Here is a 110,193-nt window from a genome sequence, read left to right on the forward strand (position 1 = left end):
CCATCCCGTCGATCCGTCGCGGTCCGCCGAGAACCCGGCCGGCGGGCCGGTGAAACGACACCGATCGCACCGGCCGGAGGTCGAGCGCCGCCAGCCGGCGCCGTCCGTCCGTGATCCGTCGGTGCTCGGCGGCGGTGAGCCCGCCGTCGGTCGGTTCGGCACCGTTCGCCGCCGGACCGAGATCGCAGTGAAGGCCAATCTCGTGGCCGAGTTCACACAGGTGGTGGAGAACGTCGCGGTTCTCCTCGAGGTTATACAGCGGCGTGTCCGGGAGGACCATGTACGTCGAGCGTACGCCCAGTTCGTGCTCGATCTCGGCCAGTTCGACGGCGCGCTCGAGGCAGACGTCGACGTCGTGTCGCAGGAACGCCGTGCGCTCGCCGTCGCGGCCCCCGGGGAGGCGCTCCGAGAGCGTCCGGAGTTCGAAGGCCGCCCGCAGGGCGTGGAGCAGCGTCCGGTAGTAGCCGTAGCTGAAGTCCTCGGCCCAGCCGTCGGCCGGCGTTCGACCGCGGTCACGCATCGGCGCTCACCGACCGAAGGAGATCGCGCGTACCGTCGACGCCGGCGTTCGCCAGGACGTCGACGATCGAGAGCGCCGGAACGAACCCCCCGAAGCGCTGCTCGTACTTGGGGTGGTCGAACGACTGGTACTCGAGGGCGACGCCGACCCTCTCGAACCGCGAGGGGTCGTTGTAGGCGCGGGCGCCCTCCCCGGAGTAGTACCGATCGGCACCGAGTTTCGAACAGAGCCGAACGATCCGCTCGCATCCCGCGGCGTCGACGTCGAGCGACGACGAGCGGACGAACTCGGAGTCGAGATCGAGCCGATCGGCGAGGCGCCGAATCAGGTGGACGTTCAGTTCGCAAAGTGAGTCCCACGGGCGCGCGTACGGCTCCTCGAAAACGACGGCGAGGTCGTCGAACGCCGCGGCCTTGCCGTAGTTGAACCGGAGGCTCTTGCGGTGGGCGGTCCGCCAGTCGTCGCCGGCGATCTCGACGTCGGCGATCGACCCGCTCGAGCCCCGGACCGGGACGGTGAGCCAGGTCCAGCCGTCGGGCGTCTTGATCCGGTTGCGGTTGATCCAGGAGCCCGAGGTGTACTCGACGTCGTCGAGAAGGACGAAGACGTCGCTCCGGCGGATCTTCTCGAAGTAGCCGAGCCATGGGAGGTAGTTCGGCTGGTGGACTGCGACGGTTCGATCCGCCGTCGACCGCCGGTCGGTCGGACGGTCAGGGGAAACGGCGGCCGCGGACGACGGCTCTTCGCGGGCGCCGTCGTCGTCCCGGCCGATCGTCTCATCCATCGACGCTCACCCCGCTCGACGCCGCGTGCGAGCGACTCGCCTCGAGCGTCGGCCGCCACGGCGACCGCAGTTCCGTCAGGATCATTGGGACCGTATCGAGCCGAACAGTTCCCGGCACATTGTTAAGCGCTCGAGGAAGACGCGAGATGCGACGATTGTCCGCGCGTACCGATCGGCAAGGCGGTCGTTACCGATCGAGGCCGCTCCGTTCGGTCGCCGTAGGGTATCGTTTCCGGCGGCCCTCGAACCGCGCCGAGCCGACGGCTCGACCAGCGTCGCCGTCGAGTTACGGGCGTTCGAACGCGCTGGCGAAAAACGCCGCGACCGCCTCCGCGATCTCCTCGCGGGTGCCGAGGAAGAAGTGGTCCGCCGGGAGGGAGACGACGTCGTCGCCCCGTTCGCGGGCTCGCTCGAGAACGGGCTCCCAGTCGGCGGTCGTGTCGCGCTCGCCGTACAGCACCAGCGCCGGGGCCTCGAGGGCGGCGAGCGCGGCGACCGCGTCGAGGTCCGGGCCGAGCGACGCGGTCGGCGCCAGCGCGGCCACGCCCGCGATCGGACCGTCGAGGTCGGCGGCCGCCAGCAGCGCCTGGGAGGCCCCGAAGCTGTAGCCGAACAGTCCGACCTCGTCGTACCGGTCGTCGGCCCACCGGACCGCGTTGCGGACGTCCTCGCGCTCGCCGCGGCCCTCGTCCCACGCGCCGTAGTCGAACCGCAGGCAGGCGATCCCCGCCTCGCCGAGGGCCTCGCTCACGGCGACCAGTCGCTGGTCGCTGCGGGAACCGCCGTGTTGGGGGTGGGGCGGGCAGGCGATCACGACGGACTCGGTCTCCGCGTCGGGCTCCTCGAGTCGACCCCGAACGTCGCGACCGCCGGGGATGGGGACGTCGCTCATCGGCGGCGGTTCGCCGCGGACGGTAATCAAGACTGCCCACTCGATCGGCCGACTGTCGCTGATGTGATGTTTTTAAGGCCGGGGAACCATACGTAGGGACATGGGCATCCTCTCTCGGACCTCCTACGTCATCCGCTCGAAGATCAACTCGGTGCTCAACCGGGCCGAGGACCCGACCGAGACCCTCGATTACTCCTACGAGCAGATGCGCGACCAGCTCCAGCAGGTCAAACGCGGGATCGCCGACCTGACGACCCAGAAAAAGCGCCTGGAGATGCAAAAGAAGCGCCTCGAGGAAAACGTCGAGAAGCACAACGACCAGGCTCGCACGGCCGTCCAGCGCGACCGGGAGGACCTGGCCCGGCGCGCCCTCGAGAAGAAGAAGACGAAGATGGCCCAGATCGAGGATCTGGAGGGACAGATCTCGAAGCTCCAGAGCCAGCAGGACAAGCTGATCGACCAGAAAAACGAACTCCAGAACCGCATCGAGGAGTTCCGTACGAAAAAGGAGACGATGAAGGCCCGCCACGAGGCCGCCAAGGCCAGCTCGACGGTCTCGGAGGCGATGACCGCAACCGGAGAGGAGTTCGAGGACGTCGGCCGCGCCATCGAGCGCGCCGAGGAACAGACCGAGGACATGGAGGCCCGCGCAGCCGCGCTCGACGAGCTTCAGGAGTCGGGCGCGTTCGAGGACGTCCTCTCGGACAAGGACCAGATCGACCGCGAGCTCGAGGGCCTCTCGACCGACAGCGGCGTCGAGGCCGAACTCGAGACGCTCAAGTCGGAGGTCGGCGGCGGGGAAGTCGACGAGACGGACGTCGCCGAGGCCGAGGAGGACGTCGAGGAACTCGAGGCACAGGTCGACGACGACGAGATCGACAGCGAACTCGAGGAGCTCCAGGAAGAGGAGAACTCGTAGGTCGACCGCGCCGACGGCGTTTTTTGCGGTTGCAACTGGGGGAAACAGCTACCACCCAGCGCGTGGTAGGAACCCGTATGGTGGCAGACGTGGAATTCGACTCGCTCTCGCTGACCGAGCAGCTCGTTCTGGCGGCCGTCGCCGACGCCCACCGGAACGACGAAACGCCCGCCCAGACCCACGAGATTCGTCGCACCTGTCGGACGCGGGCGGCCGACCTCGAGTCCGAGGTCGTCGGCGCCGTCACCGAGGCCGACGTGATGCGATCGCTGTACCGCCTCGAGGACGAGGGGGTCGTCGAGGAGATCCGGCCCGACGAGCGCTCGCCGACGGGGAAAGGACGGCCGGCGTACGCACTCGCCGGGAGCGCAGCGGCGGTCTACGAGGGGGTCGCCGACCGGTTGGTCGAGTAGCCCTCCGAGCGCGAGCCTACGACGCCGGCGTCCCGAGGGCGGCGACGTCGTACTCGGCGATGTCGGACGGCGAGAGGAGCACGACGACCATAAACTGCCAGCTCTCGCCGGCGTCGAGGTCGCCGACGGTGTCGGTGTACAGTCCGAGCTGCTCGCCGCCGTCGGTGTAGAACCGGGCCCTGACCTCGGCGATCTCGACGCGTTCCTCGCGGTCGTTCTCGACGGTCCCCTGCACGGTCGCGCCCCGGAACCCGTCCTCGATGACGAACTCGTGGGACGCGATCGAGAGCGAGTCCAGCGGCGTCACGTTCGTGTTCGGTTCGCTCTGAGCGAGCTGTCCGGCCGCGGACGTTTCCGAGGCGTTCCGGCTCCCGTTGGTGACGTTGCCGACTTCGCCGCGCTCGTAGGTGGGGTTGCCGCTGCTGACGCCGTCGTCGTCGCCGAGACAGCCGGCGACGGAGGCCACAGCCCCGGTCCCGAGCGAGGCGAGCACGGCGCGTCGGTTCCGCCGCTGATCCCCGGTCATCGGTACCCCCTCCGCACGAGCCCATCCCGTCGGGGGATGCTGCAGTCGATCATGGTAGCACCGACGGCGCGGCCGCATTTCAACGTGAGCCTTGCTCGGTCGACGTCCCGGACTACTCCGCTCGGGCGTCCCGCGGGACGAAGCCGAACCGCTGGGCCAGCGGCGAGATGACCTTGTCGTGGAGGTACCACAGGACGGCGACGGCCGCGACGATGACGGCCGAATCCGCGAGCCCGCCCATCAGCCCCAGCGCGATGATCAGGGTCGTCGCACACGCCGCGGCGTGGTTCGTCTTCGTCAGCAGCATCGTCGTCGTCGTCAGCATCATCGCCAGCGTCGCGCTCGCCCAGAGGTAGACGATTTCGACGCTGAACGCGGGGTCGGGTCTGGCGAACACCACGTACGAGCTGGCCTGGTTGCCAACCAGCGCGTAGGCGATCAACCCGCCGACGACCGCGACGGTGTGCCCGCCGATGACGTGGTACGCGCCCTCCGCGCGGGGCTGTTCGCCGGTCGCGATCAGGTACGCCGACGGCCCCAGGCTCGGGAACAGAAACGGTCGGCCGGTCGCGAGCGCGATCGTTCCCAGCACGGTAAAGTGGAGAAACACGTTGACGGTCGCGCTGTACTCGTCCTTGAGAGAGAAGTCGTTTTCAGAGCCGTCGAGCTCGAAGTCTAACCCCAGCAACGTGAGCCGAACATTGCAGCGGACCACCAAAAGCGCACCCGCTGCAGCTTCTTTCTCCGTCCGGACGGATGAATCGATAGCTCCGGCCTCGAACCGGGCGCTTTAGCGCCTCGAACTCGAAAGCGCTTCCGATGAACGGACGGGGGTCGACTCGTCGGCAGTTGTTGGCCGCCGGTGGAGCGGTGCTCTCGGCCGGCGTCGCGGGGTGTATCGAAGGGAAACTGGGAGGAGACGATCCGCTGCTCGGCGATCCGAAACCGTACCTGGAGGTCGAACTAATCGACGGAGCGGACGGGGCCCGCATCGATCCTCCGATCGCCCACGTCGTCGCCGGCGGGACCGTCGAGTGGACCGCCGAGAGCGGCACCCACGAGGTTGCCGCCTACCACCCCGAGACCCACGGCGACCAGCGGCGGCTGACCGACGGCGCCGATCCCTGGCGGAGCGCGGTCACCCCCTCGAGTCCGTTCGAGCGCGTCTTCGACAACGAGGGCGTCTACGACTACGCGTGTCCGACCCACGAGGACCGCGGCGCGGTCGGGACCGTCGTCGTCGACCTCCCGGCCCCCGAGGACGAGGCCGGCCTCGAGCGCCCCTCGGAGGCGTACCCCGACGCGGCGAGCGAGGCGCTCGAGGCGTACAACGAACGGGTGCGGAGCGTGCTCGCCGACGCGCACGGCTAGGTCTCGCCCCGCGGGCCGACGGGGAGCCGACCCCGATCCCGGCCTCGCCCTCGCTCGCGGGGTCGCGCCGCGAGCTTTTCGCTTCGGGTCCGGACGGCGTCGTCCGTCTCCGGCGGGCGCTGCAAGGCGGTCCGTTTTCATCGCTCCTCTCGAACACCAGAACATGGGGTCCGTCGACAGCGACGAGACGCTGGACTCGTACGGAGCGGACGTCAACCGCCAGAACAGCGCCGTTCGTCGAATCGTTGACTGGGTGTTGTTGCAGGGCAACCGCATCGTCATCACCGCCGCGCTCACCCTCGGCGTGTTCGCGCTCCTGGTGGGACTGCGTAGCCTCGGCCTCGTCGCGTTCGTCAACAGTAACTCGCTCACGCGGATGGTCGGCGGCATGATCGCGGGAACGTTCTCGCTGATCACTCTCGTCGTCTCCGTCAATCAGATGATCCTCTCGCGGGAGTTTCGCTCGGCCGACGAGTTCCGGAACCGGCTGGAGGGGGTCATGGAGTTCCGGCGGGATATCGAGGACGCGACGGGCGTTCCCGCCACCCCGGCGGCGCCGGCGGGACAGCTCGAGCTCCTCGTCGAGGAGATCGACTACCGGGCGGACCGAATCCGGGCGGCGGTCGCGGACGATCCCGACGGAACGGCCCGGAGACGGGTCGAACGGTTCGTCTCGAGCGTCAAGAAGAGCACCGACCGAGCCGAGGAGACGCTCGATCGGGCGCGGTTCGGCTCGTTCGACGCCCTCTCGTCGGCGATGGGGTACGACGACGCCTGGCAGATCTACGCCGCGAGACACCTGCGCAACGACCACGCCGACGAGCTGTCGGACGCCACCCGCGAGGCGCTCGAGGAGCTGATCGAGTCGCTGAAGCTGTTCAACACCGGGCGAGAGCACTTCAAGACGACGTACCTGCAGCGGGAGCTGACCCGCCTCTCCCAGCTGACGATCCTGTTGGGGATTCCGGCGGTGCTGGCGGCGTTTCTCCTGGGACTGCTGTACGGCGGCCTCGGCGGGCCGACGGTCGGTCACTCCGCCGCGCCGATCGTCGTCAGCGGCCTGATCGCGGTCGTCTTCTCGCCGCTGGCGTTGCTGTCGGCGTACATCCTCCGGACGGCCACCGTCGCGCGCCGGACCGCCTCGATCGGGCCGATGCTCCCCCAGAAGGGTCCCGACGAGGGGCCGTTCGAGGTCGGCCACGACCGGGACACGCAAGTCGAAACCGATGCCGACTGAGACGGGTTACTGCGAGTCAGTTCCGGCGTTCCAGCGGGAACCCGACGCTGCTCGCCGCCGGCTGTACGTATTTCCCGGCCGTCGCCGTACCGCGGCACGAACCGATGAGCGACAGCGGTACAACCGCGAACCGTCTGGCGGTTGCGCCGAGAAATCGGTACAGCAGACGGTACGAGGCGGTCCGCTCCGACGGAATCCGAACGCGGAAGGTCGTCCGGCACCTCTCCGAGCGCGTGATCGTCGTCATCTGCGGGCCGCCCGGCGCGGGCAAGACGACCGTTGCGACCCGCGTCGCCGACCGCCTCGATGCCCGCGGCGAGTCGGTCCGGCTGGTACACTCCGACGAGTTCTCGAGGCGTACCTACGAGCGCCTGTACGCGCGGGTCGCAGGGGGCCCGACCGACGCGATCCGCCTCGTCGACGGCACCTTCTACCGCCGCGAGTGGCAAGCGCGGTTCCGATCCCTCGGCGACGTTCGGTTCGTCCTCGCGACCGCGAGCCTCGAGACCTGCCTCGAGCGCAACCGCCGCCGCGAGGACGCGATCGACGAGCAGGGGGTCCACGTCGTCTACCGGGAGTTCGAGGCGCCCGAGGCGGATCTCGAGCTCGACACCGACGAGCTGTCGGCCGCGGCGGCGACCGAACGGGTCCTCGAGGCGCTCGAGCGGTGGCGCTCGGCGTAGCGGGCGGGACGGTTACAGTCCGAGCCCGTCGGCCAGCGAGAACGACTCGGGGAGTCGATCCGGAACCGCCTCGTCGGGGAGCACGTCCCAGCCGAGTTCGTCCTCGCCCGGCTGCGAGTCGGTCTCGAATCCCGGGTCATCCGGCGGTTCGCGCTCGCGATACTCGGGCGGCGGTCCGTCGTGGGCGTAGACCCCCTCGGGGTGGTCGACCGTCCAGACGTGCAGCATGCAGGGCGTCCGGCAGGGGGGCGCCAGCTCGCCGTCGCGGTAGGCGTCCTCGTAGACCGTCCGGTAGTACCACCAGGCGAGCCTGCCCGGCGCGCCGGCGTGGTAGTGCCACGGCGAGCAGCGGTCCGAATCGCCGTCGGGGTGGTGGTCGTCGTGCGGGTGGTCGTCATCGGACGGGTGATCGTCGCCGTATCCGTCCGCGTCGTGATTCTCTCCGTAGTCGTCTTCGGGCGGCCCGTCCCAGCCGCCGTCGCCGGCCTCGTACACCGCCGGCGGGGAGATCGGCTCGTCGCCGCGGGTCGCGATGAACATCACGCCGATCGAGCGCCAGGAGTCGTCGTCGACCAGCACCGACTCCGGGCGTTCCGGATCGAGGACGGCGTCGTCGCCGACGTACTCCGGATGCAGCCAGTGGGAGTAGCCGCCGTCGTCGCCGTCGAGGGTGTCGAAGTACGGCTTGAAACCGGCCTCGAGCAGGGCGCCCGCGTCGGGGTATCGGTCCTTGAGGATGTCCGCGACGGCTTCCCGGAGCTCGATCGTGGCGGGGTGGTCGTCCGCACAGCCCTCCGTGCTCGCGCCCGCACAGTGGCCCATGCTCGGTCGGATCGTCGCGTCGGGACACCGCCCCGAGAGCGTCCCTCGAGTGCCCTCGCCGGCGGCTTCCGCGGTACCGACGGTCGAGAGCGCGACGGCGCCCGCGCTGGCACGTAACAGCCCTCGTCGCGAGACTCTCGGATCGCCATCGCTGTCGTCCATGGCAGAATTTCGCACGGGATGCGCCCTGTTAAACGATGTTGGCTGTCGCGGCGACTGTCGTCGATCCGAACTTGCGCGTTCCGAGGCGGTCGCGGCGGGACTCGATCCGGAGACGTTTCAGACGAGGCGACCGTACTCGACGAACCGAGATGATCCCCGTCCCGCTCGAGATCCTCCTCGCGCTGCTACTCGTCGCCCTGCTGTCGGGCGTGGGCTGTACGACGGTCGGCGCGGGCGGGATCTTCGTGACGATCGCGCTCTACCTGCTGACGCCGCTGTCCTCGTCCGAGATCGCGGGAACCGCCCACGTCCTGTTCGTCCTCGTCGGCGCGGTCGGCGTCGTCGGCTACGCGCGCTCGGGCGAGCTGGTCGGCTCGGAAGGGCGGGCGCTGGCGACGGTCCTCGCGGGCTCGAGCGTGCTCGGCGCGCTGGCCGGCACCGTCCTGAACGCGTTCGTCTCGCGGCGACTGTTCGGCGTCCTCCTGGGGATCCTTCTCGTCTGTACGGGCGTCGTGCTGGCGTACCGACGACTCCGGGGACTGCCCTCGCTGGCGGCCGTCGACGCGGAGACGGGACGAGGACGGCTCGTCTTCGCGGGGACCGGGCTCGCCCTGGGTACCGTCGCCGGCCTGGTCGGCGTCGGCGGTCCCGTCCTCGCGGTGCCGGCGCTGGTCCTGCTGGGCGTCCCGATGCTGGTGGCGCTGGGGGTCGCGCAGCTCCAGGCGATCTTCATCTCGGGATTCGCCGTCGGGGGCTACTACCTGCAGGATTCCGTCTCGGTCGCGCTCGCGGGGCTGCTCGCGCTCCCGATCGTCGTCGGCGCCGTCGCGGGCTGGCTGGTCGCCCACCGGGTCGATCCCGCCCGGCTCGAGATCGCACTCGGCGTCCTCCTGATCCCGACCGGGATCTACCTGATCCTCTAGCTCCGGACGGCGCCCGTTCCCGCTCGCTCGAGCCCCGCGAGGTCGATCTCGCCGCCGGGCATCGCTACTCCCGAGTACGGGTCCTCCTCGAGCAGCAGCGAGCCGTCCAGATCGGCGTAATCGAGCAGCGGCGCGAGGTGGCAGGCCGCCGCGATCGAGGCGTTGGACTCGGTCATGCAGCCACACATCACCTCGAGGCCGTGGGCGCGAGCCGTGTGGATCATCCGTTTCGCCTCCCGCAGCCCGCCGCATTTCATCAGCTTCAGGTTCGCGATGTCGCAACGGTCGGCGATCTGCGGGACGTCCTCGAGGGTAACGCAGGACTCGTCGGCCGCGATCGGCAGCCGCGAGCGCTCGTAGACGAACCGTAGCCCTTCGGGATCCTCCGCGGCGACGGGCTGTTCGACGAACTCGAGGTCGAACTCGGCGAGGCGGTCGATTTTCGACACCGCCTCGCGGGGCGCCCAGGCCTCGTTGGCGTCGACGAACAGGTCGACCTCCGGCGCGACCGATCTGATCGTCCGGACGATCTCGACGTCGCGGTCAGTGCCGAGCTTGACCTTCAGGCGAGAGTGGCCCCGCTCGAGCGCGGTTTCGGTCTTCTCGCGCATCGTCTCGGGATCGTCGAGCCCGATCGTGTAGGAGGTCTCGAGGCTCCGATCGGGGTCGAGCCCCCAGTAGCGATAGAGGGGGACCCCCAGCCGTTTGGCGGCCAGATCGTGGACGGCGATGCTAACCGCACAGCGGGCCGCGGGATTTCGCCGTACCGTCTCGCGCATACGGCGTTCGATCCGCGAGAGCTGGTGAGGGTCGCCGACGTCCTCGACGATCTCGAGCAGCTCCGGGAGGACCGCGGCGACGGTGTCGGGCGTCTCTCCGTAGTGGGGCGACGGTCCGGCACCGCCGACGCCGACGGTGCCCTCGTTGTCCTCGATTCGGACGGTAACGACCTCGGCTTCCGTCGCCGTTCCCCGCGAGATCCCGAAGGGGAACTCCAGCGGAAGGGTGTGGCGTTCGAACGCGGTCTCGAGGCTCATTCGAGCAGCGCCTCCAGCAGGTCGTCGGTGCCGAAGCGGATCGGGTCGGCCGCGGGGGCGTCGATCGCGTCGGCGTACTCTCCGACCGCGTCCCGGGCCGCGTCGTCGTCCTCGAGACCCGAGGTGTTGAGCGCGCCCGCGGTGACGGTCGCGTCAGAGACGGGTTCGGCGAGGTCCTCGTAGCGGTCGACGTAGCTCGGGATCGAGGGCAGGGAGAAGGACTCGTAGCCGTGGATCGCCTCCTTGCCCGCCTCGTGACAGAGCACGAGCTGATCGGCCATCGAGCCGTGGAGGATGCCGCAGGTGACCGCCGAGTAGGCGGGGTGGACGATGCTGCCCTGGCCCTCGACGAAGAGGTAGTCGTGCTCGTCGCCCTTCTCGAGGATCATCTCCTCGACCGCGCCCGCGGTGAAATCGGAGACGACGCGGTCGATCGGGTTGCCCCAGCCCTCGATCATGATCCCGGTCTGGCCCGTCGGGATCACGGCGGCGTCGTAGCCGGCCTCGCGGGCGTCCCGGGCCAGCTCCATCGAGACGGTCATCTTGCCGACCGAGCAGTCGGTGCCGACGGTCAGAACGACTTCGGCGTCGACGTCGCCGGCGGCGCCCTGGCTGACCGTCAGCTCCTCGTGAGGTTTCCGGACGTCCCACAGCTCACAGTCGTTCTCGGCCGCGAGGGCGGCGAACTCCTCGTCCTCCTCGAGGAAGTAGTGCAGCCCCGCGATGACGTCACAGCCGCGCTCGAGCGCGGTTCGGACGTCGTCGCGCCAGCTCTCGTCGAAGCCGCCCCCGATGGGGGCGATCCCGATCAGCAGGGCGTCGACGTCCCCGACCTCGTCCATCCCCGCGACGATCGGGGCGTCCTGTACGTCGGGGACGTGATCGGCGACGCGGTCGCCGGCGCTGTCGCGGTCGAGGACGGCTTCGACGTCGTAGTCGGCGTATCGGAGCACTCCCAGGGCGGTCTTGGCGCGACCGGGGAACTTCTCGTGGGCGAGAATCGCGATCTGCATACGGGGCCATCGGGCGAGCGACTACTTAACGCTAGACATCCCGTCGGCGTCACGGTTCGAGCGCGCCGACGAGTGATTACAATCGGTAACCGATCGTCCCGACGGCGCTCGAGAGACGGTCGTCGGCAGTTGCGATGGGACAGCTACGAAACGACGAGCCGTCTTTACAGATGTATTGATATTCAGCCAGCATTTCACAAAATCTATAACCGCTACGACTGGTTATTCGGAACCGATGTCTTTGGGGGAGACGGTCCCGGGAATGAAACGGGGCCGAACAGGACGAAACGTCGCTGTCGGTACGGGATATCTTTTCGCCGTTCCGCTGATTATAGCGTTTTCGCCGGTCGTAGTGGGACTCCTTGTCGGAACGAACTACCGGGGAATCGCCGATCGCCTCGCAACCGTTCCCGGAATCGAGTCGGGTGGAGGCCTCAAGTCGGGTGCAGTAGCTGCCGTCGTCGGATTCGTTCTCCTGGGAATCGTAGCGGCCGGCGGCGATACGGGCGATAGCGGAATCGAACCGGATCTGCCCGAGTCCGAGGATCCGGAACCCGAATCGTCTCCGCAAGCGGACGCCGATGATCCGGAATCCGAGTCACCGCCGGCCGAAGACGCTTCCGAGTCGGAACCTGATTCCACGACAGAACCGGATTCGGAGGCTTCTACTCCGGATTCTAACTCCGATGAAGCGGAGACGGAGTCCGACGACGACCCTACTACGGACGCTGATTCGAATGAGTCGGAGACGAATCCAGGCGGATCGACCGACGACCCTACTACGGACGCTGACTCGAGCGAGGCAGAGACGGACCCGGACGGGTCCGCCGACGACTCCTCGACGGGAACGGAGTTGAACGCTCAGGAGTCCGACTCGAGCGCGGAATCCGAATCGGACGACTCCGAGTCGGACGACTCCGAAACCGAGTCCGCTACGGAGCCCGGCTCGAGCGACTCGGAAACGGACTCGTCGGAAGCGTCCGAATCGACGGCCCGGACGGAATCTCCCGTCTCGGTTCCGGCGGAGGTTGCCGGCGGTGAGGCCCGCCAGGCCACGGTTACACGCGTCATCGACGGCGACACGATGGAGGTACGATTCGCCAGCGGCGAGGAAGACACCGTTCGTCTCATTGGGGTAGATACACCCGAGACCAGTCTTGGAGACGTCGCTCCGGGGGAGTACGAAACCATCCCGGACACCCCGGCAGCGCGCGATCACCTCTACAACTGGGGCCAGCAAGCGAGTCGGTACGCGACCGACGAACTCGAGGGTCGAGAGGTCCGGGTCGTCACCGACGTGGAAGGTGATCGCCGCGGGAGCTTCGGCCGTCTCCTCGCGTACGTCTACGTCGGTGACACGAACTTCAACCTCGACCTGCTCGAGGGAGGGTACGCTCGCGTCTACGACTCCTCGTTTAGCTTGCGCGACGAGTTCGATAGCGCCGAGTCGGAAGCGCGGTCGAGCGACGTCGGTCTCTGGGACTTCGAGGCCGAGTCCTCGTCGTCCGAGGCCGACGCGAGCGATACCGGAAGCGACGAAATCGACGTCCCACCCGTTCCCGCTGACGGCGATTACAACTGCGGCGACTTCGATACACAGGAGCAAGCCCAGTACGTCCTCGAGAACGCGGACGGCGACCCCCACAGGCTCGACGCGGACGGCGACGGCATCGCCTGCGAAACGCTGCCGTAGCGTCCGGCTCTCCTCGTCCAAAGTCGCTCCGAGAACGACAGCACCTGGAAGTCACACGAACGACCAGCGGTCGAAGGGAACCGTCTGAACCGTCTTTCGGAGAAGGAAACCGTCTGAACCGTCTCTCGGAGGAACTTCGCCGCGGTCGTCAGTCGACGGACCGGTTCGTCGTGTCGAGGTCGACCCGCGTCGGGGAGTCCTCGCCGACCTCGAGGGGGAACGCGCGGTCGTCGGCGTCGGGGTCGCCGGGGGCGAGTTCGGCTTCGACTTTCTCGACCAGCAGGTCGACGGCCATCCGGTTGGCTCCCTCGGGGATGATGATGTCGGCGTTTTTCTTCGTCGGCGCGACGAACTGTTCGTGCATCGGCTTGACCGTCTCGAGGTACTGGTCGATGACGCCCTCGAGCCCGCGGCCGCGGTCGATGACGTCGCGCTCGATCCGCCGGAGGATGCGGACGTCGGCGTCGGTCATCACGTACACCTTCAGGTCGAGCATCTCGAGGACCTGCTCGTCGAACAGCGAGAGGATCCCCTCGAGAACGATCACGTCGGAGGGTTCGACCCGCACGCGCTCGTCCCTGCGGTTGTGGATCTCGAAGTCGTACTGGGGCATCTCGACGGGCTGGCCCATCAACAGACTGTCGAGTTGCTCGCGAAGCAGCTCCCACTCGAAGGCGTCGGGGTGGTCGTAGTTGACCTCGGCACGCTCTTCGTACTCGAGGTGGGAGAGGTCCTCGTAGTAGTTGTCCAGGGGAATCCGCGTGACGGCCTCGCCGACCGTCTCGGCGACGGTCCGGGAGACCGTCGTCTTTCCGGCGCCCGTGCCGCCGGCGATGCCGATGACGAACGACGGGATACTCATCACTCGAGGGTCGGACGGCGCGGTAATGAATGCCCTGATGTTCGCCCGGTTCGGCGGTCGGGACCGCCACGCACGCGGCGTTCAGACGACCGTCAGCGTCGTCGTCCAGAACGAGCGGCGGGCATCCTCGAGGGCCGCCTTCGGATCGCCCGTGGCGTCGACGGCGGCGGTCGCCGCGGTCTCGAGGTCGGCCTCCTCGACGAGGGTATCGACGACGCCGCGCTGGCCGACGACGTAGAGGCGGTCGGCGTCGCGCTCAGCGAGAACCTCACGGCAGCGATCGAGGTGGTCGTCGATCTGGTCGTCGCGGATCCGTTCGAAGCGGGCCTGCGAGAACCCGCCCTTCGAGTGGTTGCCCTTGACGTCGCTCTCGAAGCCGCGGTAGTCGACGCGCTCGTCGCCCTCGTAGACGCCGAGCGCGAACAGGTCCGCCCGCACGAGCGCGAGGGCGTGGCGGCCCGTCGGCAGGAACCACTCCCGCTCGAGGTCGAACCGGTCGTCCCAGGTCGGTTCGAGGGCCGGGTCGATGGGCGACTCGAGCGCGACCGAGACGAGACCGGCGTCGTCGATACAACACAGGCAAGGGGCGGCGTCCTCGAGCAGGGCGATCCGGGCGTCGAGCACGTCCGCGAGGTCCTCGCGGACGGTGCCGGGGACCTCGTCGTCGACGCTCGCGGTGAGCGCCCCTTCCGAAGCCGTTCGGATCGACCGCAGCCGTTCGAGCGCCTCCTCGAGGCGGGCCCCGCGCAGGTCGACGCGCCGGCGAACGGTCGGGTCGCCGTCGTCGGCCTCGACCCGTTCGAGCTCGCCCTCGAGCTGGGCGATGCGGTCCTCGAGGCGGTTCCGTTTCTCCTCGGCGTCCTGTCGGGCCGTCACCGCCTCGGATCGGCGCTCGGATTCGGCCTCGTAGCGCTCCCGCAACCGTTCGTTCTCCGCCTCGAGCTCGTCGATGCGCGCCTTGAGGGAGGCGCGGCCGAGCAACTCGTCAAGCATCCGACCGAACACGGGGAGCGGGAGTACTTCTAGGTTCCGGCGCCGGGATACTCATCGGGGTCGAAGTCGGTCGGATCCCAGCCGGCGAAGCTGAGCAACCGCTCGGCCTGTTCGCGGCGCGCGAGCAACACCTCCCGGAGCGACGGGGGGCTTCGGACGTCCGTGTTCTCGAGTACCGACTCGGGGAGGGCGAGCGTGTTCGCCGGCACCGACGAGTCCCCGTGCACCGGGAAGTGCTGGGACTCGAGTTTCATCACCAGCGGGGCGTCGAGCCGTTCGACGCCCTCGCCGGACGTGTACACCTCCTCGTTGAGTCGCTCGTGCTGTTCGTCGTGGATGAGGGCGCGGGGGTGGTCGGTCGGGGTGACGTAGAGGCGACCGAGGTAGTAGCTCCGGGAGAACACCTCGAACATGTCACTAGGTACCAGGGAACGAGGACGTATAACCTTTCGGCCGACGACCCCCATCGTGTCCGCAGCGCAATCGACAATCGGTCGTTTCCGACGGTCGGACGACCGGTCGCTCAGCCACAACAGTTCATAACGCCGACGATAAGCGCCGCGAAAACGGCGCCGATCGCGGGTAAGGCTCGAGTTTTCGCCGATGAACGGTTTGAACGATCGGGCAGAGAAGGGCTCGGGACGCGCCGTCGCCGACCGCCCGTCGGGCGCCTCGGGGCGCTGCAACGCCCCGGCTAAACTCGGCGTAAACCCCCGGCCAGTTTCGAACGGCGCGATCGGGGGCGTAAACGATCCGAACGAAGGTCCGATTTTTTAGGCCGATCGACGGTCGGGTACGGTAATGAACTCCGCACGGTCGGTTCCCCTCCTCGTTGCGATCCTCCTCGTCGGGCTGGCGGTCTCCCCGGTCGCCAGCGGGACGTTCGCCAGCGCCGGGGTCGACGACGCATCGAACGAACAGCGCGAGGCCGACGTCGAACGGGGCGTCACCGCCTTCATGCAGTCGAGCGCGGCGGACACCGCGACGACCGTCGAATCCGAGATGTTCGAAGCGAAGTACGATGCCGCCGACGACGAAACCCGGGAGCGACTCGTCGACGAGCGGGTGGACGAGCTGGCGGCCCGGTACGAAACCCTCGAGCGCGAGCGCGAGCTGCTCCGAGATCGGGGCGACGAGCTCTCGACTCCGCAGTACCAGGCCCGAATGACCCGGCTGACCGTCGAGATCGCGGCCCTGGAGCGGTCGATCGCACAGACGAAACCCGTCGCCGCCGACAACGAGGTCGGGGTCGATCGCCTCGAGTCCCTCGAGTCGGACGTCGCCGCCCTCGGCGGCGAACAGATCGCGGCCGTCGCGACCGAGGTCGTCGGCTTCGAGCGGTTCCTCGAGGCGGGTGACGAGGAGGGGGCCGCCGACCGGAACGAGAGCGGAAACGAAACGCCCCCGGTCGGTGAGGTCGACGCCGAGTAGCCGCGTTCCCGGAACGAGGGGGGAGAGGACACGCTTTTCAGCGACGGCGCACAACCTCTCGTACGAATGGACTCCGCCGCCCTGTTGGACCTTCTCGGAAACGAAAACCGGAGACGCATCCTCCGACTGCTCGCGCGAAAACCGTGCTACGTGACCGAGATCTCCGAGTACCTCGGCGTGAGTCCCAAGGCGGTGATCGAACACCTGCGCAAGCTCGAGGAAGCGGGGCTGATCGAGAGCCGCGTCGACGAGCAGCGCCGGAAGTACTTCCACATCGCGCGCAACCTCCGCCTCGAAGTAAGTCTCTCGCCGTACGGCTATGTCAGCAAGAGCGCCTACCCCGCCAACAGCAGCCTCGACATCGCGACCTGCCGCCACCTCGAGATCGACGTCTCCTGGAACGAAACCGACGACGTAGAGGAGCTGCTGGCGGCCCTCGAGCAGCTCGAACAGCTGGAAAACGAGCTGTCGCTGGCCCAGCGCTGGGTCCAGCGCCAGGTCTGCGACGTGCTCGATCAGATCTCCGAGTCGGTCGGCGCCGGCCCCGAGAGCCGGATCTACGCCGACGTCCTCGCGAGCGTCCGCTCCGAACCCAAATCCGTCACCGAACTCGGCGAGGACGTCGACGCCCCTCGGGAGGTCGTCGCCGAGATCCTCGAGTTGCTGGCCGACGAGGGGATGGTCCGGCGGACGAGACGCGGCTGGGAACTGGTTCCCGATTCCGAGGAATCGTAGCGGATCGTCGAACGGTAGCGCGTTCTCTCGAGAACCCCGTTCACTCGAGGTCCCGGAACAGTCCGTTCCGGAGGTCCCGACCGAAGTAGTAGCCGACGAGACAGGCGACCAGTCCGGCGGCCACGCCGACCGCGAGCACCGCCCGCCCCGAGCCGGCGACCGCCAGCACCGCGTTGCTCGCCACCGCGGCGATCCCGCCGACGGCGGCCCCGGCCGCGCCCACCTCGAGGTAGCGCCGCTTCGAGGTGGCGAGCCCGATCGCGAAGGCGACGGCGAAGGTACCGACGAGTTCGCCGGCGATCGGGACCGCCAGCCCGCCCGCGACGAGCCCGACGCCGAGCGCGGCCACGAGCGCGAGAAATCCCTTCGGCGAGAACCGCGCTCCGAGCGAGGGGCGGGGAAGCGACGGCAGCCGCGACCGCGACGAGGCGTCCTCGGTCGCACCCGCGTTCGTCGGGGCCGCGGCGGACGCGTCCGCGCTGGAATCGGCGTCGACCTCCGCGTTCGGCTCGGAGAGCAGCCGCTCCGTCTCCTCGAGGAGTTCGTCGGTCGGACGCTCCCCGCGATCGGTCGCCTCGGCGACCTCGTCCGAGCGATCGCTCATACGCGAGTGCAAGCTCCCCGACACCATGGCCTTTTCCCACGCGACGCTTCCGCCCCCGTTCGGGCGACGGCTCCGACGGGCGTTCTTTTTACTCTCGCCGACGTAGCGGGTGTCAGTGACTACCGAGCTGATCGTCTTCGGGATGCTCTCGATCGCTCTCGGGGGCGGACTGTTGTACGTCGGTCGCCACCTCTACCCGCGGCTCGATCTCTCCCGCGACGACCTGAGCACCGTCCGACTGCTGACGGCGATCATCGCCGGCGTGCTCCTGTTGATGGGGGTCGGGCTCGTCGCGGTCGGCCTGGCGACGTAGCCGTCCCGTTTCGGCGACGCTGTCGCCCCCGTTCCGGCGACGCTGTCGCCCTGACGGCGAAAGCGTGCCTTCAAGTCCAGCGCCGCGCAACGAGGGCACATGAACCCAGGCGACCGCGTTCGCGTCGATCGCGCGGACCGCAGCTACGAGGGCGTCCTGTTGCCCTCCAGCACCGACGAACAGTTCGTGGTGAAACTCGAGGGCGGGTACAACGTCGGGGTCGACCGCGAGGCCGCCGCGGTCGAGGTCCTCGAGGAGGACGTCTACGATATCGACGGCTCGGCCGACGAGGGCGAGGACGGCTCGACCGTCGAGTTCGACGAGGAGCTGCCGACGATCGCGTTGATCTCCACTGGAGGAACGATCGCCTCGACGGTCGACTACCGCACCGGGGCGGTAACGGCGCAGTTCGACGCCGAGGACGTCCTCCGTGCCGTGCCCGACCTGGCGGGGCGGGCGAACTACCGCGGACGGGTCGTCGCCAACATCCTCTCGGAGAACATGGAGCCCCCGATCTGGCAAGACCTCGCCGAGGCGGTCCGCGAGGAGATCGAGGCGGGCGCCGACGGCGTCGTCGTCATGCACGGCACCGACACGATGCAGTACTCCGCCTCCGCGCTCGCGTTCATGCTCGAGACGCCGGTCCCGGTCGTCTTCACGGGCAGCCAGCGCTCGGCTGATCGGCCGTCCTCCGATAACGTGATGAACGCCGTCTGCGCCGTCGAGGCCGCCAAGAGCGACTGCGCCGAGGTCCTGGTCTGTATGCACGCCTCCGAGAGCGACGACGTCTGCGCGCTCCACCGAGGGACTCGAGTGCGGAAGAACCACACCTCCCGGCGGGACGCCTTCGAGACGGTCGGCGCAGAGCCGCTGGGCGAGGTCGACTACGACTCCGAGGCGGTCACGTTCGGCCGGGAGTATCAGCAGCGAGGCGAGAGCGAGGTGGACCTCGAACTCGAGCCCGCCCTCGAGGACGACGTCGAACTGCTGAAGTTCACGCCCGGGATGGATCCCGCCTTCCTCGACGTCGCCGCGGGCAGCGAGGGACTGGTCCTCGAGGGGACCGGACTGGGCCACGTCCACACCGATCTGATCCCCCGCATCGAGGAGCTGATCGCGGACGGGACGACCGTCGTCATGACCAGCCAGTGTCTGGAGGGGCGGGTCTGCGACCGCGTCTACGACACGGGTCGGGACCTGCTCGAGGCGGGCGTGATCGAGGCCGGCGACACCCTGCCCGGCACCGCGAAGGTCAAGCTGATGTGGACGCTCGAAAACGCCGACTCGGTCCCGGAGGCGATGGAGACGTCGCTGGCCGGCGAACTGCAGGCGCGGTCGACCCCCTGGAACTGAGATGGCGCTCGGGATCGAGATCCGACGGGCGACCCACGACGATTACGAGGGCGTCAGATCCTTCACCGAGGACCTCTGGGCGGATCGGGGCGGCGACTACATCCCCGAGATCTACCACGAGTGGCTCGAGGACGACGACGAGCCGAAGAAGACGTTCCTCGCGGACGCCGGCGACGAGGTCGCGGGGATCGTTCAGGCGGCGATGGTCTCGCCCGACGAGGCCTGGTTCCAGGGGATGCGGATCAACCCCGACTACCGGCGTCGAGGACTGAGCGGTCGGCTCAACGAGGCCTGCTTCGAGTGGGCCCGCGAGCGGGGGGCGACCGTCGGCCGGGTCATGATCTTCTCGTGGAACGCCGCCTCGCTTGGCGCCGCCCGAACGAGCGGGATGGAGCCGATAACGGAGTTTCGCTTCGCCCACCCCGAGCCCGATCCGGACCGTCGACGTCCGGATCGGGTCTCGAGCGATCCGGCGGCAGCCTGGCGCTACTGGACCCACAGCGACGCCCGCGAGCACCTCCGGGGGCTCGGCCTCGCCCCCGAGGAGACGTGGGCGGTGCGCGAACTCGACCGCGAGGACTTCGAGCGCTTCGCCGACGAGACGGCCGTCTTCGCCGTCGCTCGCGAATCGGGGACGGCGGGCGCCTCCGTCCGGATTCGAAGCGACGACCGCGAGACCGACGACGGCGGGACCGAGACGTGGGCCGAGTACGGCGTCGCCGCCTGGGACGACGTCGACGCGGCGCGGTCGCTGTTCGGCGCGATCGCACGGGACGCCGCCGAGATCGGCGCGGATCGGACTCGCGTGGTGCTCCCCGAAACCGCCGAGTACGTCAGCGACGCCTCCTACGCGGGGGCGCCGATCGCCGAGGAGCCCGACTTCGTCCTCGGGATCGATCTCGCGTCGGGAGGCGGCGAGAGCGGGGAGTAACGGTCGCTACCCGGGACGGCTCGAGCGCGCCGCGATTACGCGTCCTCGACTGCGACCGACATCCGACGGCGGACCGTCTCGAAGCCGCGCTTCTCGTAGAAGGCGATCACGCGCTCGTTGTCGACGTCGACCTCGAGCGCGAGCTCCCCGCAGCCGACCGCCCGCGCCCGTTCGGCGGCGCGCTCGAGCAGGTCGTCGGCCAGCCCCGTTCCCCGGTACGGCTCGCGGACGTAGATATCGCCGACTACCAGCCGATCGGGGCGGTCGAAGACGGACGGACACTCCTCGACGTCGGTCGCGACGAACCCCGCGAGGACGTCGTTTTCCGCCCCACCCGTTTCGGGGCCGTCCGCTCCCGCGTCGTCGACGGCGAGCCACGTCCGGTGGCCGTCGGTCCCGAGGCGCTCGCGGCGAAACGGGACCTCCTCGGCGACGAGGTCGCCCTCCGCGAGCGCGTGATCGTCGACGATCGCCTCGAGCTCGCGGTGGTAGGGCAGCCACAGTCGCCTGACGAAGCGGCGGACGGCGGCGTCGTCGGCGCCGAGGCGGCGCAGCTCCATCAGCCGCCGCTGACGGGGGGAAACAGCGCCAGCTCGTCGTCCGCCTCGAGGTCGGTCTCGAGGCCCTGTTCCTCGACGAGGACGTTCGTTCCGTTGCGCAACACGTTGATCTGGGAGCGCAACTCGCCGTCCTCGAGCACGCGATCCTCGAGCTCGGGACGATCCTCGAGGAGGTCCTCGAGGGCGTCGCCGACGGTGTCGCCGGCCCCGGCCTCGACCGCGACGCGTTTGTCGCCCGCCCGCTCGGCGAGATCCGCGAACAGCTTCCACTCGGTCATGGGTGGCGCTATCCGCGCCGCGGGCAAGTAGCTACCGCTCCGGGAGCCGGCGCAGGGCGTCCGGACGACCGAGGACGTGCGCGACGTCGCCGGCCGCGAGACGGTCCTCCTCCCCCGGCAGCGCGAGGACGTCGCCGTCCCGCTCGATCGCGAGCACGAGGGCCGGCAGCGAGCCGACCGCGGCGCCCTCGAGCGCGCCGCCGCCGTCGACGGGAACCGCGGCGACGGTCTCGTCGGCCGCCCGGAGCGCGGAGACGAGCTCCCGCTCGGCGTCGGGCGTTTCCGGCAGCGTGACCAGCCGATGGTCGGCGTCGCTTCCGAGCGCCCGAGCGTCCTCGCGGTCGAGTGCGACGGTCGCGACGTCGGCCGCCGTCCCCCGCAACTCGCCGTCCGCGACGCGTCGGTAGTCGTCTCCCGCTCGGGCCCAGATCCGGACGGCGTCGCCCGGCGCGGCGTCGGCGGCGGGATCGCCGCGAACCGCGACGGCGACGCTGCCCGGCGCCAGCGTAGGCCCGATCCCCGTCGGACGGCTCCCCAGCGCGAGGTACTCGACCTCGCCGTCGGCCGCGAGGTCGACGTCGACGTGGCCGACCCCGTAGTCGCGCTCGAGGCGGGTCGCGAGCCGATCGCGGAGCTGATCGACGGTCAACCCCCGCGGAAAGCGGAGGGTCTGGCCGGCGAGGGCGGCCTTCGTCGCCGCGTCGACGGGGTCGTGGCCGTCGGCGTCCCCGATCGACTCGGGAAGCTCGACGGCGATCACGCGGCCGACCGACCGCACGAGCTGTCCCACGTCGTCGATCGTCCCCGGGGCGACGCCCGCGAACGCGCTCCGAGCGAGGCGATCCCCGACGCGACGACCGCCGTCGGCGGCGATCGCGCTGCCGACGAACGCGGCGACGGTGTAGATCGCGGTCTCGGTCTCGAGCAGCGGCGTCGTGCCGAGGATCGCGTCCTGCAGCGCCGTCTTCGTGTTCAGCCAGACCGCGACGGCGGTCGCGCCGATCAGGATTCCGATCCCCTCGGCCAGCTCGTCGGCGCTGTACCACCGAAAGAGGGCCGCCGCGGTCCCGGCCGTGCCGAACGCCAGGAGAGCGAACCCGAGGAGCCGAACGAGGGCGTCGAACAGCGCGTCGGCGAGGAGTTCGGTCCGGGCCGCCTGTTCGACGACGGGCTCGATCACGCGCGATCACCGCGACTCGAGTCGTCGGTCTCCGGGTCGGCTCCGCCCGCGGGCGCCCGCTCGGGAGCGACGACGAACGCCTCGTCGCCCGGCTCGAGCGGGCCGTCGAGACCGGGCGCGAACCGCCAGGGCTGGCCGCGCCCGTCCCCGCCGCGCTCGCGGTCGCGAACCGCGAGCACCGTCCCCTCCGACGGGTCGATCGCGTCGGGGGCGACGCGTCGGACCGCGTAGCCGGCCCGCTTGAGCAGCGCGAGCGCCTCGAGGTCCCGGTTCGTCCCGCGCGAGCGAACGACCAGCCGCGGCGCCTCCGCCCGGAGCAGCGGTCGCACGTCGCCGTCGTCGACGACGACGGTGACACGGCCGCTTCCGCCGGCGCTCGCCCTCGCGCCCCCGGTCGCGGCGCCGGCGTCGTCCGCGGGTGCCGCTCCCGGCTCCCGGTCGCCGGACGACGTTTCGGCGCCGGCGTCGCCCTCGCCGGGGTCGGTCTCGCGCTCGTCGTCGAGGTCGGTCCCGACGCTCAGCACCGTCCCCGGGATCGACCGCGCGTCGGTTCGAACGGTCACGTCGTCCCCCCGAGCCAGCCCCGTCGGAATCAGCGCTGCGATCGACGCGGCGCGTTTCCCGTCGGGCACCCGACGCGAGAGGCCGCCGACGGGCGGCGCCGCGGTGATCGACGCGCGGGCTCGCTCGTCGAGCGAGACGGCGACGTCCGCGAGGTCGTGGTCGGTTCGCAGCCGCTCCTCGAGCCGGCGCTCGAGCTCCGAGAGCGGCAGATCTGCCGGGAGCCGCCAGGAGCCGTCCTCGAGCGCCGCGCGGACGGACGACGGGAGCGGCGGGTACCCCTCCATATCGCGGATCTCGCCGGTCGGTCGGATCGTGACCCGCCCGGCGGCCCCGACGAACTCGATCACGTCGGCCGAGAGGGTGCGCCGGCGGAGCCGGGAGAGCGAGAGCCGCCGAGGAAGCTCGGCGCCGAGCCTGTCGCCCTGGTTGTGCGCGTACAGCGCGAGCATCAGGACGACCAGCACCGCGACCAGCAGTCGGGGAGACTGAGCGATGGTCGGTTCGACGAGTCCCAGCAGGCCGCCCTGCACGCTGGCGATCGACAGCGCCAGGACGAGAACGCCGAAGCCGGGAAGCGACACGCCCGTGACGTACCGGACGAGAAACCCCAGCCCGCCCGCGACGAACGCGGGGACGATCCCGGTCAGGAGGCCGAGGTAGAGCCCGAGCAGTACTTCGACCGGAAGCGACATTACCGGCCGATCGGCGGGAGCCGTTAAACAGGTACCGGCTCGCCCCGGACCCGGCCGGGACGACGAGCGATCGACGACGAACGGGTCGGGAGCGGATCCCGTCGCCGGGCGCAAACGACGGCGCTTAAGCCGTCCCGCCCCGGACCGACGGTATGGTCGGCGCGCGCATCGTGGATCGACTGCCCGACAACTGGCGCTGGATCGTGACGACGCGGGCGTCGGTCGTCCTCGCGTTGCTGGTCGCCCTGCTCTCGGTCGCGACCGGGATCGTCAGGATCGATCAGCAGGCCGCCGACTTCGGCCCCCTCGCGCCCCACGTCCCGGTCGCCGTCCAGGACGCCGTCGGCTTTACCGGCGCCCTGACGGGTTTTCTCATGGTCGGCAGCGCGCTCGCGCTGCGGCGACGGCTGCGAGCCGGCTGGTGGGCGACGGTGTTGTTGTTGCCGCTGACGGCGATCCAGGGCCTCCTGCAGGCGAGCCCGTACTCGCTGCCGCTGGTCGTGCTCTCGGCGTGTGCCCTGCCGACCCTGTTTCTCACCCGGCGGCAGTTCGACCGCTCGCTCTCGCTGACGACGACCCAGATCGCGGCGGGGGCGGCGCTGGTCGGCGTCCAGGCCTACGGGACCTTCGGCTCCTACGCCCTGCGCGAGCAGTTCGACGGGATCGACCACCTGCTCGACGCCTTCTACTTCACGCTGATCACCTCGAGCACGGTCGGCTACGGCGACATCGGGCCCGCCACCGAGGTGGCGATCCTCTTTACGATGTCCGTCGTCGTGCTGGGGGTCGCCAGCTTCGGTATCGCCATCGGGGCGCTCGTCGGCCCCGCGATCCAGGCGCGCATCTCGAAGACCCTCGGCATCATGACAGACTCAGAACTCGACCTGCTGGACGACCACATCCTCGTGCTCGGCTACGGGGACCTGACCGAACCGATCGTCGACGAACTCCACGAGGCGGGCCGACAGTTCCTGGTGGTCACCCGGGACCCCGAGGCCGCGAGCGCGCTCGCCGACCGCGACATCCGCGTGCTGACGGCCAATCCGAGCGACGAGGACCCCCTCCAACGGGCCCGCATCGAAAGCGCCCGGGCGGTCCTCGTCGCGACCGACGACGACGCCCAGGACGCGCTGGCGGTGCTGACCGCCCGCGAGCTCCGACCCGACGTCCGGATTGCCACCGCTGCCACGGACCGCGAGAACAGCCGCAAGCTCGAGCGCGCCGGCGCGGACGACGTGATCAGCCTCTCGGAACTGGGCGGCCACCTGCTGGTCCGCTCGGCGCTGGGCGAGGACGAGTCCCCAGTCGTCTCGCGGCTGCTCGAGGACGAGCAGCCGTCGAATGCGAACTGACCCGACGGTGCCCCCGAGCGATCCCGACGCCGACTACCGACGTCGACCGCGGTGGACGATCGCGACGTCGCTCTCGAGGTCCCCGAGTTTGCGAAACGTCGGCGGCGAGACGAACCGCGAGGCGGTCGACCGGTCGGTACTCGAGCCGATGAAGACCACGTCGTACCGGGACGCGACCCGCGAGAGGTAGTCCTCGACCGGTTCCGTGACGACGTGGGTCTCGAAGGGGCCGGAGAAGGCGTCGACGAGGTCCGCGAGCGTGGTTTCGGCGCTCCGTCGGTGCGACTCGCGGTCGATACAGGTGGAGACGCCGACCGGCCGCCGGGAGTCGGCGATGCGCAACGCGAAGTCGACCATCGCGCGGGCGGTGTCGCCGGCGCCCCGGACCGCGACGAGACTCCGACGCCACCGGCTGCGCCCGTCGCTCGAGCGGAAGGCGATGACGTCGATCTCGCTGTCGAACAGGCCCGTAATGAACCCCGAGAGCCCGCCCCGGTCGCTCTCGGCGTAGGGGGCGACGATGAGATCGCAGTTGTTCTCTCGTGCGGTCCGGAGAACGAGTCCCGACGAGCGGCGGTCGCCGGCCGCGACGACGACCTCGCAGGGGACGTCGTACGCGGCCTCGAGGTCGCCCGCGAGGGATTCGGCGGTTCGCACCGCGTCGTCAGCGCGCTCGAGGGGTGCCGCGTCGGCCTGGCCGGGGTCGCCGCTCTCGACGGGGTCGCCGTCGTGTCGCTCGCTCGCTTCGGAGACGACGTCGAAGAGGACGACTTTCCCGGCCTCGTGGGCGCCGGCGAGCGCGGCGGCGAAGCGCGCGACCGGTTCCGCGTCCGGGCCGCCCACCGGAACGAGCACGTGGTCGTCGCCCTGGGTCGTCTGGTAGAGGTACTGCGCTCGCGCCTCGTAGACGCGGTCGCGCCAGACGACGAACGCGGCCGCGACGAACGAACTCGAGACGGCGATCCCGAGCACGTACGCCAGCTGGGCGTTCCCGGTGACCAGCACGAGCAGCGCGGTCGAGAACGCCGTCGGCTCCTCGAGGTCCAGCGCCCAGGTGGCGGTCCCGGTCAGGAAGACGCCGAGCGCCGCGCCCGTCGCGCTGACCCCGTCGCCCGCGGTCGCGACCGACGCGACGGCGAGCCAGCCACAGAGCGCGCCGACGGTCATCCCGCCGACGAACTTCCCCGGCGTGGAGTACCGACCCTCGGGGTCGGCAAAGAGCGTGTACGTCCCGGACGCCAGGGGCGGAAAGAGGAGAAACGAGACGGCGGCCGTCGCGTTCGACAGCCACGTCACCGCGGCGATCAACAGGGGGACGAACACGACCACCGAGAAATGCAGGAGGTTTCCGGTGCGTTCGATCCACCGCAAGAACGCGTCGAGTTCGCGCCGTTCCAGTCGCCGCAGCCGGTTCGCGAACGCGCGGGTCCGGGCCCGCAGCCTCTCGAGCATGGGATCCGTTCACTGGGGGACGACGAAAGCCGTTTGGATCGCCACTCCGCTCGAGGATCCCGACGCCGAACGCGGCTACTCCGGCGCCCCCTCGAGGATCTCGACGCCGCTCGAGGCGCCGATGCGCTCGGCGCCGGCCTCGAGCATCGCCATCGCCTCCTCGTAGCTGCCGACGCCGCCGCTGGCTTTGACCGGGAGGGACTCGCTCATGAGCTCGACGTCCGCGACGGTGGCGCCCCCGTCGGCAAAGCCCGTCGAGGTCTTGACCATCGCCGCGTCGGCCTCGCGGGCGGCCTCGCAGGCGCTGCGTTTCTGCTCGTCGGTCAGCAGCGCCGTCTCGACGATCACCTTCACCGGGATCGGCACCGCCGCGACGAGTTCGGCGAGCTCGTCCGCGACGGCCTCGAGCTGGCCCGCCTCGAGACGGCCGACGTTGATGACGACGTCGAGCTCGTCGGCGCCGGCCTTCCAGGCGAGAACCCCCTCGCGGCGTTTCACGTCGGGGTCGTTCTGGCCGTGGGGGAACCCGATCACGGTCGCGAGGGTGACCTCGGGCGCGTAGTCGGCGGCGTGACCGACGGCGTAGGGCGGGATGCAGGCGTTCATGCCGTAGTCGGCGGCGTCGTCGAGGACGGCCTCGACGTCGTCGATCGTCGTCTCGGGGCCGAGGACGGTGTGGTCGATCAGCGGGGCGAGTTCGTCGCGATCCATACCGGACCGACTCGCCGAACGGTCAAAAATCCGTCCGATCCCTTATTTGGGTCCGGGGGCTACTCCCCCCATGGTCGAGGACCAGCCCGACGTCGCGGCCGTCGTCGAGGCGACGGCCGACGACATCGCGACGATGGAGATCCGTGGCGCGGCGGCGATCGGCGACGCCGCGGCAGAGGCGCTCGCTACCCAGGCCGAGCGCTCGGAGGCGGCGACCCCCGCGGCGTTTCGCGACCAGTTGCGCGCCGCGGCCAGGGAACTGTACGAGACCCGGCCGACGGCGGTGAGCCTGCCCAACGCGCTCCGGTACGTCCTCCGAGGGATCGAGGGCGAGACCGTCGCGGAGCTCCGGGAGTCGACGATCGCCAGCGCCGAGACGTTTCGGACCGACCTCGAGCAGGCCCAGGAACGGCTCGGCGAGGTCGGCGCGAACCGCCTGCGGGACGGCGACGTGGTGATGACCCACTGCCACTCGACGGACGCGCTGGCCTGCGTGGAGGCGGCCCTGGACGCGGGCAAGCACGTCGAGGCGATCGTCAAGGAGACCCGGCCCCGAAAGCAGGGTCACATCACGGCCGAGCAGCTCCGGGAGTGGGACGTGCCCGTGACCCTGATCGTCGACAACGCGGCGCGGCGCTACCTGGACGACGCCGACCACGTGCTGGTCGGCGCCGACAGTATCGCGGCCGACGGGAGCGTCATCAACAAGATCGGGACCAGCGGGCTGGCGGTCAACGCCCGCGAACGGGGCGTCCCGGTGATGGTCGCCGCCCAGACGATCAAGCTCCACCCCGACACGATGACGGGCCACACCGTCGAGATCGAGATGCGCGACGAGTCGGAGGTGCTCTCGGAGACGAAGTACGCCGACATCGCCGGCGGCGACCGGACCGACGACGGCCTCGCCGTCGAGAACCCCGCGTTCGACGTCACACCGCCGCGTCACGTCGACGCGATCGTCACCGAGCGCGGCCAGTTCCCGCCCGAGAGCATCGTCACGCTCATGCGGGAGCTGTTCGGCGAGACGACCGGCGAGCCCTGGGAGGTCTGACGGCGGCGCCGCCCTCGAGCGCACCGGATCGGAAACGGTTAGTCGCTGCTGTGTGCCAACTCGGATATGGTGCTTCCCGAGGGGTTCGCGCTCCCGCCCTGGCAGCTGCTCGTCCCGCTGGCGCTGGCGGCCGTCGGCGTCGGCGCGGCGCTGCGGTCGCTGGACCCTCGCGTGACCGATCGGACGGTGCTCGCCTTTGCCCCCTGGATGGTGTTCGGCTCGAGCCTGCACGTCCTCCACCGCCTCGGGGCCTATCCCACGGACGTCGCCGTGCTCTTCGGCACGCCCGGCGTCTACGTCGTGACCGGGATCGTCGCCGGCGCCGTCTGGATCGGGGGGATCGCCCTCGAGCGAACCGGGCTCGGGATCCCGAGCGAAGCCCCCGTCGCCCTCCTCGGCGCCGTCGGGTTCGTCGGCGCCGTGGCCGCCGCCGTCGCCGTTCAGGGCGGGTTCGGCGACGTCTTCTGGCCGCTGCTGTCGGTGGTTCTGGCGGCGCTCGTGACCGCCGGCGCCTGGGCCCTCCTCGAGCGTCGGTACGCGGAGGTCGCCGCCGTCACCGGCGCGACGGGCGCGCTGGTCGTCTTCGGTCACGCCCTCGACGGAACCTCGACGGCGGTCGGCTACGACGTCCTCGGCGCCAGCGAGGAGGTCCCCCTCTCGACGGCGATCCTCGAGGTCGGACGGGCACTGCCGACCGCGGAGTACGTCGGCGGGGGGTGGCTGTTCGTCCTCGTGAAGGTCGCGCTGGCGCTGGTCATCGTCGGCCTGTTCCAGGAGTACATCGAGGACGCGCCCCGACAGGGTCGAACGCTGCTGGCGCTGCTCGCCGCAATCGGGCTCGGCCCCGGCGCGCACAACGTAGTGCTCTTTCTCGTTACCTAGATTTTTTGCCCCCGACGCCCTCTGTTGAACGTCTGCTATGGTTACGGTCCTCACTGCGGGACACGTCAACTGGGACGTGACACTGCGAATCGATCGGTTCCCGGTCGCCGACGGCGAGGCGTCGATCCGTTCCCAGCGCCAGTCCGGCGGCGGCAGCGCCGCCAACGTCGCCGCGACGCTCGCCGGACTCGAGGTCGGCGTCGGCCTCATCGGGAGCGTCGGCGACGACGACAACGGACTGCTGGCCCGCCGCGAACTCGAGGAGACCGGCGTCTCGATCGATGGCGTACGGATCATCGAGGACGCCGAGACGGCGGTGAAGTACCTGCTGGTCGAGGACGGCGGGGAGGTCGCCGTGCTGGGCAACGACGGCGTCAACGAGGCCGTCGAGCCGGCCGACCTCGAACCCGAGCGGATCCGGGCGGCGAGTCACGTCCACCTGACGAGCCAGCGCCCCGACACCGCCGCCGAGATCGCGACGATCGCCAGCGAGGCCGGCGTCACCGTCAGCTTCGATCCGGGACGGCGGCTGGGCGATCGGGACTACGGCGACGCGCTCGCGCTCGCGGACGTGCTCTTTCTCAACGACCGCGAGGCCGAGGCGATGCTCGAAGCGGAGTACAGCACCTCGCCCGTCGACGACCGCCTCGTCGTCGTCAAACACGGCGCCGACGGCGCCCTCCTCCACGCGCCCGACGGCGATCACGTTCACCCCGGGTTCGAGGTCGAAACGGTCGATACCGCCGGCGCCGGCGACGCCTTCGCGGCCGGGTTCATCGCGACGCTGCTCGAGGGCGAGCGCGACGGCGACCTCGACCTCGATCGGGCCCTCGAGTACGCCAACGCCTGCGGCGCGCTGACGGCCGGGCGCGAGGGCGCTCGCAACGTTCCGTCGGCGGCCGAAGTTACGGCGTTTCTCAGGGAGCGTCACTGACGGGATGATTTATGATACCGGGTATGATAGAACCCAGATAGGTGTCTGACTCACGAATGACGGTCGACTGACGAACGGACGACGTCCACGTGCGGCGGTTCTCACGGGCTGTTTCCCAGCGGTACCTATTTGTCGAGCGCCGTTGGCCAGGCGTCTAGGGAGTCACGGCGACGTGACTGAGAGACATGAACGAACGAACGACAAACACCCCCTCTGGATGCGAGTTCGGTCAGCGCATCCAGTACGACCGAGACGACAACGAACCGCCGAGTATCGCCGTCGCGACGGCGCTCGCGACGTACCACGGCGAGGACGTCACCGACTCCAGCATTCGGCTGTACGATTACATCGATCCCGAAGCGCTCGACTCGCTGTTCGTTCGCACCTACGAGGGTGCCGAGCGATCGAACGGGAAAGTCGTCTTCGACGTCGGCGAGGCGACGGTCACCGTGCGCCGAGACCGCGTCGAGGTAACCGGGTAACGACCGATCGGCCGCTCGAGGGTCAACAGGGAGATCCGGGGGTGATCTCGACGGCCGCGCGGAGTCGGCCTCGAACCTTTTTTCTCGTCGCCCGCGGAACGCGGGCCTATGGCAACGCAACCGCACCTGCTGGTCGAGGAGGGAGACCTGACGGACGTCGCGCTCATCCCGGGCGATCCGGGGCGGGTTGATCGGATCGCCGATCACTGCGACGAGGCCGAGACCGTCGCCGAGAACCGCGAGTACAAGATCGTCAACGCCACCTACGGCGACCGCGAGCTGACGATCTGCTCGACGGGGATCGGCTGTCCCTCCGCGGCGATCGCCGTCGAGGAACTGGCCAACGTCGGCGTCGAGACGTTCATTCGCGTCGGCACGACCGGCGCGCTCCAGTCCGACATCGAGATCGGCGATATGATCGTCGCGACCGGGGCCGCGAAAAACGAGGGGACCTCGAAGCGCTACGAGGACGCCGAGTACCCCGCCGTCCCCGATTACGACGTGCTCTCCTCGCTGGTCGAGTCGGCCGAAGCGAACGGCGAAGACGTTCACGTCGGCCCGATCGTCTCCGACGACGCCTACTACGCCGAGACCGACGACCACGTCGCCGACTGGGAGGACGCGGGCCTGCTCTGCGTCGAGATGGAGGCCGCCGCGGTCTTCACGCTGGCCCGTCGGCGCGGGCTCGGCGCGGGCGCGATCTGTACCGTCGACGGCAACCTCGTCGAGGGCACCCAGAAGGGGACCGACACCGAGGACGACGAGCTCCCCGAGAAGGCGAAGAACAACGTGGGGCGAGCGATCGACATCGCGCTCGAGGCGACGACGGAGCTGTAGCCGGTACCGATCGCGGCCGTGTTCGTCGCCCGAGATCGACTCTTCGGCTCCGGCGACCGAACCGACGACCGCCGGCGAAAACGCTACTCCGACGGGCGTCGTACGGACCGTATGGCAGACACGTCGTTCGAACTCGAGCGCGCCTACGACCGAAGGGATCTGGCCGCCGTCTTCCGCGAGTTCGCGGACGCCCTCGAGGCCGAGACCGCGGTCGAACTGCACACGCCGGAACGACACCTCCGCGTCGACGTCCCCCCGCGAGTCGTCGCCGCGCTCGAGGTCGAACGCGAGGGCGCGGTAACGGAACTCGAGTTCGACCTCGAGTGGGACGACCCCGAGGGGACCAGCGTTCGCGTCTCGGACGCCGAACCGGAGGGCGACCCGGAGACCGACGACGCCGGAACGGAGGCCGATCCGGCAGCGGCGACGATGCCACCCGAGGCGGTCGCCGGGGACGCGGCCGACGGGGAGCGTACGGACCCGACGACGCCGGAGTCCGAGCGCCGGAGTCGCTTCGAGATCTACCGGGACCGAGCCGACGAGTGGCGCTGGCGGCTGGTCCACTGGAACGGGAACATCATCGCCGACGGCGGCGAGGGGTACGCCTCCCGGTCGAACGCCGAACGGGCGGTCCGGGGCGTCGTGCGGAACGCGCCGACCGCGCGGATCGAACACCGGGACGAGGGCGCGTAGGGGCGGTCCCGCGTCCCCCGAGCCGGAGCCGAAGGCGCGGCGATCAGTCGTCGACGACGTCCTCGATCTCGAGGCGGTCGCGACGGGCGGGGCGTTCGTACTCGAGCGAGGGCGACGCGCCCTCCGGGATCGCGTCGTACTTCCGCAGGAAGGCGAGAACGCCCCGCCCGCCGCCGAAGTCGCCGCGGTACCGACGGAAGAGCCGCGGCACGGTCGCGCGGTCGTCCTCGGGGTCGTAGCCGACGGTTTCCTCGAGGTACCAGCGGATCGCGATGTCGAGATCCTCGTCGACGTCGACCCCCGAGTAGACGGCGATCGGCGGACAGCGGTCGCCGCCGCGGCTCAGCGCGAAGTGGATCCGAGGATCGCACTCCGCGAGCCGAAATCGGCGCTCGAACCGCGACGGGAACGGCCGCGGCACGTACCCGAGGCCCCAGGGGTGTTTCGACCGCCGGAGCATGCCGTGCTGGATATCGTTGAGACTCAGCCAGACGCCGCCCACGGGGATCCGGTCCCGGGCGAAGAACCGCCAGCGGTCGACGGGTCCGCCCTCGAGGAGCTCGGGCGACTCCTCGAGGAGCAACTGGGCGTAGGCGTTGTAACAGTTGAGCCAGAACGCGAGCCGTCGCTCGCGACTCGAGAGCGCCCGCTCGAGCCGGGATCGCTCGAGGGTCGCCAGACGCGTTCGCAACCTCTCGGGATCTCCCTCGGTCTTGACCGTGTAGAGAAGATCGGCGGATAGCGAGAGGGGATCGAGCTGGGTCGACATCCGGGTGTGGCTTGGCGAAGCAGCTTCTTGAAGCCGTGTTGTGACTGGCTACGACACTCCGTCATCGGAATATGTCGGGTTCGGATTTATCGTTCCGACGAGTGATACACGAACCGTGAATCGTAGCAAGGGGTATCTCCTCGTTCTCGTCACGTTGTTCGCGTACCTCAGCTGGCAGCTCATCGCGCCGTTTCTCCAGTACGTGCTCCTGGCGGTGTTGCTCGGGTTCGTCCTCTTTCCGCTCCAGGAGCGCCTCGAGAAGCGGGTCTCGCCGACGATCGCCGCGTTCTCGCTGATCCTGCTGGCGATCGTGGGCTTTATCGTCCCGTTCGCCCTCGTCGTCGCGGTGGCTGCCGGGGACGCGACGGCGATCGTCCAGAACGCCGACCAGGAGTCGCTGCAGCTCTCCGCGGTCGAGGGCTGGATCGCGGATCAGACGGGGATGAACGTCGATCTCGCCTCGCGGCTCTCGGACGCCGCACAGCAGGTCGGATCGGTCGCCCTCGAGCAGGCGACGACGTGGTTCGGCACGGTCACCCACGCGCTGGTCGGGTTCGGACTGGCGCTGTTCCTGCTGTACTACTTTCTCCGGGACGGAACGAAGCTGCTGGCCTGGGTTCGGAGCGTGACGCCGCTGCCGGCCGACGTGCAGGACGACCTCTACCGCGAGCTCGACGAGGTCATGTGGGCGGTGCTGGCTGGCCACGTGCTGATCGCGATCATCCAGGGCACGATCGCCGGAATCGGACTGTTCGCGGTCGGCATCCCGAACGCCGCCTTCTGGACGTTCATCATGATCGTGCTCGGGCTGATCCCGCTGATCGGGTCGTTTCTGGTCTGGGGGCCCGCCGTCGGCTACCTCCTCGTGACCGGCGAGCCGATCCTGGCCGTGGCGCTGCTGGTCTACAGTACGGTCATCGTCGGCGTCTCCGACGACTACCTTCGGCCCGTCGTCGTCGACCGCTACGCCGAGATCAGCCCCGCCGTGATCCTGATCGGGGTCCTCGGCGGCGTCTACGCGTTCGGCGTCATGGGTCTCTTTTTCGGCCCGGTCGTCGTCGGCGCGTTCATCGCCGTCGTCGAGGTCGTCGACGACAACTACGAGCGACTCGAGGAGTCGGACCCGACGTAGGCGACGGACACCTCGGTCGGAGCCCGAACGGCGTCGGCCAGCCCGCGTCGAACGCGCTACCGGTCCCCGCCCCGAAGGACTCTGTACCCCGCGTACGCGAGCCCGACGAGCCCGACCCCGAGCGTCGCCGTTCCGGGCGTGCGTCCGCGCTGTCGCAGCCTGGTGTAGAGACTCGACTCCGCGACGTACCCCTCGTAGTCGCCGCGTTCCTCGCGGTCGCCGACGGCTTCCTCGAGCCCGCTCTCGGCGTCCAGTCGCCGCGGCTCGTCCGTGCGCTGCTGGGGGCCGAAGACGGCCTTCATCAGTGTATCCATCAGCTTCGGCGCGTACGTTCCGAGCAGCGTGAACCCCTTCCCACCCCCGCCGACGGTGACTTCCCGCTGGGGGTGTTCCGCGGCGTGGAGGATCGCCCGCGCGACCGCGTCGGGTGCGTACACCGGCGCCGGTACCGTCGCCGCCTCGTCCATGTAGTTCTCGGCGTGTTGCGGATAGGGCATGTCGATCGCGGCCGGCTTGACGAGGGTGACGTTCACGGCCCTGTCCGCGTCCTCGAGTTCCATCCGCAGGGCGTCGGTGAAGGCCTTGACCGCGTGTTTCGACGCCGAGTAGCTGCCCTGGAGGACGATCGACCGATCGGAGACGATGCTGCCGACGTTGACGATCGTCCCGCCCGCTTCGAGGACCTCGAGGGCCTCGAGCGAGCCGTACAGCAGTCCCCAGACGTTCGTGTCGAACTGCTCGCGCATCCGTTCGACGGGAATCTCCTCGAGACGGCCGTAGATCGAGACCGCCGCGCCGTTGATCCAGGTGTCGACGCCGCCGTACGTTTCCTCGGCGACGCGGGCGATCCCGCGGACGTCCTCGCGGTCGCTCACGTCGGCGACGACGTACGTCGCGTCGCCGCCCTCGCTCTCGATTTCAGCGACGGCCTCGCGAAGGGCGTCCTCGCTGCGAGCCGCCAGGACGACCCGCGCGCCCCGATCCGCGGCCATCCGCGCGGTCGTCAGCCCGATCCCCGAGGACGCGCCCGTGATCACGACGACCTGCTCTGCGAGCGGTTTCGGCCCGGTCTCGGTCTCTCCTCCGCCAGTGAGTCGTCGAAGCATCGGTATCGTCCCGACGGGAACGACGGGTTTGCGCTCGAGGCCTGTATGCGCGTGCACCTCGAGGACGGCGGGAGCGGCCCCGATCCGTCGGGCTTTTGGCTCGCGGGACCCGAACGGTGGTAACGACGATGGCCCGGTATCACATCGAGACGTACGGCTGCACGTCGAATCGCGGCGAGAGCCGCGAGATCGAGCGACGGCTCCGCGACGCGGGCCACCACCGGGTCGACGGCCCCGACGAGGCCGACGTCGCCATCCTGAACACCTGCACCGTCGTCGAGAAGACCGAGCGCAACATGCTCCGGCGGGCCGAGGAACTCTCCGCGGAGACGGCCGACCTCTACATCACGGGCTGTATGGCCCTGGCCCAGGGCGAGGAGTTCGCCGCGGCCGACGTCGACGGGCGGGTGCTCCACTGGGACGAGGTACCCGAGGCGGTGACGAACGGCGAATGTCCGACGACGACGCCCGACGCCGAGCCGATCCTCGACGGCGTCGTCGGCATCCTCCCGATCGCGCGGGGGTGTATGTCCGACTGCTCCTATTGTATCACCAAGCGCGCGACGGGCAAGATCGACTCGCCGCCGATCGAGGAGAACGTCCGCAAGGCCGAGGCCCTGCTCCACGCCGGCGCGAAGGAGCTCCGCATCACGGGCCAGGACACCGGCGTCTACGGCTGGGACGAGGGCGAGCGCAAGCTCCACCGCCTGCTCGAGGAGATCTGTGCCATCGACGGCGAGTTTCGGGTGCGGGTGGGGATGGCCAACCCGAAGGGCGTCCACGGCATCCGCGAGGAACTCGCCGAGGTCTTCGCCGAGAACGACGAACTGTACGACTTCCTGCACGCGCCGGTGCAGTCCGGCTCGGACGACGTGCTCGGCGATATGCGCCGCCAGCACCAGGTCTCGGAGTATCTCGAGGTGATCGAGACCTTCGACGAGGCGCTGGAGTACTGGACGCTCTCGACGGACTTCATCGTCGGCTTTCCGACCGAGACTGACCGCGACCACGCCCAGTCGATGGCGCTGCTCCGCGAGACCCGCCCGGAGAAGGTCAACGTCACCCGCTTCTCGAAGCGGCCGGGCACCGACGCCGCCGAGATGAAGGGACTGGGCGGAACGATCAAGAAGGAGCGCTCGAAGGAGATGAGCGCGGCCAAACGCGAGATCGTCGGCGAGGCCCACGCGTCGATGGTCGGCGAGGTCCGCGAGGACTGTCTCGTCGTCGAAGAGGGCACCGCCGACTCAGTGAAGTGTCGGGACTCCGCCTACCGCCAGGTCATCGTGCAAAATGCCAGCGACCACGGCATAGAGCCCGGCGACTTCGTCGACCTCGAGGTCACGGCCCACGAGACGATGTACGCCTTCGGCGAGCCCGTCTGATCCGCCACCGACGCTTTTCCCGCCTCCGTTCGTACCCGCAGACGATGCTCGAACTCTACCGGCTCGAGGGCTGTCCGTACTGCGAGACGGTCGCCGACCGCCTCGAGGAACTCGATATCGACTACGAGAGCGTCTGGGTCGAGGCGTTACACTCCGATCGGGACGAGGTAAAGCGGGTCTCGGGCCAGCGCGGCGTTCCCGTGGTCGTCGACGAGCGCTACGGCGTGACGATGGCCGAGTCCGAACGCATCCTGGAGTTCCTCGAGTCGACGTACGCGTGATTCGCCGCTCGAGGCGGCGCCCGTTACTCGCCCTCGCCGTCGAACTCGCCGGGCTCCCGCCCGGGATCCTCGACGTTCGGCGCGCCGACCGCGAGGACGATCCCCTCCCCGTCGCCGACGTTGCGGTGGCCGTGGCCGACCTCGGGTCTCGCCAGCCAGAACGCGCCGGCCTCGATCTCGCGGCGCTCGGTCTCGCCCGCACGACCGAGGGTTAGCTCGAACTCCCCCTCGAGGGCGAAGTACAGCTCCTCCTGCTCGGCGTGGGCGTGGTACCGGATCTCCTCGCCGGGTTCGAAGTACCAGAGCTTGAGCTGGACGTGCTCGCTCGGGAGGAAGTCGTCGATCGCCCGCATCTGCAGGTCCGAGGGCACCTCGTCGATCTCCGAGAGGTCGGTCAGCGGGACGTCGTCGGTGTGAACCACCTCGTACTCCATAGCGTGCCCGTTCGGGACGGGGAGGGGAAAAGCGTCCGGTCGACCGGTCCGGCTTGCTGGTTCTCCGGTACACGAGCCCGACGGGCGGACCGATGCGCTCGGTTACGGCTCGGGGTCGGCCGGAGCCGCCCTCGAGACGACGCCGATCTCGCCCGCGATCTCCTGGGGGCCCGTCCGTCCGAGATCGACGCCGGCGTCCTCGAGGCGGTCGACGACCTCGCGGGCGTACTCCGAGCGGACGCGGCCGTAGGTCACGCGGTCCGGGTCGCCGATCCACAGCGAGGCGACGACCTCGACGGTCTCGTCGAGTTCCGTGATCCGAACGGTCGGCTCGGGCCGCTCGAGGACGTCCGGGTGATCCGCCGCGGCGTCCGCGAGGATCCGCGCGACGGCGTCGAGGTCGTCGTCGTAGTCGACCCGCACCGGAACCGTCAGGCGGAGCCGACCGTTGAGAACGATGTTCGTCACCGCGTTCGCGGTCAGCTCGGAGTTCGGCACCGCGATCACCTCGTCGTCGAAGGTGCGGACCCGGGTCGATCGGAACCGGATGTCCCTGATGACGCCTTCCCGGTCGTTCCAGCGGATCCAGTCGCCGATGTTGAACGTGGGATCGGTGACGATGAAGACGCCGCTGACCAGGTTCCCGACTACGTCCTGGGCCGCGAAGCCGAGCGCGACGGTCGCGCCGGCGACGAGGATCGCCATCCGATCGAGGAGGAACTCGAGGCCGGCAACCCAGAGCCCGACCGCGACCGCGACCGCGATCACGCCGGCGGCGGCGAGTCGATCGATCCCCTCCTGGAGGGTGCGCTCTGTCCCCCGGTAGTCGAGCGCGACCCCGAGCAGCGGCAGTCCGCCGAACCGCCCGCCGGCGTACACCAGCGCGAACGTCACCAGGAAGGTCCCGAAGTTGTCGAGCAGCGAGAGGTACGCGCCGAACAGTTCGTCGAGCGAGGTCAACCCCGGCACGGGGACGGGTTCGGTCCCATCCCCGACAAGCGTTCGGCCGGCACTCGCGGCGACGGGACCTCGAGTGCGAGCCGTTTTACTCGACGACGACGGCGCCGCCGTCCTCGGGGACCGCGGTCCCATCCTGGTCGGCGAAGGCCTCGCGGACGCGGTCGTAGGTGTCCTCGAGGGCCTCGACGATCACGGAGGTGTCGCCGATGACGGGCATGAAGTTGGTGTCGCCCTCCCAGCGCGGGACGACGTGGGTGTGGAGGTGGTCGTCGATCGATCCGCCCGCGCCGTCGCCCAGGTTGAGCCCGGCGTTGAACCCGTCGGGCTCGAGGGCCGTCTCGAGGGCGTCGAAGGTGCGCCGTTTCAGCCGGGCGTGATCGAGCAACTGTTCGTCGTCGAGGTCGCCGTACTCGCCGGTGTGCGCGTCGGGGATGACCATCGCGTGACCGGGGTTGTACGGGTAGTTGTTCAGCAGGACGAACGCGCGCTCGCTGCGCGCGACGACCAGGTTCTCCCGGTCGGCGTCGTCCTCGGCGAACGCACAGAACACGCAGCCGTCGTCGGGACGCTCCTCGTCGCGTCTGACCCACTCGATCCGCCACGGCGCGAACACTTGTCTCATACCGCAGTCCACTCGGGGGATCCCTATAGGCGGATCGGACGACGACGAGTGCCGTTCGAGCGTCGAACCACGGCCTCGCGGTTGTATGACGATCCCAGTTCCCGATAGCCGTTCGGACGAGTACCGTATCGACGAGCGCCGCCGGGCGATTTCTGCGGCCCGTTCGGATACGTTCTCTGTATCAAACACATCAGCTTACTTTTCGAAACGATGCGGAGGTTTAAGATGTGCTGCGAGAAAGGAAGCGTAATGGCAACGACAGACGACTCGTTCGACGGGCTGACCGAACACTGCCAGAACTGCGGCCTCGAGACGCCCCACGAAGTGTCGGTCCAGCTCCGAACCGAGAGCCGCAAGGAGGAGAACGCGCAGTTCTCGCGTGAGCCCTACCGCGTCGCCGAGTGCAAGCGCTGTGGCGCGCGGACGAGCCAGCGGATGAACAACGCCTAGACCGTCGTCACTTCGCAGCCGTCCTCGGTCACGATGACGGTGTGTTCTTTCTGGCTTACCAGACGGCCCTCGTCCTCCTTGAGCACCGGGTAGCCGTGGACGACGTCGTTGCGCTTGAGCCTGCGCAGCGCCATCTCCGGACGGCTCGTCTCGAGCCAGCGCGTCGCGAACGGGAGCGTCCGGAACTCCTCGGTGATCTGCTCGAGGGCCTTGCGGGCGTCCCGGTTCCGGACCGACCCCTCTCGCTCGAGGGCGAAGATCTCCTCGCTGGCGCCCTCGGTGACTTTCCCGCCGCCGTCGGTCGCGAACGGTTCGATCGCGACGACGTCGCCGACCTCCAGGGTCGTCCCCTGAGAGACCGCCCGGTTCGGGATCGTCGGACTGGTGTGTTGCTCCCAGTGGCCCAGCCCGTGGCCCGTGAGGTTGACGACCGGATTGAAGCCGTAGCCGTCGATGACGTCTTCGATCTCCGCGCCGATCTCGCCGGTCTCGACGCCCGGTTCGATCATGTCGATCGCGGCCTCGAGGGCCGCTTCGGGTGCCTCGGCGAGCTCGGGATTGCCCGAGAGGTCGACGGTGATCGCGGTGTCGGCGAGCCAGCCGTCGACGTGGACGCCGATGTCGAGGTTGATCATCTCCTCGCCGAACGTCGACTCGTCGCCGATCGCGGGGGTCGCGTGGGCGGCCTCCTCGTCGATCGAGATGTTGACCGGAAACGCCGGGTTACCGCCGAGTTCCCGAATGCGATCCTCGGCGTACTCGGCGACCTCGAGGTGGCTCGCACCGACCTCGACGCGCTCTGCGGTCTCTGCGCGCACCTGCGAGAGGATCTCTCCGGCCTCGCGGAGCTTTTCGTACTTTTCGGACTCGAAGTCCACCTCGGGTTCGGCCATGTAACGGAGTTGTACCGGTCGGCAAAAAGAGGTTCCGTCTCTCCCCGATTCCGGCCGGCGAGGACCGAAGCGACGTCACGGACCGTTTCCCGACGAAACAGTCGCGGCCGTTTTTCCCGTCGAACGTCTCCGTTCGGGTGGCGTGAGAGACGCCAGTTTCGGGTACGGGCGACGTGACGCCTCGGGGCCGAGGTTCCCCGGCGGGGACGAGGACGGCCCCGAGGCGTTCACGCCGATCGATCGGTCGCCTGCGCCGTCTGCATCCCGTCACTGTTGTAGGCCGATCCCAGCCGCCCCCGCGCGTCGATCGCGATGACGCCGGCGGTCGAACCGGTAAGTTCGGCGAACTCCTCGATCCCGAGCGCCGCGGCCGCGTCGGCGTCGAGGCCGCGTTCGACGTGGCCGGCGACCCGCCGCGAGAGGGTCGTGCGCGCGATGTCCTCGCCGGCGCCGGTCGCGCTGACCGCCGCCGAGGGACAGCAGTAAAAGCCCGAGCCGACCTGCGGGACGTCGCCGACGCGGCCGGCGAGCGCGAGCCAGCGCCCGCCCGTCGAAGTCGCCGCGGCGAGGCGCTCGCCGTCGACGGCGACCGCGCCGACGGTGTCGTGATCCCGTGGAGCACCGTCCGTCGGACCTCGTTCGACGGTGTCGCGATCGGAGTCGGCGGCGGTCGCGTCCGTCGTGCCCTTCCCGTCGCGCCCGTCGGGATCCGTCCGTCCGTACCGCTCGCGGATCCACTCGAGTTCGCTTCGCGGACCGCCGGAGGGCGGCTCGAGCGCGTCCCACCGCTCGCGCGTGCGCTCGACCCAGAGGTCGACGCCCGTCTCGATCCCGTAGGCGTCGGCCAGCGAGACGGCGTGCTCACCCGAGACGAGGCCGTGGGGCGTCTCCGCCATCACGAGTCGGGCGACCTCGACGGCCCGCTCGACGCCGGGCATCGAACAGGCCGCCCCGACCGACCGATCGTCGGTCATGATCCCCGCGTCGGTGCGGATCTCGCCGTCGCTCTGGACGGCGCCGCCGACCCCCGCGTTGAACCGCGGCGAGGACTCGAGGACGCCGATCGCGGTCGTCACGGCCTCGGTCGGCGTCGATCGATCGGCGCCGGTTTCGGCGGCTCGCTCGAGGACGGCCCGTCTCGCGTCGGGCGCTTTCGGCGTGGCGCCGGCGCCCCCGTGGACGAGTAGCTGCATGCCCTCCGTTGGCGAGGCCACCGGGGTAACGGTTTCGCCGCGGAGAACCGCACCGAGTACGGGGTCCGGTGGCGATCGCGGGACGGCACCGTCGCTGTTCGTCGCGTACGGCTTCGACAGCCGACGAACGGATATATCACGATCGAAACTGTGTTTTAACGGTGTGAGGGGTCTACGGACGGATTCTTCCACGATTGGGATGAACCGTGCCCCCTCCTCCGGAAATTCGACGCAACATCGGCGGAAATGGGAGGTCTTTTACCCTCATCGGAGCACGGTACAGACGAGATGAGTTACGACAAGATCGAGGTCCCCGAGGACGGGGAAAAGATCACGCTGAAGGAGGGAACCGAGGACGAGCTCGAGGTCCCCGAGAACCCGATCATCCCGATTATCTACGGCGACGGCGTCGGCAGCGACGTCGGCCCCGCGGCCCAGCAGGTGCTCGAGGCCGCCGCGGAGGCGACCGGTCGCGAGATCAACTGGATGCGCGTCTACGCCGGCGAGTCCGCCCGCGAGAAGTACGACGAGAACCTCCCTGACGAGACCGTCGAGGCGATCAAGGAACACCGCGTCGCGATCAAGGGCCCGCTGACGACCCCCGTCGGCGCCGGCTTCCGCTCGCTGAACGTCGGGCTTCGCAAGCTGCTCGATCTCTACGCGAACGTCCGACCGACCTACCACCTCGACGGCGTCCCGTCGCCGGTCTCCGAGCCCGAGCAGATGGACATGGTCACCTTCCGGGAGAACACGGAGGACGTCTACGCCGGCATCGAGTGGGAGGCCGGCTCCGACGAGGTCGAGCAGGTCAAGTCGTTCGTCGAGGACGACATGGGCGAGGACGACGTCATCCACGACGGTCCCGTCGGCATCGGCATCAAGCCGATCACCGAGTTCGGCACCAAGCGACTCGTCCGTCGCGCCATCGACTACGCCCTCGAGCACGACCGGGACTCGGTCACGCTGGTCCACAAGGGCAACATCATGAAGTTCACCGAGGGCCAGTTCCGCGACTGGGGCTACGAGGTCGCCGAGGAGGAGTACGGCGACGAGGTCATCACCGAGGACACCCTCTGGGAGGAGCAAGACGGCGAGGCCGACGACGACACGCTCGTCGTCAACGACCGCATCGCCGACAACATGCTCCAGCAGCTGCTGACCCGCACCGACGAGTACGACGTCATCGCGACGATGAACTTAAACGGGGACTACATGTCCGACGCCGCCGGCGCCCAGATCGGCGGCCTCGGCATCGCGCCCGGCGCCAACTTCGGCGACGGCCACCTGCTGGCCGAACCCGTCCACGGCTCCGCCCCCAAGTACGAGGGCCAGGACAAGGTCAACCCGACCGCGATGATCCTCTCGGGTCGCATGATGCTCGAGTACCTCGGCTGGGACGACGCCGCCGACCTCGTCCGCGACGCCGTCGAGGAGACCATCTCCTCGGGCAAAGTCACCTACGACCTCGAGCGCCAGCTCGAGGACGCCGAGAAGCTCGCCACCAGCGAGTTCGCCGACGAGGTCGTCGACAACCTCGAGAAGCTGTCGTAGAGCGCTTTCGAGCAGTCGGGCCGCTTCGCCGATCCGATCGTATCGGGACGCTCACCTGAACGGCGCTCCGGGGGATCGGAACGCGGCGCGTTCCGACGCCGACTGTTTCGGACCGTCTCTCGAGCCGGGAGACGACTTCGGGCGGAGCGTTCTCACATCGAATAGTTTCAACTGACGAAACAGTAGCAGCCGACAGCGGCGAGACGATTTCGGAGCGACCTGTCGGCACCCCCTACTATCGTTCTCGGTATCGTCTCCAGTTTCTGCCGTATGCCGTCGATACGGGTCGATATCGACAGGATCGGTCCGAACTAAAACGTGCGGTGAATGGTTACTTATCCAGGTAGTAAGCCGATTCCATGAGTTAAACCATCGGTAACAGCTGGATTACAAAGTACCGCAGTAGGGTGATCTGATTCGGGTGTGTAATGTTAGAAAATATATCTTACTCGGCGGATGGTGGCAGGCACTGCAGTTCGCGTGCGGACAAACGGATCGAAAGCGCCGTCCGCAACGTCCGTGGCAGTTCGACTGGCTGTCGAACTCGCCGGTGTTCGACTGGGGAGGCGCGGTAGAGTGCGCCGCCGACGAGTTCTCATCGCCGGCGTTCCGGCCGCGATCGGCGCGTACGGACTGACGGGACGAAGCGACGACGAATCGGACCGCGGTCGGCGAGAGCGGGACTCGACCGAGCGCGGCCACGGCACCGGTTCGAGACCGCCCGACGAAGACGGCCCAGACGAGACGGAGAGGGGCAACGAGACCGGTCGCGAGGAAGGGGAGGAATCGATCCTCGAGGACAGCGAGGGGATGGTCGTGTTCACGTACGACGACAGCCCGCTCGAGGACTACACGCTCACCTACGAGGTCCACCGGGAGTACGGCGTTCCCGNGAGGGGATGGTCGTGTTCACGTACGACGACAGCCCGCTCGAGGACTACACGCTCACCTACGAGGTCCACCGGGAGTACGGCGTTCCCGGTTGTACGGCGGCCTGTCCCGGCCACATGGCGGAGCGAGACGCGTCCCTCGATCCTGCCCAGCTCCGGGAGATGCAGGACGACGGCTGGGGGGTCCTGTCCCACACCTACCGCCACCGCGCGCTCGGCCACATCGGCCTGACCGAGCCCNGGACGACCCGCTCGTGGTCTTCGACGAGGGGACCGAGACGACCGCGACGGTCGCCGGACGGGGCAGCGATTCGGTCGGGCAGTACGTCGAACTCGCGGAGCCGATCGCCGAGACCGTCGGCCAGTCGGGGTACGTCAGGTATCCCGGGTCGTTCATGCGCGAGATCCTCGAGAAGACCGACGCCCGCCTCGAGTCGTGGGGGCTGGACGTGACGGGTTTCGTCTATCCGTACGGACTGTCCGAGGGTCTCGCCGAGGAGATCGTCCGCGAGCGCTACCCCGCGGTCGCGAATCACCGCTACGGCGGCGGGCACAACGAGCTGGCGGGGCTGGATCCAACGGCGATGCGGCGGATGTACGTCGAGACCGACAAGGCCACCCAGGACGACGTCGACGCGTTCATGGACACGGCCGCCGAGGAGGACGTCCTCGCGATCGTCGGCGGTCACTCCCAGTACGGCACCCTCACCGAGGATCGGCTTCGCTACACCATCGAGACCGCCCTCGAGCGAGACCTCGCGATCGTCACGATGGGGAAGGCGCTGGCCGAACTCGAACGCCGGTAGGACGGACCGTCGCGATCGACCGCCCGGTCACCGCAGCGCCCTCCGGGCGGACGGATTCGCCGAGATCAGACTCCGCCGGCGGTCGTCCGGAACCGTGCAGGCACCCTCCGCTCGGCTCGCCAGAGATCGGAGTCGGAGTCGCGGTGCCTCCGATCTAGCTGAAAGCTTATGCCGGTCGATGAGCGAAGGAACTGATGTTAAATACATGTTGATGGGAGAAGCAACTAAGCGTGATGGTTACCGAAATAACTCTCGGTCGGGTGGTGTGCGGCGAGGGACGGTCGGCGGTGATCGATAGATGCGGCGACGAAGCCTGCTCTCGGCGACCGGGGTCGCGCTCGCGGGCGTCGCGACTCCCTACGGTATCTCCCGCTTCGGGGACCGCGGTGCGAACGGTCGGGACGGCTCCTCGCGCGAGGACGAGCCGAACGAACCCGCAGAGACCGAGACGGAGGCTGGCGGCGCGGAACGCGACCTGGCGAACCGCGAGGGCGCGGTCGTCTTCACGTACGACGACAGTCCGATCGAGGACTACACGCTCGCCTACGAGGTCCACCGCGAGTACGACGTTCCCGGCTGTACCGCGGCCTGTCCGGGACTGATGGGAACGGACGACGCGTACCTCGAGCCCGCCCAGCTCCGGGAGATGCAGGACGACGGCTGGGGGGTCCTGTCCCACACCTACCGCCACCGCGCGCTCGGCCACATCGGCCTGACCGAGCCCNGCCCAGCTCCGGGAGATGCAGGACGACGGCTGGGGGGTCCTGTCCCACACCTACCGCCACCGCGCGCTCGGCCACATCGGCCTGACCGAGCCCGCCCGCGAGGGCGACGCCCGACTCTACGTCGAGGCGAACCGCCACGGCGCCGTCGAGGGCGACCCCCTCGTGATCTTCGACGAGGAGACCGAGACCACCGCGACCGCCGTCGGCCGGGGTAGCGACTCGAGCGGGGAGTACGTCGAACTCGAGGCGCCCCTCGCCGAGACCGTCGGCTCGTCGGGCTACGTTCGGTATCCCGAGTCGCTCATGCGCGAGGTCCTCGAGCGAACGGACGACCGCCTCGAGTCGTGGGGGCTGGACGTGACGGGCTTCGTCTACCCGTACGGGCGGTACGACGGTCTCGCCGAGGACGTCGTCCGCGAGCGCTACCCCGCGGTCGCGAACCACCGCTACGGCGGCGGCCACAACGAGCTGGCGGGGCTGGATCCGACGGCGATGCGGCGGATGTACGTCGAGACCGACAAGGCCAGCGAGAACGAGATCGACGCGTTCATGCGCACTGCGGCCGACGAATCGGTCCTCGCGATCGTCGGCGCCCACACCCAGTACGACACTCTCACCGAGGAGCGACTCCGCTACACCGTCGAGGCCGCCCTCGAGCACGACCTCGCGATCGTGACGATCGAGGAGGCCCTCGCGAGGCTGGCGGAGCTGTAGCCGCTGGCGATCGTCGGCCGCGATCCGTCGAGGCGTCTACCGTAACGCTCTCGAGTCGCGTCGCCGTACCCGCCGCCCATGATCGAGACCCGCGTCGTCGAGTCCGACGCCGAGCGCGAGGACGCCCTCGCCGTTCGCCACGCGGTGTTCGTCGAGGAACAGGGCGTCGACGAGGACCTCGAGTACGACGACCACGACTCCGAGGCCGTCCACTTCGTCGCCTACGACGGGAGCGAGCCCGTCGGGGCCGCGCGGCTGCGCGAACTCGATGACGGCATCGGCAAGGTCGAGCGCGTGGCCGTCCTCGCGGACCGACGCGAGGAAGGGATTGGCCGGGAGCTGATGGCCCGTCTCGAGGAACGGGCGCGAGCGGACGGGTTCGACGAGCTGAAACTCCACTCCCAGAGCCACGCGGCCGACTTCTACGCGGATCTGGAGTACGACCGATACGGCGAGACGTTCGAGGAGGCCGGCATTCCCCACGTGCGGATGCGAAAGGAGCTGTAGCTGTGAGCGGCCCCGTCGCTACCCCGAACAGGCGCGGAATCGGTCCCGAACCGCAGTCCAGACGAGCCCGACGATCGCCAGCGCCATCGCCGCGGCGAAGGCGACGACGAACAGCGCGGTCGGGTCGCCCGCAGACGCCGCCGGCAGCTCCTCGAGGACGAACTCGACCGCCAGTACGACCGCGATCGCAAAGAGGGCGAGCCCGCCGACGTTCTCGAGGAACGAGTTCGTCTCGCCGACGACGGCGGAATCGTTCAGCAAGACGAGGATGGCCGCGAGCGCGAAGGGGGTCCCGACGAGACCGAAGGCGAGCACGAGCACGAGCAGTTCGAAGAAGGCGCCCTCGAGGAACGCGCCGACCGCCGAGGCGAGCGCGACGGCGACGAGCGCGCCCCGGTAGCGCGGGTCGTCGACGGACTGTTCCCAGCCGAGCTTGTCGGCCAGCAGGTACGGCGGGACGATCGTGTTCCCGCCCAGCGTCGAGACCGCGGCGCCCCACAGCCCCAGCAGGAACAGCCAGGTCGCGTGTTCGCCCGCGATCGGGCCGAGCGCCCGCGCGGCCTGGATCTCGTCGATCGTCGCGGGGTCGACGACCCCCGGCAGCACGCTCGCCGCGACCAGAAAGACCGCGAGGCTGAAGATCCCGAAGGCGACGAGCATCGAGCTGACGACGTCGAACCGGGCGATCCCGCGGTCGCGCTCGGTCCAGCCGCGGGCCCGCATCGTGTAGCCTTGCATCGTCAGCAGCGTGATGTGGACCGCACCGCCGAGGACGCCCGCGGCGACGACCGCCCCGCCGACGTCGGCCGGCATCGAGGGAACCAGTCCGGTTGCGGCCTCGGCCGGGTCGATCGGGACGACAACGGCCGAGGCGACGAACGCGAGCACCACGAGCGAGACGAGCAGCTTCGCACCGAGTTCCGCAATACGGTAGCCCCCGCCCGCGAGCCCCAGCGCGAGGACGAGCGCCCAGGCGACGCCCCAGAGTCGGGGGTCGGCCAGGGCGGCGACGCCCGCCGTGCCGACGATCGTCGCGCTGACCTCGGCCAGCGTCTTCATAATCACCAGCTGTGCGAGCCCGGCCGCGAGGACGGCGTCGATCACGAGCACCCAGGCCCAGCCGGAGCCCAGGCTGTCCTCGACGACGGCGACGACCCCCGCCTCGGTGAGCAGGCCCAGTCGCATCGCGAGGTACTGGCCGACGGTCCCCAGGATCGCCGAGAGGACGACGACCCACAGCAGCGCGTAGCCGAAGCTCGCGCCCGCGACGAGCAGGCTGACCATCGTCGCCGGCCCCGCGGCGATCGCGCCCGCGAGCCAGGTCGGCCCCAGCCGCTCGAGGTAGCCGATCACGCGCCCGATTCCCCACCGATCCGACGATCGCGTCTCCGTTCCCATCGGTCATCCTTGCGCTGAGAGGGATATAACTCCGTGGTATTCGTCGGTGGACGGCCGGCAGGGAACGGGACGGGACGGTCGCGTCGTCAGTCCTGCCAGGTCGGGTTCTCGCGGGGCGGGCTGAAGATGTCGACGCCCCGAACCGTCTCGTCGCCGCGGTTCTCGGCGGCGTGGGGCTGCTCGCCCGGGATCGCGTAGGAGTCGCCGGGGCGACAGACGACTTCGTCCCCGTCGCTCCGGAACGTCAACTCGCCCTCGTAAATAAAGCCCGTCTGTTCGTGGGGGTGACTGTGTTCCTCGACGGTCGCGCCGGGTTCGATCTCGAAGTGCTGGACGTTCATCTCCTCGGCGCCGGCCATCAGCGCGAGGCGGACGCCGTCGGCAGCCTCCGAGGTCTCGAGGTCGGACAGGGAAACGCGTTCCATACGTTCCGAGAGGCGAGGGCGGTGCTAATAGTACTACGCCTCGCGGACCACTTTCACCGCGCGTGCCGAACCTTGAACTACGGGGCCGTCCCACCTCGAGCTAGCATGTACGCCGTCGTCGGCTGCAGCGAGTGCTCGCACCTCTGGATGATCGAGGGCCGCTCCGAGACCACGCAGTGTCCCCGCTGTGGCTCACGGAAGCCCTACGAGCGGCGCAAGAAGTTCGTCGAGACCGACGACGCCGACCACGCCCGCGACGTCCGCGCCTCGATGCTGGCCAACCGCCAGGGGGAGGGCGAGGCCTTCGCGAAGCTGGATTCCTTCGCGGAGCTCGACGGGGAGGTCGCCGACGGCGTCGTCGACGACGAGACCTACCTCGAGGAATCGGGGCTCGACGCGGACGAACTCGCGGCCGCGGGCGAGCGCGATCCTCGAGGAACGACGAACAGCGGCAGCAACAAGGAGATCGTCGAGCGCGCGCTCGCGGAGCTCGAGCGCCCGACCGCCGAGGAGGTCGCCGACTACGCGGGCGAGCACGGGGTGTCTGCCGAGTACGTTCGGGACGCGCTCGAGAAACTGACCAGACGCGGCGAGGTCAGCGAGAGCCGCGGGCGGTACCGACGACTCTGAGCGCGGTGCTGCGGGTACCCCTCGCTCGCTGCCGGGAGGCGGCTCCGTCGCGACCACGACGGTTCGGGCTCGAGAACGATCGCTGCCGGATAGCCCGTCCCGCCCGCTGATCGTCGCCTCAGGGGCCACCGCCGACCGTCCTGACCGTTCCCGAGAGGAGTTCGACGACCTCGCCGAAGTCGTCGGGATCGACGGCGACGATGTACTGGCAACCCGGCTCGAGGACGGTCTCGGCTCCGGCGACGGTACTCGCGTCGGCGTCGGTAATGACGAGACAGCCGTCGGGGAGGGGTACGTCGGCGAGGGTCTCTCCGGCCAGCGGGGCGTCGGTCCCTACCTCCACCCGGACGATCTCGATATCGCCGGTCACGGCGTTGAACACGCGGGGCGCGTTGCCGACGATCTCGTTCGCGATGAGCCGAGCGCCGGCCGCCTCGGGGTAGACGACGCTGTCGACCAGTTCGCCGTACTCGTGTCTGGACTCGGTGTCGGTCCGCAACACCGTATAGATCGACTCGTTCATCCGCCGGGCGGCCAAACAGACCGCCAGATTCGTCGCGCCGTCCTCGGTGAGCGCGGCGATCACGTCGCTGGCTTCCGGGTCGGCCTCCCGGAGCACGGGCGGTAACGTCGCGTCGGCCTCGATCACGGTTGGAAAGTGGTCGTCGATCTCCGCACAGCGGGACGGATCCCGCTCGATCACGACCACCTCGTGGCCGTAGCCGTCGAGCAGCCGGCCCGCGCGGTAGCCGACGCGTCCGCCGCCGACGATGATCACGCGCAACGGATCTGTAGCCATGCGATCCACCTCTCCTCACGTTCGCGTTCCGCCCTATTAGTGGTGTGGTATCACACACCAATCCCCGAGCATCTTCTCGGACGCGAACCGACCGTCTCGCCGCCGTCGCTTCGATCGGACGGTTCGGACGCCGAGGCTACCGTCCGAGGTCCTCGTGGGCGCTCGCGAGGTGGTTCGACGCCAGCGCCGCGAGCAGGGAAAGCTCGCCCGCCAGCGCGGCGACGGCGATGATTTCGGCCAGGGCGTCGGCGTTCGAGCCCGCGGGATCGCCCCCGCCCCGGAGCCCGAGGACGTCGAGGGCCTCCGACTGGGTGGGCAGCTTGGTTCCCCCGCCGACGGTACCGACCTCGAGGGAGGCCAGCGAGACGGAGGCGTAGAGGTCAGTCGCACCGTCGTCCGCGTTCCGGGCGTCCATCGTCGTGATCGCGTTCGCGCCCTCGACGACCTGGGCCTCGTCCTGTCCCGTCGCGAGGAACGCGGCGCCGACGACGTTGGCGGCGTGGGCGTTGAAACCCAGGCTGCCGGCCTTGGCGCTGCCCACGAGGTTCTTTCGGGTGTTTGCCTCGACGACGGCCTCGGCGGTGGTGTGGAGACGGTCTTCGACGAGTTCGCCGGGAATGACGACGTCCGCGGTGACGGACCGCCCGCGCCCCTCGACGGCGTTGATCGCTGCGGGCTTCTTATCGGAGCAGAGGTTCCCCGAGAGCGCGACCAGCGAGGCCGGCGTCTCGCTCTCGACGACCTCGCAGGCCGCTTCCGTCGCGATCGTGGCCATGTTCATCCCCATCGCGTCCTTCGTGTCGTAGGCGAATCGCAGGTAGACCGAGTCGCCGACGACGTACGGTTCGACCCCGAGCAACTCGCCGTGACTCGTCGTGGACTCCGCCGCATCGCGAAGCGCCTCGAGATTCTCCTCGACCCACTCGACGGTCTCGGCGGCCTCGGCGACGCCGTCGACCCGAAACACGGGGGCGCGGGTCATCCCGTTTTTCGTGACGCGGGCGTCGGCGCCGCCCGCCGAGCGGATGGCCGAGAGGCCGCGGTTGACCGACGCCAACAAGGCACCCTCGGTGGTCGCCAGCGGCAGGTAGCGCTCGCCGTCGACGGCGCCCCCCGAGACGGCGACGGGGCCGACGACGCCCATGGGAACCTGGGTCGCGCCGATCATGTTCTCGATGTTCGGCTCCGCCCGTTCGGCCGGGAACACGTAGTCGCCGATCGTCTCGAGGTCGGCGTCGGTCTCGCGCTCGAGGAGCAAGCGGCGGGCCTCCGCTGCGGCGTCGAAGTCGGCCTCGTCCTCGAGTTCGTGGATGCGAAGCTCCCCCTCCTGGACCCTGTCGGCGAGAGACGCGGGATCTGTCATGGTGGGGCCAACACGCGGCCCGGTCCTAAGGATTGCTGATCGTCACGGCGACTCCACTCTCGAAGCGTCGGTCGCGTCCTCGTCGCCGACTGATCGCCGGTAGGCCCCGCGGGCCTCGTACCAGAACGCCAGGGCGAGCGCGGCCCCGGCGACCCCCAGCACGAGCAGGTCCCGAGAGCGGCCCGCGGCGCCCTCGGCCTGGAGCGCGTACAACCCCGAAACGCCCGCGACGAGCCAGAGTCTGGACCGAGTCGGGATCTCGCCGTCGGTCCGCGCGAGGTACAGCTGTGGGAGGACGATCGGGATCCCGACCAACACGAGAAGCTCCACTACGGGCGACTCCGTCGCGGCGTGTCCCCACCGCTCCTCGAGGACGGAGAGTCCGGCGAGGGCGAGCACGAACAGCCCGAACGCGGCCAGGATCGCCCGGTTCTCTCGGCTCGACATGCGGGCGTCTTCGTTTCGGGGACAGTACTAGTTTTTGGCCGGATACGACGCGATTCGCGGACCGTCCGCGAGACGGGGACCACTACCGTTTTCGTCCTCGCGTGTGGGATCTTACCCATGACCGAGGCCGCAGATCTGGTGGTGACGAACGCGCGGATACACACGCTCGCGGGCGAGGACGACGGGGAACCCGACTCCGAGGAGGCCCTGGCCGTCCGGGACGGCGAGGTCGTCCGCGTCGGCGACGCGTACGAGATCGAGTTCCTCGAGGGCGTCGAGACCGAGCGAATCGACTGCGGGGGGCGGGTCGTCCTCCCGGGCTTTATCGACGCCCACACCCACGTCGAGAACGCGGGCCGGTACCTGGTTCACGCCGACCTCTCGGGCGCCGACGACGCCGCGGCGTGTCTCGAGCGCCTCGCCGAGCGAGAGGCGGAGACCGAGTCCGGGTGGGTACAGGGCTTCGGCTACGACGAGAGCGAGTGGGACGGCGACGGAGCGTACCTCACCCGCGAACAGCTCGATCGGGTGAGCGAGAACCGCCCCGTCGTCGCCCTGCGGGTCGACATGCACGCCGCGTCGCTGAACTCGGTCGCCCTCGAGGAACTCGCCGACGAACTCCCCGAGGACGACGTTCGCCGCGCGGACGGGGAGCCGACCGGGGTCGTCGTCGAGGACGCCGCCGAGCGGGTCCGCGAGCACATCGCCCCCGGCTACGACGAGACCCGGGAGCTGGTCGCGGCGGGCCTCGAGCGCGCGGCCGCGACGGGCGTGACGGCCGTCCACGACATGGTTCGCAACTCCCGCTCGCCGCGGGTCTACCGCGACCTCGCGGCCGCAGGCGAGTTGCCGGTACGGGTGCGGATCAACTACTGGGCCGACCACCTCGAGAGCGCGATCAAGGTCGGACTCGCGACGAACGCGGGCGGCGACCGGGTGCGGACGGGCGCGATCAAGACCTACACCGACGGCAGCATCGGCGCGCGGACGGCGAAGCTGTTCGAGCCCTACGAGCCCGACGGGAGCGAGGCGGAGCCCAACCCCGAAGACGACGGAGAATGGGTCGTCGCGCCCGACGAACTCGAGGGAATCGTCGAGCAGGCCGACGGCGCGGGCTTCCAGGTGACCGCCCACGCCATCGGCGACGAGGCGATCGAGGAGACCCTCTCGGCGCTCGAGGCCACCGACGACCCCGCGGGCTCGCGCCACCGGATCGAGCACGTCGAGCTGGCGACCGACGACCACCTCGAGCGACTCGCCGAATCGGGGATCGTCGCCTCGATGCAACCGAACTTCCACCAGTGGGCCGGGGAAGGCGGGCTCTACGATCAGCGACTCGGCGCCGAGCGTCGGAAGCAGATGAACCGCTTCCGGGACGTGCTCGAGCGCGGAATCGACCTCGCCTTCGGCTCGGACTGTATGCCCCTCGACCCGCTGCTGGGGATCCACCACGCGGTGAACGCGCCGACCGAAGCCCAGCGGCTCTCGGTCGCCGAGGCGATCCGTGCCTACACCCGGGGCGGGGCCTACGCCGGCTTCGACGAAGATCGGCTGGGAACGCTCGAGGTCGGCACGCGCGCGGATCTGGTGGTGCTCGAGGACTCGCCGTGGGCGCAGCCGGGCCGAATCGACGAGATCGACGTGGCGACGACGGTGGTCGACGGCGAGGTCGTCTTCGAGAACTGAAGGGCCGGAACTCCTCACTTCGAGAGCCATACCGGTGGTGCTCTCTGTCGGCGATCCTGCGCGTCGTTCTGAGCCCGACGGGACGACGCCGCGCGAGCTCGAGTGCAGGGCGGCACCGACGCTTTTGTCCCCGCCCGTCGTCGGGTCGCCCATGGACACGGGACTGCTGACGACGAGCACCGACGAGCTCTCGGAGGCCGACGTCGCCGTCCGCGCCGAGGAACTGGGCTACGACGACGTCTGGCTGCCCGAGCTGTGGGGCGAGAGCGGCGTCGTCCGGGCGACCGAGATCGCGACCCGAACCGACGAGCTCGGGATCGCATCGGCGATCCTGAACGTCTACTCGCGCTCGCCGGCCGTCCTCGCGATGACCGCGGCCTCGCTGCAGCGGGTCTCGGACGGCCGGTTCACGCTCGGGGTCGGCACGAGCACGCGGACGTCCGTCGAGGACCTCCACGGCGAGAACTTCGACCGTCCCGTACGTCGCGCCCACGAGACGATCGAACTCGTCCGCGCGTTCACCGCGGGGGAAGGGCGGGTCGACTACGACGGCGAACTGCTCGCGGCGAGCGAGTTCCCGTCGCTCGAGGCGCCGACGCCGATCTACCACGCCGGGCTGGGGCCGGCGAACCGACGGGTCGTCGGTCGGCTCGCCGACGGCTGGATCCCGCACAACATCCCCTTCTCGCGGCTCGAGGACGCCTTCGAGGAGGTCGCGGAGGCGGCCCGGGAGCGGGACCGCGATCCCGAGGAGATCACGGTCGCGCCGTACGTCCCCGCGGCCGTCAGCGAGGACCTCGAGGCGGCCCGGGACGCGATCCGCGGCCACCTCGCCTACTACGTCGGCAGCGGCGAGGGATACCGACGGGCCGTCGGCTCGGCGTACCCCGACGAGGCGGCGCGGATCGCCGAGGCGTGGCGGGAGGGAAAGCGGGGGGCGGCCGCGGACGCCGTCACCGACGAGATGATCGCCGACCTCGGCGTGGCGGGAACGCCCGCGGACGCCCGCGATCGCCTCGAGTCCCTCGTCGCCGACACTGTCATCGACTACCCGATCGTCGTCGTCCCCGAGCCCGCCTCCGACGAGATCGCCGAGCTAACGATCGAGTCGCTCGCGCCGTCGTAGCTGCGGATCGGGGCTCCGGACGGAGACTCGAGGCCGACGCGGCAGCGGGTTCGACGGGTCCGTCGAGCGGGCACGGAACCCGTCCGTTCGCTCGCCCGGTCCTCGCCGTCGCCCTCGTCGGAAACTCGAGCCGGAAGGCGGCGTGCTCGTCGACCCGATCGACGGATTCTCCGCTCGAGCGAGTCCGCGCGTCGACGACGGTTGGATCGCGTCCTGTCAGGAACCGAACGGCGTTCGGCGGGTAGCTCTCGAGGCCGATCAGCGCGCCGTCGGCCGGGGTGGAATCGAGCCGCGACGCGTCGGGCCGCGCTGCCAGTCCCGGCGGTCGATATCCGCGAACGCGTCCTCGATTCCCGTATCCGCCGTCCGGGCCGGAACGGTACGGAAACACATTACGATAATCGGACTCTCTTCTAATCGAATCGGCTTTCGCGTCAGAATGAGCGGTAAGTGTCGTTCTATTCGGCGACCAATCAGTATTACCTGACCATACTGTAGTATCGAAGGGAAAATTTATTCAATAGTAGCTACCGTGGGCTACTAGCCACGAGGGAGACGAATGGAAAGGATGGAATCCGCAGAGATCGAAACCGACCTGAGTCTGTTCAAATACGACCATCTCGAGCAGCTTCCGTCGAAGTATCGAGGACTCGAGGAAGACGAACGAACGAGGCGGATCGAGGGCGCGCTCGAGATCCTCGGCGACGACGTCGTCGTCCTCGGGCACAACTACCAGCGCCGGGAGATCGTCGAGCACGCCGACGTCGTCGGGGACTCCTACGGGCTCTCGAGGGAGGCGGCCGCGGCCGACGCCGAGTACGTGATCTTCGGCGGCGTGACGTTCATGGCCGAGAGCGCGGACATCATCACCGACGACGACCAGACGGTAATCCTCCCGTCGATGGAGGCGTCCTGCCCGATGGCCGGAATGGCCGAGGCCCTGCAGGTCGACGCCGCCTGGGAAGAGATTACGGCAGCCGCACCCGACGCCGAGATCGTCCCGATAACGTACATGAACTCCTACGCCGATCTGAAGGCCTTTTGCGCGAGCCAGGGCGGGCTGGTCTGTACGTCCTCGAACGCCGGCGAGGCCTTCGAGTGGGCCCTCGAGCGCGGCGACAAGGTCCTCTTTCTCCCCGACAAACACCTCGGCGAGAACACGGCCCACCGCCTGGGGATGGCCGACGAAACCGTCACGTGGGACCCGTGGGATCCCGAAGGAAAGGACGCCGAGGAGGTCGCCGAGAGCGACATCGTCCTCTGGAACGGCTACTGCCAGGTCCACGAGCGCTTCAGCGAGGCTCACGTCGAGCGAGTCCGGGAGGCGTACCCGGACGCGAACGTGGTCGTCCACCCCGAGTGTCGCCGCGAGGTCGTCGAGGCCGCCGACGTCGTCGGCTCGACGGCGACGATCCGCGAGACGGTCGCGAACGCCGACCCCGGCGAGACGTGGGCGATCGGAACCGAGATCCACCTCGCCGAGCACCTGCAGCGCTGGTACCCCGAGGTCGAGGTCGTCCCGCTGTGTGGCGACGCCTGCATGGACTGCAACGCCATGCGCCAGATCGACCCCAACTACCTCGCGTGGGTCCTCGAGGAGCTCGTCGCGGGCCGGGAGCGCAACGTGATCGAGGTCGCCCCCGAGGAGAAGGAGCTGGCCGAACTGGCCCTCGATCGTATGCTGGAGCTCTGATCGACCATGCCCGAGACACCTCCTCGCGACACCGCAGACGTCCTCGTCGTCGGCAGCGGCATCGCGGGCTGTGCGGCCGCCCTGCAGGCCGCACGCGAGGACGCCGACGTCCGTCTGATAACGAAGGCCGAGCGCCCCGCAGACGCCAGCACCGACCGGGCCCAGGGCGGCATCTCGACCGCCCGCGGCGACCCCGAGGCGCTGAAACGCGACGTCCTCGCGGCCAGCGACGGGACCGCCGATCCCGACGCCGTCGACGTCCTCGTCCGCGAGGCCGACGCGGCCGTCGAGGACGTCCTCCTCGAGGCCCTCGGAATCGGCTTCGACGAACGCGAGGACGGCGCGTTCGACTACGCCCGCGAGGCGGCCCACTCCGAGCGACGCATCCTCCACGTCGACGCCGCGACGGGGCGCCACGTCCTGCGTCCGTTCCTGAACCACGTCGACGACCACGAGCGCATCGAAGTCCGACAGGACACCGCCGCGCTCGAGCTGATTACCCACGAGGGTCGCGTCCACGGTGTCCTCACCGACGAGGACCCGACCGGACGACCCGTCTACGCCGGGGCGACGGTGCTGGCGACGGGTGGAATCGGTGCACTCTACCCGCGCTCGACGAACCCCGACGGGGCTACCGGAGACGGGATCGCGATGGCCGCGCTCGCGGGTGCCGACGTCGCGGATCTGGAGTACGTACAGTTCCACCCGACCGCGTACGCGGGCGAGGAGCCGTTTCTCCTGTCGGAAGCGCTGCGAGGCGAGGGCGCCGTTCTTCGGAACGCGGACGGCGACCGATTCATGGACGACTACCACCCCGACGCCGAACTCGCACCCCGAGACGTCGTCGCCCGCGCGGTCGAAACCGAACGCGAAGAGACCGGCGAGGTCGTCCTGGACGTACGGACGCTCGAGGGCGGTTTCGAGGAGGAATTCCCCGGCATCGCCGAGAACTGTCGTGACCGCGGGATCGACGGCGACGAGATTCCTGTCGCGCCCTGCGAACACTTCCTCTGTGGCGGGATCGACGTCGACCACTACGGGCGAACGAGCCTCGAGGGACTGTACGCCGTCGGCGAGTGCGCCAGGACGGGCGTCCACGGTGCGAACCGCCTGGCGAGCACGAGCCTGCTCGAGGGGCTGGTCTGGGGATTGCGGGCGGGCGAGGACGCTGCCGAAAACGGAGCGGAACCCGAAGCCCTCGAGGCGCCGACCCTTCGGGACGGCGACCCCGCGCTACCCGAACAGTTCGCCGCCGAGAAGTTCGCGCGGCTGCGGCGAACGATGGCCGAACGGCTCGGCCTCGAGCGCGACCCCGACGGGATCGCCCGCGCGAGCGCCGTCCTCCGGCGGCTCAAGGGCGAGGTCGACGCCTACACCCGAACCAGGACCTCCCGCGAGCTCTACGAGCTCCGGAACGCCTGCGTCACCGCCCTGCTGATCGCGCGGGCCGCGGGCGAGAACCCCGAATCGCGGGGCTGTCACCATCTCGTCCGCGAGGACTCGCCGACCGCCGACCCGGAGGTGATCCGATGATCACCGACACGCAGGCCGAGCGCTGGCTCCGGGAGGACCTCGGCCACCACGACGTCACCAACCGGGTCCCGGGCGAGACGACGGGCCGACTCGTCGCGACGGAAAGCGGCGTCACGGCGGGACTCGAGGCCGCCCGCACGGTTTTCGACTACCTCGGGGTCGAGGTCGTCGGGTCCGTCGAGCCCGGTGCGTCGATCGAGCGCGGCGACGAACTCCTCCGCGTCGCGGGGGCCGCGCGCGAGATCCTTCGGGGCGAGCGCGCCGCGGTGAACCTGGTCGGGCACGCCTCGGGCGTCGCGACCCGGACCCGCAAGGCGGTCGACGAGGCTCGAACGGAGTCCGACGACGTCCGGATCGCCGCGACCCGAAAGACGACCCCCGGACTGCGGGGTCTCGAGAAGCGGGCCGTCGTCGCCGGCGGGGGCGACACCCACCGCCTCGACTGCTCGCACATGGTGATGGTCAAGGACAACCACGTCGCCGAGCTGGGCCTCGAGGACGCCGTCTCGCGGTTCCGGGAGCGCGCCTCGTTCGCGACGCAGATCGAGGTCGAGGTCGAGTCGCCGAGGGACGCGCCCCGGGCCGTCTCCGCCGGCGCGGACGTCGTCCTGCTCGACAACATGTCTCCGGCGGAGACCCGGGAGGGCGTCGACCTGCTCGCCGACCGCGGGGACGTACTGACGGAGGCAAGCGGCGGGATCGGACTCGAGGACGTCGCCGACTACGCCGCGACGGGCGTCGACGCGATCTCGATGGGATCGCTGACCCACTCGGCGCCCGCGCTGGATCTGTCCTTCCGAACCGGCGAGTAGCCGGCGCTCCCGCGAGAGTGCGCAGCTCCGCGCGCGAGTTTTTTCGTCCTCGAGCGCTCACTAGCTCCCGTGACGGAGCCAGTTCGCACCTGTGCGGATCACGGCCCGTTCGCGACCGACGACGGGACCTGTCCGCGCTGTGACGCCCGCGGGACGGAACTGCTCTCGGGGGCCCGACGCCGTCGCCTCTCGACGTACGCGAGCGGCGCCCTGCGGCACTTCCCCGAGGACGCCGGCCTCGAACTCGACGAGCGAGGGTGGGCCAGCCTCGAGGCGCTGGTCGCCGCCGTCGAGAAGAAGTACGACTGGGTGGGGCCCGAGCACGTCGCGGCCGTGGTCGCGACCGATCCGAAGGGGCGATTCGAGCGAACCGCCGGCGACGGCGACGACCGCGTCCGTGCAGCCTACGGCCACTCCGTCGACATCGACCTCGAGCCGAGCGACGCGCCCGTACCCGACGAGCTCTACCACGGCACCGACCCGTCGAACCTCGCGTCGATCCGCGGGTCGGGCCTGCGGCCGATGTCCCGCCAGCACGTCCACCTCTCGGCGAGTCCCGAGGTCGCCCGCCGCGTCGGGCGGCGCCACGCGAGCGACCCCGTCGTGCTCGTCGTCGACGCCGCGGGGATGCTCGCGGACGAGCGTCGGATCGCGAAACGCGGCCGCGAGACGTACACGACGGACCGGGTACCGCCGGCGTACCTCGAGGACGGCGGCGAACCGGTCGGCGGTGGCTGACGGCGAGCCGCCAGCGACGTTGCAGGTGCGGGTCAATCGCTTATCCGCGCTACCGGACTAGGCCGCCGTATGTCGACCGAACTTCCGCTGGCACCCGACGCGGGCTGGAACGCGATCTACCTCGGCGGCGAGTGGGTCGATCCCGGCGACCGGGAGTCGATCGCCGTCGAGAACCCCTACACGCGCGAGGAGATCGCGAGTGTTCCCGCCGGCACGACCGACGACGTCGACCGGGCGTACGAACGGGCCCGCGAGGCCCAGCGGTCATGGGCCGAGCAGCCACCCCAGCGGCGGGCCGGACTGGTGACGGCCGCCCTCGAGTACGTCGGCGAGCACCGCGAGGCGATCACCGAGCTGCTCGCCGTCGAGTCCGGCAGCGCGCCCGTCAAGGCCGACGCCGAGATCCGGACCGCCCGCGGGATGATGCAGGAGGCAGCGAGCTTCCCGTTCCGGATGAAAGGCGAGCACGCGGAGTCGGTCACGCCGGGCAAGGAAAACGTCGTCGAGCGTCGACCCGTCGGCGTCGTCGGCGTCATTTCGCCGTGGAACTTCCCGCTGCACCTGTCGATGCGGGCCGTCGCGCCGGCGCTTGCCGCGGGCAACGGCGTCGTCCTCAAACCGGCCTCGAACACGCCGATCACCGGTGGCCTGTTGCTCGCGCGGCTCTTCGAGGAAGCCGGCGTCCCCGAGGGGCTGCTGAGCGTCGTCCCCGGCCGGGGCTCGGAGATCGGCGACGCGATCGCGGGTCACGACGTTCCCCGCGTCGTCGCCTTTACGGGGTCGACGCCGGTCGGCCAGGGCGTCGGCGAGCGGGCCGCGGGCAACAACGCGTTGCCGGCGCTGGAACTGGGCGGGAACAACGTCCACGTCGTCACCGAGAGCGCCGACCTCGAGCGAGCCGTCGACGGCGGCGTCTTCGGCTCGTTCCTCCACCAGGGCCAGGCCTGCATCTCGATCAACCGTCACCTCGTCCACGAGGACGTCTACGACGAGTACGTCGACGCGCTGGCCGACCGCGCGGCGAGCCTGCCGACGGGCGACCCGACCGACGAGGAGACGGTTATCGGCCCGATCATCGACGAGAGCCAGCGCGACGAGATCCTCGAGCTCGTCGCGGAGACCGTCGAGGCGGGCGCGACCCTCGAGGCGGGCGGCGAGACGGCCGCAATCGACGGCGTCGACGACTCGCTGATCGTCGAGCCGACGGTCCTCTCGGGGGTCGACAACGACGCGGCCGCCGCGTCCAACGAACACTTCGGCCCCGTCGCCCCCGTGATCCCGTACGCCGACGACGAGGAGGCGATCGAGCTGGCCAACGACACGATCCACGGCCTGTCGGGGTCGGTCCACGGCGAGGACCTCGAGCAGGCCCGGCGGATCGCCGACGGGATCGACACCGGGATGGTCCACATCAACGACCAGCCGATCAACGACGAGCCCCACGTCCCCTTCGGCGGGGTGAAACAGTCGGGACTGGGACGGTACAACGGCGAGTCCATCCTCGAGGAGCTGACGACGACGAAGTGGGTCTCGATCCAGCGCGAGCCCCGGGAGTATCCCTTCTAGCGGACGCTCGTGGGGCGCCGTCGGTAGCTGACGGGAAACTTATCCGTTTCAATAGCCACTACGCGGACATGAGTACGCGAGCGGATTCCGACGAGGGGGGCGGGGTGTTCTGGCGGTGTTCCGACGGCGACGCGGCGCTCGAGGGGTACCGAACCCTCGTCGGGACGATCGACGACGGGCTCTACCAACTCGACGGCGACGGGACGTTCGTCGCGGTCAACGACGCGATCGTCGACCTGACGGGCTACGCGCGGGACGAGCTCCTGGGGGCGCACGTCTCGCTGATTCTGGCCGACGGCGACGCGTCCGCGATCGAAACCGCGGTGGCGGATCGACGCGCCGGCGCGAGCGACGACCCCGAGACGTTCGAACTGGGGCTCCGAGCGGCCGGCGGCGAAACCGTGCCGTGTGAACTCCGCGTCGCTCCGCTCGGGAGCGTCGACGATCGCCGGGGGACGATCGGCGTGGTACGGGATCGCACCGGACAGAAACGGCGGCTGGACTCGTTCGAGCCGTCGGACGTGCCGCCGAACACCGTCGCCGACGTCCTCGACGAGGTCGATATCGGCGCGTTCGTCCTCGACGACGAGTTCGATATCGCGTGGGCCGACGAAACCGTCGCGCGGTACTTCGGGCTGGATCGAGACGCCGTCGTCGGGCGCGACAAACGAACGCTCGTCGACGAGACGACGAAACACGGCGTGGCGGAATCCGACCGGTTCGCGGAGACGGTGACGGCGACCTACGACGACAACAGCTCCGTCGAGCGCTTCGAGTGTCGGATCACGCCGGGCGAGGACCGCGAGGAACGGTGGCTCGAGCACTACAGCAAACCGATCGAGTCGGGCCACTACGCCGGCGGACGGATCGAGCTCTACTACGACATCACCGACAGGAAACGCTCGGAGAGCGCCCTCCGGGAGAGCCGCGAGGAGTTTCGCTCGCTGGTCGACTCGATCGAGGAGTACGCGATCTTCCGGCTGGATCCCGAGGGGCGCGTGATCAGCTGGAACACGGGCGCCGAGCGGATCAAAGGGTACGACCGCGAGGCGATCCTCGGCGAGCACTTCTCGGTCTTTTACACCCAGGAGGACCGCGCGGCGGGCGTTCCGGAGCGAAACCTCGAACGAGCGACCGAGCGCGGCTCGGTCGAGAACGAGGGGTGGCGCGTCCGCGCGGACGGCTCGCAGTTCTGGGCGAACGTCACCATCACCCCGATTCGGGACGCCGACGGCACTCACCGGGGCTACCTGAAGGTGACCCGGGACATGACCGAACGACGGAAGCGCGAGCGACGGCTCGAGAGCGAACTCGAGGGCGTGTTCGGCAGGATCTCCGACGCGTTCTACGCGGTCGACGAGGAGTTCCGGTTCACCCACGTCAACGACCGCGCCGAGGACCTCCTCCAGCGCTCCGAGGACGAACTGCTCGGCGAGCGCCTCTGGGACGTGTTCCCGTCGGCCGCCGAACTCGACGAGGTCTGGAACGCGTTCCACACGGCGCGGGAGACCCAGGAGGCGACCAGCTACGAGCTCTACTACGACACGCTCGGGTTCTGGGTCGAGGCGAACCTCTACCCGTCAGAAACCGGAATTTCGGTCTACTTCCGGGACGTCACCGAACGCAAGGAACGCGAGCGGTACCTCGAGGACACCAAGGAGCAACTCGAGGCCGCGACCGAGGCCGGCGCGGTCGGGACCTGGGAGTGGGACGTCGCCGAGGACTCGTTCGTCGCCGGCGCGTCCTTCGCGCGAACGTTCGGACTCGATCCGGAGCGCGCGCGTGAGGGGCTCCCGATCGAGCGGGTGCTGTCGTCGGTCCACGAGAGCGACCGCGACCGCGTCGCGGCGCAGATCGAGGACGCCCTCGAGAGCTGTGGCGAGTACGAAGCGGAGTACCGCGTTCGCGACGCCGACGGCGAGATCCGCTGGGTCTTCGCCCGCGGCCACGTCGAGTGCGACGAGGCGGGCGACGCCGAGACGTTCCCGGGCGCGCTCACCGACATCACCGAGCGCAAGCGGGCCGAGCTCGAGGCGGAGAACCAGCGCCGGCAACTCGAGACGCTCTTCCGGGTGTTGCCCGTCGGCGCCGTCGTCGCGGACGCGGACGGGTCGCTGGTCAGGGCCAACGCCGCGGCCCGGGAGATCTGGGGCGGGGACGTCTTCGACGCCGAGTCCGTCGACGAGTACGAGAAGTACGACGCCGTCTGGGCGGACTCCGGCGACCCCGTCGAGCCCGATGAGTGGACGATGTCGCAAGTCCTCCGGGGCGAGGAAGTGACGGAGCCGAACGTCTACGAGATCCGGACGTTCGACGGGCAACGGCGGATCATCATGGAACACGGAATGCCCGTCAGGGACAGCCGCGGCGACGTGCGCCGCGCGGTCGTGACGCTCACCGACGTCACCGAGCGCCGGGAGTACCGCCGAAAGCTCGAGGAGACGATCGCACAGCTCGAGACCTCGAACGAACGGCTCGAACACTTCGCGTACGCGGCCAGCCACGACCTCCAGGAGCCCCTGCGGATGGTCTCGAGCTACCTCCGGCTGCTCGAGGACCGCTACGGCGACGCCTTCGACGCCGACGGCGAGGAGTTTCTGGCGTTCGCCCTCGACGGCGCGGATCGGATGCGGAACATGATCGACGGGCTGCTCGAGTACTCCCGCGTCGAAACCCAGGGGAGCCCCCTCGAGCCGACCGATCTCGAGGACGTCGTCGAGGACGTTCGCGCCGACCTGCAGTTCCGGCTCGAGGAGAGCGGTGCCGACGTGACGGTCGATCGGCTCCCCCGGGTCGAGGGCGACGCCGACCAGTTGCGGCAGGTGTTCCAGAACCTGCTCGAGAACGCGATCGAGTACAGCGGCGACGAGCCGCCGACGATCCGCGTCGACGCCGAGCGGCGAGGCGATCGGTGGTCGGTCGCGGTCCACGACGAGGGAATCGGCATCGATCCCGACGATCAGGACCGCGTGTTCGAGGTCTTCCAGCGGCTCCACGGCCGCGGCGAGCACGAGGGGATGGGGATCGGGTTGGCGCTGTGTCAGCGGATCGTCGAGCGCCACGGCGGCGAGATCGCCGTCGACTCCGAACCCGGCGAGGGGGCGACGTTCTCGGTGACGCTACCCGCGGTCGACGAGGCGTAGCGGCCGATCGGGATCCGTCGTGGCGCTCGAGTCGGGATCCCGGGAGTCGAACCGCGAAGACGGGTGCTCGCTACGCGCTCGCTTACGATGCTCTCCGTTCAAATCTTCAGTTCGAACGCCGTTGCTCGTGAGTTGCTCGCAGCGGAAATGCGAGGGAAGGGATTTGAACCACGCGAAACGCTCGCTCCCGCTCGCGTTTCTCTCGTTCAAATCCCCTCGTCTCGCAGCTACCGCTCACGGATGTTCGCGGTAGCATGCGAGGGAAGGGATTTGAACCCTCGGACCCCTACGGGAGCGGGTCTTAAGCCCACCGCCGTTGGCCTGCTTGGCTACCCTCGCGCGGGATGCACTCGAGGGTACTCGCCGTCTCGGGATGTGCGTTTCGGTGTCCGTCGAGACGCGATCGCCCCGCGGCTCACTCGTCGGACCCGCCGTCGTTCGCGTCGGCCACCGCCCGTTTCTCCGATTCGGCGCCGACCGTCCCCTCGAGGTGGCCGTCGGCGGCGGGCTCCCCGGAGTGGGCCCGCGCGAAGCAGTCGAAGGTGAGCTTCGCGCCGCCGAGGACGACCGGACCGACGAACAGCCCGACGGCGCCGAAGGCGATGAGCCCGCCGAAGATGCCGACGACGACGATGGTGGAGTCGAACGCGTCGGTGTGACCGATCAGTGCGGGTCGGAGATACGTATCCGAGAAGGTGATGAGCAACCCGTAGACGGCGACCGCGGCGCCGGCGGTCGGCCGTCCGACCGCGACGAGGTAGCCCGCGGCCGGAATCCAGACCCCGAACGCCCCGACCAGCGGCAACAGGGTGAGCACGAACGTCGCGACGGTCAGGAAGATGACGGCGGGGACCCCGGCGACCAGGAGGCCGACACCCAGCAACACCGCCTGAACGGCCGCGACGGCCGCGTTCCCGACGACCGAGGCCCACATGAGGTCGTCCAGTCCCGCACAGAGTTCGTCGAGGATCCGATCGTCGACGGGCACCACCCACTTGGTCCACGCGACGACCCGCTCGCCGTCCCGCAACAGGCCGAAGAGGACGAACAGCGTGACGGTCAGTCCGATGAACAGGCCCGGCAGGCTGCCGACGAAATCGAGCGCTCCCGTCGCGACCTGCTGGAGGGCCGTGGCGATTCGATCCTGGTTCGACTCGTACAGCGAGACGGGATCGACGGGGAGGTCCTCGGTCCCGAGGACCTCCTGAACCGTCCCGACGTCGAACTGTCCCTCCCTGATCGCGGGAACCACCCCGAGGGCCTGTCGGACGGCGATCGTGACGACGTACACCAGCGGAATCAACACGACGAGCAGCGTCGCCACCACCATGACGAACGCCGCGATTGTCGGCCTAAGATAGTTCTCGAGGCGGCCCTGGAGAGGGTAGAGCACGTACGCGAGAACGAGACCGAACAGCACGTACTGAAGGTAGGGGACGAGAACGAGCAACGCGAGGACGCCGCTCAGTAGCGTGATCGCGATCAGTCCGCGCTGCTCGAGGTCCCAGTCCGAGAGGTAGCTCCCGTCTGCCATGCGTGGTCGTTCACGCGGCCGCGGGATTAGTCCACTGCTGGAACCGCGCCGACTCGTCGGGTCCGCGGCCGCGTCGCCGCCTCACCAGTCGACGCTCAACGTGCCGTCGCCCCGTGGGTCCGGGGCGAGCTCCTCGTCGGTGCGACGGTCGATCACGTGGATGCAACCCTCGCCTTTCTTCGCCGGACAGACCTCCGCGGCCCGGAGGTTGTGCTCGAGGTCGTCCTCCCCGAAGAAGTACGCCGCCGGCCGAGCGATCCCCGTGGCGATCGACAGCTCCCAGTTGTCGCTGACCTCGGCGCACTTGCCCGCGCCGAAGCACCTGTTCGCCTCGAAGACGAGCTTGTACGGTTTCTCCTCGACCGGGGGCGCGTCCGCCGAGCCGACGTCGCTCGCGCGTCTGATCTCGTCGTCGCTCATATGGTAGTCGTTCGGCCGCGTCGGCTTTCGCGTTACGGTCGCGCGCTCGGATCGGGGGCGTCGGTCGGCCGCGGCAGCTCGTAGCTGACGCCGGTCAGCTCCCGCGAAACCGCCCACAGCCGGCGGGCGGTCTCCTCGTCGTACGATCGGTCCGAGGAGGCCTGCCGCTCGGGGGACCCGCGCATGTTTCCGAGCCCGCCGGGACCGTAGTAGGCGCCGCCCTCGACCTCGGGGGCGGTCGCGGCGTACAGCGTCGGTAACGCGCCCGCCGCCGCGGACTGGGCGACCAGCGCGTTCATGAGCTTCATCGCCGCCAGCCGGAGCCGGCTCCCCTGCCGTTCGGGACCGCGAAACTGCAGGTTCGTGTTCGCGTAGCCCGGATGGACCGCCACGCTGTCGGCGTTCAGCCCGGCCGTGAGGAAGCGTCGCTCGAGTTCGTAGGCGAACAGCACGTTCGCCAGCTTCGACTGGGCGTAGGCGTCCCACGGATCGTAGGAGCGCTCGCCCTGAAGGTCGTCGAAGTCGATCTCGCCGCGCTCGTGGACCCCGCTCGAGACGGTGACGACCCGCGCGGGCTCGTCGCCGTCGGTCGCCAGGTTCTCGAGCAAGAGCCCGGTGAGCGCGAAGTGCCCGAGGTGGTTGACGCCGAACTGCGTCTCGAATCCGTCGGCGGTTTCGCTCCGCGGGATCGCCATCACGCCGGCGTTGTTGATCAACACGTCGACCGACTCGTCGAGCCGGTCCGCGAACGAACGGATCGACTCGAGGTCGCCCAGGTCGCAGGCCTCGACGCGGAGGTCGGCCTCGGGCGCGTCGTACCGGACGTCACGGGCCGCCCGCTCGCCCCGGTCCGCGCTCCGGCAGGCCATGATCACCCGTGCGCCGTTGCGCGCGAGCTCGCGGGTCGCCTCGAGGCCGATCCCGCTGTTGGCGCCGGTCACGACGATCGTCCGTTCGCTCTGGTCGGGAACGTCCGCAGCCGTCCAGCTCATACGACAGCCAGGGAGCCGACGCCCCTAAGCGTAGCCGTTGCATCGTTTGGCCGCGGACCGTCGAGGTCGGTGCGGCCGAAGCGACGGCCGAGCGCGTCGACGCGTCCGCGACGGGACGCAGTCGGCGGCGCCGCCTACTCGTAGTCGACCGACACCGACTCGAGGACGACGTCCTCGCGGGGTCGGTCGTTGGCGTCGGTCTCAACGTTACCGATCTCTTCGACGACGTCCATCCCGTCGGTGACCTTCCCGAAGACGGCGTGGCGGTCGTCGAGGTGGGGCTGGGCGTCCAGCGTGATGAAAAACTGCGACCCGTTCGTGTCGGGCCCGGAGTTGGCCATCGAGAGGACACCCGCGTCGTCGTGGCGCAGTTCCTCGTGGAACTCGTCGTCGAACTGGTAACCGGGGCCGCCCCGACCCGTCCCGGTCGGGTCCCCGCCCTGGATCATGAACCCGTCGATGATGCGGTGAAAGAGCACGTCGTCGTACAGCGGTTCGTCCTCGACCTCCTCGCCCGTCTCGGGATCGGTCCAGGACTTGCCGCCCGTCGCGAGTCCGACGAAGTTGTCGACGGTGCTCGGCGCGCGCTCGTCGTAGAGTTCGACCTCGATTTCGCCCTTGCTGGTGTGCAGGGTCGCAGTAACGTTGCTCATACCTCGACCGACGGTCGGACGGGTGAAAACGGTAGTGGTCTCGGAACGGCGTGATCGGTTCGCGCGTCCTCCTACGGCTAACGCCGTAGACGTCCGCGCTGTATCACTGTAATCGCCTGCCGCAGGTACATACCGCCCGACGTGGTACGGGACGACCATGACCGCGGGAACGCACACGAGCGAGGAGGTGACGCTCGCGCGGCTGCCGTCGGGCGTCGAGATCACGACGACGGTCCACAGCTACGAGGGCGACGACGACGGGCCGACGCTGTACGTCCAGGCCGCCCAGCACGGCCGCGAGATAAACGGCACCGAGACGCTGCGGCGGTTCCACGAGCGGCTCCCGCTCGAGTCGCTGTCGGGGCGGATCGTCGCCGTCCCCGTCGCAAACCCGCTCACCTTCGATCGGGTCTCCTACACGACGCCGGAGATCATCGACAGCGTCAACCCGAACATGAACCGGGTGTGGCCCGGCGACGCCGACGGCAGCCTCCACCAGCGCATGGCGGCCCGCCTCTGGGAGTACGTCGAGGGCGCCGACGCCGTCGTCGACCTCCACACCGGGAGTCCGGACATGCTCCCCCACGTCGTCTTCCTCGAGGGCGACGACGAGTCCCGCGCGCTGGCCGAGGCGTTCGGCACCGACCTCCTGCTCTCGGAGGAGGCCGACGACGACGCGAGCGAGGAGTGGCACCGCCGCGGGTTCGCCGGGAAGCTCCGGGTCGCGGCCGCAAACGAGGGGATCCCCGCGATCACGCCCGAGCTGGCACACAACAAACAGATCCTCGAGGACGCCGTCGGGATCGGCGTCGACGGACTGTGCGACGTCTGTCGCCGGCTCGGGATGCTCCCGGGTGAGGTCCCCGACCGCGAGCAGACCCTCGCCAGGAACCACCTCGGCCAGGTCGTCGCCGACGAGTCGGGGCTGTTCCGCCCGGAACCGGGCCTCGAGGTCGGGCAGCCGGTCGCCGCGGGCGACCCGCTGGGGACGGTGTACGATCCGACCACCTACGAACCCCTCCAGTCGGCGACCGCGAACCGCGGGGGGCTACTCTACACGCTCACCCGCGAGTCGACCGTCGCGGCCGGCGACAAGCTCGCGAGCGTCGCCCTGATCCGCGAGGAGTGACGGTCACTCCCCGCGCGTCGTGACCTCGAGGACGGACAACGACCCGTCGAGGGTCGCTTCGAGCCCGTCACCCTCGAGGTCGATCTCGACGCGAACCCCACAGCGCGAACACTGCGTGTCGGTCGACGGGAGTTCGGCGTCCGGATCGATCGTCGCCGACCACTCGAGGCGGGCGTAGCAGTACGGCCAGCCCCGTTCGATCGCGAACGCGAGATCCCGGACGAGGCTCGACGAACGAACGAGTTCGATGGGGTTCAGGCCGTCTCCGACGGTGTATCCTCTCGTCACTGAGGTGCTGGTTCAGTGCGTGCTCGTCGCGGCCAACGCGGCGCCGTGAGACGCCCTGGAAGGGGCGATCAACAGGTCGAGAACCCGCCGTCGACGACCAGCCCGTGGCCGCTGACGAAGGAGGCCTCGTCGCTGGCCAGAAAGAGGATCGCGTCGGCCACCTCCTCCGGTTCGCCGAGTCGTTTCAGCGGGTACTCTGCGGCCATCTCCTCGCGGGCCGCCTCGGGGTCGTCCTCCATCGCCAGGTACTGCTCGAGCAGCGACGTGTCCGTAAAGCCCGGACAGACCGTGTTGGCCCGAACGCCGTAGGGACCTGCCTCCGCGGCGATCGCCCGCGTGAGGTTCAACACGGCACCCTTGCTCAGCGAGTAGGCCGCCTGCTTGGGCAGTCCGAGGATGCTCGCCAGCGAGCCGACGTTGACGATCGACCCGTGGCCCTGATCCTTCATGTGCGGCAAGGCGGCGTGACAGCCGTTCCAGACGCCCTTGACGTTGACGTCGATGACGAAGTCCCGGATCGAGTCGTCGGTCTCCTCGAGCCGCGAGGAGGGGTGGCCCGTCCCGGCGTTGTTGACGACGATATCGAGCCCGTACTCCTCGGCGACGGCGTCGACGACCGCGTGGAACGCCTCGCTGTCGGTGACGTCCAGATCGTGAAACTCCGCGTCGGCTCCCCCGTCGGCGAGTTCGTCCGCAACGGCTTCCCCGCCGTCGCTGTCGACGTCGGTGACGATCACCCTGGCTCCCTCGTCGGCGAAGCGTTCGGCCGTCGCGCGTCCGATCCCCGACGCCGCGCCCGTGATGAGTGTCGTCTCGTTCTCGAGTCGCATACGGCGATACTCGGACGCCCGTTATATAAATTCGTTCGTCGTTGCGGGCAGATCAGAAATCAGTGTTCAGAGTAGGTGGCTACTTTCCAAACGGTGGTAGGTTCCGGCGGACGGTCGTCAGAATTCGTCCTCGACGTAGACCCCGATGGCACCGCCGAGGGCACCCAGTCCGACAGTGTAGATCGCGACGAAGAACAGCCCGACGAGTCCGAGAATACCGAACGCCGCCGGCGTCCCGCCGACGAGGAGAACGAGCACGAAAAAGCCGACGAGAGCGATCGGGAGTAGCGCGACCAGCCCCGCGAACGCGCCGACTTTCAGTCCGTCGTCGGTGTCACCGCCCTCGAGGTAGCCGGCGACGGTACCCCCGAGCACCGGCGACAGCGGGACGAACGAGAGGACGATTCCGACGACGCCGCCGATGACGGCGTTGAGCGCGGTACTCGTGTCGCGTCCGGGGTCCTGTTCGTCGACGGGCGGCGGCGTCGAGTTCTCGAGCGTCGGCGGCGGGTCGTTCGGAGCCATACGCCAATTATTGATCGATGTTTTATATATCTGGCTGCCAGGTCGCCGTAGTGGACGGAACGATCCCCGACGAAAACGCCGGTCGTCACGTTCCGACCGCCAGCAGGCCCACCCAACGCGGCTCTTCCTGCGAGTACGGAACAGGACCCGCTCGGCTCAGAACTCGCGCAGTTCCTCGAGGACCGCCTGGGCGCTGCCGTCAGCGATGGCCTCGCGGGCCCGCTCGAGACCCGCCTCGAGGCTGTCGACGTCCCGGCGGGCGTACATCCTGAAGGCGCCGTTGAGCGCGACGGCGTCGGCGAACTGGTCGTCGCGTTCCCCGGCTAGGACGTCCTCGGTGATCGCCGCGGAGTCGGCGGCGACGTCGTCGACTGCCAGATCCTCGCTCTCCATCTCCATGCCGTACTCGGCGGTCTCGATCTCGTAGTCCACCAGTTCTTCGCCGGCGTTCCACTCGGCGACCTTCGTGTACCCCGGCCGGATGTCGTCGTACCCCTCCATCCCCTGGAAGAAGATCGCCCGCGAGAACTCGAGTTCCTCGCTTTCTGCCATGAGGTCGGTCAGCTTCTTCGCGAACGCGAGGTGGTAAAAGGAGCCGAGGTGGACGTCGGCCTCGGCGGGGTTGGCGACCGTCTCGATCGTGTTGACGAAGGTTCGGACGCCCATCTCGTCGCGTCGCTCGAAGAGGTCGTCGATCCCGGGGTTGAACGCGGGCTGGTAGTAGAAGCCGAACCCGGTCTCGTCGACCATCTCGGCGCTGGCTCCGGGCTCGAGATCGGTTCGAACGCCCAGTTCGTCCAGCACGTGTTTGTACGCCGTCTCCTTCTGGGTCGGAACGCCGTCCCCGGAGTGGACGACGACGGGCGTTCCGGCCGCGGCGGCGACGACGCCGGCGCCGACGCCGAGCAGCGCGGAGGTGTGCTTGCCGTCGTAGTTCGCGCCGCAGTCGACGGGGTCGCACTCGGGTGCGGCCGTAAGCACCGACTCCTCGCGCATGACGTCGGCGTAGGCCGCCAGCTCCTCGGGGGTGTTTCGCTTCCAGCGATTCGCGAGCCAGAACGCGCCCAGGGTCGTCTCCTCGGGCTCGCCCGCGAGGATCCGCCGGAGCGCCTCGCGGGCCTGCTCGCGGGTCATGTCGTCGGCCGACTTCGGTCCCGAACCGACGACCTCGGTTAGCAGCCGCTTGAGCGGCCACTCGCCGAACGTATCGGATGGCTGAGTCATAGGCCGTCGTTGGCCAAGCGGGCGCAAAAGATTCCCGTTTCCGGCGCTTTTTCGGGGCCATCTCCGACGCCGGACGACGCGGTCGGGGACGGAGCGGACCTCGCTCTCGAGGCGGTTTCGCGGTTCGTGGCCGTCCCGAGGGCCGGCTCAGCGAGTCGTCTCAGCGAACGATCGTCACCGGGACCGGGGAGCGCCGGGTCACGCTCTCGGCGACGCTGCCCAGCAGGACGCGGCTCGCACCCGAGCGGCCGTGGCTCCCCATGACGATCCCGTCGACGTCGTGCTCGGCCGCGTAGTCGACGATCGAGCGGGTGACCGCTCCCGTGACCCACTCCGTCTCGAGGTCGACCCCCCGCTCGGCGGCCGTCTCGCGGGCCTCCTCGAGGAGCGTCTCCGCCTGCCGCTCGTAGTTCTCCTCGATCCGCTCGTAGTCGGCCGTGATGCTGCCCTCGATCCCGGTCGCCGCGTAGAACTTTCGCGGGTCGACGACGTGTATCGCCGTGATCGTCGCGTCCGGGTGGGTCTCGAGGGCGTACTCGAGGGCCTCGGTCGACCGCTCCGAGTCGTCGATCGGAACCAGCACGCTGGAAACCATGGCGATACCTACGGGAACCAACGCCATAAACGGATTCCCCGGATCGAGGGGGCTACTCGAGCGCGGCGTCGATGACCTCGATCGGCGTCGGGGGGGCCTCGACGTCCCCGTCGCGGTTCTGAAGCTGCGTGCGACAGGAGGCGCCGGGCGCGACGACCCGCTCGCCGGGGCTCGCCTCGACCTGGTCGTAGAGGATCGAGGCGATGGCGTCGCTCATCGAGCCGTGTTCGGCCTCGTAGCCGAAGCTGCCGGCCATCCCGCAACAACCCGAGTCGAGGGGGTCGACGGCGTAGCCGGTTCGCCGGAGGACGCCGACGGCGTGGTGATCTTTCGCCGTCGCCTTCTGGTGGCAGTGGCCGTGGTAGGTCAGCGACTCGTCGGGGGCGTCGAACGCGAGCCGTTCGTCCAGCCGGAACGTATCGAGGTACTCGCAGATCCCGTAGCTCGCCTCCGCCAGGGTTCGGGCGTCCTCGTCGGAGAGCAAGTCGAGGTAGTCCGACTGGAGCATGACCGCGTCCGAGGGCTCGATCACGACGACGTCCCAGCCGTCCTCGACCAGCGGCGCCAGCGCACGGACGTTCTCGCGGGCGGTCGCCTCGGCCCGCTCGAGAAAGCCCTTCGAGAACGCTGGTCGGCCCGTGTCGTCCAGGTCGTCGGGCACCTTGACGGGGACGCCCGCGGCCTCGAGAACGCGCACGGCGGCCTTGCCCGCCTCGGGGTGGCTGTAGGTGGTGTAGGGGTCGGGGTAGACGATCGCCTTTCGCTCGGGCGCGCGCGAATCGTCCGTCCGCTCACGGGACTGCGTCCCGTTCGCGCGATCCGCGGAATCGGTCGGCTCCCTCGCCGCTCGCGCTTCCAGCGCTCGCCGCTCCGAGGTGGCCGCGCCACCTCGCTCTTCGAACCAGTCCCGGAACGTCATCGGGCGAAACGACGGCAGCGGCCGATCGGCGTCGATCCCGATCGTCGCCTCGAGGAACGCCCGGGCGCCGGGAAGCTTCGGGGCCGCCGTCGAGAGCAGCGGGAGTCTCGAGCCCCACCGCGAGAGGGTGGCGACGTTCGCGAAGAGGCGATCCCGCAGCGACGAGCCGTTTCGCTCGTGGTACTCGTGGGTGACCTCCGCTTTGAGTTTGGCCATGTCGACCTCGCTCGGACAGTCGATCGCACACCCCTTGCAGCCGATACAGAGGTCCATCACCTCCTCGACGAACTCGTCGGAGAAGGCCTCGCCCGGATCGAGGTCGCCGCTCATCGCCTGCCGGAGCGCGTTCGCCCGCCCGCGGGTGCTCGCGATCTCCTCCTCGCTCGCCCGGAACGTCGGACACATCACGCCGCCCGTCGTGGACTGCTCGCCCCGGCAGCCGCCACAGCCGTGGCAGAGTTCGACCATCCCCTGGAAGCCGTTGTCGTTGTCCCACTCGAGTGTGGGCTCGAAGCCGGGTTCGAACGCGTAGTCGGGGCCGAACCGGTGGTTTTCGGTCATCTCGGTGGGGTCGTCGTCGCGGAAGACGACCTGCCCGGGGTTGAGCAGCCAGTCGGGGTCGAACGCCGTCTTGAGCTCCTGGAAGGTCTCCCACAGCTCCTCGCCGTACAGCTTCCGGTTCCACTGGGTGCGCGCGCGGCCGTCGCCGTGCTCGCCCGAGACCGAGCCGTCGTACTCGACGACGAGATCCGTGACGGCGTCGGCGATCGACGACATCTCCTCGAGCCCCGCCTCGGTCTTCGTGTCGATCAGCGGGCGGATGTGGAGGACGCCGGGCCCGGCGTGGGCGTAGAAGCTGGCGTAGGTGTCGTGGTCCTCGAGGACGGCCTGGAAGTCCGCGACGAACGCCGGAAGGTTCTCGGGCGGGACGGCGGTGTCCTCGAGGAAGGCGATATGCTTCTCGTCGGTCGTCCGCGAGAGCAAGATCGGGAGCCCGGACTTGCGCAGCTTCCAGATCTGGCTGCGGCTCTCGGCGTCGTGAGCCTCGATCGCGTCGAACGCCCGGACCGCCTCGTCGGCGCCGACCCGCTGCGCTTCGGGGTCGGCGTCGCCGACGGGGTCGACCGACGGACAGCGATCGGCCAGCAGGTTCGCCACCCGTCGCTCCCCGTCGACGGCGTCCTCGGCGTAGAACTCGACGATGAGGACCGCGCCGGTTCCCTCGGGGAGCATCTCGGTGACGGGCGCGAACTCGGCGGTCCCCCGCGCGAGGTCGATCAGCACGTCGTCGATGACCTCGACCGCGGCCGCGTCGTGGTCGACGATCGCCGCCACGTCGTCCATCGCCTCGAGAACGGTGTCGTAGGCGAGCAGGGCCATGCTCTTCGTCTCGGGCACGGGCTCGAGCGAGACGGTCGCCTCGGTGACGATCGCGAGCGTGCCCTCGCTGCCACAGCACAGCTTCGCGAGGTTGACCGTCCCACCCTCGGCATCGGGCTCGCCGACGCCCCGAGTCGCGCCGCGGGCGTCCTCGACTAACCAGTCCAGATTGTACCCCGAGACGTTGCGCTTGAGATCGGGGTAGGTCTCCTCGATCAGGTCGCCCCGCTCCTCGAGGATCCGCGCGACCGCGGCGTAGATCGCCGCCTCGAGGTCGTCGCCGTCGGCGAGGTCGGGCAGGTCCTCGATGGCGACCTCGCCGAACCGCGTGCGGGTGCCGTCCGCGAGGACGACCTCCACCTCCTCGACGTAGGCGTCGGTCTTGCCGTACCGCAGGGAGTGGGCGCCCGTCGAGTTGTTGCCGATCGCACCGCCCAGCGCGCTCTTGTCGCCCCAGGCGGGGTCGGGCGCGAACTTCAGTCCGTGGGGCTCGAGGGTCTCGTTGAGCGTCTCGAGGTAGATTCCGGGCTGGGCGGTCGCCCGACGGGCGTCGGGGTCGACGTCGACGACGCCGTCTATGTACTGCGTGAAATCGAGCACGACGGCCTCGTTGACCGTCTGACCCGCGAGGCTCGTCCCGCCGCCGCGTGGCAACACCGGGATCCCCCGCTCGGCGCAGTACTCGACGGTTGCGGCGACGTCGTCGGCCGAGCGCGGGAAGACGACCGCGATGGGAGTCACCTCGTAGACGCTCGCGTCGGTCGCGTACAGCTCCCGCGAGTACGAATCGGCGCGCACGTCGCCGCCGACGAGACCGCCGATGTCCTCGACCAGCGCCGGCCGATCGACGTCGTCGCTCCGGTAGTCGTAGTCGGCTCTCGGATCGTCGGCCGGATCCGACCGGGAGGGTGGCGTCGTCGTCATTGGCGGGTCCGGAGTTCGTCCACGCCGGGCGTTCCTGTCGCGATACCCGATCGATCGCCGAGAACCGCAGGGGGACGGTCACCGCCGCGCTCGAGGGAGAGTCCAACGGTCATCGTCCGTCCATGAGAGGACGCCGCATATAGATGCTGGGCTAGAGGACGGTGTTTCGTCGGCGCCGACAGGGGACGTCGGCGGCTTCGGCTACGAGCGCGAGGTGGGCCACCCGATCGATCCCGAGTCGTAGTCGCTCGCCGGAAGTCTCGGTCTCCGTAGATAGTACGGCATTCGAGAAGTCTGTCGATCGACGGTCGTCGGCGCCCGGATTCTCGCCCGTCGCGTATCCTCCCGAACGATCGAACGCGCCGTTCGAGCGAAGGGTCGACCGTTCCGGGGTTCCGTCCGAAATCGTCCCGCTCGAGATTGGTGCGCTATCGTGATAGTCTCTACTGCGTTCTACTCCTCGGACCGTACGCTTATCCGACATACCACGGGAACCGTTCGAAACGGATCGAAGCCGACCGTCGAGGCCGGCCTCGCGGATCGCGCGGTGTTCGTCTTCTGAGCATCGTCCGCCGGACGAGTCCCTCGAAAACGCTGTCACTTCGGTCGGGGCGGAGTCCCGTCGGCTACGGGGATCGGGTGTGGTCTGGGTGCGCACCACAATACCTAATGCGGGGTTCGCGTACTATCCACTATGCTGGACTTCGTACAGCTCGAGGCCGATCTCGATCGGGAAGAGCGGATGATCCGGGACACGGCTCGAGAGTTCGTCGAGGAGCGCGTCAAACCCGACGTCGGCGACCACTTCGAGAGCGGAACCTTTCCGACGGAACTGATCCCGAAGATGGGCGACCTCGGGTTCTACGCGCCGAACCTCGAGGGGTACGGCTCGCCGAACGTCTCGGAGACGGCGTACGGACTTCTCATGCAGGAGCTCGAGGCGGGCGATTCGGGGCTGCGCTCGATGGCTTCGGTCCAGGGCGCGCTCGTGATGTACCCGATCCGGGCCTACGGGAGCGAGGCCCAGAAGGAGAAGTGGCTGCCCGCGCTGGGCGAGGGCGAGGCCGTAGGCTGTTTCGGCCTGACCGAACCGGGACACGGGTCGAACCCCTCGGCGATGGAGACCACCGCCGAGAGAGACGGCGACGGCTACGTCCTGAACGGTTCGAAGACCTGGATCACGAACGCGCCGATCGCCGACGTCGCGATCGTCTGGGCGCGGGATCGCTCGGGCGAGGACGACCCCGTCCGCGGGTTCCTGGTCGAGACCGATCGGGACGGCGTCTCGACGAACGAGATCGACGGGAAGCTCTCGCTGCGGGCCTCGATCACCGGCGAGGTCGGGCTGAACGACGTGTCCGTCCCCGAAGAGAGCGTCCTGCCCGGCGTCTCGGGGATGAAGGGGCCGCTGTCCTGTCTCACGCAGGCCCGCTACGGGATCGCCTGGGGCGCGGTCGGGGCCGCGCGGGACTGCTTCGAGGAGGCTCGCGCCTACGCCACCGAGCGCGAGCAGTTCGGCGGGCCGATCGGGCGGTTTCAGCTCCAGCAGGAGAAACTCGCGGAGATGGCGACCCAGATCACGCTCGCACAGCTGCTGGCCTACCGCCTGGCCGAGCTGAAAGAACGCGGCGAGATGCGCCCCCAGCACGTCTCGATGGCCAAGCGTAACAACGTCCGGACGGCCCGCGAGCAGTCGCGGGTCGCCCGCGAGATGCTCGGCGGGAACGGGATCACCACGGACTACTCGCCGATGCGCCACATGGCGAACATGGAGACGGTCTACACCTACGAGGGGACCCACGACATCCACACGCTCGTCCTCGGCGAGGAGCTGACGGGGTTTCAGGCGTTCACGTAGCGCCGCCCCGCGGCCGTTCGGATCGTTTCGGTCCCCGCCGCCCGCTCGAGTCGAGTCAGATCTCGGTGACGACGTCGTGGCTCTGTGCGAGCTGCTCGGCGTCCTCGTCGAGCAGGGCGACGACGAGGTAGGGCGCGTACGACTCGAAGTACTCGACCAGCGCCGTGATCCGCTCGGCGTCGATCGCCTCGAGCGAGTCCAGCAGCATGAACGGCACCGTCTCGTAGACGTCGTGGACGAGGTATCCCGCCAGCGCGAACACCAGTCCCGTCACCTCGCGTTCGCTCTCGCTTAAGTGCTCGATCGCGTCCTCGTAGGCCGCCCCCTCGTCGGTGCTGCGGACGATCTTCAGGTCGAACGAGGACCGCGAGACCTTCCGGCGACCCTCGCGGACCTCGCGGGTCGTGCGGTCGATCCAGATCCGATCGAGGTTGGCGTAGCCCAGCGTCTCGAGGAGGTTCTCCATGTGTTCGTTGAACGCCTCGACGGCGTCTTCCTCGATCCGGTCGATCCGGGTGCGCAGGTCGGTCAGCTCCTCGGTCGTCTCCTCGCGGCGGCTCTCGAGGCCCTCGCGCTCGTCGAGTCGCTCCTCGACGTCGGCGATCTCATCCTCGATCTCGTCGCGCTCGCGCTCCTTGCGCTCGAGTTCGAACTCGAGCTGGTTGACCTCGCGGTGTTGCTCGAGGACGTCCTCGGAGCCGTCGCTCTCGAGGTCGTCGATCTCGCCCTCGAGGTCGTCGATCTCCTGGGTCAGGGACTCGCGGTCGTCGGCGAGGTCGTCGATCCTGTCGCGTCGGCGCTCGATCTCGTCGTCGATCGAGTCGAGGCGACGGGTGGCGCTTTCGTACTCCGTTCGGTTCTCGTCGACCTCGGCGCGGGTCGTTCGCTTCTCGTCGAGCTCGTCGTCGATCGACGACCGCTCCTCGAGGCGGTCCTGGTGGACCGACCGGAGCTGATCGAGCGTGGACTCGATCTGGTCGGTCGCGACCGACGAGCCGCAGGTCCAGCAGGTGACCGTCTCCGAGTCGTCGTCGGCCAGCAGCTGGTCGGTGACGGCGCCGTCGGTTCGGTGCTCGTCGGTTTCGAGGAACTCGCCGGCCTCCTCGAGCAACCGCTCGTTGAACTGGATCGTCCGCTGGAGCTGCGAGATCTCCTCGTTGAGGTCGTCCTTCTGGGCCTGCAGCGAGTCGATCTCGGCCTCCAGCCGACCGATGTCGACGTCCTCATCCGTCGAGAGCGCCTCGAGCCGGGCCTCGACCTCCTCGCGCTCGTCCTCGAGGGCCTCGATGCTCTCGCGCTCGGTGTCGATCCGATCCCGGGTGCGCTCGAGCTCCGACCGCGTCTCGCGCAGCTCGTCGAGTTTCGTCTCGAGCTCGGAGCGCTCCTCGCGGCGCGTCTCGACGTCGACGTTGGTCGCCTCGAGTCGCTGCTCGGCCTCCTCGAGTTCCTCGCGGAGCGAGTCGATCTCGTTGCTCGTTCGCGTCCGCTTGGCCTCGAGGTCGGGGAGGCGGTCCTCGAGCTGGTCGAGTTCGGCGAGCTCGTCGTCGATGCGTTGCTTTCGCTGCTCGAGCTGCCGGATTTCGGCCTTGATCGCCTCGGTGTCGACCGGTCGCATGATCAGCTCCCGGAGCTCGTCGCCCCGGGCGACGGCCCGGCGGGCCTCGTTGGACTCGAGCAGGAACGCGAACAGGTCCGCGATCTCCGGATCATCGAGGTACGGGTCGCCGTCGGTGACGACGGTCCCGTTTCGCCGGTGGAGGGTCTGACGGTACGTCTCGTCGCCGAACTCGAGCACGGCCTCGCCCTCCTCCGCGTCGGCTTTGAGACTCGCTCGGTCGCTGCCGAGCGCGGCCATGATCCCTTGGAGCAGTGACGTTCTGTTGGTCGCGTTTCGCCCGGAGAGCACGGTGATTCCCCGTTGGAACGAGACGGTCGTCTCCTCGATACCGCCGATATTGGTCACCGAGAGCGTCGCCCGGTCCGGAGTCTCCCGATCCGATACGTTCTGGCTCGTTTTCATACGGTCGGGTAGCGCGGCCGAACGGATAGGTATTGTCCATTCACCTTCCATCTACCAGCGTTCGCGACCGTCAGTCGGAACAACCGCAGGACCCCTCCTCGAGGAGTTCGCGGACCGTGTACTGCTGTTGACACTCCTCGCAGGTGACGGTCACGGAGACGAGGACGTCGAACTCGCCGACGTCGATGACGTCGTTGCGCCGAAGCTGTGCGATCGTGTCTCCCGTCACCGCCTCGGTCCGGTTCTGGAGCGCGCCGAGTTTCTCCTCGGCTCGCTCGAGCCGTTCCTCGTCGCTCGGCGTCGCCAGCGACGCGTCGAGGCACTTGGTGAGGTGGTTGTAGACGGTCTGGTGGGAGACGAAATCGGACTCGACGTCCTCGACGGGAACGCCGTCGCGCTCGAGTTCGTTGCGGGTCTGCACCCGCGTCCCGCTCGTGACGTCGTCGTCGCTGAGCAGTCGGTAGGTGTTCTCGATCTCGCCGTCCTTGTACGAGACGCCCGCGTCCTCGAAGGCGGCCTCGAGGATCCGCCGATTGACGATTCGCGCGAGCTCCCGTGTGCTGTACTGTTCGTCGCCCGTTCCGGTCCAGTACGAGACGAGGTCGTCGTCGAGTCCCGAAAGCGCGTACTCGTCGGCGACGCGCCCGAGCTTACAACACGTCTCACGCCGGCCGGTCGAACCCTCGCGATTAGCCATTGCTACAGTGATAGGTGTAGCCGGCAAAAAGGGTTCCGAGACCGCGCTCCATTTACATAGGTATGTCCGTAAGCCCGGCGCGACGCCGTTCGAGAAGTACCATTTTCTAGTATAGATAGTTTTCACTATGCGTCTGGGCGGTACGGTAGCCAGAACACGATCGACCGTCGAACTAATAAGATATCGTTAAATACATGCGTTTATTGATGGAGTGGTACGGAGAAGTAAGCCGTAACGACGGTATAGACGAGCTCGAGCTGGGTCCTCGTTACGGTTTCTGGATCGATGGAATAGATCGGCTATTCCGCCATATACCATATATCTGGTAGATAGAGAATCGACTCTGAAATAGTATAGGTCTCGATCGACTACGACCGAAGCGATCCGGTCGGTCCGCGATTTTATATCCGAAACCGCGTCCAACCGGGGTATGACAGCGCCACGAAACCTGTCACGACGAACCGCACTCACGACGATCGGCGCGCTGGCGGCCGTTCCGGCCCTCGGAACGGGCGCCGTCGGCGCGTGCTCGGCGTCGGCCTCGAGCGAGGGCGCTCAGCGGTACGTCGGCGTCGTCGATCGGATCGTCGACGGTCGACACGTCGTCGTCTTGCTCGAGGCCGACAATCGGGTGGTCGACCAGCTGGTCGTCGACGTCGACGAGTTCGACGAGATCGCCCCGCGCGATATCCTGCTGGTCGTCCTCGAGGACGGGGAACTGGCGCGGTACCGACACCTCCCGGAAAAGCCCGCAAGCACCGGACGGCCCTGACCGATCGCGACCCGCGGGGGGCCGAACCCGACCCGGCGGGAACCGCGGCGCTCGATCCGTTCGACGATACGCGTCCCGGAGCGTCGCGGTTGCGGTCGCGGATCTCAGTGGTCCGATCGCCGTTTCGAACGGGCGCCCTCGTCGGAGCGACCGGTATCGGTTTCCTCGTCCCCGCCGAACCCCGCGCTGATGATCCGCGTCAGCGCCGACTCGGTGCTCTCCTCGAGTTCCGTGAGGTCGTCGGGATCGGCCTCGAGGATGAACCCGGTCGAGACGTTCGGCGACGTCGGCAGGAACAGCAACACGCGACCGTCCTCGGTGCGCTGACCGGTCTTGAACGCGGTCATCCGGATCCCGCGCCAGAGCTCGAGTTTGACCGGGCCCTGCACCGACTCGGGTCCGAACGTCACTTCGGTCGCCGTCTTCGAGGCGTTGTAAACGAGTCGCAGCCCCGGAACGCGGTTCGCGGCGCGGTCGAGCCAGGCCTCGAACAGCTCTCCGATGGTCGTTCGCGCGAGATAACCGAGCAGGTACATCGAGGTGCAGACGATCGAGAGCACGATGGCGGCGCGCATCAGTCCCGCCGTGACCTCGCGGGTGCGCTCGCCGACCCCGGGGAGGAGCGGCTCGAGCGCGGCCGCGTCGAGCACCATCGTCGGGACGAACGTCGAGACGAACGAGTAGAGCACGTACACGAGAAACGCCGTGACGAGGATCGGAGCGACGACGACGAACCCCCGTCCGAAATCCCGCTGCCACGAACTCGGATCCGATCCTTCCACACGCACCGGTAGGCGTCTTCCCCTATGAATAGGTTTAGATCGGCTTCGAGGACGGCTGGATTCAACGCCACCGTCGGAGCTCCGCGAGGATCGGCGTCGGGAGATCCAGGGCGGCGAGCAACGCGTCGTACCGGCTCCGATCGACGTGGCCGGCCGCGAACCCGTTGAGTCGGGCGACGACCGTCGAATCGACGAACGCTTCGCCGTACAGCGTCTCGAGTTCGTCGCCGACGATCGGCCGCGAGCGGAGTTCGTACTTCTGGTGGAACGGCTCGGCCGCGTGGAACGCCTCGAGGAGTTCGACGTCGGTGGCCGGCGATCGACCGGTGCGCTCGGCGATCGCGTCCCGCTCCCGTCGGGCACGCTCGTACTGGTCGTCGTCGTGGGCGAGGACGACGCTTCGGTACTGTCGTTTCGGCGCGTCGGTGTGCCAGTCGTGGCTCGCCCGGAACGTCTCGAGGAGCTCCTCGTAGGAGACGATCTCGGGGTCGTAGGCGACCCGGACGACCTCGGTGTGATCGCCCAGCGCGAAATACGTCGGGTCGGGATCGGCCCCGCCCGCGTAGCCGACCCGGGTTCGGGCGACGCCCTCGAGCGCGCCGAAGCGGGCGTCGGGTCCCCAGAAACAGCCCGCCCCGAACGTCGCCGTCTCGGTCCCGTTCGGGAGGTCGAGGGGTGCGTCCTCGAGCAGCGCCGGCTCGTCGGCCGTAGACTCCGTCGGTTCCATACCGGCTCTTGGCTCCGAGCGTGATGGGGCTGTCGCCGTCCGCGGACGGCTCCGTACCCGTCGGCACGTGCAGCCCCTAGTTCCTTCCCCCTCGTCGGTGGCTCTCCGGACGTTATGGGAACAGTTGACGTGGCGATCGGCGTCGATGCGGACTGCGTCGCCGGCTGGCTCGGCTCGTACGGCGGCGAGGACTCGCCCGCGGACCTCTCTCGAGGCCTGTCGGCCGGCAACGAGGGGATCCCCCGAATGCTCGAGCTGTTCGAGGAGCAAGACATCGAGACGTCGTGGTACGTCCCCGGTCACACGATCGAGACCTTCCGCGACGAGATCGAGGCGGTCGCGGCCGCGGGCCACGAGCTCGGGGTCCACGGCTACTCCCACGAGAACCCGACGGACCTCTCGAGGGAACAGGAAGACGAGATTCTCGAGGTCTCGATCGAGCTGATCGAGGACGTCACCGGCTCGGAGCCCGTCGGCCACCGCGCCAGCTGGTGGGAGTTCAGCGAGAACACGCCGGAGCTGGTCGAGAAACACGGCTTCGAGTACGACAGCAGCCTGATGGAACGGGAGTTCGAGCCGGGCTGGATGCGCAAAGGCGACAGCTGGGAGAAGATCGACTACGACAAGAGCCCGGAGGCGTGGATGGAGCCGTACCGGTACGGCGAGGAGACCGACGTCGTCGAGATCCCGATCAGCTGGTACCGCGACGACATCCCGCCGATGCTGTTCATCAAGCAGCCGGTCTACCACGCCGGCTACAAGGACCCCGAGATGATGTACGAGCAGTACTACAAACGCCAGTTCGACTACCTCTACAATCGCCGGGGCGCGGGTGTCTACACGTTCACGATCCACCCCGACCTCCACGGGCTCCCCCACATGATTCCGCTGTTCGAGGAGTTCATCCAGTACGTCAAGGGCCACGAGAACGCCCGCTTCGTCACCCTCGAGACGGTCGCCGAGACGTTCAGGGACGATCCCTCGGTCTACGAGAGCGAGAGTAACTACGTCTGAGACCCTCAGCTCGGTTCCACTCCGAGGGCGGTCAGCCGAGTCGTCGCCCGACGGCGTCCCCGACCTCGTTGCGGACCTGCCGGACGATCGGCATCGGATCGTCGCGGTGGAGGAAGTCGAACGACCGGTCTTCGATACACGATCTGGCGATCTCGCCGGCGCGACCCGCGAGCGAGGGCCGTTCGACGAACGGCGACTCCTCGCGGGCGACGCTGACGAGGTGTTCGAGCTCGCCGTAGAGGTAGTGGGTGCTGACGCCGGTCTCGTAGACGGGCTCGATCAGCTCGCTGCGACCCGTCGCGGCGAGCCAGTACCAGGCCGGAAAGTCGGCGCCCGCCTCGACCGCACACGCCAGCGACTGCCACATCCGCGGGTTGATCTCGACGATCGAGAACTTGCCGGTCTCGGCGTCCTCGATGTACTCGATGCAGGCCAGCCCGTGCCACTCGAGCTCGTCGAGGATCGCCCGCCCGGCTTCCTCGAGTTCGGGGATGTGGACCGACTCGCGGTAGACCCCGCCGCTGCCGGTGTAGGAGTCGCCACGGAGCTGGCGGTGCTGGAAGGTGCCCAGCGCCTCGCCGTGTTCGTACAGCGCGCCGAAGACGTACTCGCCGGCGCCCTCGACGTACTCCTGGACGATCGGCTCGTGGCCCATCTTTTCGATCAGCGCGTCCGTATCGGGCGCCTCGCCGGGTGCGACGTGCTCGACCGATTTCGCGATCTTCGAGTCTTCGAGTTCGAACTCCTCGAGGTAGGCGTCGGTTAACAGGTTGTACCGGGACTTGACGATCCGGTTGTCGCTCCAGTCCTCGACCTCGGTGAGCAGTTGGGTCTCCGGGATCGCCACGCCGGCGTCGGTCGCGATCTCCGCGAGGCGCTTGCGGTCGTGGACGTTCCGGAGCGTCTCCATTTGCGGCACGACGAGGTCGACGTGGCGATCGAACGCCTCGTAGTCCCGCGAGAGGATGTACGTGTCGTGCGGGCGGTGCGGGACGATGGTTCGGACGTCCGGACGGGCGGCCAGCCCGAGCAGCGCGTCCCTGTAGGCCGGCAGGTTACTCGGCGGCGGCACGAGGACGGACTCGTCGCAGTACCGCGAGGCCGTAACGCTCAGGTCGGTGTCGTCGACCGCGGCGATCGTGTAGACGTCTTTCGACCCGAGCGAACGGATCGAGGCGTACCCGTGGGGGTNTACCGGGAGGCGGTGACGACGACCGCGTCGCGATCGTCACTCAACGTCGATCACCTGCGACTGTCGGGAAAGCGGATCGATCGTCTCCGTTCCGTTCGACTCGGTAGCGTCGGTAAGGTACTCCGTTACAGGCATCGTCAACACCGTCAGTAGCGTGTAGAGTTCACCGACACGATCCTCGTCGTGGCAGTGAGTGTGATACAGCCGCCGGATCGCGTCGGCGTCGGGGCCGGGGAACGCGTCGGCCAGCTGACCCCGGTGGTCGAGAACTTCGTCCGTGAACTCGAACGAGCGAAGCAGTTCCGCGTCGTCCAACCAGGGCCCGTCGGTCAAGTACGGCTTCGGGGGAGTCCGGTTGGTGACGTGCTTGCGCCAGAACTCGAGGAAGTGTTCGCCGGCGTACTCGACCGGAAACGACCGCGAGATCGAGACGCCGGTGCTGGCGTGTGGGATCGCGGCGAGGTCGGGGTCCAGACGGGTAACCGCCTGCCCGACGAGATCCCGTCGAAGGCGGTATCGGGACGGCATCGACAGCGAGAGATCGAGCAGGCGGTTGTCGAGAAACGGCGACCGATAGGGGAGCATCCGGCGGAGGTCGCTGTGGAACCGCATGTCGTCGTCGTTCGAGAGCGGATAACAGCTGCCGTAGTAGACCAGATCCTCGAGGGACTCGTAGGTCACGCCGTGGTGGACGATCCGATCCCCGTCCCGGTGGATGTTCGATTCGAGGATCGTCCGGAGGTCTGTCGGCAGATCGAGATCGTCGTGAGCGCGCTCGAGCAGGAGGTCGACGTACTCGTCGACGGTTTCGATCGGACGTTCGATCGGTACCGTCATCGAACCGAGCGGTCCCAGCGAGAGCTTCGGCGACGGGACGCTGTACCCGCCGAACAGCGAGTCGCTGTACAGCCCCGACAGCAGCCCGTCGACCCGGTCGGTGATCTGGAACTCGAACCCGCTCGTGTAGGGCTGGCTGAACCAGCCGTTGAAGGAGTCGGCCCACCGGTTCCGCTCGAGGGCGCCGATGCGGTACTCCGGTCCTCGCTCGAGCATCTCGAACTCCGCCCCGGCCGCGAGGGCCACTCGCTCGGCGATGCGGGCTTCGCGGTTCATCCAGTCGTTCATGTGGAACGCGGTCGCGTTCTCGAGGACCGACAGGACGAGCCGGGAGTCGCTGCCCCCCGACAGCAAGACGCCGTACTCGTGGCCGTCGGAGGTCCACTCGTCGACGACGGTCCGGAATCGGTCGGCGAACTCCTCGACGAACCACTCGAAGGACTCGTCGCGGGGCTGGTACCGGGGTCGCCAGTACTGTTCGGTTCGGACCGATCCGTCGCCGAGCGCGATCGAGGTGATCGTCCCCGGCTCGAGCTTCTCGACGCCCTCGAGGGGCGTCTTCACGCCGAAGGTGCGCCGAAAGGCGAGGTACTCGTGGAGGTACGCCGGGTGGAACGCGGTGTCGACGTTCGGATGGAACGGAATCAACTGGACGTTCGTCGAGAAGACGACGGAGCCGTCGTCGGTTCGCGTCCAGTAGACCGGAACCGTGCCGAACCGGTCGGTACAGAGCGCGAAGCGCTGCCTCGCTCGATCGTAGAGCAACAGCGTGTAGTTCCCGTTGAGCCCCTCGAGGAACTCGAATCCCGTTCGCTCGTACATCGAGAGGCAGTACCGGGCCGGGTCGACGTCGGCCGGGCGGGACTCGTACTCGCCGGACTGGCCCGTTTCGGCGGGATCGTACCCGTAGACATCTCCGAGAAGCCAACAGCGAACAGACTCGCTCTCCGCATCCGCCGTCTCGCCCGACGAGTGACACGCGTCGGGGTCGGTGGCGATCGCGACGTGGTCGGTCGCGTATCGGATCCCTGACTCGGACGGAAGCCACTCCTCGAGCACTCCCCCGGACAGCGATCCGTCGGCACGGATTTCACCGTGCGTATACATCACGAGAGATCACCTCGACTCCGGATCGGCGACACCCGCTCGGCCGATCGGTCGTCGTCGATACGTACAGACTGNTATTATAGCGTCGGTAAAGACCGCCCGCCGAGGGACAACGCGGGTATGGATCGGCCTAACTATTCCGAAACCGGACAGGTATGAAAACCGACCTTCGAACGCGGCTTAATCGGAAGTTAAGGGAGCCGACGCGGGAACGACCGTTCCTCGCGAGACGGAACTGTTTCACCAGCGGGCGAAACCGATTCGTATCGGAAATCGTCGGCGTTGTACCGAAGGCGTCGGCCCGGTGATCAGTCGGGTCGACGCCGCGATCACTCCCGTTCGCCGTCGGTAGCGAGATCCGTTCCCTCCCCGATCGGCCCCGCCCGGAACTCGAGGGCGCCCCCGTCCGGAATTCGCTCGGCGACGGTCTCGGTGTCCTCGAGGAGCCGAACGGTGCCGTCCCGACGATAGAACGCGACCGCACCGTCGGGGACGTCCGCGAACTTCCGCACTGCTGCGACCGTCGTCTTCTCTCCGACCACCATCTCCTCCCCGTCGACGATCACGGTTCGCGGCATACCTGGTGTACGAACACTGTCACTTAATACGTTTCTATAAGCTGTCATTACCGTCAGACGAGGCGAGCGGTCGGTCCGGCGCCGGGAGTTCGCCGTTTTCGATTCCGCGGCGACGGGATAGGGGCCTCTGGATTCGAGACGGGGCGCGTTCGAATCCCGGTCTCGAGGTGTGAACGTTGGAGTGAGGGGTTCTGGTACGGCTCACCGCTGACGAACGGGCAGCAACACTGGGAGCGCTACGTTCGCCTCCTTCGACGTTGGAAGCAGATCAGAAAGCGAGTGCGTTCACTCGGATTCTATACTCGTGGCTCACGACGTTGTTCGCCACGAGAACATGGGCCAACTCGGATTTGAACCGAGAGCCTCCACCTTATCAGAGTGGCGCTCAACCTAATTGAGCTATTGGCCCGCGACCGCATCTGTCCGTTGTGCGCTGGGATGGTTAAGTGTTTCTTTCTGGAAGAGCCGTGAGAATCGCTACCGGGCGTAGGGGTCCTCGTCGTCGACGTCGGCGTCGTCGGTTCGCTCGTCGCCGAACTCGACCGTGTACGACTCGTCGCTGTCGACGGAGTAGTCGTCCTCGCCGAGGTCGTAGGTACCGCCGTCGGACCATCGAGCCCGCGTCTCGTCCTCGTCGGCGCTTCCGCCGGGGAATCCGAACGTCCAGACGTTCCCGCTCGCGAAGCCGCCCGCCTTTTTGTCCGCGTACGGAACGATCACGTAGCGTTTGAGTGCCGCCCGAATCGGGACCCGGGTCACCGGAACGACCAGCAGGAACCCGATCAGGTCGGTGACCAGGCCCGGAGTGAGCAGGAACGCTCCCGAGGCGATCAGGAAGCCGCCGTCGAGCAACTCGTTCGTCGGCGGCCGCCCCTCGGCGAGCGAGCGTTGCATCTTTCCGATCGTCCGCCGCCCCTCCGCTCTGACGAGCAGCATACCGACGAGACCAGTCAGAACGACGAGCAGTACCATCGGCACCCAGCCGATGTAGGCGGTCGCGACGAACCCGAGGAGTATCGCATCGAGAAACGGGATCAGCAGCAACGCGAGGATCCACCGGAGCATACTCCGATATAGCCGGCGACGGGTGAAAACCCTTTACACTCCGCGCCCGTCCGCGGCGCGAGCCCCCGAACGAAGCGCTTACCCTGTCGACGCCCGGACGATCGGTATGAACGATTCGACGCGCGTCGAGTGGCGCGAGTGGGGTCAGGACGCCTTCGACGAGGCCGAGTCGGAATCGGTTCCGGTCCTGTGTGCGCTGACCGCGACGTGGTGCGATCACTGCCACGAGATGGACGCCGAGACCTACGCCGAGCCCCGGATCGCGGCGCACGTCAACGACGGATTCGTTCCGGTGCGAGTCGACGTCGATCGCAATCCGCGCGTGCGCGATCGGTACAATATGGGCGGATTTCCGTCGACGGTCTTCCTGGCACCCGACGGAACCGTCCTGACCGGATCCGGATACCTCGGTCCGGACGGGATGCGCCAGGTTCTCGACAGCGTCCGGACGATGTGGCAGACCAAGGGAAGCGGCGCCGCCCGCGTCCCGCGGCCGCTCAGAGAGGACGAGCCGCCGACCGGGGAGCTCTCGAGCGATATCGAATCGTCGATGCTCGGCCGACTCGAGGAGGCCTACGACGAGGTCGCCGGGGGGTGGGGGACCGAACCGAAGTTCCCGCTGCCCGACGCGCTCGAGTTCGCGCTCAAGCGGGACCGCGAGATGGCGCTGCGGTCGTTCGACGCCGTCGGGGCGAACCTGTTAGACGAGTACGACGGCGGGTTCTACCGGTTCGCGACCGATCGCGACTGGTCGGGCCTGCAACACGAGAAGCTGCTCGACTCCAACGGCGCGCTCGTGCGCGCGTTCGCGAACGCCTACCTCCTGACGGGGAAACCCGAGTACCGCGAGCCCGCCGAGCGCACCGTCGAGTTCCTGACGACGACGCTGTGGAACGGCGACGCCGAGGCGTTCGCGAACAGCCAGGCCCCCGGAGACCCCGAAAGCCACGGTCTCGAGCCGACCGAGCGCGCGGCGGCCGACGAGCCGCCCGTCGACGACGGCGTCTTCGCCGGCCCGAACGCGCTGGCGATCGAGGGACTGCTTACCTTCTACGCCTACACCGACGATCAGCGGGCGCGGCGGTACGCCGAGCGCGCGCTCTCGACGCTGCGGGCCGATCTGCTCGAGGACGGGATCGTCGGGCACCAACTCGACCCCGAGCGCGGAGCCGACGGCCAGCCGACGCCGCTGCTCTCGAACCAGGCCCGCGTCCTCGGCGCGTTGACGACGACCGCGAGCACCCTCGAGACCGACGCCCTCGAGGACGCCGCGGCGGTCGCCGACGCGACGATCGAGCGACTCCGCGACGGCGACTCCTTCGTCGACAGCGCGGGCGAGGGCGTCGGACTGTGCGATCGACCGCTGCGGCCCCTGGACGCGAACGTCGCCCTCGCGGACGGGCTGCTCGAGCTGGCGGTGCTCACCGGCGAGGACCGGTACCGGGCGGTGGCCCGGGACACGCTCGAGGACTTCGCCGGCGCCAGCGACCGTTTCGGCGTCCAGATCGCCCGGTACGGAACGGTCGCGGCGCGACTGCTCGAGGGGCCGCTCGCGATCCGAATCGGCGACGAGCCCGGATCGGATCTCCACCGCGCGGCGTTGCGGCTCGCGGACCACGAGAAGGTCGTCGTCCCGGTCGCCGACCTCGAGGCGGGGACCGCACGCGTCGAGCGCGGCGACCGACGCTCCGACCCCGCCGAAACTCCCGAGCAGTTGAGCGAGCGGGTGGGGGAGATTCTCGACTGACGCGCGGGGTGAACCCCCGCGTGTCGAGCGACGGTCAAACCACCACAGCGTTTTTGTTTCTTGGGTGAGCCGTTACGAGTATGGCCAGTCTCAGGGATCTCGGGCTCTCCGAGTACGAGGCTCGAGCGTACCGGGCGTTGCTCAACACCGGACCCACAACGGCGAAGGAGTTGTCACGCGCGAGCGACGTCCCGATGGGACGGATCTACGACGTCCTCAATAGCATCGAGCAGTACAATCTCGTCCGCAGCCAGACCGCGAGCCGTCCGAAGAAGTACGTCGCCGTCGAACCCGCGACCGCACTGGATCGCCTCCTCGAGGACAAGAAGCGCGAACTCGACGAGAAGGCCGACCAGTACGAGTCGATCGTCGACGATCTGGCCGACGAGCTCGACGCGGCCGACCCCGTCGAGGAACAGTTCTGGACCGCCGCGGTCGGCCCCGAGGAGACGATCGACCTGCTGCTCGAGCGCCTGGCGGCCGCGGACGATCACATCGTGATGGTCGCCGCGGATCCGGTCCCCGAGCGGGACATGCAGGCCGTCAGCGAGGACGTCCTCGCCCAGCTCGAGGACGCCCTGGATCGGGGCGTCTCGGTCGACATCCTGATGACGCGGGATATGGTCGACTCCCTCTCGGAGAAGGTCGGGGCGCGGTACCAGAGCGCGCTACAGAGCCGCGACGACTTCCACGTCCGGACGAACGACGACGTGACGGGATCGTTCAACATCATCGACGGCGTCGAGATCTGTATCCAGGTACCGAACCCGCTGTCGTCGGGCGACGCGTTCGGGATGATCGACCTGAAGGATCCGGAGTTCGCCGCGAACGTCCACGGCGAGTTCGCCCCGCGGTGGGAGGAAGCGGAGCCGCTTGCGTTCTAGTCGTAGATCTCCGATCGGAGCTGATCCAGCTCGACGACGCGCTCGGCGTGGGCGTTGTGCTGGTGGATCGACTCGTCGTTGGACTGTTTCATCGTGATCACGGCGTCGTCGGGCAGGTGATCGAACTCCTCGACGACCCCCTCGGCCATCGAGCGCACGCAGTCCTCGACGAACTTCGCGTCGGCGTGGGCCGCGTAGGTCATGTGGTCCTCGTCGGGTCGCTTCGCGAGGTTGTAGATCCGGGCGCTCATCGAATCGCGCGCGATGTCGATGACGTCGTTCAGGTCGACGTCCGGATCGCCGTCGGACTCGACGGTCAGCGTCGCGTGCCCGCGCTGGGAGTGGCCCGGCTGTGGCACTTCCTCCAGGAACTCCGTGATCGTCTCCTCCTCGACGCCCAGGTCCTCGAGGGTCTGTTTCGCGCGCGCGGCGGACATCCCCTGCGAGCAGGGACAGACGGTCATCCCGACGACCTCGGCGCCGATCTCCTCGCGGGTTCCCTCCTCCGTGGCGGTCGCGGACGCGATAATATCGACGGTGTGTTGGGTCTCGCGGTCGCTGGCGGGGGTCTGCTCGCGGCGCATGAACTCGGCTTCCATCGTGACCTCCGCGCGGGAGGTGTAGTCGTGTTTCCCGAGCAGCCGTTCGGCGACCTCGCCGCAGACCTCCTCGACGCGGTAGGCCTCGTCGCGGGTCGCGTCCTCGAGAATTTCGTCGATGACCTCCATGTTTCGGCTCATGTCCGCGCCCTTGCGCCACGACGGGAGGTCGACGAAGACCTCGAACTCGGCGGTGAGGACGATCGGACGTTTCTCTTCGCGGGCGATCTTGACGAGTTTCTCGACGCCGGTGACGCCGACCTGGCTCAGGCCGACGGTGACGTCGGGCGAGGACGCCTGGACGTCCGGAAGCTGCTGGCTCATTGCCCATACTCGGGGTAGCGGGCGATTCAACCTTTCGGAAGCGAAACCCGAACGATCCTCGGGGCGAGGACTCGAGGTCGGGACGCGACGCCGGCACCGAAACCGTCGGTCGACGGTCGCGGCCTCGTTTAAGTGGCTCTGGTCACAAGGAGAAGCTATGGTAGGGCGGCGCAGTTCTGGTGACCCTCACGTTCGACAGCGTCCGCTTTCGGCGCGACGCCACCGATCTCGCTGCGGGGACGAAAGCGCCCGTTCCGATCCGCGCCCGCCGTTTACGTATCTCTGGCGACAAGGTAGAGATACCACGGGACGCCGTCGTTCTCGCGGACTCTCGAACTCGACAGCCGTGTGTCCCCTCTCGGACCCCGCCGGAGCGACCGCTCGCTCTTTAAGTATCTCTGGTCACAAGGTGGAGCTATGACGGGAGACTGGGCGTTCTACGATTCTCGGTGCCACGGTAGCCGCGCGTCTCGAACGGGCTCGACGTTCGAACGCTCGAGAAGCGACACACGGTAGCGATGGCACCAGTCTCCGCCCGCGTACGCGAGACGATCGATCGACACCTGAACGAGATCGAACGCTCTCGAGAGGTGTCGATCGTCCTGGCGGTCGCCCGCGGGAGCCGCGCCTGGGGCGCGGCGGGACCCGACAGCGACTACGACGTCGGGTTCGTCTACGCGCCGACGGATCTCCGACGGTACGCCCACCTCCGCGGGGTCGACGAGGTCGTCCTCGAGGAGCGCGAGGACTTCGAGTACCAGGGCTGGGACGTCCGCACGTTCGCGGCGCTGCTGGCCGACTCGAACGACGGCGCGATCGACCTCCTGCGGAGCCCGATCCGGTACCGAACACGTTACAATCCCGACCCGCTTGTCGGCTACGTCGAGCGGACGTACAACCCGATCGACCTCTATCACGCCTGGCGCGGGATCGCGACGAACAACTATCGGAAGTACCTCTCGGAGCACCTGGTTCGGAACGACGACGAGACGTTTCCGATCCTTGAGCGCCGCGACGGGAAGTACGTCGTCGAGACCGAAAACGGGACGGCGACCGTCGCCGCGGACGACGAGCGGTTCGCCGAGACGGGGACGCGACCGACGGTCAAGCGGAACCTGACCGTGATCCGCGCCGCGATGGCCGCACGATACCTGAAAGCGACCGGTGAGCACGGCGACCACGAACTGCCCGTTCTCGAGTTCGGGAGCTTCCTCGAGGAGCAGGCGCCCGCGATCTTCGACGAGGAACGGATCGACCGCGCCCGGGACCTCCTCGAGCGCAAGCGCGCGGGCGAGGGAAGCGTCCGGATCGGCGCCGCGGTCGATCGCGCGTTCGCCCACCCGCCCGAGCGGATCGATCCGGCGGTGCACGCTCGAGACGGCCCCGACCGTGCTCGACTGGACGAGTATGTCGACGAGCTGATCGCGGCGAGTCGGTGATCCGAGTCGCCGTCCTCGCTTTAAGTGCCTCTGGTCACAAGGTAGAGATACGACGGGAGATCATCGCTTCTCACGCTTCTGGTTCGGCAGCTGCGGGTGCTAGGTCGGAACTCGAGCGTATCGATCGCTCTTTAAGTTCCTCTGGTCACAAGGTGGAGCTATGACGGAAGACCGGCGCTTTTCGAACTCCTACCGCTGGTAGCTTTGACGTTCGAGCCGAAAGCCGGTATCGACCGGTTTCTATTTAAGTGGCTCTGGTCACAAGATAGAGCTACGAAGGGCTTTTCGCAGATGGGGTGCCGAATCTCGTCGAGCGTCGGCTCTCGGGCGTGGTGAAACGAGCAAGTCTTTTTCCGTCTCCCGGTCTGAGCGACACACGATGTACGACGACGGTGTTGACTCCGGACCAGCCCTCCGGCGGGAGTCCGACCCCGACGGCCTCGAGGGGAATCGTCGCCTCGAGACGCGCCCCGGTTCCGGGGCGCTCTCCCGGGCGGACGTCCAGCGGGACTCGACCGTCCGTCAGTGGGGCGTCGTCACGCCGAGTGCGACCGTTATCGGGCGCGCGGAGTCGCCCGACGAGGAGCTCCCCGAGAGCGTTCGCCGACTCCACGACGAACAACACGGCGCGACGCCGGGCTACAGCGAGCGCGCGCACCGACTCGATCGGCTGCGGACGACGCAGGCGCTGTGCAACGCCCTCGATCTGACCCCCTGGCAGCGGGATCTGGCGCTGGGCGTGATGGACGAGATCGACCTCACCGAGTTCGGCAGCCAACGTGCGATCCCGAAGGTCGCGCTGGTGGTGATCCGCCACGTCGTCGACGTCGACCGCCGCGCGTACTTCGGCCTCGACGACGTCGACGTCGCCGAGCTCTCACCCGATCGGATGGACGAGCTGTTCGGCCAGTACCGCGCCCACGACATCACCGACGAGGAAGCCTTCCGACGCCTCGCCGCGGATCACGGACTCGACACGACGAGCCTGAACCGGCTGCGGCGCGTGTTGAAGTCCCAGCTCGAGGACGAGCTTCCCGCCTACGGCCGCAACCCCTACCGGGATCCGAACCTCCCGAGCCTCGAGGACCGAGTCGACGAGAACTCGCCCGATGCGAACCGAAGCGACGCGCCCGACGATCCGAACGCCGGGGAGTGAGTCGGGCGCTCGGAGCCGTCGTCTTTTCCGTCGCGGGTCCCTACCGCGACCATGTCCGAGACCGAAACCGTCGACCGACTCACGATCTACGCCGACTACGTCTGTCCGTTCTGTTACCTGGGTAAGCGTTCGCTCGAGCGGTACCGCGACGAGCGCGAGACGCCACTCGAGGTGGAGTGGCACCCGTTCGACCTCCGCTCGGGGAAGCGAAACGCGGACGGCTCGATCGATCACGCGGTCGACGACGGGAAGGACGACGACTACTACGAGCAGGCCCGCGAGAACGTCCGCCGACTTCAGGAAAAGTACGACGTCGAGATGAACCAGGAGATCGCGATCGAGGTCGACTCGCTGAACGCCCAGCTCGCCTCCTGGCACGTCTCGGAGAGCGACCCCGACCGGTGGGCGACCTTCGACGCGGCGATCTACGAGGCGCTCTGGCAGGACGGACGGGATATCGGCGATCCTGACGTGCTGGCGGAGATCGCCGAGGAGGTCGGCCTCGCCCCCGGGGAGATCCGCGACGCGATCGACGACGAGGGGCTCAGAGCGGAGCTCGAGGAGCTGTTCGACGACGCTCGACGGCAGGGCGTTACCGGGGTTCCGACGTTCGTCAACGAGGGCCGCGCCGCTCGCGGCGCGGTACCGCCCGAACAGCTCGAGCGCCTCCTCGAGGGGGAGTAGCTACTCGAGTTTCTCGAGCGCCTCGAAGAAGTTCGCCCGCGGTCCGGCGAGCGTGACGGGCTCGTCCGCGACCGAGACGTCGACGGTCGCCGGCGGCTCGAGTTCCCGCCGGTTTCGCCCGTCGCTGATCGCGTAGGCGGTTTCGGCGTCCGCGACCGAGAGCTCGATCTCGGCGTCGCGGTCGACGACCAGCGGCGGCATCGCCTCGGTCGCCGCCATCTGGTTGACGATCAGCGCGTCGGCTCCGGGGCGAACGAGCGGGCCGCTCTCGCCGAGGTTGTACGCCGTCGACCCCGTCGGCGTGGCGACGAGAACCCCGTCGGCGTGGCCCTCGGCGTAGCGCTCGCCGTCGACCCGGATTTCGATCGTCGCGCCCCCGCCGTGGCCCCGCCGGGGGCCGTGGACGACGACCTCGTTGAGCGCCGGCTCGAGGGACCACCCCTCGCCTTCGGCCCGGAGTCGATCGAGTCGACGACCGTCGACGGCGCCGTCCGCCCGAACCGATTCGACGACGTCGGCGACGACGGCGACGGCGTCCCCGGGATCGACGGCGTTGAGAAAGCCGACTTCCCCGAGGTTGACGCCGAGGATCGGCGTCCCCCCCACCTCGCGGGCGACGAACAGCAACGTTCCGTCGCCGCCGATGCTGACGACCAGCTCGCGACTCGCCATCGACGCGACCGGGACGCCGTCCTCGTTGATCGCGGCGCCGGTCGACTCGTCGACGACGGCGGTCGCGTTCTCGAGGGCCTCGATCAGCGTCGCGGCGAGAGCCTGTGCCCGCTCGTTGTCGCGCTGGGCGACGATTCCGACGGCGACGTCCATCGTGGTCGCATACCGGTCCGCGGGTGAAAAGGCCACCCGTCTCCATCCGAGTGCGAGGTCCCTGTGCAGGATGCGATCGCAGCCCACACTTTCTTTCGGAATCGCGGCTAGCTACGGGTATGGCCGAACGGACGACCAACGACGAAGTGCTGAGCCGAAGCGAACTCGCCGACTACCTCTCGGAGCTCTCCCGGCGGTTCGACGAGGGCGAGAGCGGGGTCGACGTCCCCGTCGGAAACAAGACCGTCTCGCTCGGTAACTCCGAGGACGTCTCGGTCTCGGTCGACATCGTGGAACGCTCCTCTCGGCTGCGGGGCGACCGCGAGACGGTGACGGTGACGATGAGCTGGAAACCCGAGTCGTAGCCCGATCGCACGCGTTCGGGCGACGCGACGTACCCAGGCAGTCGACAGACGGACGCCGCGACGTACTACCGGTGTGTAAGCCGCGGGCTCGCGGAGAACCGAGACGACGCGGGACCGATGGCGCGAGATCGAGGAGGAGGGAATACCCCCGTCGGATTCGCTCCGTCAAAAGTGCGCGGTCCGGGATTTGAACCCGGGCTAGCTGCGTGGGAGGCAGCTGTCCTACCGCTGGACCAACCGCGCTTCGTATCCGGAGTTTCCGTTCTACGAAGTTAAGGTCACCGTTTCCCGCGGGACGCTACTCTTCCCGGCCGCGAGCGGCCCGTCGATCCGCTCCGGACGCCCGATCGATCTCTCCGAGCCCGAGCGGGGATTCTCTCCTCCTCGCGCTTCGAAGGAAGCGAACGCGCTCCGGCTCGAGCGACGATCGAAACCGACCGAACGTCCACGTTGCGTCGTTCAGGGGAGCCTATTAGGTCCGTCCTTCCGTACCTCCGTTCGATGCTCGATCTTCGGTTTTCTGACGCGGAGCTGGACGAACGGCGCGATCACATCACGAACTTCGTTCGCGAGCAGGTCGACGGCGCGGGAACCGACGGGGCGGTCCTCGGGCTCTCGGGCGGGATCGATAGCACGCTCGTCGCCCACCTCGCGGTCGACGCCCTCGGCGCCGAGGGCGTTCACGGGCTCGTCCTCCCGGCGCGGGTCAGCGGCGACGACAACATGAGCGACGCCGAACGCGTCGCCCGCGAGCTCGGGATGAGCTACGACGTGATCGAGATCGAACCGATCGTCGACTCGCTACTCGGCGCCTACCCCGAGGCCGAGGGCGACCGAACCGCGGTCGGGAACGCTCGAGCCCGCGTCCGGGCGGTGCTGAACTACCTCGTCGCGAACCACGAGAGCCGACTCGTGCTCGGCACCGGCAACCGCAGCGAGGCCGCGGTCGGCTACTTCACGAAGTACGGCGACGGCGCCGTCGACTGCCACCCGATCGGGAACCTCTACAAGGCACAGGTCCGCCAGCTCGCTCGCCACGTCGGCGTCCCCGAGGATCTGGCGGCGAAACCCGCGACGGCGGAGCTCTGGGAGGACCAGACCGACGAGGACGAGATGGGATTCGACTACGAGACGCTCGATACGATCCTCGTCAGCCACGTCGACGGCCCGCTGTCGGCCGACGTAACGGCCCGCGAGCACGGCATCGACGTCGAGACCGTCGAGACGGTTCGACGGATGTACGAGCGCAGCGAGCACAAGCGGCGGGCGCCGGCGTCGCCGGACCCCCTCGAGTAGCGCCCGGTCTCGCCTACCGCCACTCGTCCTCGAGGAGCCCGTACCAGTGGGTATCCCGGTACTCGCCGTCGACGAACGCGGCGTCGCGGTGGACGCCCTCCTCGGAGAACCCGACCGACTCGAGGAGTCGCTTCGAGCCGTCGTTGAACCGGTAGACGCGGGCGGCGAGGCGGTGGAGTCCGAGCTGGTCGAACCCGTGGCCGACGACGAGCTCCACGGCCTCGGTTCCGTACCCCCGGCGCTGGTGGGCCGGCGCGATCCAGTAGCCCAACTCGGCGCCAGCCGACTGCCAGTCGATCGCGTCGAGGCCGACCGTCCCCACGGGGGTCGCGTCGGCGACCACCAAGAGGTGGATCGCGTCGTCCGAACAGACGACGTCGTCGTAAAACGCCCGCTCCTGCTCGGCGTTGAGCGGCATCGAGCGCCCGATCGGCCGTCGGATCGCGGGATCGTTGACCTGGGCCTGGAGGAACTCGAGGTCTTCCTCCTCGATCGTGCGCAGCGTGACGTCGTCGCCGGTCAGAAACGCGGGTCCGGGCATCTACTCATTGCCTCCACGGCGGGCGAAAAAAGCGATTCGGCCGTCCGCGATCGGGTTCCGGGACTCCTACTCGAGCAGTTCCCCGAGCTCCGCGGCGTGTGTTTCCGCCAGCTCGCCGAAGGCCTCGACCTCCCGTCGCTCCTGGGTCGCGCGGTCGGCGTCGTCGCGCACCCGTCGTTTCAGGGCGGCGAGCGCGTCGGTCTCGGTGGCCGCGAGCTCCTCGGCGACCGTCCGGGGGCGGTCCTCGAGCCGCGAGAGCAGCCCCATCCGGAGCGCCTCCTCGGCGCCGACGACCCGCCCGGTACAGGCGAGCTCCAGGGCGGCGCCCTCGCCGACGATCCGGGGCAGCCGGACGGTGCCACCCCAGGCGCCGAACAGCCCGAACGTGACCCCCGGTTCGCCGTAGCTCGAGTCGGGGGTCCCGACCCGGAGGTCACAGGCCAGCGCGAGCTCGAGCCCGCCGCCGCGGGCAGGGCCGTCGATCTCCGCGACGACGACGGGATCGGCGTCCTCGATCGTCCGGGCGACGCGCTGGCCCAGCCGGGCGAACTCTTCGGCCTCCTCCCGGTCGAGTTCGGCGACCGCCTCGAGGTCGGCGCCGGCACAGAACGCGGGTCCGGCACCTCGCAGCGCGATCACCGGTTCGTCGGCGTCGGCGACTGCCCGCTCGAGGGCCTCGAGTCCAGCGACGGTCAGGGCGTTGCGTCGGTCCGGCCTGTCGATCGTGATCGTGCGGATCGGTCCCTCGCTGTCGACGTCGATCATGCGAGGAGTGTACCGGGCGTTTCCAAAGGTCTTTGCCTCCTCCCTCGTAACGGCCCTATGATGGAACAGGCGGACAGCTGTCGGCGTGCGGCCCTCGAGGCCGTTACGGACGTCGAGCCCCCGGCGCTACACGAGTTCATCGAATCCACGCTCGAGAGCGCGTCGATGCTCCCCGGCGCGCTCACCCTCGAGAGCGCCCGCGCGGTCGACTCGAGCGACCCGATCGGTCGGGACGACGCTCTCGACGACGGGATCGTCACGCACGCCGCCGGCGTACAGCTCATCTACGAGGGGCTCCGACTCACCCGCTCGCTGGCCCGCGAGGAACCCTGGTCCGACGCGGAGACCGACGCCGACGGCGACCTCGAGGTCCTCGCGGCCGACATCCTCGTCGCCCGCGGCTTCTACCTGCTGGCCCGGACCGACGCCGCGGACAAGGCGGTCCGAACCGTCCAGGCGTTCGGCCGCGACCAGACCCACCGACTCGAGAGCCGCGAGGGCTCCGACCCCGCGGTGACCCGCGATACGAACCTCGAGCGGGACGTCCTCGAGCTGGCGGTACGCGCCGGCGCCGCGGCCGTCGACGAGGGCCCGTCCCCGTCGCTGCTCGAGACCGCCGACGAAATTGCCGCGGCCGCCGGCACGTCGTTTCCCGCGGTCGAGCGGTCGGCGATCGCCGCCGACCCGCTCTCGGAGCGCTCGCTCGAGGAGTCGCCGACCGATCGCGCGACCTCCGTCACCGACAGCTGATCGCGACACGGCGACCCACGCCTGCTGGCGAATCGAAACCCCTAAAGTGGACTCGACGTAACGAACGAGTGCGCGCCTGGGTAGCTTAGCGGTAAAGCGCGTCCTTGGTAAGGACGAGACCCCGGATTCAAATTCCGGCCTAGGCTCTCACTGAGTTCTGCCGTTCGGCGCTTCCTCCTCGAGCGAGAGCCGTCGGTACGGGACAGTGAGAGGTCTCGAGGCGACCCCGTCGCGGCTCGACCGCCGGCGCTCGCGAGACGGGTTTCGAAAGGGATAAATTCGCCTCGGACGAACCCCGAATTACGCGCCTGGGTAGCTTAGCGGTAAAGCGCGTCCTTGGTAAGGACGAGAGCCCGGGTTCAAATCCCGGCCTAGGCTCTTATCATTTTGTTCACAATACTACGCAGAACCAGCTGTGGGTGTTCTCTACGTCCTCATTCCTATGAGGGAATTAGTTGAGGTAGTTCAACGAACTCCTTCTTATAAGAGACAACAACTGGACCGCGCCCGCAGTGTATCCATTCTTCTCAGTTACTAGTGAGAAACCGCTCCCCATTTTCCGCCAGATTCTGAACTCGTGAAGCCGACGTCCAGACAGCTCGTTTAGATTCGTTATTCCTTCGTCGTCGCACCACCGAATGAAGTGACCCAGTCGTGAGCGATGGAAGTAGATGGTTGCTTGAGTGACGCTGTTTTCGCGGTCCACAGTGGAGGCGTTTCTTCACAGTTGGTTGATCTTCATGACTGTCAATCTGATTAACCCCAGTGTTACCGGATCAGACCCGACTGCTCTTCGAGTGATTTTGAATCCGCTCTGACCGATGCGTAGACGCGATCGGCCCACTCGCGCGCAATCGGCGCGTCCGTATCGACGAACACCTGCATCAGACCGGTGGTCTCATCGTAGCCCCCGATCCCAACGCGGTCGCCGAACAGTGCGAGGCCGTACGGCAGGTCTTCACGCGTTCGGAGAGTCAAGTGTCCGCGATCGATCGCTTTGCGGGCACGCTCGGGGTACGCCTCACACAGTTTTTCGGCGATGTGCGGCAGGTAGATGATTTCGGTGTCGGTTTCGTTGAACACTCGTTGGTGGAACTCGCCGAGAACCAGCGGTGCCATGTGCGTCGTGTTGAACCCCCGGAACGTCTCCGACTCGTTGACGAGCGCGATGAACCGCTCGACTGGTTTGTAGGGGTCGTCCGGTTCGGCGACGGTGATCGTCGCGTCCACAAACGGTTCGATGACGAACTCTCGGTGGTCCTCGCAGATGACATCAAGTAGCGGGGTCAGTCTGTGTGCGGTCCGTACGTTGGCCTCGAACCGGAGCATCTCCTCCGCGACGACTTCGCCGCGCCAGGTCAACTGGAATCGGCCATCGACTTTCTCGACGAAGTCCTGCTCGTCGAGCCACTGCGTGTACCGGTGGCTCGTCGCCCGCGAGACGTCGAGGCGCGCTTCGATTCCCCGCCGATCGAGCGGTTCCTCCAGCAGTGCTTCGAGGACGGGGCCGTGCCTGACGATGTCGCCGAGGAGGTCCGTATCGATACGATCACCCGCGGCGTCCAGACGCTGGCCGAGGTAACGACGGTTCCGTTCGTTTTCTAGAATCGCCTCCAGGACCGGCGAGCCCGGTGGTGGACGACTGTGTCCGTCCGATCGGTCGTCTTGATCAGGCACCATGTGACTCACTCTCTAGACAGAGGATGGCACTGATAGTAACTCTATCCCGTACCCGGTCCGAAATTCGTCTCACCACCTGAAACGGCACTCTCGATGCCGAATGCTACTCGATGGGTGAGGCCAACATCCGTGCTGTCGTCTACTTCTGTATGGCACAACACGCCATCTCCGCCGAACAGGTTGAACAGTTCGAAGCCGGATTCCACGGCGATCTAGTTCGTCCTGGCGACGTTCGAAAGAGCGGAGCGCTTTCGGGCCCATCAGAACGGCGCAGCCGTTCTGAGAACGCTGTCTATGACGACGCGCGTGCGGTGTGGAACGGGATGATCGACAAGCGTCCGGGGCTAATTGCCCGGTGTCGGGGCGTCGGCGACGTCATCAGCGCGGTGAATTTCGCGCGCGATAACGACCTGCTGGTGGCGGTTCGCGGTGGAGGCCACAACGTCGCCGGGACCGCCGTCTGCGACGACGGGCTCGTCATCGACCTCTCCGAGATGCGGGGTGTGTGGGTAGATCCTGGCGATCGGACAGCGTGGGTTCAGGCGGGTGCCACGTGGGCCGACGTCGATCACGAGACACAGAGCTTTGGTCTCGCAACGCCCGGCGGGGTCGTCTCGGAGACGGGCGTCGCGGGACTGACGCTTGGGGGTGGCATCGGTCACCTCCGCTGCAAGTACGGTCTAACCTGCGACAACCTCGCCTCCGTAGATCTGGTTACGGCAGACGGTGACTTCCTGACTGCCAGCGAAGACGAACACGCGGACCTCTTCTGGGGCCTTCGCGGTGGCGGCGGGAACTTCGGGATCGTCACCGGCTTCGAGTTCGACCTCCACCCGGTCGGACCCGAGGTGGCGACTTGCGTGGTATTCTATCCGGGTGATCGGATGGCCGAGTGTCTGCGCGCGTACCGCAAGTACGTCGCGTCAGCACCTGACGAAATCAGCACGCTTACCATGTCGGGCGTGATGCCCGAGGAGGAACTCTTCCCCACGGACGCGGTGAACGACCTGAAGATCGGAATCGTGGGCTGTTACGCGGGGCCAGTCGAAAAAGGCGAACGTGCGCTCGCACTGCTGCGGAAGATCGACGAGCCGATCGCGGACTTCAGCGGACCGATGCCGTACGTGGAGTTCCAGCAACTCTTCGACGAGGACTATCCCGATGGGATGCGCTACTACTGGAAATCGCTGTACCTCGATGACCTATCCGAGTCCGCCATCGACCGTATCGCCTACTGGTCCGATGTGGCACCCTCCCCGCTCTCGACAGTCGATATCTGGCAGATGGGTGGTGCGGTCGCCCAGGTTGACGTCGAGAACAGTGCGTTCGCGGGGCGGCATGCCCCCTTCCTGCTCGGCGTCGAAGCGAACTGGGAGCGCCCGAAGGACGACAATGCGAACGTCGAGTGGGTGCGTGACTGTCTCGACGACATGCGCCAGTTCTCGGATGGTTCTGTGTACCTGAACTTCCCGGGGTTCCTCGAAGAGGGCGACGACATGATGCGGGCCACGTTCGGACCGACATACGAGCGGTTAGTCGTCCTGAAAGACGAGTACGACCCGACGAACCTGTTCAGCCTCAACCAGAACATCGCGCCGTCCGGAAGCGCTGAGGCCGACGGAGGGGCGTGCCATGACTGATTGGGATGCGGAATCTCCAGCCACCGGGTGCCGGTTATCAGCAAGCTGGGTCGTATTAATCAGTCTAACGGTGGTATCTCTGAGCCTCCTCTCGGTCGCTCCCATCCTCGGTGAGTCCGGGCAGGCTGTTACCACGGTTGGTTACGTGCTGGCTGAAGCACTCGTGCTATACGTCGGATACGGGGTACTGGCGTGGGTTGCTAACCCGGTTGCTCGTAAAATACTCGTGAGTACCTGACCGTGGAACCTTTTGGCCTCGGTATCCCAATGATCGGTCTCTTCGTCGGATTCGGCCTGCTCATCGGCATCCTCTTTGGGTTCTTCGGGATGGGAGGCTCGTTCCTCGTGACGCCAATGCTGTTGGTGATCGGATACCCGGCTCCGGTAGCTGTCGGAAGCGGACTCGCGTTCGTCTTCGGGACCAGTGTTATCGGTGCGCTCAGACACCGCGATCACGGCCAGGTCAGCTACACGCTGGCGGCGGTGATGATTCTCGGAATGACGTTCGGCATCGAGGTCGGCACCCGGATCGTGTTCCTGCTTGCGGATCTCGGCGGCGCTGACTTCGTCATCAGCGCGGTGTACGTTGGCCTTCTCGGAGTTGTCGGACTCGTTGTCTTCCGAGATGCGCGTACTGACGGTACCGAAGTGGGAACGGGCCGAGTCGCTACGGAAGTTCAGTCCATCGCGCTCCCCCCACTGGTGTCGCTACCTGGTGGTGCGACCGTCTCGGTGTGGGTTATCCTTGTTGTTGGGTCGAGTATCGGCATCCTCTGCGGATGCCTCGGTGTCGGTGGAGGATTCCTTCTGCTCCCCGTCATGGTCTACGGGTTCGGCATTCCCACTGCAATCGCCGCTGGAACCAGCATCTTCCAGATTTCGATTACGGGTGCGTTCGGAACGTTCGTCTACGCCCAGTCGAACGCCGTCAATATCCCTGTTGTCGCCGCGTTGCTCGTCGGGAGCGCTCTCGGTGCTCGAATCGGTGCAAGTGCGACGCGTCTCGTAAACGAATCCGACATCAAGGGATACTTCGCTGGTATGCTGCTCGCTGGGAGTGTTGCCACCGCAAGTAAGCAGGTGAGTGCGGTATACGGGATTGAGACGCTTGAGACGGCGAGTGTAGTTCTCATCTTCGTAACTGCAGTTCTGGTCAGTGCTGCGGTCGTCCACACGTCGGTCAATTCGTTCAGAAAGGATCGAGAAGATGGGTCACCACGCACCCACTAACTACGGGCATAGCTTCGACTGATACTACTTTGGAGTCCGAACGGTAGACTACCCGCCGGTCCGCCGTAACTTCTGCAGCAATATTGTTGGTTTCCACCGAAATTATACAAACCGCTGTCCCGCAGTAACAACTAACACGACACGCGTCGTAACCAGCCATTGGCGCCGGCTTCGATGACTCGGTACTGAAGGAGATTCTGTCGTGCTGGGCGCAACGACTAGAGGGACCTATGGTAACCACAGTAGCGATCAACACGGAAGCAGTACAACGCCGTTGCAGCGCCAAGAACAGGGGGCGAGATGTCTGACTCCATCGTGTATATCGACCGATCCGTAGTGCGCGACGGGAAGTTGGAAGAACTCAAACCGGCGATGGCGGAGTTAGTGGACTTCGTCGAGGCCAACGAGCCGGATATACTGGCGTACGACGTCTACTTCAGCGCCCGCGGCGACCGGATGACCGTGATGCATATGCACGCCGATCAGGACTCGTTGGAGTTCCACATGGAGGTTCCAGGCCCGAAATTTCCCTCGATTGGCGAGTTCATTGAGCGCGAATCCATCGACGTGTATGGCCATCTGAGTGAGCCCCTCATCCAGCGGCTGAGGGACAAAGCCTCGGAGTTGGGAAGTGGACGGGTGTCGATCCACGAACTTCACCGAGGCGTCGGTCGCGTTCCGGACAACTAAGACGAAGTGAGGGTCGGACGGTCGGCGAGGGACGGTCGGGGTGCGCGATCGGCGAGATCAGTTCGGACCTCACGAGCCATTTTCGCGTGAACGCTCATCAGAACGACTACGTTGAGATGGCCAATTTTGGCCGCCTGACGCCTGAACGGGCAATTCGTTCGAAAGTCGAATAGGGGAGTAAGTGCCACCGAGACCCGCGTCCAGCGGGCAAAAGCGTGTCGTCACGGTTTCGCTTCGAGCACGAGGTTGAACGGTGTCTCGGTCGCCCGGCGGACGCTCGTGAATCCGCCCGCAGTGATCACCTCCCGGAGACGCGCTTCGCCAGCCTGTGCTCCCAAAACGGGGTCACCACCCTGGTCAAGCGAGTTCGGGACACAGGCCAGCGTCGAGGCGCAGTAGAATGCCCTGCCGATCGGATTCAGGTTGTCCTCGACCCGATCAGTGGCGAATGGCTCGACCAACATCCACGTCCCGTCGTCGGCAAGCGTCTCTCGGACGTGTGACGCCACGCCGACCGGATCACCCATGTCGTGATACGCGTCGAACATCATCACGAGATCGTAGTCGGCCCCGTTGAACTCCTTCGCGGTCGCTACCTCGAAGCTAATACGGTCTGCGATGCCAGCTTTTTCGGCTCTCTCGCGGGCCACTACGATCGAGTGATCGTGGTAATCGATGGCGACGAACTCCGAATCGGGGTAGGCCTCAGCCACGGTGATCGTCGACGCACCGTGACCACAGCCCACGTCGGCCACGCGCGCGCCCTCCCTGAGTCTCGCGTCTATTCCGTCAAGTGCGGGGATCCACTCGTCTACCAGATACGTCTCGTACCCGGGCCGGTAGAAGCGCTCAGTGCCGTGGCACACGTCTTCGTCTTGCTCATGCCAGCCCACGCCCTCGCCGGTTCGGAAGTCGGCTTCGATCTCCGAGAGGCTCCGCTGATACCCCAGTAACCCTTGGAACCCGCCAGCGAGGAAGGCGGGGCTGTCTTCGTCGGCCAGCAGCGCCGCCTGTTCGGGTGTGAGGCGATAGCGACCCGTCTCGGCATCGTAGGTGACGTAACCGCCAGCCGCTCCCGCAGCAAGCCACTCGTTGACGTATGGTACCACTGTGTCGGTCAGTTTGGCTAACTCGTCGGGCGTGAGCGGCCCGCTGTCGGCCAGCGCTTCGTAGAGGCCGAGCCTGTCGCCGATGACGATTAGCGGTGCGTAATAGGCCGCCCCGAGTTCGTTGACGGCCATTCCGACCAGTTCGTCCAATTTGTCTTCGTCAACCGATTCGTCAGCGGTAGTCGGTAGTGCCATATCTGGACTGTGGGCAGCAGCCATATTGGCCTCATTCACGGGGATTCTGTTTCACGGATTGAACCGCGTTTCAGCACGTGAGAGGGGGTTTCGCGTCGTGTACGGGATAGAACTACTACCTGTGACAACCTATGTCAAGATAGTGGATGACATGGACTCACCTGAAAATGACAGACTCGCGTTCAATCCACCGGCATCGCCGATCGTGGAGGCCGTCATGCAAAACGCGCGGAACCAGCAATATCTCGGCAAGCGTCTCAACGCGGCAGGTACCCGCGCCGACCCGGACCATCTCGGCGACATCGTCCGGCATGGTCCGGTTCTCGAAGCGCTCCGAGCGAAGCCACTGGATCGCCGCGAAATCGAAGAACACCTCGACGTCTCGCGGGCGACGAGCCACCGCTTGACGAAGTGGCTCGACGAACAGGGGTTCGTCGAGAAGGTTGATAGTCGACTCCAGTTGACGGGCCGTGGCGAGGCAGTTACTGACGAAGTACTCCGGTTCGAGGCGAACGTAAGCACCGTCCACCGGATGGGGCCGCTGTTGGACACGATCTGTCCGCATCATGCGGAGTTCGCTATCGAACCGCTGATCGATTCAACCGTGACGGTCGCTGAACCAACCGTTCCGGACCGGCCCGCCGAGCGATTCATCTCGCTCGTTAGCGAATCGGAGACGTTCCGGGGATTCAATACGACACATCTGGCGCCACTGATGATCAGTGAGTTCTATCAGCGAGTGTTCGACGGTACCGAGGCCGAACTGATTTACACGCCACACATCGCCGAGAAACTATGTGAAACGTATCCGCTCCGTGTGACCGAGGCGATCGATCGCGGCCAGTTGACCCTCCGAACCCGCGAGAAACTCCCCTACGGACTCGCAATTTTCGACGAACGTGTCGGGCTCGGAGGATACGACGATGACACAGGGCTGATGCAGGTGTTCGTCGATACGGACTCGCCCATGGCCCGCGAGTGGGCTGAACGGGTCTACGCGTCGATCAAAGCGGATTCTACGCCACTCGACAGTCAGATGGAGCAGTGAGATCTATCTCGCAAGGGAAGACAGAAAGTAATACAATCTCTTAAACGAGCCATCTCAAACCCTCGAATTCGGCAGCCTCACGCCGCAAATCTCGAGCAGTTCGACAGTCGAGCTGGAGTCTGTAGCACCCATACATGTGCAGTACAATAATCGCCCATCGGTGTCCTCTATTCTGTCAGCTATCGCTACTCGGACTGTCAGTGGTCTTGGTACGGCTCTCACAAAATCAACAGACAATCCCGGCCTAAGCTCTCCCCGTTTTTCGAACTCGAGAGCAGCAGCTCCGATCACGGTCGACCGCGAGCGACACCCCTCAACCCGAACGCTCGAGTCTCCTCCCAGCGCTCGAGAACCGGCACCCTCGTATATGTGCCGAGGGGTCGAATTCGCTACTATGAACGTCCTCGTTCCCCTCGACGACTCCGAGCCGGCGCTGGCGGCCCTCGAGCACGCCCTCGAGACGTTTCCGGAGGCCGAGATGACGGTGTTGCACGTCGTGAACCCGTCGGTCTCCGCGTACCAGACCGAGGCGCCGTACAACTTTCCGCGAGCGGTCGAGCTCGAGGAGGAGAAGGCGGAGTCGCTGTTCGAGACGGCTCAGGAGCTCGCGGCGGATCACGAGGGGGGGCTCGAGACCGCGACGATGGTCGGCTCCCCGCCCCGCGGGATCGTCGAGTTCGCGAACGAGCACGACGTCGATCAGATCGTGCTCGGGAGCCACGGACGGTCCGGCGTCTCCCGGGTCCTGCTGGGAAGCGTGGCGGAACAGGTCGTTCGCCGCGCGCGGGTTCCGGTGACGGTCGTTCGGTGATCCGGGAGCGCGGGCCGATCGAAGTATGGGTATCGCCGGTTCCCGCGAGCTGGGAATCGGGTAGCAGTTCAGTACCGACGAGGCCCCAGTCCCGATCGATGGAAACGAACGAACTCCTCGACGGGGAAGCGCTGACCGGAAAACACGCGGCGATCGTGTTCGCCCTCTGGCTCGGGTTCGTGGTCGTCGGCGCCCTTCTCCTTACGTTCGTGGTGTGAGCGCGTCGAACACGAGATCGTTTCGGCGGGTACCGCCTCCGAGCGGGCCGACTGCGGGAGACCGCTCCGAACTCACTTCTCGCCGGCGAACCGTCGGAACGCGACGTAGAGGGCGGCGACCAGAACGAGCAGGACCGTCAGACTCCGCGCCGTCCTCGCGAGGGCGCCCGTTCCGGACGTCTCGGGCTCGGTTTCGGTCGACTCCTCGCCGCCCGTTTCGCCCTCGAGGACGGCGTCCGATTCCGCGATCGGTGCCTCGAGGGCGCCCTCGGTGCCCTCGAGGATCGGCTCCCGCAGCGGCGTCGCCATGGCGGCCCGGACCGCCTCGCGGACGAGTAGCTGTACGAGTTCGTGCTCCAGATCGAGTTCCTCCGTCGCGGGTTTCATTGCGACGGACGGTTCGACGGACAGTCGGATAACTGTTGTCGGTGCCGTCTCAGGCCTCCTCGAGCGCGCGGGCCGCGTTCAACGCCGTGGCGTCGTCGAACCGGGAGCCGACGAGCATCAGTCCGACCGGGAGCCCGTCGACCTCGCCGGCGGGGACGCTGACGCCGGGGTGGCCGGTTCGGTTGAACGGCGTCGCGTTGTGGACGATGTCGGTCTCCCGCAGACGGTCGTACTGGTCCCGTTCGGGCTCGCGTTCCGGAGGTTTCGTCACCGCCGTCGGCATCACCAGCAGGTCGTACTCCTCGAGGACGGCGTCGTATCGCTCGGTGAGTTCGACGACGAGGTTCATCGCGCGGGCATAGTACCGCGAGTGGTACTCGGTGTTGGTGTACGAGCCCAGGAGTAACAGCAGCTTGAGCCGCGGCGGGAAGTCGTCGCTCTGTGCGCGCCGGAACTTGCCGAAGGACTCGACCCACGAGCGGTCGTACCACGCCTTCCAGCCGTGGCCGAGCGCCTCGCCGGAGATCGCGTCGAGCAGCCCCTCCGAGGTACAGACGTCGTGAACGTCCTTCGCGTCGAGGTGCATCGGGACTGAAACCTCCTCGACGGTCGCGCCCAGCGCCTCGAGGCGATCGATCGAGTCCCGGACGGTCTCGAGGACGTCCTCGTCGGCCCCCTCGCGGTCGAACCCCTCCTCGAGGACGCCGATCGAGAGGTCGGAGACATCGCCGTCCAGTCGCTCTGCATACTGTTCGACGGGAACCGGACTGTGACTTCGCAGATCCCGCTCGTTGCTCCCCGCGATCGCCGTGAGGGTGCGGGCGACGCTCTCGACGTCGGATCCCATCGGCCCGGGGTGGTCGATCGCGTGCTCGATACCGATACAGCCCGTGTAGGGCACGAGGCCGTAGGTGGGCTTGTGACCGACGATCCCGCAGAACGCCGCGGGGACGCGGACGCTGCCGCCCTGGTCGGAGCCGATCGCGACGTCGACCTCGCCTCTCGCGACCGCGACCGCGCTCCCGCCGCTCGAGCCACCCGCGAGGTAGTCATCGTCGTGGGGGTTCAGGACGGGACCGAACGCGCTGTGGCCCGTCGAGGTCATCGCCATGTCGTCCATGTTGGTTTTGCCGACGATATCGGCGCCGGCTTCCAGCAGCCGGGTCGTGACGGTCGCGTCGCGGTTCGGGACGTAGCCCTCGACGACGGTGGAGCCGCAGGTCATCTCCACGCCCGCGACCGAGACGTTGTCCTTGATTCCGACCTCCCAACCCTCGAGCGGACCGCCGTCGTCGCCCGCGACGAAACACTGGGTCACCCAGGCGTTGTGCGGGTCCTCCTCGCTCGTGACGCGCCGGCCGGCGTTTCGCGTCCGGTCCTCGGTACCGCCGAGACGGGGCTCGGGATCGTAGGACATGACCGTCTCGTAGGACTCGACTTTCCGCTCGGCCATCTCGACGAAGAACTCGAGTTCCTCGTCGGTGAGGTCCAAAAATAGTTCCTCCCCCAGCTCCGCGAGAACGTCTTCCGTCGGTACCCGCAGTGGCATGGACGAACAATCGCTCGTTCGCTGGAAGTGTACCGCGGTGGCACGCGCAAGTCCCGTCGCGACCCGCCGTCGAGACGACGTCGCGCAGGGGCCAACGGCGGGCCCGAGCCGCAGCGTCAGAGGCGCTTCAGTCGGATCTCGCGATCGGTACCCGCCTCGACGTTGCTCTCGTCGATCGGGTCGGCCTCCTCGTCGGCGTCGCCCCACCCGAGCTGGGATCGGACGAGAGCACGTACTCCGGAATAGCCACCGCAGGAGACTGCAGGGGAATCCTGAACGTCGCTCCGGAAACGGTTACGATCGGCGGAAACGACGGAACGCTTTCGTCGCTCGAGTCCGCATCGAGACCGATGACGCGACTTGTCGAACTCGAAGCGAACGGTCCACGGAAGCTCGAGCCGTCCGACGTCGACGACGAGAAAGGCGACGTCGCGGTCTGTCGGTGCGGGCTCTCGGAGTCGTTTCCGTTCTGTGACGGCAGCCACCGACGAACCGTCGACGAGGAGGAGGGGACGACGTACGTCTACGAGGACGGCGAAC

Annotated in this window: 112 protein-coding genes, 5 tRNA genes and 3 pseudogenes (1 of these 120 only partly in view); 59 read left to right on the forward strand and 61 right to left on the reverse strand. The window is 68.1% G+C overall.

The genetic code is table 11. From position 1 onward, the window contains the following. From C492_RS21205 to C492_RS21215, 3 genes and pseudogenes are all read right to left on the reverse strand, one after another. Window positions 1–520, reverse strand: a pseudogene (locus tag C492_RS21205) (hypothetical protein); the annotation flags it as partial. After that, complete coding sequence (locus C492_RS21210; RefSeq protein WP_008427444.1) at window positions 513–1,304, reverse strand: WbqC family protein; 792 nt, start codon at window positions 1,302–1,304, stop codon at window positions 513–515. The pseudogene C492_RS21205 and the gene C492_RS21210, both read right to left, overlap by 8 nt. Window positions 1,305–1,590: 286 nt before the next feature. After that, the gene (locus C492_RS21215; protein WP_049893232.1) at window positions 1,591–2,196 is read right to left on the reverse strand and encodes an alpha/beta hydrolase; all 606 of its coding nucleotides are present in this window, start codon (window positions 2,194–2,196) and stop codon (window positions 1,591–1,593) included. A 100-nt stretch (window positions 2,197–2,296) separates the two neighbouring features. Here C492_RS21215 and C492_RS21220 point away from each other — a divergent pair, with 100 nt between their 5' ends. Further along, entirely contained in the window at window positions 2,297–3,115 is an 819-nt protein-coding gene (locus C492_RS21220) for a PspA/IM30 family protein (protein WP_008427447.1), read from the forward strand. Window positions 3,116–3,192: 77 nt separating this feature from the next. After that, the gene (locus C492_RS21225) at window positions 3,193–3,528 is read left to right on the forward strand and encodes a hypothetical protein (protein ID WP_008427450.1); all 336 of its coding nucleotides are present in this window, start codon (window positions 3,193–3,195) and stop codon (window positions 3,526–3,528) included. A 16-nt stretch (window positions 3,529–3,544) separates the two neighbouring features. On the opposite strand, the gene C492_RS21230 is transcribed toward C492_RS21225, so the two are convergent. Together C492_RS21230 and C492_RS21235 are read right to left on the reverse strand one after the other, a co-directional pair. Then, window positions 3,545–4,054, reverse strand: a complete 510-nt coding sequence (locus tag C492_RS21230) for an FxLYD domain-containing protein (protein WP_008427452.1) — start codon at window positions 4,052–4,054, stop codon at window positions 3,545–3,547. Window positions 4,055–4,166: 112 nt separating this feature from the next. Continuing rightward, on the reverse strand, window positions 4,167–4,742 hold the full coding sequence (locus tag C492_RS21235; RefSeq protein WP_008427453.1) for an HPP family protein: 576 nt from the start codon (window positions 4,740–4,742) through the stop codon (window positions 4,167–4,169). A gap of 131 nt (window positions 4,743–4,873) precedes the next feature. On the opposite strand from C492_RS21235, the gene C492_RS21240 reads away from it, so the two are divergent. The 3 genes from C492_RS21240 (at window position 4,874) to C492_RS21250 (ending at window position 7,345) form a co-directional block, all read left to right on the forward strand. Further along, window positions 4,874–5,425, forward strand: coding sequence for a cupredoxin domain-containing protein (locus C492_RS21240; protein ID WP_008427455.1), 552 nt, complete (start codon window positions 4,874–4,876; stop codon window positions 5,423–5,425). Between the two features lie 163 nt (window positions 5,426–5,588). Further along, window positions 5,589–6,662: a hypothetical protein gene (locus C492_RS21245; RefSeq protein WP_008427458.1), complete on the forward strand. Its 1,074-nt coding sequence runs from the start codon at window positions 5,589–5,591 to the stop codon at window positions 6,660–6,662. Between the two features lie 104 nt (window positions 6,663–6,766). Then, complete coding sequence (locus C492_RS21250) at window positions 6,767–7,345, forward strand: AAA family ATPase (RefSeq protein ID WP_008427460.1); 579 nt, start codon at window positions 6,767–6,769, stop codon at window positions 7,343–7,345. Between the two features lie 12 nt (window positions 7,346–7,357). Here C492_RS21250 and C492_RS21255 read toward each other — a convergent pair whose 3' ends face one another. Then, on the reverse strand, window positions 7,358–8,329 hold the full coding sequence (locus tag C492_RS21255; protein ID WP_008427462.1) for a hypothetical protein: 972 nt from the start codon (window positions 8,327–8,329) through the stop codon (window positions 7,358–7,360). A gap of 149 nt (window positions 8,330–8,478) precedes the next feature. Between C492_RS21255 and C492_RS21260 the strand changes: the two genes are divergently transcribed. Beyond that, entirely contained in the window at window positions 8,479–9,252 is a 774-nt protein-coding gene (locus tag C492_RS21260) for a sulfite exporter TauE/SafE family protein (protein ID WP_008427464.1), read from the forward strand. Here the strand turns inward: C492_RS21260 and C492_RS21265 are convergent. Both C492_RS21265 and C492_RS21270 read right to left on the reverse strand, forming a co-directional pair. Further along, entirely contained in the window at window positions 9,249–10,289 is a 1,041-nt protein-coding gene (locus tag C492_RS21265) for a dipeptide epimerase (RefSeq protein ID WP_008427467.1), read from the reverse strand. The genes C492_RS21260 and C492_RS21265 overlap by 4 nt on opposite strands. Continuing rightward, window positions 10,286–11,302 carry a DUF1611 domain-containing protein gene (locus C492_RS21270; RefSeq protein ID WP_008427469.1) on the reverse strand — a complete coding sequence of 339 codons (1,017 nt, stop codon included), beginning with the start codon at window positions 11,300–11,302 and terminating at the stop codon, window positions 10,286–10,288. Before C492_RS21270 ends, C492_RS21265 begins: the two co-directional genes overlap by 4 nt. 352 nt (window positions 11,303–11,654) lie before the next feature. On the opposite strand from C492_RS21270, the gene C492_RS25025 reads away from it, so the two are divergent. Beyond that, a complete protein-coding gene (locus C492_RS25025; RefSeq protein ID WP_008427471.1) occupies window positions 11,655–12,995 on the forward strand; it encodes a thermonuclease family protein in 1,341 nt (446 codons plus the stop codon). A 148-nt stretch (window positions 12,996–13,143) separates the two neighbouring features. Here C492_RS25025 and udk read toward each other — a convergent pair whose 3' ends face one another. The 3 genes from udk to C492_RS21290 form a co-directional block, all read right to left on the reverse strand. Next, the gene (gene udk, locus C492_RS21280) at window positions 13,144–13,857 is read right to left on the reverse strand and encodes a uridine kinase (protein WP_008427472.1); all 714 of its coding nucleotides are present in this window, start codon (window positions 13,855–13,857) and stop codon (window positions 13,144–13,146) included. 81 nt (window positions 13,858–13,938) lie between these two features. Then, window positions 13,939–14,850 (reverse strand): Vms1/Ankzf1 family peptidyl-tRNA hydrolase, encoded by a 912-nt coding sequence (locus C492_RS21285; protein WP_008427474.1) that lies wholly within the window; start codon window positions 14,848–14,850, stop codon window positions 13,939–13,941. Between the two features lie 29 nt (window positions 14,851–14,879). After that, entirely contained in the window at window positions 14,880–15,263 is a 384-nt protein-coding gene (locus C492_RS21290) for a DUF5802 family protein (protein ID WP_008427475.1), read from the reverse strand. Between the two features lie 388 nt (window positions 15,264–15,651). Here C492_RS21290 and C492_RS21295 point away from each other — a divergent pair, with 388 nt between their 5' ends. Together C492_RS21295 and C492_RS21300 are read left to right on the forward strand one after the other, a co-directional pair. Next, complete coding sequence (locus C492_RS21295) at window positions 15,652–16,281, forward strand: hypothetical protein (protein WP_008427476.1); 630 nt, start codon at window positions 15,652–15,654, stop codon at window positions 16,279–16,281. A gap of 66 nt (window positions 16,282–16,347) precedes the next feature. Beyond that, the gene (locus tag C492_RS21300; RefSeq protein ID WP_008427477.1) at window positions 16,348–17,016 is read left to right on the forward strand and encodes an ArsR/SmtB family transcription factor; all 669 of its coding nucleotides are present in this window, start codon (window positions 16,348–16,350) and stop codon (window positions 17,014–17,016) included. Between the two features lie 40 nt (window positions 17,017–17,056). On the opposite strand, the gene C492_RS21305 is transcribed toward C492_RS21300, so the two are convergent. After that, a complete protein-coding gene (locus tag C492_RS21305; RefSeq protein ID WP_008427478.1) occupies window positions 17,057–17,620 on the reverse strand; it encodes a hypothetical protein in 564 nt (187 codons plus the stop codon). A gap of 115 nt (window positions 17,621–17,735) precedes the next feature. On the opposite strand from C492_RS21305, the gene C492_RS21310 reads away from it, so the two are divergent. The 3 genes from C492_RS21310 to C492_RS21320 all read left to right on the forward strand — a co-directional run bounded on the left by C492_RS21310 (window position 17,736) and on the right by C492_RS21320 (window position 20,217). Further along, the gene (locus C492_RS21310) at window positions 17,736–17,933 is read left to right on the forward strand and encodes a hypothetical protein (protein WP_008427479.1); all 198 of its coding nucleotides are present in this window, start codon (window positions 17,736–17,738) and stop codon (window positions 17,931–17,933) included. Window positions 17,934–18,032: 99 nt separating this feature from the next. Further along, entirely contained in the window at window positions 18,033–19,286 is a 1,254-nt protein-coding gene (gatD, locus tag C492_RS21315; protein ID WP_008427480.1) for a Glu-tRNA(Gln) amidotransferase subunit GatD, read from the forward strand. A 1-nt stretch (window position 19,287) separates the two neighbouring features. Next, window positions 19,288–20,217 (forward strand): GNAT family N-acetyltransferase, encoded by a 930-nt coding sequence (locus C492_RS21320; protein WP_008427481.1) that lies wholly within the window; start codon window positions 19,288–19,290, stop codon window positions 20,215–20,217. 35 nt (window positions 20,218–20,252) lie between these two features. On the opposite strand, the gene C492_RS21325 is transcribed toward C492_RS21320, so the two are convergent. From C492_RS21325 to C492_RS21340, 4 genes are read right to left on the reverse strand one after another with little or no spacing between them, the layout of a single operon-like run. After that, window positions 20,253–20,777 carry a GNAT family N-acetyltransferase gene (locus C492_RS21325; protein ID WP_008427482.1) on the reverse strand — a complete coding sequence of 175 codons (525 nt, stop codon included), beginning with the start codon at window positions 20,775–20,777 and terminating at the stop codon, window positions 20,253–20,255. Further along, on the reverse strand, window positions 20,777–21,055 hold the full coding sequence (locus tag C492_RS21330; RefSeq protein WP_008427483.1) for a ubiquitin-like small modifier protein 1: 279 nt from the start codon (window positions 21,053–21,055) through the stop codon (window positions 20,777–20,779). Before C492_RS21330 ends, C492_RS21325 begins: the two co-directional genes overlap by 1 nt. A 31-nt stretch (window positions 21,056–21,086) precedes the next feature. Beyond that, window positions 21,087–22,235, reverse strand: coding sequence for a TrkA C-terminal domain-containing protein (locus C492_RS21335; protein ID WP_008427484.1), 1,149 nt, complete (start codon window positions 22,233–22,235; stop codon window positions 21,087–21,089). After that, window positions 22,232–23,491 carry a hypothetical protein gene (locus C492_RS21340; RefSeq protein WP_008427485.1) on the reverse strand — a complete coding sequence of 420 codons (1,260 nt, stop codon included), beginning with the start codon at window positions 23,489–23,491 and terminating at the stop codon, window positions 22,232–22,234. Before C492_RS21340 ends, C492_RS21335 begins: the two co-directional genes overlap by 4 nt. A 152-nt stretch (window positions 23,492–23,643) precedes the next feature. Between C492_RS21340 and C492_RS21345 the strand changes: the two genes are divergently transcribed. Then, a complete protein-coding gene (locus C492_RS21345; protein ID WP_008427486.1) occupies window positions 23,644–24,843 on the forward strand; it encodes an NAD-binding protein in 1,200 nt (399 codons plus the stop codon). Window positions 24,844–24,876: 33 nt separating this feature from the next. Here the strand turns inward: C492_RS21345 and C492_RS21350 are convergent, their stop codons facing one another. Together C492_RS21350 and deoC are read right to left on the reverse strand one after the other, a co-directional pair. Beyond that, a complete protein-coding gene (locus C492_RS21350) occupies window positions 24,877–26,295 on the reverse strand; it encodes a universal stress protein (RefSeq protein ID WP_008427487.1) in 1,419 nt (472 codons plus the stop codon). A gap of 75 nt (window positions 26,296–26,370) precedes the next feature. Beyond that, window positions 26,371–27,006: a deoxyribose-phosphate aldolase gene (deoC, locus tag C492_RS21355; RefSeq protein WP_008427488.1), complete on the reverse strand. Its 636-nt coding sequence runs from the start codon at window positions 27,004–27,006 to the stop codon at window positions 26,371–26,373. A 70-nt stretch (window positions 27,007–27,076) separates the two neighbouring features. Here deoC and C492_RS21360 point away from each other — a divergent pair, with 70 nt between their 5' ends. The 6 genes from C492_RS21360 to C492_RS21385 all read left to right on the forward strand — a co-directional run bounded on the left by C492_RS21360 (window position 27,077) and on the right by C492_RS21385 (window position 31,885). After that, the gene (locus tag C492_RS21360) at window positions 27,077–28,057 is read left to right on the forward strand and encodes a ribose 1,5-bisphosphate isomerase (RefSeq protein ID WP_008427489.1); all 981 of its coding nucleotides are present in this window, start codon (window positions 27,077–27,079) and stop codon (window positions 28,055–28,057) included. 66 nt (window positions 28,058–28,123) lie between these two features. Beyond that, window positions 28,124–28,939 (forward strand): DUF63 family protein, encoded by an 816-nt coding sequence (locus C492_RS21365; RefSeq protein ID WP_008427490.1) that lies wholly within the window; start codon window positions 28,124–28,126, stop codon window positions 28,937–28,939. 37 nt (window positions 28,940–28,976) lie between these two features. Beyond that, on the forward strand, window positions 28,977–29,873 hold the full coding sequence (locus tag C492_RS21370) for a carbohydrate kinase family protein (RefSeq protein WP_008427491.1): 897 nt from the start codon (window positions 28,977–28,979) through the stop codon (window positions 29,871–29,873). Window positions 29,874–30,058: 185 nt separating this feature from the next. Then, window positions 30,059–30,355, forward strand: coding sequence for a HalOD1 output domain-containing protein (locus C492_RS21375; RefSeq protein ID WP_008427492.1), 297 nt, complete (start codon window positions 30,059–30,061; stop codon window positions 30,353–30,355). Between the two features lie 108 nt (window positions 30,356–30,463). Then, complete coding sequence (locus tag C492_RS21380) at window positions 30,464–31,192, forward strand: nucleoside phosphorylase (protein WP_008427493.1); 729 nt, start codon at window positions 30,464–30,466, stop codon at window positions 31,190–31,192. Between the two features lie 111 nt (window positions 31,193–31,303). Further along, window positions 31,304–31,885: an amphi-Trp domain-containing protein gene (locus C492_RS21385; RefSeq protein WP_049893242.1), complete on the forward strand. Its 582-nt coding sequence runs from the start codon at window positions 31,304–31,306 to the stop codon at window positions 31,883–31,885. Between the two features lie 43 nt (window positions 31,886–31,928). Here C492_RS21385 and C492_RS21390 read toward each other — a convergent pair whose 3' ends face one another. After that, a complete protein-coding gene (locus C492_RS21390) occupies window positions 31,929–32,654 on the reverse strand; it encodes a DUF547 domain-containing protein (RefSeq protein ID WP_008427495.1) in 726 nt (241 codons plus the stop codon). Window positions 32,655–32,769: 115 nt separating this feature from the next. Here C492_RS21390 and C492_RS21395 point away from each other — a divergent pair, with 115 nt between their 5' ends. After that, on the forward strand, window positions 32,770–33,786 hold the full coding sequence (locus C492_RS21395; protein WP_008427499.1) for an AI-2E family transporter: 1,017 nt from the start codon (window positions 32,770–32,772) through the stop codon (window positions 33,784–33,786). Window positions 33,787–33,842: 56 nt separating this feature from the next. Here C492_RS21395 and C492_RS21400 read toward each other — a convergent pair whose 3' ends face one another. Then, entirely contained in the window at window positions 33,843–34,892 is a 1,050-nt protein-coding gene (locus tag C492_RS21400; RefSeq protein WP_049893233.1) for an SDR family oxidoreductase, read from the reverse strand. 128 nt (window positions 34,893–35,020) lie between these two features. Here C492_RS21400 and C492_RS21405 point away from each other — a divergent pair, with 128 nt between their 5' ends. Both C492_RS21405 and C492_RS21410 read left to right on the forward strand, forming a co-directional pair. Further along, window positions 35,021–36,274: a tRNA (N(6)-L-threonylcarbamoyladenosine(37)-C(2))-methylthiotransferase gene (locus C492_RS21405; protein ID WP_008427506.1), complete on the forward strand. Its 1,254-nt coding sequence runs from the start codon at window positions 35,021–35,023 to the stop codon at window positions 36,272–36,274. Window positions 36,275–36,318: 44 nt separating this feature from the next. Continuing rightward, complete coding sequence (locus C492_RS21410) at window positions 36,319–36,555, forward strand: glutathione S-transferase N-terminal domain-containing protein (protein WP_008427508.1); 237 nt, start codon at window positions 36,319–36,321, stop codon at window positions 36,553–36,555. A gap of 23 nt (window positions 36,556–36,578) precedes the next feature. Here C492_RS21410 and C492_RS21415 read toward each other — a convergent pair whose 3' ends face one another. From C492_RS21415 to C492_RS21425, 3 genes are all read right to left on the reverse strand, one after another. Continuing rightward, complete coding sequence (locus tag C492_RS21415) at window positions 36,579–36,989, reverse strand: cupin domain-containing protein (RefSeq protein WP_008427514.1); 411 nt, start codon at window positions 36,987–36,989, stop codon at window positions 36,579–36,581. Window positions 36,990–37,091: 102 nt separating this feature from the next. After that, window positions 37,092–37,958 (reverse strand): mechanosensitive ion channel family protein, encoded by an 867-nt coding sequence (locus tag C492_RS21420; RefSeq protein WP_008427517.1) that lies wholly within the window; start codon window positions 37,956–37,958, stop codon window positions 37,092–37,094. A gap of 76 nt (window positions 37,959–38,034) precedes the next feature. Next, window positions 38,035–38,571, reverse strand: a complete 537-nt coding sequence (locus C492_RS21425) for an HIT family protein (RefSeq protein ID WP_049893234.1) — start codon at window positions 38,569–38,571, stop codon at window positions 38,035–38,037. Window positions 38,572–38,820: 249 nt separating this feature from the next. On the opposite strand from C492_RS21425, the gene C492_RS21430 reads away from it, so the two are divergent. Further along, entirely contained in the window at window positions 38,821–39,021 is a 201-nt protein-coding gene (locus tag C492_RS21430; RefSeq protein ID WP_008427521.1) for a DUF7835 family putative zinc beta-ribbon protein, read from the forward strand. Here C492_RS21430 and map read toward each other — a convergent pair. Continuing rightward, complete coding sequence (gene map / locus C492_RS21435; RefSeq protein WP_008427524.1) at window positions 39,018–39,914, reverse strand: type II methionyl aminopeptidase; 897 nt, start codon at window positions 39,912–39,914, stop codon at window positions 39,018–39,020. The two genes, C492_RS21430 and map, sit on opposite strands and share 4 nt — an antisense overlap. Window positions 39,915–40,141: 227 nt before the next feature. After that, window positions 40,142–41,107 carry an isoaspartyl peptidase/L-asparaginase gene (locus C492_RS21440; RefSeq protein ID WP_008427525.1) on the reverse strand — a complete coding sequence of 322 codons (966 nt, stop codon included), beginning with the start codon at window positions 41,105–41,107 and terminating at the stop codon, window positions 40,142–40,144. A gap of 288 nt (window positions 41,108–41,395) precedes the next feature. Here C492_RS21440 and icd point away from each other — a divergent pair, with 288 nt between their 5' ends. The 6 genes and pseudogenes from icd to C492_RS21460 all read left to right on the forward strand — a co-directional run bounded on the left by icd (window position 41,396) and on the right by C492_RS21460 (window position 46,300). Continuing rightward, entirely contained in the window at window positions 41,396–42,658 is a 1,263-nt protein-coding gene (icd, locus tag C492_RS21445) for an isocitrate dehydrogenase (NADP(+)) (RefSeq protein WP_008427527.1), read from the forward strand. An 899-nt stretch (window positions 42,659–43,557) separates the two neighbouring features. Next, window positions 43,558–43,707 (forward strand): annotated as a pseudogene (locus tag C492_RS25460) (polysaccharide deacetylase family protein); the annotation flags it as partial. Between the two features lie 95 nt (window positions 43,708–43,802). Continuing rightward, window positions 43,803–44,354, forward strand: a complete 552-nt coding sequence (locus tag C492_RS21450; RefSeq protein WP_239643469.1) for a hypothetical protein — start codon at window positions 43,803–43,805, stop codon at window positions 44,352–44,354. A 298-nt stretch (window positions 44,355–44,652) separates the two neighbouring features. Next, a pseudogene (locus C492_RS26100) lies at window positions 44,653–44,997 on the forward strand (polysaccharide deacetylase family protein); the annotation flags it as partial. A gap of 97 nt (window positions 44,998–45,094) precedes the next feature. Next, window positions 45,095–45,793, forward strand: a complete 699-nt coding sequence (locus C492_RS26105) for a polysaccharide deacetylase family protein (protein ID WP_449289512.1) — start codon at window positions 45,095–45,097, stop codon at window positions 45,791–45,793. 78 nt (window positions 45,794–45,871) lie between these two features. Continuing rightward, complete coding sequence (locus C492_RS21460) at window positions 45,872–46,300, forward strand: GNAT family N-acetyltransferase (protein WP_008427531.1); 429 nt, start codon at window positions 45,872–45,874, stop codon at window positions 46,298–46,300. Window positions 46,301–46,318: 18 nt separating this feature from the next. Here C492_RS21460 and C492_RS21465 read toward each other — a convergent pair whose 3' ends face one another. Both C492_RS21465 and C492_RS21470 read right to left on the reverse strand, forming a co-directional pair. Beyond that, on the reverse strand, window positions 46,319–47,698 hold the full coding sequence (locus tag C492_RS21465; protein WP_008427532.1) for an NRAMP family divalent metal transporter: 1,380 nt from the start codon (window positions 47,696–47,698) through the stop codon (window positions 46,319–46,321). Between the two features lie 86 nt (window positions 47,699–47,784). Beyond that, on the reverse strand, window positions 47,785–48,123 hold the full coding sequence (locus tag C492_RS21470; RefSeq protein ID WP_008427533.1) for a cupin domain-containing protein: 339 nt from the start codon (window positions 48,121–48,123) through the stop codon (window positions 47,785–47,787). Window positions 48,124–48,228: 105 nt separating this feature from the next. On the opposite strand from C492_RS21470, the gene C492_RS21475 reads away from it, so the two are divergent. Beyond that, window positions 48,229–48,753 (forward strand): DUF5817 domain-containing protein, encoded by a 525-nt coding sequence (locus C492_RS21475; RefSeq protein ID WP_008427534.1) that lies wholly within the window; start codon window positions 48,229–48,231, stop codon window positions 48,751–48,753. A 118-nt stretch (window positions 48,754–48,871) separates the two neighbouring features. On the opposite strand, the gene C492_RS21480 is transcribed toward C492_RS21475, so the two are convergent. The 3 genes from C492_RS21480 to C492_RS21490 all read right to left on the reverse strand — a co-directional run bounded on the left by C492_RS21480 (window position 48,872) and on the right by C492_RS21490 (window position 51,362). Next, the gene (locus C492_RS21480) at window positions 48,872–49,552 is read right to left on the reverse strand and encodes a potassium channel family protein (RefSeq protein WP_049893235.1); all 681 of its coding nucleotides are present in this window, start codon (window positions 49,550–49,552) and stop codon (window positions 48,872–48,874) included. A 136-nt stretch (window positions 49,553–49,688) separates the two neighbouring features. Then, on the reverse strand, window positions 49,689–50,915 hold the full coding sequence (hmgA, locus tag C492_RS21485; RefSeq protein WP_008427536.1) for a hydroxymethylglutaryl-CoA reductase (NADPH): 1,227 nt from the start codon (window positions 50,913–50,915) through the stop codon (window positions 49,689–49,691). A 42-nt stretch (window positions 50,916–50,957) separates the two neighbouring features. Next, complete coding sequence (locus tag C492_RS21490) at window positions 50,958–51,362, reverse strand: hypothetical protein (RefSeq protein ID WP_008427538.1); 405 nt, start codon at window positions 51,360–51,362, stop codon at window positions 50,958–50,960. Window positions 51,363–51,479: 117 nt separating this feature from the next. Here C492_RS21490 and C492_RS21495 point away from each other — a divergent pair, with 117 nt between their 5' ends. Next, window positions 51,480–53,048: an amidohydrolase gene (locus C492_RS21495; RefSeq protein WP_008427539.1), complete on the forward strand. Its 1,569-nt coding sequence runs from the start codon at window positions 51,480–51,482 to the stop codon at window positions 53,046–53,048. 151 nt (window positions 53,049–53,199) lie between these two features. Beyond that, window positions 53,200–54,174 carry an LLM class flavin-dependent oxidoreductase gene (locus C492_RS21500; protein ID WP_008427540.1) on the forward strand — a complete coding sequence of 325 codons (975 nt, stop codon included), beginning with the start codon at window positions 53,200–53,202 and terminating at the stop codon, window positions 54,172–54,174. Here C492_RS21500 and C492_RS25975 read toward each other — a convergent pair. Together C492_RS25975 and C492_RS25650 are read right to left on the reverse strand one after the other, a co-directional pair. After that, window positions 54,089–54,490: a hypothetical protein gene (locus tag C492_RS25975; RefSeq protein WP_394295484.1), complete on the reverse strand. Its 402-nt coding sequence runs from the start codon at window positions 54,488–54,490 to the stop codon at window positions 54,089–54,091. The genes C492_RS21500 and C492_RS25975 overlap by 86 nt on opposite strands. Beyond that, on the reverse strand, window positions 54,433–54,567 hold the full coding sequence (locus C492_RS25650; protein ID WP_275040367.1) for a hypothetical protein: 135 nt from the start codon (window positions 54,565–54,567) through the stop codon (window positions 54,433–54,435). Before C492_RS25650 ends, C492_RS25975 begins: the two co-directional genes overlap by 58 nt. Before the next feature lie 166 nt (window positions 54,568–54,733). Between C492_RS25650 and nadA the strand changes: the two genes are divergently transcribed. The 6 genes from nadA to C492_RS21530 all read left to right on the forward strand — a co-directional run bounded on the left by nadA (window position 54,734) and on the right by C492_RS21530 (window position 63,659). Beyond that, window positions 54,734–55,867: a quinolinate synthase NadA gene (gene nadA / locus C492_RS21505; RefSeq protein ID WP_008427541.1), complete on the forward strand. Its 1,134-nt coding sequence runs from the start codon at window positions 54,734–54,736 to the stop codon at window positions 55,865–55,867. A 6-nt stretch (window positions 55,868–55,873) separates the two neighbouring features. Beyond that, window positions 55,874–57,400: an L-aspartate oxidase gene (locus tag C492_RS21510; protein ID WP_008427542.1), complete on the forward strand. Its 1,527-nt coding sequence runs from the start codon at window positions 55,874–55,876 to the stop codon at window positions 57,398–57,400. After that, entirely contained in the window at window positions 57,397–58,212 is an 816-nt protein-coding gene (gene nadC, locus C492_RS21515; protein ID WP_008427543.1) for a carboxylating nicotinate-nucleotide diphosphorylase, read from the forward strand. Before C492_RS21510 ends, nadC begins: the two co-directional genes overlap by 4 nt. A gap of 69 nt (window positions 58,213–58,281) precedes the next feature. Further along, complete coding sequence (locus C492_RS21520; RefSeq protein WP_008427544.1) at window positions 58,282–58,950, forward strand: RNA 2'-phosphotransferase; 669 nt, start codon at window positions 58,282–58,284, stop codon at window positions 58,948–58,950. A 69-nt stretch (window positions 58,951–59,019) separates the two neighbouring features. Further along, a complete protein-coding gene (locus C492_RS21525) occupies window positions 59,020–60,516 on the forward strand; it encodes an aldehyde dehydrogenase family protein (RefSeq protein WP_008427545.1) in 1,497 nt (498 codons plus the stop codon). A 68-nt stretch (window positions 60,517–60,584) separates the two neighbouring features. Next, entirely contained in the window at window positions 60,585–63,659 is a 3,075-nt protein-coding gene (locus C492_RS21530) for a PAS domain-containing sensor histidine kinase (RefSeq protein WP_008427547.1), read from the forward strand. 255 nt (window positions 63,660–63,914) lie between these two features. Here C492_RS21530 and C492_RS21535 read toward each other — a convergent pair. From C492_RS21535 to C492_RS21555, 5 genes are all read right to left on the reverse strand, one after another. After that, a tRNA-Leu gene (locus tag C492_RS21535) sits at window positions 63,915–63,998 on the reverse strand. A gap of 76 nt (window positions 63,999–64,074) precedes the next feature. After that, window positions 64,075–65,193, reverse strand: coding sequence for an AI-2E family transporter (locus C492_RS21540; RefSeq protein WP_008427549.1), 1,119 nt, complete (start codon window positions 65,191–65,193; stop codon window positions 64,075–64,077). Window positions 65,194–65,274: 81 nt separating this feature from the next. After that, a complete protein-coding gene (locus C492_RS21545) occupies window positions 65,275–65,613 on the reverse strand; it encodes a hypothetical protein (protein WP_008427551.1) in 339 nt (112 codons plus the stop codon). A gap of 32 nt (window positions 65,614–65,645) precedes the next feature. After that, entirely contained in the window at window positions 65,646–66,605 is a 960-nt protein-coding gene (locus tag C492_RS21550; RefSeq protein WP_008427553.1) for an oxidoreductase, read from the reverse strand. 134 nt (window positions 66,606–66,739) lie between these two features. Next, on the reverse strand, window positions 66,740–67,258 hold the full coding sequence (locus C492_RS21555) for a peptidylprolyl isomerase (RefSeq protein WP_008427554.1): 519 nt from the start codon (window positions 67,256–67,258) through the stop codon (window positions 66,740–66,742). Between the two features lie 157 nt (window positions 67,259–67,415). Here C492_RS21555 and C492_RS21560 point away from each other — a divergent pair, with 157 nt between their 5' ends. Beyond that, complete coding sequence (locus tag C492_RS21560; RefSeq protein ID WP_008427555.1) at window positions 67,416–68,387, forward strand: succinylglutamate desuccinylase/aspartoacylase family protein; 972 nt, start codon at window positions 67,416–67,418, stop codon at window positions 68,385–68,387. Between the two features lie 3 nt (window positions 68,388–68,390). On the opposite strand, the gene C492_RS21565 is transcribed toward C492_RS21560, so the two are convergent. From C492_RS21565 to C492_RS21590, 6 genes are all read right to left on the reverse strand, one after another. Next, window positions 68,391–68,675 (reverse strand): hypothetical protein, encoded by a 285-nt coding sequence (locus tag C492_RS21565; protein WP_008427557.1) that lies wholly within the window; start codon window positions 68,673–68,675, stop codon window positions 68,391–68,393. 68 nt (window positions 68,676–68,743) lie between these two features. Further along, window positions 68,744–69,505 carry an SDR family NAD(P)-dependent oxidoreductase gene (locus C492_RS21570; protein WP_008427559.1) on the reverse strand — a complete coding sequence of 254 codons (762 nt, stop codon included), beginning with the start codon at window positions 69,503–69,505 and terminating at the stop codon, window positions 68,744–68,746. Window positions 69,506–69,622: 117 nt separating this feature from the next. Then, window positions 69,623–70,030, reverse strand: coding sequence for a DUF5518 domain-containing protein (locus C492_RS21575; RefSeq protein ID WP_008427562.1), 408 nt, complete (start codon window positions 70,028–70,030; stop codon window positions 69,623–69,625). Window positions 70,031–70,186: 156 nt separating this feature from the next. After that, on the reverse strand, window positions 70,187–71,254 hold the full coding sequence (locus C492_RS21580; RefSeq protein ID WP_008427564.1) for an anthranilate phosphoribosyltransferase: 1,068 nt from the start codon (window positions 71,252–71,254) through the stop codon (window positions 70,187–70,189). Window positions 71,255–71,414: 160 nt separating this feature from the next. After that, window positions 71,415–71,849 carry a universal stress protein gene (locus C492_RS21585; RefSeq protein WP_008427566.1) on the reverse strand — a complete coding sequence of 145 codons (435 nt, stop codon included), beginning with the start codon at window positions 71,847–71,849 and terminating at the stop codon, window positions 71,415–71,417. Between the two features lie 52 nt (window positions 71,850–71,901). Continuing rightward, window positions 71,902–75,072 (reverse strand): FAD-binding and (Fe-S)-binding domain-containing protein, encoded by a 3,171-nt coding sequence (locus C492_RS21590; protein WP_008427568.1) that lies wholly within the window; start codon window positions 75,070–75,072, stop codon window positions 71,902–71,904. A 694-nt stretch (window positions 75,073–75,766) separates the two neighbouring features. On the opposite strand from C492_RS21590, the gene C492_RS21600 reads away from it, so the two are divergent. Next, the gene (locus C492_RS21600; RefSeq protein ID WP_008427572.1) at window positions 75,767–76,930 is read left to right on the forward strand and encodes an acyl-CoA dehydrogenase family protein; all 1,164 of its coding nucleotides are present in this window, start codon (window positions 75,767–75,769) and stop codon (window positions 76,928–76,930) included. Between the two features lie 55 nt (window positions 76,931–76,985). Here C492_RS21600 and C492_RS21605 read toward each other — a convergent pair whose 3' ends face one another. Together C492_RS21605 and rdfA are read right to left on the reverse strand one after the other, a co-directional pair. Then, a complete protein-coding gene (locus C492_RS21605; protein WP_008427578.1) occupies window positions 76,986–78,950 on the reverse strand; it encodes an archaea-specific SMC-related protein in 1,965 nt (654 codons plus the stop codon). A gap of 70 nt (window positions 78,951–79,020) precedes the next feature. After that, on the reverse strand, window positions 79,021–79,647 hold the full coding sequence (rdfA, locus tag C492_RS21610; protein ID WP_008427581.1) for a rod-determining factor RdfA: 627 nt from the start codon (window positions 79,645–79,647) through the stop codon (window positions 79,021–79,023). 430 nt (window positions 79,648–80,077) lie between these two features. Here rdfA and C492_RS21615 point away from each other — a divergent pair, with 430 nt between their 5' ends. Next, window positions 80,078–80,419 (forward strand): hypothetical protein, encoded by a 342-nt coding sequence (locus C492_RS21615; protein ID WP_008427583.1) that lies wholly within the window; start codon window positions 80,078–80,080, stop codon window positions 80,417–80,419. Between the two features lie 104 nt (window positions 80,420–80,523). Here the strand turns inward: C492_RS21615 and C492_RS21620 are convergent, their stop codons facing one another. Together C492_RS21620 and C492_RS21625 are read right to left on the reverse strand one after the other, a co-directional pair. After that, window positions 80,524–81,201: a DUF502 domain-containing protein gene (locus tag C492_RS21620; protein ID WP_008427584.1), complete on the reverse strand. Its 678-nt coding sequence runs from the start codon at window positions 81,199–81,201 to the stop codon at window positions 80,524–80,526. A gap of 61 nt (window positions 81,202–81,262) precedes the next feature. Further along, window positions 81,263–81,928 (reverse strand): peptide-methionine (S)-S-oxide reductase, encoded by a 666-nt coding sequence (locus C492_RS21625; RefSeq protein WP_008427585.1) that lies wholly within the window; start codon window positions 81,926–81,928, stop codon window positions 81,263–81,265. A 114-nt stretch (window positions 81,929–82,042) separates the two neighbouring features. Between C492_RS21625 and C492_RS21630 the strand changes: the two genes are divergently transcribed. Beyond that, a complete protein-coding gene (locus C492_RS21630) occupies window positions 82,043–82,942 on the forward strand; it encodes a polysaccharide deacetylase family protein (RefSeq protein WP_049893236.1) in 900 nt (299 codons plus the stop codon). Window positions 82,943–82,973: 31 nt separating this feature from the next. Here the strand turns inward: C492_RS21630 and C492_RS21635 are convergent, their stop codons facing one another. The 5 genes from C492_RS21635 to C492_RS21655 all read right to left on the reverse strand — a co-directional run bounded on the left by C492_RS21635 (window position 82,974) and on the right by C492_RS21655 (window position 87,721). Further along, a complete protein-coding gene (locus C492_RS21635) occupies window positions 82,974–84,014 on the reverse strand; it encodes a carboxylate--amine ligase (protein ID WP_008427587.1) in 1,041 nt (346 codons plus the stop codon). A 156-nt stretch (window positions 84,015–84,170) separates the two neighbouring features. Further along, the gene (locus C492_RS21640) at window positions 84,171–86,078 is read right to left on the reverse strand and encodes an asparagine synthase-related protein (RefSeq protein ID WP_008427588.1); all 1,908 of its coding nucleotides are present in this window, start codon (window positions 86,076–86,078) and stop codon (window positions 84,171–84,173) included. Between the two features lie 329 nt (window positions 86,079–86,407). Then, window positions 86,408–86,656, reverse strand: coding sequence for a hypothetical protein (locus C492_RS21645; RefSeq protein ID WP_008427589.1), 249 nt, complete (start codon window positions 86,654–86,656; stop codon window positions 86,408–86,410). Between the two features lie 335 nt (window positions 86,657–86,991). Then, window positions 86,992–87,065: transfer RNA gene (locus C492_RS21650), tRNA-Ile, on the reverse strand. A 68-nt stretch (window positions 87,066–87,133) separates the two neighbouring features. After that, window positions 87,134–87,721 carry an FxsA family protein gene (locus tag C492_RS21655; RefSeq protein ID WP_008427591.1) on the reverse strand — a complete coding sequence of 196 codons (588 nt, stop codon included), beginning with the start codon at window positions 87,719–87,721 and terminating at the stop codon, window positions 87,134–87,136. Window positions 87,722–87,827: 106 nt separating this feature from the next. Between C492_RS21655 and C492_RS21660 the strand changes: the two genes are divergently transcribed. Both C492_RS21660 and C492_RS21665 read left to right on the forward strand, forming a co-directional pair. Then, a complete protein-coding gene (locus C492_RS21660) occupies window positions 87,828–89,468 on the forward strand; it encodes a DUF255 domain-containing protein (protein ID WP_008427593.1) in 1,641 nt (546 codons plus the stop codon). Between the two features lie 80 nt (window positions 89,469–89,548). Next, complete coding sequence (locus tag C492_RS21665) at window positions 89,549–90,352, forward strand: TrmB family transcriptional regulator (RefSeq protein ID WP_008427595.1); 804 nt, start codon at window positions 89,549–89,551, stop codon at window positions 90,350–90,352. On the opposite strand, the gene mptA is transcribed toward C492_RS21665, so the two are convergent. Continuing rightward, entirely contained in the window at window positions 90,349–91,275 is a 927-nt protein-coding gene (gene mptA / locus C492_RS21670; protein ID WP_008427596.1) for a GTP cyclohydrolase MptA, read from the reverse strand. The genes C492_RS21665 and mptA overlap by 4 nt on opposite strands. A 518-nt stretch (window positions 91,276–91,793) precedes the next feature. Between mptA and C492_RS21675 the strand changes: the two genes are divergently transcribed. The 3 genes from C492_RS21675 (at window position 91,794) to C492_RS21685 (ending at window position 94,554) form a co-directional block, all read left to right on the forward strand. Then, on the forward strand, window positions 91,794–92,714 hold the full coding sequence (locus C492_RS21675) for a nucleotidyltransferase domain-containing protein (protein ID WP_008427597.1): 921 nt from the start codon (window positions 91,794–91,796) through the stop codon (window positions 92,712–92,714). 379 nt (window positions 92,715–93,093) lie between these two features. After that, entirely contained in the window at window positions 93,094–93,870 is a 777-nt protein-coding gene (locus C492_RS21680; RefSeq protein ID WP_008427598.1) for a hypothetical protein, read from the forward strand. 51 nt (window positions 93,871–93,921) lie between these two features. Next, window positions 93,922–94,554, forward strand: a complete 633-nt coding sequence (locus tag C492_RS21685) for a DsbA family oxidoreductase (RefSeq protein ID WP_008427599.1) — start codon at window positions 93,922–93,924, stop codon at window positions 94,552–94,554. Here C492_RS21685 and C492_RS21690 read toward each other — a convergent pair whose 3' ends face one another. Then, window positions 94,555–95,379: an NAD(+)/NADH kinase gene (locus tag C492_RS21690; RefSeq protein WP_008427600.1), complete on the reverse strand. Its 825-nt coding sequence runs from the start codon at window positions 95,377–95,379 to the stop codon at window positions 94,555–94,557. A gap of 119 nt (window positions 95,380–95,498) precedes the next feature. Between C492_RS21690 and C492_RS21695 the strand changes: the two genes are divergently transcribed. Further along, window positions 95,499–95,744, forward strand: coding sequence for an amphi-Trp domain-containing protein (locus C492_RS21695; protein WP_008427601.1), 246 nt, complete (start codon window positions 95,499–95,501; stop codon window positions 95,742–95,744). A gap of 172 nt (window positions 95,745–95,916) precedes the next feature. On the opposite strand, the gene C492_RS21700 is transcribed toward C492_RS21695, so the two are convergent. Further along, window positions 95,917–95,987: transfer RNA gene (locus C492_RS21700), tRNA-Gly, on the reverse strand. 258 nt (window positions 95,988–96,245) lie between these two features. Between C492_RS21700 and C492_RS21705 the strand changes: the two genes are divergently transcribed. Continuing rightward, window positions 96,246–97,040: an NAD+ synthase gene (locus tag C492_RS21705; protein ID WP_008427602.1), complete on the forward strand. Its 795-nt coding sequence runs from the start codon at window positions 96,246–96,248 to the stop codon at window positions 97,038–97,040. A gap of 13 nt (window positions 97,041–97,053) precedes the next feature. On the opposite strand, the gene C492_RS21710 is transcribed toward C492_RS21705, so the two are convergent. Next, complete coding sequence (locus C492_RS21710) at window positions 97,054–97,581, reverse strand: GNAT family N-acetyltransferase (protein ID WP_008427603.1); 528 nt, start codon at window positions 97,579–97,581, stop codon at window positions 97,054–97,056. A gap of 66 nt (window positions 97,582–97,647) precedes the next feature. Next, the gene (locus C492_RS21715; RefSeq protein ID WP_008427604.1) at window positions 97,648–98,346 is read right to left on the reverse strand and encodes an enoyl-CoA hydratase/isomerase family protein; all 699 of its coding nucleotides are present in this window, start codon (window positions 98,344–98,346) and stop codon (window positions 97,648–97,650) included. A 60-nt stretch (window positions 98,347–98,406) separates the two neighbouring features. On the opposite strand from C492_RS21715, the gene C492_RS21720 reads away from it, so the two are divergent. The 3 genes from C492_RS21720 (at window position 98,407) to C492_RS21730 (ending at window position 99,474) form a co-directional block, all read left to right on the forward strand. Further along, the gene (locus C492_RS21720; RefSeq protein ID WP_049893243.1) at window positions 98,407–99,096 is read left to right on the forward strand and encodes a DUF7114 family protein; all 690 of its coding nucleotides are present in this window, start codon (window positions 98,407–98,409) and stop codon (window positions 99,094–99,096) included. Between the two features lie 74 nt (window positions 99,097–99,170). Then, window positions 99,171–99,242 (forward strand) — tRNA-Thr (locus C492_RS21725). A gap of 160 nt (window positions 99,243–99,402) precedes the next feature. Further along, window positions 99,403–99,474 (forward strand) — tRNA-Thr (locus C492_RS21730). Window positions 99,475–99,864: 390 nt separating this feature from the next. Here C492_RS21730 and C492_RS21735 read toward each other — a convergent pair. Next, entirely contained in the window at window positions 99,865–100,776 is a 912-nt protein-coding gene (locus tag C492_RS21735) for a helix-turn-helix transcriptional regulator (protein WP_008427606.1), read from the reverse strand. A 149-nt stretch (window positions 100,777–100,925) separates the two neighbouring features. On the opposite strand from C492_RS21735, the gene C492_RS21740 reads away from it, so the two are divergent. The 4 genes from C492_RS21740 (at window position 100,926) to C492_RS21750 (ending at window position 104,336) form a co-directional block, all read left to right on the forward strand. Next, the gene (locus C492_RS21740) at window positions 100,926–102,416 is read left to right on the forward strand and encodes an FAD-binding oxidoreductase (RefSeq protein ID WP_049893244.1); all 1,491 of its coding nucleotides are present in this window, start codon (window positions 100,926–100,928) and stop codon (window positions 102,414–102,416) included. After that, entirely contained in the window at window positions 102,409–102,654 is a 246-nt protein-coding gene (locus C492_RS26110; RefSeq protein ID WP_083898887.1) for a DUF7512 family protein, read from the forward strand. Before C492_RS21740 ends, C492_RS26110 begins: the two co-directional genes overlap by 8 nt. Window positions 102,655–102,683: 29 nt before the next feature. Further along, window positions 102,684–103,646 carry a sulfite exporter TauE/SafE family protein gene (locus tag C492_RS21745; protein WP_008427609.1) on the forward strand — a complete coding sequence of 321 codons (963 nt, stop codon included), beginning with the start codon at window positions 102,684–102,686 and terminating at the stop codon, window positions 103,644–103,646. A gap of 300 nt (window positions 103,647–103,946) precedes the next feature. Next, window positions 103,947–104,336 (forward strand): hypothetical protein, encoded by a 390-nt coding sequence (locus C492_RS21750; protein WP_008427611.1) that lies wholly within the window; start codon window positions 103,947–103,949, stop codon window positions 104,334–104,336. Between the two features lie 221 nt (window positions 104,337–104,557). Here C492_RS21750 and C492_RS21755 read toward each other — a convergent pair whose 3' ends face one another. Beyond that, the gene (locus tag C492_RS21755; RefSeq protein WP_008427613.1) at window positions 104,558–105,640 is read right to left on the reverse strand and encodes a class I SAM-dependent methyltransferase; all 1,083 of its coding nucleotides are present in this window, start codon (window positions 105,638–105,640) and stop codon (window positions 104,558–104,560) included. Window positions 105,641–105,791: 151 nt separating this feature from the next. Here C492_RS21755 and C492_RS21760 point away from each other — a divergent pair, with 151 nt between their 5' ends. Continuing rightward, window positions 105,792–106,688 (forward strand): helix-turn-helix transcriptional regulator, encoded by an 897-nt coding sequence (locus C492_RS21760; protein ID WP_049893245.1) that lies wholly within the window; start codon window positions 105,792–105,794, stop codon window positions 106,686–106,688. Between the two features lie 394 nt (window positions 106,689–107,082). Next, window positions 107,083–107,499: a universal stress protein gene (locus tag C492_RS21765; RefSeq protein WP_008427617.1), complete on the forward strand. Its 417-nt coding sequence runs from the start codon at window positions 107,083–107,085 to the stop codon at window positions 107,497–107,499. Window positions 107,500–107,789: 290 nt separating this feature from the next. Here C492_RS21765 and C492_RS21770 read toward each other — a convergent pair whose 3' ends face one another. Then, window positions 107,790–108,104, reverse strand: coding sequence for a hypothetical protein (locus C492_RS21770; RefSeq protein ID WP_008427619.1), 315 nt, complete (start codon window positions 108,102–108,104; stop codon window positions 107,790–107,792). 49 nt (window positions 108,105–108,153) lie between these two features. Then, window positions 108,154–109,653 (reverse strand): amidase, encoded by a 1,500-nt coding sequence (locus tag C492_RS21775; RefSeq protein ID WP_008427620.1) that lies wholly within the window; start codon window positions 109,651–109,653, stop codon window positions 108,154–108,156. 350 nt (window positions 109,654–110,003) lie between these two features. On the opposite strand from C492_RS21775, the gene C492_RS21780 reads away from it, so the two are divergent. Beyond that, on the forward strand, window positions 110,004–110,193 hold the 5' portion of the coding sequence (locus tag C492_RS21780; RefSeq protein WP_049893246.1) for a CDGSH iron-sulfur domain-containing protein. Its footprint extends 80 nt past the window's final position; the window shows 190 of its 270 coding nt (coding positions 1–190); it begins with the start codon at window positions 110,004–110,006; the stop codon falls past the right edge of the window.

The organism is Natronococcus jeotgali DSM 18795 (genome assembly GCF_000337695.1).
Lineage (GTDB): Archaea > Halobacteriota > Halobacteria > Halobacteriales > Natrialbaceae > Natronococcus > Natronococcus jeotgali.

Bases quoted from the DNA above. Each gene is read 5' to 3' on its own strand.
- C492_RS21210 (WP_008427444.1), bottom strand. From the start codon at position 1,304: ATGGATGAGACGATCGGCCGGGACGACGACGGCGCCCGCGAAGAGCCG.
- C492_RS21215 (WP_049893232.1), bottom strand. From the start codon at position 2,196: ATGAGCGACGTCCCCATCCCCGGCGGTCGCGACGTTCGGGGTCGACTC.
- C492_RS21220 (WP_008427447.1), top strand. From the start codon at position 2,297: ATGGGCATCCTCTCTCGGACCTCCTACGTCATCCGCTCGAAGATCAAC.
- C492_RS21225 (WP_008427450.1), top strand. From the start codon at position 3,193: ATGGTGGCAGACGTGGAATTCGACTCGCTCTCGCTGACCGAGCAGCTC.
- C492_RS21230 (WP_008427452.1), bottom strand. From the start codon at position 4,054: ATGACCGGGGATCAGCGGCGGAACCGACGCGCCGTGCTCGCCTCGCTC.
- C492_RS21240 (WP_008427455.1), top strand. From the start codon at position 4,874: ATGAACGGACGGGGGTCGACTCGTCGGCAGTTGTTGGCCGCCGGTGGA.
- C492_RS21245 (WP_008427458.1), top strand. From the start codon at position 5,589: ATGGGGTCCGTCGACAGCGACGAGACGCTGGACTCGTACGGAGCGGAC.
- C492_RS21250 (WP_008427460.1), top strand. From the start codon at position 6,767: ATGAGCGACAGCGGTACAACCGCGAACCGTCTGGCGGTTGCGCCGAGA.
- C492_RS21255 (WP_008427462.1), bottom strand. From the start codon at position 8,329: ATGGACGACAGCGATGGCGATCCGAGAGTCTCGCGACGAGGGCTGTTA.
- C492_RS21260 (WP_008427464.1), top strand. From the start codon at position 8,479: ATGATCCCCGTCCCGCTCGAGATCCTCCTCGCGCTGCTACTCGTCGCC.
- C492_RS21265 (WP_008427467.1), bottom strand. From the start codon at position 10,289: ATGAGCCTCGAGACCGCGTTCGAACGCCACACCCTTCCGCTGGAGTTC.
- C492_RS21270 (WP_008427469.1), bottom strand. From the start codon at position 11,302: ATGCAGATCGCGATTCTCGCCCACGAGAAGTTCCCCGGTCGCGCCAAG.
- udk (WP_008427472.1), bottom strand. From the start codon at position 13,857: ATGAGTATCCCGTCGTTCGTCATCGGCATCGCCGGCGGCACGGGCGCC.
- C492_RS21285 (WP_008427474.1), bottom strand. From the start codon at position 14,850: ATGCTTGACGAGTTGCTCGGCCGCGCCTCCCTCAAGGCGCGCATCGAC.
- C492_RS21290 (WP_008427475.1), bottom strand. From the start codon at position 15,263: ATGTTCGAGGTGTTCTCCCGGAGCTACTACCTCGGTCGCCTCTACGTC.
- C492_RS21295 (WP_008427476.1), top strand. From the start codon at position 15,652: ATGAACTCCGCACGGTCGGTTCCCCTCCTCGTTGCGATCCTCCTCGTC.
- C492_RS21300 (WP_008427477.1), top strand. From the start codon at position 16,348: ATGGACTCCGCCGCCCTGTTGGACCTTCTCGGAAACGAAAACCGGAGA.
- C492_RS21305 (WP_008427478.1), bottom strand. From the start codon at position 17,620: ATGAGCGATCGCTCGGACGAGGTCGCCGAGGCGACCGATCGCGGGGAG.
- gatD (WP_008427480.1), top strand. From the start codon at position 18,033: ATGAACCCAGGCGACCGCGTTCGCGTCGATCGCGCGGACCGCAGCTAC.
- C492_RS21320 (WP_008427481.1), top strand. From the start codon at position 19,288: ATGGCGCTCGGGATCGAGATCCGACGGGCGACCCACGACGATTACGAG.
- C492_RS21325 (WP_008427482.1), bottom strand. From the start codon at position 20,777: ATGGAGCTGCGCCGCCTCGGCGCCGACGACGCCGCCGTCCGCCGCTTC.
- C492_RS21330 (WP_008427483.1), bottom strand. From the start codon at position 21,055: ATGACCGAGTGGAAGCTGTTCGCGGATCTCGCCGAGCGGGCGGGCGAC.
- C492_RS21340 (WP_008427485.1), bottom strand. From the start codon at position 23,491: ATGTCGCTTCCGGTCGAAGTACTGCTCGGGCTCTACCTCGGCCTCCTG.
- C492_RS21345 (WP_008427486.1), top strand. From the start codon at position 23,644: ATGGTCGGCGCGCGCATCGTGGATCGACTGCCCGACAACTGGCGCTGG.
- C492_RS21350 (WP_008427487.1), bottom strand. From the start codon at position 26,295: ATGCTCGAGAGGCTGCGGGCCCGGACCCGCGCGTTCGCGAACCGGCTG.
- deoC (WP_008427488.1), bottom strand. From the start codon at position 27,006: ATGGATCGCGACGAACTCGCCCCGCTGATCGACCACACCGTCCTCGGC.
- C492_RS21360 (WP_008427489.1), top strand. From the start codon at position 27,077: ATGGTCGAGGACCAGCCCGACGTCGCGGCCGTCGTCGAGGCGACGGCC.
- C492_RS21365 (WP_008427490.1), top strand. From the start codon at position 28,124: ATGGTGCTTCCCGAGGGGTTCGCGCTCCCGCCCTGGCAGCTGCTCGTC.
- C492_RS21370 (WP_008427491.1), top strand. From the start codon at position 28,977: ATGGTTACGGTCCTCACTGCGGGACACGTCAACTGGGACGTGACACTG.
- C492_RS21375 (WP_008427492.1), top strand. From the start codon at position 30,059: ATGAACGAACGAACGACAAACACCCCCTCTGGATGCGAGTTCGGTCAG.
- C492_RS21380 (WP_008427493.1), top strand. From the start codon at position 30,464: ATGGCAACGCAACCGCACCTGCTGGTCGAGGAGGGAGACCTGACGGAC.
- C492_RS21385 (WP_049893242.1), top strand. From the start codon at position 31,304: ATGGCAGACACGTCGTTCGAACTCGAGCGCGCCTACGACCGAAGGGAT.
- C492_RS21390 (WP_008427495.1), bottom strand. From the start codon at position 32,654: ATGTCGACCCAGCTCGATCCCCTCTCGCTATCCGCCGATCTTCTCTAC.
- C492_RS21400 (WP_049893233.1), bottom strand. From the start codon at position 34,892: ATGCTTCGACGACTCACTGGCGGAGGAGAGACCGAGACCGGGCCGAAA.
- C492_RS21405 (WP_008427506.1), top strand. From the start codon at position 35,021: ATGGCCCGGTATCACATCGAGACGTACGGCTGCACGTCGAATCGCGGC.
- C492_RS21410 (WP_008427508.1), top strand. From the start codon at position 36,319: ATGCTCGAACTCTACCGGCTCGAGGGCTGTCCGTACTGCGAGACGGTC.
- C492_RS21415 (WP_008427514.1), bottom strand. From the start codon at position 36,989: ATGGAGTACGAGGTGGTTCACACCGACGACGTCCCGCTGACCGACCTC.
- C492_RS21425 (WP_049893234.1), bottom strand. From the start codon at position 38,571: ATGAGACAAGTGTTCGCGCCGTGGCGGATCGAGTGGGTCAGACGCGAC.
- C492_RS21430 (WP_008427521.1), top strand. From the start codon at position 38,821: ATGGCAACGACAGACGACTCGTTCGACGGGCTGACCGAACACTGCCAG.
- map (WP_008427524.1), bottom strand. From the start codon at position 39,914: ATGGCCGAACCCGAGGTGGACTTCGAGTCCGAAAAGTACGAAAAGCTC.
- C492_RS21440 (WP_008427525.1), bottom strand. From the start codon at position 41,107: ATGCAGCTACTCGTCCACGGGGGCGCCGGCGCCACGCCGAAAGCGCCC.
- icd (WP_008427527.1), top strand. From the start codon at position 41,396: ATGAGTTACGACAAGATCGAGGTCCCCGAGGACGGGGAAAAGATCACG.
- C492_RS26105 (WP_449289512.1), top strand. From the start codon at position 45,095: ATGCAGGACGACGGCTGGGGGGTCCTGTCCCACACCTACCGCCACCGC.
- C492_RS21460 (WP_008427531.1), top strand. From the start codon at position 45,872: ATGATCGAGACCCGCGTCGTCGAGTCCGACGCCGAGCGCGAGGACGCC.
- C492_RS21465 (WP_008427532.1), bottom strand. From the start codon at position 47,698: ATGGGAACGGAGACGCGATCGTCGGATCGGTGGGGAATCGGGCGCGTG.
- C492_RS21470 (WP_008427533.1), bottom strand. From the start codon at position 48,123: ATGGAACGCGTTTCCCTGTCCGACCTCGAGACCTCGGAGGCTGCCGAC.
- C492_RS21475 (WP_008427534.1), top strand. From the start codon at position 48,229: ATGTACGCCGTCGTCGGCTGCAGCGAGTGCTCGCACCTCTGGATGATC.
- C492_RS21480 (WP_049893235.1), bottom strand. From the start codon at position 49,552: ATGGCTACAGATCCGTTGCGCGTGATCATCGTCGGCGGCGGACGCGTC.
- hmgA (WP_008427536.1), bottom strand. From the start codon at position 50,915: ATGACAGATCCCGCGTCTCTCGCCGACAGGGTCCAGGAGGGGGAGCTT.
- C492_RS21490 (WP_008427538.1), bottom strand. From the start codon at position 51,362: ATGTCGAGCCGAGAGAACCGGGCGATCCTGGCCGCGTTCGGGCTGTTC.
- C492_RS21495 (WP_008427539.1), top strand. From the start codon at position 51,480: ATGACCGAGGCCGCAGATCTGGTGGTGACGAACGCGCGGATACACACG.
- C492_RS21500 (WP_008427540.1), top strand. From the start codon at position 53,200: ATGGACACGGGACTGCTGACGACGAGCACCGACGAGCTCTCGGAGGCC.
- C492_RS25650 (WP_275040367.1), bottom strand. From the start codon at position 54,567: ATGTGTTTCCGTACCGTTCCGGCCCGGACGGCGGATACGGGAATCGAG.
- nadA (WP_008427541.1), top strand. From the start codon at position 54,734: ATGGAAAGGATGGAATCCGCAGAGATCGAAACCGACCTGAGTCTGTTC.
- C492_RS21510 (WP_008427542.1), top strand. From the start codon at position 55,874: ATGCCCGAGACACCTCCTCGCGACACCGCAGACGTCCTCGTCGTCGGC.
- nadC (WP_008427543.1), top strand. From the start codon at position 57,397: ATGATCACCGACACGCAGGCCGAGCGCTGGCTCCGGGAGGACCTCGGC.
- C492_RS21525 (WP_008427545.1), top strand. From the start codon at position 59,020: ATGTCGACCGAACTTCCGCTGGCACCCGACGCGGGCTGGAACGCGATC.
- C492_RS21530 (WP_008427547.1), top strand. From the start codon at position 60,585: ATGAGTACGCGAGCGGATTCCGACGAGGGGGGCGGGGTGTTCTGGCGG.
- C492_RS21540 (WP_008427549.1), bottom strand. From the start codon at position 65,193: ATGGCAGACGGGAGCTACCTCTCGGACTGGGACCTCGAGCAGCGCGGA.
- C492_RS21545 (WP_008427551.1), bottom strand. From the start codon at position 65,613: ATGAGCGACGACGAGATCAGACGCGCGAGCGACGTCGGCTCGGCGGAC.
- C492_RS21550 (WP_008427553.1), bottom strand. From the start codon at position 66,605: ATGAGCTGGACGGCTGCGGACGTTCCCGACCAGAGCGAACGGACGATC.
- C492_RS21555 (WP_008427554.1), bottom strand. From the start codon at position 67,258: ATGAGCAACGTTACTGCGACCCTGCACACCAGCAAGGGCGAAATCGAG.
- C492_RS21560 (WP_008427555.1), top strand. From the start codon at position 67,416: ATGACCGCGGGAACGCACACGAGCGAGGAGGTGACGCTCGCGCGGCTG.
- C492_RS21570 (WP_008427559.1), bottom strand. From the start codon at position 69,505: ATGCGACTCGAGAACGAGACGACACTCATCACGGGCGCGGCGTCGGGG.
- C492_RS21575 (WP_008427562.1), bottom strand. From the start codon at position 70,030: ATGGCTCCGAACGACCCGCCGCCGACGCTCGAGAACTCGACGCCGCCG.
- C492_RS21580 (WP_008427564.1), bottom strand. From the start codon at position 71,254: ATGACTCAGCCATCCGATACGTTCGGCGAGTGGCCGCTCAAGCGGCTG.
- C492_RS21585 (WP_008427566.1), bottom strand. From the start codon at position 71,849: ATGGTTTCCAGCGTGCTGGTTCCGATCGACGACTCGGAGCGGTCGACC.
- C492_RS21590 (WP_008427568.1), bottom strand. From the start codon at position 75,072: ATGACGACGACGCCACCCTCCCGGTCGGATCCGGCCGACGATCCGAGA.
- C492_RS21600 (WP_008427572.1), top strand. From the start codon at position 75,767: ATGCTGGACTTCGTACAGCTCGAGGCCGATCTCGATCGGGAAGAGCGG.
- C492_RS21605 (WP_008427578.1), bottom strand. From the start codon at position 78,950: ATGAAAACGAGCCAGAACGTATCGGATCGGGAGACTCCGGACCGGGCG.
- rdfA (WP_008427581.1), bottom strand. From the start codon at position 79,647: ATGGCTAATCGCGAGGGTTCGACCGGCCGGCGTGAGACGTGTTGTAAG.
- C492_RS21615 (WP_008427583.1), top strand. From the start codon at position 80,078: ATGACAGCGCCACGAAACCTGTCACGACGAACCGCACTCACGACGATC.
- C492_RS21625 (WP_008427585.1), bottom strand. From the start codon at position 81,928: ATGGAACCGACGGAGTCTACGGCCGACGAGCCGGCGCTGCTCGAGGAC.
- C492_RS21630 (WP_049893236.1), top strand. From the start codon at position 82,043: ATGGGAACAGTTGACGTGGCGATCGGCGTCGATGCGGACTGCGTCGCC.
- C492_RS21640 (WP_008427588.1), bottom strand. From the start codon at position 86,078: ATGTATACGCACGGTGAAATCCGTGCCGACGGATCGCTGTCCGGGGGA.
- C492_RS21645 (WP_008427589.1), bottom strand. From the start codon at position 86,656: ATGCCGCGAACCGTGATCGTCGACGGGGAGGAGATGGTGGTCGGAGAG.
- C492_RS21655 (WP_008427591.1), bottom strand. From the start codon at position 87,721: ATGCTCCGGTGGATCCTCGCGTTGCTGCTGATCCCGTTTCTCGATGCG.
- C492_RS21660 (WP_008427593.1), top strand. From the start codon at position 87,828: ATGAACGATTCGACGCGCGTCGAGTGGCGCGAGTGGGGTCAGGACGCC.
- C492_RS21665 (WP_008427595.1), top strand. From the start codon at position 89,549: ATGGCCAGTCTCAGGGATCTCGGGCTCTCCGAGTACGAGGCTCGAGCG.
- mptA (WP_008427596.1), bottom strand. From the start codon at position 91,275: ATGAGCCAGCAGCTTCCGGACGTCCAGGCGTCCTCGCCCGACGTCACC.
- C492_RS21675 (WP_008427597.1), top strand. From the start codon at position 91,794: ATGGCACCAGTCTCCGCCCGCGTACGCGAGACGATCGATCGACACCTG.
- C492_RS21680 (WP_008427598.1), top strand. From the start codon at position 93,094: ATGTACGACGACGGTGTTGACTCCGGACCAGCCCTCCGGCGGGAGTCC.
- C492_RS21685 (WP_008427599.1), top strand. From the start codon at position 93,922: ATGTCCGAGACCGAAACCGTCGACCGACTCACGATCTACGCCGACTAC.
- C492_RS21690 (WP_008427600.1), bottom strand. From the start codon at position 95,379: ATGGACGTCGCCGTCGGAATCGTCGCCCAGCGCGACAACGAGCGGGCA.
- C492_RS21695 (WP_008427601.1), top strand. From the start codon at position 95,499: ATGGCCGAACGGACGACCAACGACGAAGTGCTGAGCCGAAGCGAACTC.
- C492_RS21705 (WP_008427602.1), top strand. From the start codon at position 96,246: ATGCTCGATCTTCGGTTTTCTGACGCGGAGCTGGACGAACGGCGCGAT.
- C492_RS21710 (WP_008427603.1), bottom strand. From the start codon at position 97,581: ATGCCCGGACCCGCGTTTCTGACCGGCGACGACGTCACGCTGCGCACG.
- C492_RS21715 (WP_008427604.1), bottom strand. From the start codon at position 98,346: ATGATCGACGTCGACAGCGAGGGACCGATCCGCACGATCACGATCGAC.
- C492_RS21720 (WP_049893243.1), top strand. From the start codon at position 98,407: ATGGAACAGGCGGACAGCTGTCGGCGTGCGGCCCTCGAGGCCGTTACG.
- C492_RS21735 (WP_008427606.1), bottom strand. From the start codon at position 100,776: ATGGTGCCTGATCAAGACGACCGATCGGACGGACACAGTCGTCCACCA.
- C492_RS21740 (WP_049893244.1), top strand. From the start codon at position 100,926: ATGGCACAACACGCCATCTCCGCCGAACAGGTTGAACAGTTCGAAGCC.
- C492_RS26110 (WP_083898887.1), top strand. From the start codon at position 102,409: ATGACTGATTGGGATGCGGAATCTCCAGCCACCGGGTGCCGGTTATCA.
- C492_RS21745 (WP_008427609.1), top strand. From the start codon at position 102,684: ATGATCGGTCTCTTCGTCGGATTCGGCCTGCTCATCGGCATCCTCTTT.
- C492_RS21750 (WP_008427611.1), top strand. From the start codon at position 103,947: ATGTCTGACTCCATCGTGTATATCGACCGATCCGTAGTGCGCGACGGG.
- C492_RS21755 (WP_008427613.1), bottom strand. From the start codon at position 105,640: ATGGCACTACCGACTACCGCTGACGAATCGGTTGACGAAGACAAATTG.
- C492_RS21760 (WP_049893245.1), top strand. From the start codon at position 105,792: ATGGACTCACCTGAAAATGACAGACTCGCGTTCAATCCACCGGCATCG.
- C492_RS21765 (WP_008427617.1), top strand. From the start codon at position 107,083: ATGAACGTCCTCGTTCCCCTCGACGACTCCGAGCCGGCGCTGGCGGCC.
- C492_RS21770 (WP_008427619.1), bottom strand. From the start codon at position 108,104: ATGAAACCCGCGACGGAGGAACTCGATCTGGAGCACGAACTCGTACAG.
- C492_RS21775 (WP_008427620.1), bottom strand. From the start codon at position 109,653: ATGCCACTGCGGGTACCGACGGAAGACGTTCTCGCGGAGCTGGGGGAG.